Origin of the sequence: Streptomyces sp. SID14515, assembly GCF_010548505.1 — a bacterium.
GTDB lineage: Bacteria > Actinomycetota > Actinomycetes > Streptomycetales > Streptomycetaceae > Streptomyces > Streptomyces caviscabies.
On the sequence record NZ_JAAGMH010000027.1, the window covers coordinates 1 to 115,343 of the forward strand.

At 72.8% G+C, this 115,343-nt stretch carries 86 protein-coding genes and 4 pseudogenes (1 of these 90 running past the window's edge); 50 read left to right on the forward strand and 40 right to left on the reverse strand.

Annotation, left to right across the window (positions count from 1 at the left end; genetic code table 11):
* The 11 genes and pseudogenes from G3I54_RS04295 to G3I54_RS04345 form a co-directional block, all read left to right on the forward strand.
* Positions 1–775 (forward strand): annotated as a pseudogene (locus tag G3I54_RS04295) (condensation protein); the annotation flags it as partial.
* Positions 772–1,497, forward strand: coding sequence for a class I SAM-dependent methyltransferase (locus G3I54_RS04300; protein ID WP_164611245.1), 726 nt, complete (start codon positions 772–774; stop codon positions 1,495–1,497). The pseudogene G3I54_RS04295 and the gene G3I54_RS04300, both read left to right, overlap by 4 nt.
* Before the next feature lie 4 nt (positions 1,498–1,501).
* Positions 1,502–2,395 carry a hypothetical protein gene (locus G3I54_RS04305; protein WP_164611247.1) on the forward strand — a complete coding sequence of 298 codons (894 nt, stop codon included), beginning with the start codon at positions 1,502–1,504 and terminating at the stop codon, positions 2,393–2,395.
* 51 nt (positions 2,396–2,446) lie between these two features.
* Positions 2,447–2,677 carry a Trm112 family protein gene (locus G3I54_RS04310; RefSeq protein WP_164611249.1) on the forward strand — a complete coding sequence of 77 codons (231 nt, stop codon included), beginning with the start codon at positions 2,447–2,449 and terminating at the stop codon, positions 2,675–2,677.
* Positions 2,674–3,444 (forward strand): FkbM family methyltransferase, encoded by a 771-nt coding sequence (locus tag G3I54_RS04315; protein ID WP_164611251.1) that lies wholly within the window; start codon positions 2,674–2,676, stop codon positions 3,442–3,444. Before G3I54_RS04310 ends, G3I54_RS04315 begins: the two co-directional genes overlap by 4 nt.
* Before the next feature lie 52 nt (positions 3,445–3,496).
* Positions 3,497–4,228 (forward strand): GntR family transcriptional regulator, encoded by a 732-nt coding sequence (locus tag G3I54_RS04320; RefSeq protein ID WP_164611253.1) that lies wholly within the window; start codon positions 3,497–3,499, stop codon positions 4,226–4,228.
* 207 nt (positions 4,229–4,435) lie between these two features.
* Entirely contained in the window at positions 4,436–5,734 is a 1,299-nt protein-coding gene (locus G3I54_RS04325; protein ID WP_164611255.1) for an amidohydrolase family protein, read from the forward strand.
* 53 nt (positions 5,735–5,787) lie between these two features.
* A complete protein-coding gene (locus G3I54_RS04330; protein ID WP_164611257.1) occupies positions 5,788–7,170 on the forward strand; it encodes an amidohydrolase family protein in 1,383 nt (460 codons plus the stop codon).
* Positions 7,171–7,308: 138 nt separating this feature from the next.
* Complete coding sequence (locus G3I54_RS04335; protein WP_164611474.1) at positions 7,309–7,980, forward strand: response regulator transcription factor; 672 nt, start codon at positions 7,309–7,311, stop codon at positions 7,978–7,980.
* Positions 7,977–9,341 carry a HAMP domain-containing sensor histidine kinase gene (locus tag G3I54_RS04340; protein ID WP_164611259.1) on the forward strand — a complete coding sequence of 455 codons (1,365 nt, stop codon included), beginning with the start codon at positions 7,977–7,979 and terminating at the stop codon, positions 9,339–9,341. The genes G3I54_RS04335 and G3I54_RS04340 overlap by 4 nt, the downstream gene beginning before the upstream one ends.
* Positions 9,342–9,443: 102 nt before the next feature.
* Positions 9,444–11,129, forward strand: a complete 1,686-nt coding sequence (locus G3I54_RS04345; protein WP_164611261.1) for an alpha/beta hydrolase — start codon at positions 9,444–9,446, stop codon at positions 11,127–11,129.
* Between the two features lie 45 nt (positions 11,130–11,174).
* On the opposite strand, the gene G3I54_RS04350 is transcribed toward G3I54_RS04345, so the two are convergent.
* Positions 11,175–13,061 carry a serine/threonine-protein kinase gene (locus G3I54_RS04350; RefSeq protein WP_164611263.1) on the reverse strand — a complete coding sequence of 629 codons (1,887 nt, stop codon included), beginning with the start codon at positions 13,059–13,061 and terminating at the stop codon, positions 11,175–11,177.
* A gap of 87 nt (positions 13,062–13,148) precedes the next feature.
* A complete protein-coding gene (locus G3I54_RS04355; RefSeq protein WP_164611266.1) occupies positions 13,149–13,433 on the reverse strand; it encodes a hypothetical protein in 285 nt (94 codons plus the stop codon).
* Positions 13,434–13,558: 125 nt separating this feature from the next.
* Here G3I54_RS04355 and G3I54_RS04360 point away from each other — a divergent pair, with 125 nt between their 5' ends.
* Positions 13,559–14,320 (forward strand): IclR family transcriptional regulator C-terminal domain-containing protein, encoded by a 762-nt coding sequence (locus G3I54_RS04360; protein WP_164611268.1) that lies wholly within the window; start codon positions 13,559–13,561, stop codon positions 14,318–14,320.
* Positions 14,321–14,356: 36 nt separating this feature from the next.
* On the opposite strand, the gene G3I54_RS04365 is transcribed toward G3I54_RS04360, so the two are convergent.
* Positions 14,357–14,995 (reverse strand): DUF1345 domain-containing protein, encoded by a 639-nt coding sequence (locus G3I54_RS04365; RefSeq protein ID WP_203685501.1) that lies wholly within the window; start codon positions 14,993–14,995, stop codon positions 14,357–14,359.
* A 253-nt stretch (positions 14,996–15,248) separates the two neighbouring features.
* On the opposite strand from G3I54_RS04365, the gene G3I54_RS04370 reads away from it, so the two are divergent.
* Complete coding sequence (locus tag G3I54_RS04370; RefSeq protein WP_203685513.1) at positions 15,249–17,531, forward strand: FdhF/YdeP family oxidoreductase; 2,283 nt, start codon at positions 15,249–15,251, stop codon at positions 17,529–17,531.
* A gap of 34 nt (positions 17,532–17,565) precedes the next feature.
* Here G3I54_RS04370 and G3I54_RS04375 read toward each other — a convergent pair whose 3' ends face one another.
* From G3I54_RS04375 to moaA, 3 genes are all read right to left on the reverse strand, one after another.
* A complete protein-coding gene (locus tag G3I54_RS04375; protein WP_239144222.1) occupies positions 17,566–19,500 on the reverse strand; it encodes an FUSC family protein in 1,935 nt (644 codons plus the stop codon).
* 80 nt (positions 19,501–19,580) lie between these two features.
* Positions 19,581–20,783: a molybdopterin molybdotransferase MoeA gene (locus G3I54_RS04380; RefSeq protein WP_164611272.1), complete on the reverse strand. Its 1,203-nt coding sequence runs from the start codon at positions 20,781–20,783 to the stop codon at positions 19,581–19,583.
* A gap of 198 nt (positions 20,784–20,981) precedes the next feature.
* A complete protein-coding gene (gene moaA / locus G3I54_RS04385) occupies positions 20,982–22,001 on the reverse strand; it encodes a GTP 3',8-cyclase MoaA (RefSeq protein ID WP_164611274.1) in 1,020 nt (339 codons plus the stop codon).
* Between the two features lie 359 nt (positions 22,002–22,360).
* Here moaA and G3I54_RS04390 point away from each other — a divergent pair, with 359 nt between their 5' ends.
* From G3I54_RS04390 to G3I54_RS04400, 3 genes are all read left to right on the forward strand, one after another.
* Positions 22,361–24,685 carry an FdhF/YdeP family oxidoreductase gene (locus G3I54_RS04390; RefSeq protein WP_164611276.1) on the forward strand — a complete coding sequence of 775 codons (2,325 nt, stop codon included), beginning with the start codon at positions 22,361–22,363 and terminating at the stop codon, positions 24,683–24,685.
* The gene (gene fdhD, locus G3I54_RS04395) at positions 24,673–25,509 is read left to right on the forward strand and encodes a formate dehydrogenase accessory sulfurtransferase FdhD (RefSeq protein ID WP_164611279.1); all 837 of its coding nucleotides are present in this window, start codon (positions 24,673–24,675) and stop codon (positions 25,507–25,509) included. The genes G3I54_RS04390 and fdhD overlap by 13 nt, the downstream gene beginning before the upstream one ends.
* Before the next feature lie 234 nt (positions 25,510–25,743).
* Positions 25,744–26,673, forward strand: coding sequence for a LysR family transcriptional regulator (locus tag G3I54_RS04400; protein ID WP_164611281.1), 930 nt, complete (start codon positions 25,744–25,746; stop codon positions 26,671–26,673).
* On the opposite strand, the gene G3I54_RS38850 is transcribed toward G3I54_RS04400, so the two are convergent.
* The 5 genes and pseudogenes from G3I54_RS38850 to G3I54_RS04420 form a co-directional block, all read right to left on the reverse strand.
* Positions 26,670–26,837 (reverse strand): hypothetical protein, encoded by a 168-nt coding sequence (locus G3I54_RS38850; RefSeq protein ID WP_203685502.1) that lies wholly within the window; start codon positions 26,835–26,837, stop codon positions 26,670–26,672. The two genes, G3I54_RS04400 and G3I54_RS38850, sit on opposite strands and share 4 nt — an antisense overlap.
* A gap of 7 nt (positions 26,838–26,844) precedes the next feature.
* Positions 26,845–29,395, reverse strand: a pseudogene (locus G3I54_RS39970) (ATP-dependent Clp protease ATP-binding subunit).
* A gap of 99 nt (positions 29,396–29,494) precedes the next feature.
* On the reverse strand, positions 29,495–31,009 hold the full coding sequence (locus G3I54_RS04410) for a transposase (protein ID WP_164611480.1): 1,515 nt from the start codon (positions 31,007–31,009) through the stop codon (positions 29,495–29,497).
* A 502-nt stretch (positions 31,010–31,511) separates the two neighbouring features.
* Positions 31,512–33,236, reverse strand: a complete 1,725-nt coding sequence (locus G3I54_RS04415) for an acyl-CoA dehydrogenase family protein (RefSeq protein ID WP_164611284.1) — start codon at positions 33,234–33,236, stop codon at positions 31,512–31,514.
* Between the two features lie 64 nt (positions 33,237–33,300).
* On the reverse strand, positions 33,301–33,867 hold the full coding sequence (locus G3I54_RS04420; protein WP_164611286.1) for a PadR family transcriptional regulator: 567 nt from the start codon (positions 33,865–33,867) through the stop codon (positions 33,301–33,303).
* A gap of 244 nt (positions 33,868–34,111) precedes the next feature.
* Between G3I54_RS04420 and G3I54_RS04425 the strand changes: the two genes are divergently transcribed.
* A complete protein-coding gene (locus G3I54_RS04425) occupies positions 34,112–34,438 on the forward strand; it encodes a plasmid stabilization protein (RefSeq protein ID WP_164611288.1) in 327 nt (108 codons plus the stop codon).
* Positions 34,439–34,530: 92 nt separating this feature from the next.
* Here the strand turns inward: G3I54_RS04425 and G3I54_RS04430 are convergent, their stop codons facing one another.
* The 3 genes from G3I54_RS04430 to G3I54_RS04440 are packed head-to-tail and all read right to left on the reverse strand — an operon-like array spanning position 34,531 to position 36,522.
* A complete protein-coding gene (locus tag G3I54_RS04430) occupies positions 34,531–35,562 on the reverse strand; it encodes an iron-containing redox enzyme family protein (RefSeq protein WP_164611291.1) in 1,032 nt (343 codons plus the stop codon).
* Positions 35,559–35,840 carry a CDGSH iron-sulfur domain-containing protein gene (locus G3I54_RS04435; protein WP_343240267.1) on the reverse strand — a complete coding sequence of 94 codons (282 nt, stop codon included), beginning with the start codon at positions 35,838–35,840 and terminating at the stop codon, positions 35,559–35,561. The genes G3I54_RS04430 and G3I54_RS04435 overlap by 4 nt, the downstream gene beginning before the upstream one ends.
* On the reverse strand, positions 35,824–36,522 hold the full coding sequence (locus G3I54_RS04440) for a HemK2/MTQ2 family protein methyltransferase (protein ID WP_239144227.1): 699 nt from the start codon (positions 36,520–36,522) through the stop codon (positions 35,824–35,826). The genes G3I54_RS04435 and G3I54_RS04440 overlap by 17 nt, the downstream gene beginning before the upstream one ends.
* A gap of 325 nt (positions 36,523–36,847) precedes the next feature.
* Between G3I54_RS04440 and G3I54_RS04445 the strand changes: the two genes are divergently transcribed.
* Together G3I54_RS04445 and G3I54_RS04450 are read left to right on the forward strand one after the other, a co-directional pair.
* Positions 36,848–37,300 carry an SRPBCC family protein gene (locus tag G3I54_RS04445; RefSeq protein WP_164611293.1) on the forward strand — a complete coding sequence of 151 codons (453 nt, stop codon included), beginning with the start codon at positions 36,848–36,850 and terminating at the stop codon, positions 37,298–37,300.
* A 108-nt stretch (positions 37,301–37,408) separates the two neighbouring features.
* Complete coding sequence (locus G3I54_RS04450) at positions 37,409–38,101, forward strand: response regulator transcription factor (protein WP_164611295.1); 693 nt, start codon at positions 37,409–37,411, stop codon at positions 38,099–38,101.
* Between the two features lie 109 nt (positions 38,102–38,210).
* Here G3I54_RS04450 and G3I54_RS04455 read toward each other — a convergent pair whose 3' ends face one another.
* Positions 38,211–39,956: a GAF domain-containing sensor histidine kinase gene (locus tag G3I54_RS04455; protein WP_164611297.1), complete on the reverse strand. Its 1,746-nt coding sequence runs from the start codon at positions 39,954–39,956 to the stop codon at positions 38,211–38,213.
* A gap of 349 nt (positions 39,957–40,305) precedes the next feature.
* Here G3I54_RS04455 and G3I54_RS04460 point away from each other — a divergent pair, with 349 nt between their 5' ends.
* Positions 40,306–41,301, forward strand: coding sequence for a nitroreductase family protein (locus tag G3I54_RS04460; RefSeq protein ID WP_164611299.1), 996 nt, complete (start codon positions 40,306–40,308; stop codon positions 41,299–41,301).
* Positions 41,302–41,359: 58 nt separating this feature from the next.
* Here the strand turns inward: G3I54_RS04460 and G3I54_RS04465 are convergent, their stop codons facing one another.
* Positions 41,360–42,286, reverse strand: a complete 927-nt coding sequence (locus tag G3I54_RS04465) for a universal stress protein (protein ID WP_164611301.1) — start codon at positions 42,284–42,286, stop codon at positions 41,360–41,362.
* A 181-nt stretch (positions 42,287–42,467) separates the two neighbouring features.
* On the opposite strand from G3I54_RS04465, the gene G3I54_RS04470 reads away from it, so the two are divergent.
* Entirely contained in the window at positions 42,468–43,421 is a 954-nt protein-coding gene (locus G3I54_RS04470) for a universal stress protein (RefSeq protein ID WP_164611303.1), read from the forward strand.
* A 25-nt stretch (positions 43,422–43,446) separates the two neighbouring features.
* Here the strand turns inward: G3I54_RS04470 and G3I54_RS04475 are convergent, their stop codons facing one another.
* Complete coding sequence (locus G3I54_RS04475) at positions 43,447–44,124, reverse strand: pyridoxamine 5'-phosphate oxidase family protein (protein WP_164611305.1); 678 nt, start codon at positions 44,122–44,124, stop codon at positions 43,447–43,449.
* 125 nt (positions 44,125–44,249) lie between these two features.
* On the reverse strand, positions 44,250–45,653 hold the full coding sequence (locus G3I54_RS04480; protein ID WP_164611307.1) for an MFS transporter: 1,404 nt from the start codon (positions 45,651–45,653) through the stop codon (positions 44,250–44,252).
* 114 nt (positions 45,654–45,767) lie between these two features.
* Between G3I54_RS04480 and G3I54_RS04485 the strand changes: the two genes are divergently transcribed.
* Positions 45,768–46,457 (forward strand): TetR/AcrR family transcriptional regulator, encoded by a 690-nt coding sequence (locus G3I54_RS04485; protein ID WP_164611309.1) that lies wholly within the window; start codon positions 45,768–45,770, stop codon positions 46,455–46,457.
* On the opposite strand, the gene G3I54_RS04490 is transcribed toward G3I54_RS04485, so the two are convergent.
* Genes G3I54_RS04490 through G3I54_RS04505 form a run of 4 tightly spaced genes read right to left on the reverse strand, consistent with a single transcriptional unit; the run spans position 46,444 to position 51,305 of the window.
* On the reverse strand, positions 46,444–47,601 hold the full coding sequence (locus G3I54_RS04490) for an XdhC/CoxI family protein (protein WP_164611311.1): 1,158 nt from the start codon (positions 47,599–47,601) through the stop codon (positions 46,444–46,446). The two genes, G3I54_RS04485 and G3I54_RS04490, sit on opposite strands and share 14 nt — an antisense overlap.
* On the reverse strand, positions 47,594–49,741 hold the full coding sequence (locus tag G3I54_RS04495; RefSeq protein ID WP_164611314.1) for a xanthine dehydrogenase family protein molybdopterin-binding subunit: 2,148 nt from the start codon (positions 49,739–49,741) through the stop codon (positions 47,594–47,596). Before G3I54_RS04495 ends, G3I54_RS04490 begins: the two co-directional genes overlap by 8 nt.
* Entirely contained in the window at positions 49,738–50,730 is a 993-nt protein-coding gene (locus tag G3I54_RS04500) for a xanthine dehydrogenase family protein subunit M (protein WP_164611316.1), read from the reverse strand. Before G3I54_RS04500 ends, G3I54_RS04495 begins: the two co-directional genes overlap by 4 nt.
* Entirely contained in the window at positions 50,727–51,305 is a 579-nt protein-coding gene (locus tag G3I54_RS04505; RefSeq protein ID WP_164611318.1) for a 2Fe-2S iron-sulfur cluster-binding protein, read from the reverse strand. Before G3I54_RS04505 ends, G3I54_RS04500 begins: the two co-directional genes overlap by 4 nt.
* 179 nt (positions 51,306–51,484) lie before the next feature.
* Here G3I54_RS04505 and G3I54_RS04510 point away from each other — a divergent pair, with 179 nt between their 5' ends.
* Both G3I54_RS04510 and G3I54_RS04515 read left to right on the forward strand, forming a co-directional pair.
* The gene (locus G3I54_RS04510) at positions 51,485–52,066 is read left to right on the forward strand and encodes a TetR/AcrR family transcriptional regulator (RefSeq protein ID WP_164611320.1); all 582 of its coding nucleotides are present in this window, start codon (positions 51,485–51,487) and stop codon (positions 52,064–52,066) included.
* Positions 52,067–52,171: 105 nt separating this feature from the next.
* The gene (locus G3I54_RS04515; RefSeq protein WP_164611322.1) at positions 52,172–53,275 is read left to right on the forward strand and encodes a hypothetical protein; all 1,104 of its coding nucleotides are present in this window, start codon (positions 52,172–52,174) and stop codon (positions 53,273–53,275) included.
* 190 nt (positions 53,276–53,465) lie between these two features.
* Here the strand turns inward: G3I54_RS04515 and G3I54_RS04520 are convergent.
* A pseudogene (locus G3I54_RS04520) lies at positions 53,466–53,660 on the reverse strand (ATP-binding cassette domain-containing protein); the annotation flags it as partial.
* A gap of 113 nt (positions 53,661–53,773) precedes the next feature.
* Here G3I54_RS04520 and G3I54_RS04525 point away from each other — a divergent pair.
* Positions 53,774–55,585: a cytochrome c biogenesis protein CcdA gene (locus G3I54_RS04525; RefSeq protein WP_164611323.1), complete on the forward strand. Its 1,812-nt coding sequence runs from the start codon at positions 53,774–53,776 to the stop codon at positions 55,583–55,585.
* Here G3I54_RS04525 and G3I54_RS04530 read toward each other — a convergent pair.
* A complete protein-coding gene (locus G3I54_RS04530; RefSeq protein ID WP_164611325.1) occupies positions 55,564–57,120 on the reverse strand; it encodes an aromatic amino acid ammonia-lyase in 1,557 nt (518 codons plus the stop codon). The two genes, G3I54_RS04525 and G3I54_RS04530, sit on opposite strands and share 22 nt — an antisense overlap.
* A gap of 127 nt (positions 57,121–57,247) precedes the next feature.
* Between G3I54_RS04530 and G3I54_RS04535 the strand changes: the two genes are divergently transcribed.
* The 5 genes from G3I54_RS04535 (at position 57,248) to G3I54_RS04555 (ending at position 62,068) form a co-directional block, all read left to right on the forward strand.
* Positions 57,248–58,315 carry an ABC transporter ATP-binding protein gene (locus G3I54_RS04535; protein ID WP_164611327.1) on the forward strand — a complete coding sequence of 356 codons (1,068 nt, stop codon included), beginning with the start codon at positions 57,248–57,250 and terminating at the stop codon, positions 58,313–58,315.
* On the forward strand, positions 58,312–58,962 hold the full coding sequence (locus G3I54_RS04540) for an ABC transporter permease (RefSeq protein ID WP_164611329.1): 651 nt from the start codon (positions 58,312–58,314) through the stop codon (positions 58,960–58,962). The genes G3I54_RS04535 and G3I54_RS04540 overlap by 4 nt, the downstream gene beginning before the upstream one ends.
* Positions 58,963–58,966: 4 nt before the next feature.
* Positions 58,967–59,644 carry an ABC transporter permease gene (locus G3I54_RS04545; RefSeq protein ID WP_164611331.1) on the forward strand — a complete coding sequence of 226 codons (678 nt, stop codon included), beginning with the start codon at positions 58,967–58,969 and terminating at the stop codon, positions 59,642–59,644.
* 9 nt (positions 59,645–59,653) lie between these two features.
* The gene (locus tag G3I54_RS04550; protein WP_164611333.1) at positions 59,654–60,586 is read left to right on the forward strand and encodes an ABC transporter substrate-binding protein; all 933 of its coding nucleotides are present in this window, start codon (positions 59,654–59,656) and stop codon (positions 60,584–60,586) included.
* Between the two features lie 72 nt (positions 60,587–60,658).
* Positions 60,659–62,068 carry a cytosine permease gene (locus tag G3I54_RS04555; RefSeq protein WP_164611335.1) on the forward strand — a complete coding sequence of 470 codons (1,410 nt, stop codon included), beginning with the start codon at positions 60,659–60,661 and terminating at the stop codon, positions 62,066–62,068.
* Between the two features lie 149 nt (positions 62,069–62,217).
* Here G3I54_RS04555 and G3I54_RS39280 read toward each other — a convergent pair.
* Both G3I54_RS39280 and G3I54_RS04565 read right to left on the reverse strand, forming a co-directional pair.
* Positions 62,218–62,370, reverse strand: a pseudogene (locus tag G3I54_RS39280) (RNA polymerase subunit sigma-24); the annotation flags it as partial.
* Positions 62,371–62,438: 68 nt separating this feature from the next.
* Positions 62,439–63,365, reverse strand: a complete 927-nt coding sequence (locus G3I54_RS04565) for an AEC family transporter (RefSeq protein WP_164611337.1) — start codon at positions 63,363–63,365, stop codon at positions 62,439–62,441.
* A gap of 373 nt (positions 63,366–63,738) precedes the next feature.
* On the opposite strand from G3I54_RS04565, the gene G3I54_RS04570 reads away from it, so the two are divergent.
* The 3 genes from G3I54_RS04570 (at position 63,739) to G3I54_RS04580 (ending at position 66,851) form a co-directional block, all read left to right on the forward strand.
* A complete protein-coding gene (locus G3I54_RS04570; RefSeq protein WP_164611339.1) occupies positions 63,739–64,584 on the forward strand; it encodes an MIP/aquaporin family protein in 846 nt (281 codons plus the stop codon).
* Positions 64,585–64,611: 27 nt separating this feature from the next.
* Complete coding sequence (gene glpK, locus G3I54_RS04575; protein WP_164611341.1) at positions 64,612–66,129, forward strand: glycerol kinase GlpK; 1,518 nt, start codon at positions 64,612–64,614, stop codon at positions 66,127–66,129.
* 194 nt (positions 66,130–66,323) lie between these two features.
* Positions 66,324–66,851 carry a GNAT family protein gene (locus G3I54_RS04580; RefSeq protein ID WP_164611343.1) on the forward strand — a complete coding sequence of 176 codons (528 nt, stop codon included), beginning with the start codon at positions 66,324–66,326 and terminating at the stop codon, positions 66,849–66,851.
* Between the two features lie 37 nt (positions 66,852–66,888).
* Here G3I54_RS04580 and G3I54_RS04585 read toward each other — a convergent pair whose 3' ends face one another.
* The 3 genes from G3I54_RS04585 to G3I54_RS04595 all read right to left on the reverse strand — a co-directional run bounded on the left by G3I54_RS04585 (position 66,889) and on the right by G3I54_RS04595 (position 69,849).
* Entirely contained in the window at positions 66,889–67,923 is a 1,035-nt protein-coding gene (locus G3I54_RS04585; protein WP_164611345.1) for an iron chelate uptake ABC transporter family permease subunit, read from the reverse strand.
* A complete protein-coding gene (locus G3I54_RS04590; RefSeq protein ID WP_164611347.1) occupies positions 67,920–68,978 on the reverse strand; it encodes an iron chelate uptake ABC transporter family permease subunit in 1,059 nt (352 codons plus the stop codon). Before G3I54_RS04590 ends, G3I54_RS04585 begins: the two co-directional genes overlap by 4 nt.
* 124 nt (positions 68,979–69,102) lie before the next feature.
* Positions 69,103–69,849, reverse strand: coding sequence for a helix-turn-helix domain-containing protein (locus tag G3I54_RS04595; protein WP_164611349.1), 747 nt, complete (start codon positions 69,847–69,849; stop codon positions 69,103–69,105).
* A gap of 137 nt (positions 69,850–69,986) precedes the next feature.
* Between G3I54_RS04595 and G3I54_RS04600 the strand changes: the two genes are divergently transcribed.
* Entirely contained in the window at positions 69,987–70,973 is a 987-nt protein-coding gene (locus G3I54_RS04600; RefSeq protein ID WP_164611351.1) for an ABC transporter substrate-binding protein, read from the forward strand.
* Positions 70,973–72,742 (forward strand): siderophore-interacting protein, encoded by a 1,770-nt coding sequence (locus tag G3I54_RS04605; RefSeq protein WP_164611353.1) that lies wholly within the window; start codon positions 70,973–70,975, stop codon positions 72,740–72,742. Before G3I54_RS04600 ends, G3I54_RS04605 begins: the two co-directional genes overlap by 1 nt.
* Before the next feature lie 43 nt (positions 72,743–72,785).
* Here G3I54_RS04605 and G3I54_RS04610 read toward each other — a convergent pair whose 3' ends face one another.
* Positions 72,786–75,038 carry a serine/threonine-protein kinase gene (locus G3I54_RS04610; protein ID WP_164611355.1) on the reverse strand — a complete coding sequence of 751 codons (2,253 nt, stop codon included), beginning with the start codon at positions 75,036–75,038 and terminating at the stop codon, positions 72,786–72,788.
* Positions 75,039–75,296: 258 nt separating this feature from the next.
* Here G3I54_RS04610 and G3I54_RS04615 point away from each other — a divergent pair, with 258 nt between their 5' ends.
* Positions 75,297–76,376 carry a BTAD domain-containing putative transcriptional regulator gene (locus G3I54_RS04615; protein ID WP_164611358.1) on the forward strand — a complete coding sequence of 360 codons (1,080 nt, stop codon included), beginning with the start codon at positions 75,297–75,299 and terminating at the stop codon, positions 76,374–76,376.
* Between the two features lie 18 nt (positions 76,377–76,394).
* On the opposite strand, the gene G3I54_RS04620 is transcribed toward G3I54_RS04615, so the two are convergent.
* On the reverse strand, positions 76,395–77,507 hold the full coding sequence (locus G3I54_RS04620) for an alpha/beta hydrolase-fold protein (RefSeq protein WP_164611360.1): 1,113 nt from the start codon (positions 77,505–77,507) through the stop codon (positions 76,395–76,397).
* 30 nt (positions 77,508–77,537) lie between these two features.
* Positions 77,538–80,027 (reverse strand): penicillin acylase family protein, encoded by a 2,490-nt coding sequence (locus tag G3I54_RS04625; protein WP_164611362.1) that lies wholly within the window; start codon positions 80,025–80,027, stop codon positions 77,538–77,540.
* Between the two features lie 238 nt (positions 80,028–80,265).
* Between G3I54_RS04625 and G3I54_RS04630 the strand changes: the two genes are divergently transcribed.
* On the forward strand, positions 80,266–81,075 hold the full coding sequence (locus G3I54_RS04630) for a serine/threonine protein kinase (RefSeq protein ID WP_164611364.1): 810 nt from the start codon (positions 80,266–80,268) through the stop codon (positions 81,073–81,075).
* Positions 81,072–82,493, forward strand: a complete 1,422-nt coding sequence (locus tag G3I54_RS04635; protein ID WP_164611366.1) for a serine/threonine-protein kinase — start codon at positions 81,072–81,074, stop codon at positions 82,491–82,493. Before G3I54_RS04630 ends, G3I54_RS04635 begins: the two co-directional genes overlap by 4 nt.
* A 51-nt stretch (positions 82,494–82,544) precedes the next feature.
* On the opposite strand, the gene G3I54_RS04640 is transcribed toward G3I54_RS04635, so the two are convergent.
* Complete coding sequence (locus G3I54_RS04640) at positions 82,545–83,507, reverse strand: oxygenase MpaB family protein (RefSeq protein ID WP_164611368.1); 963 nt, start codon at positions 83,505–83,507, stop codon at positions 82,545–82,547.
* A gap of 125 nt (positions 83,508–83,632) precedes the next feature.
* Here G3I54_RS04640 and G3I54_RS04645 point away from each other — a divergent pair, with 125 nt between their 5' ends.
* The 3 genes from G3I54_RS04645 to G3I54_RS38860 are packed head-to-tail and all read left to right on the forward strand — an operon-like array spanning position 83,633 to position 85,809.
* The gene (locus G3I54_RS04645) at positions 83,633–84,286 is read left to right on the forward strand and encodes a helix-turn-helix domain-containing protein (protein ID WP_164611370.1); all 654 of its coding nucleotides are present in this window, start codon (positions 83,633–83,635) and stop codon (positions 84,284–84,286) included.
* A 55-nt stretch (positions 84,287–84,341) separates the two neighbouring features.
* The gene (locus G3I54_RS04650; RefSeq protein WP_164611372.1) at positions 84,342–85,688 is read left to right on the forward strand and encodes an OFA family MFS transporter; all 1,347 of its coding nucleotides are present in this window, start codon (positions 84,342–84,344) and stop codon (positions 85,686–85,688) included.
* Entirely contained in the window at positions 85,657–85,809 is a 153-nt protein-coding gene (locus G3I54_RS38860; protein ID WP_203685505.1) for a hypothetical protein, read from the forward strand. Before G3I54_RS04650 ends, G3I54_RS38860 begins: the two co-directional genes overlap by 32 nt.
* Positions 85,810–85,877: 68 nt before the next feature.
* Here the strand turns inward: G3I54_RS38860 and G3I54_RS04655 are convergent, their stop codons facing one another.
* Entirely contained in the window at positions 85,878–87,839 is a 1,962-nt protein-coding gene (locus G3I54_RS04655; protein WP_164611374.1) for an acyl-CoA dehydrogenase family protein, read from the reverse strand.
* Positions 87,840–88,208: 369 nt separating this feature from the next.
* On the opposite strand from G3I54_RS04655, the gene G3I54_RS04660 reads away from it, so the two are divergent.
* From G3I54_RS04660 to G3I54_RS04675, 4 genes are read left to right on the forward strand one after another with little or no spacing between them, the layout of a single operon-like run.
* A complete protein-coding gene (locus tag G3I54_RS04660) occupies positions 88,209–88,961 on the forward strand; it encodes a (5-formylfuran-3-yl)methyl phosphate synthase (RefSeq protein ID WP_164611376.1) in 753 nt (250 codons plus the stop codon).
* Between the two features lie 8 nt (positions 88,962–88,969).
* On the forward strand, positions 88,970–90,379 hold the full coding sequence (locus G3I54_RS04665; protein ID WP_164611378.1) for an aldehyde dehydrogenase family protein: 1,410 nt from the start codon (positions 88,970–88,972) through the stop codon (positions 90,377–90,379).
* Positions 90,376–91,464, forward strand: a complete 1,089-nt coding sequence (locus tag G3I54_RS04670) for an NAD(P)-dependent alcohol dehydrogenase (protein WP_164611380.1) — start codon at positions 90,376–90,378, stop codon at positions 91,462–91,464. The genes G3I54_RS04665 and G3I54_RS04670 overlap by 4 nt, the downstream gene beginning before the upstream one ends.
* A 45-nt stretch (positions 91,465–91,509) precedes the next feature.
* Entirely contained in the window at positions 91,510–92,418 is a 909-nt protein-coding gene (locus G3I54_RS04675; protein WP_164611382.1) for a class I SAM-dependent methyltransferase, read from the forward strand.
* Positions 92,419–92,451: 33 nt separating this feature from the next.
* Here the strand turns inward: G3I54_RS04675 and G3I54_RS04680 are convergent, their stop codons facing one another.
* The 6 genes from G3I54_RS04680 to G3I54_RS04705 form a co-directional block, all read right to left on the reverse strand.
* Positions 92,452–93,114: a HEAT repeat domain-containing protein gene (locus G3I54_RS04680; RefSeq protein ID WP_203685522.1), complete on the reverse strand. Its 663-nt coding sequence runs from the start codon at positions 93,112–93,114 to the stop codon at positions 92,452–92,454.
* Positions 93,115–93,240: 126 nt separating this feature from the next.
* Complete coding sequence (locus tag G3I54_RS04685) at positions 93,241–93,888, reverse strand: TetR/AcrR family transcriptional regulator (RefSeq protein WP_343240268.1); 648 nt, start codon at positions 93,886–93,888, stop codon at positions 93,241–93,243.
* 151 nt (positions 93,889–94,039) lie between these two features.
* Complete coding sequence (locus G3I54_RS04690; protein WP_164611384.1) at positions 94,040–94,561, reverse strand: hypothetical protein; 522 nt, start codon at positions 94,559–94,561, stop codon at positions 94,040–94,042.
* A 57-nt stretch (positions 94,562–94,618) separates the two neighbouring features.
* Positions 94,619–95,431 carry an ABC transporter permease gene (locus G3I54_RS04695; RefSeq protein ID WP_164611385.1) on the reverse strand — a complete coding sequence of 271 codons (813 nt, stop codon included), beginning with the start codon at positions 95,429–95,431 and terminating at the stop codon, positions 94,619–94,621.
* Positions 95,428–96,042: an ABC transporter ATP-binding protein gene (locus G3I54_RS04700; protein WP_164611387.1), complete on the reverse strand. Its 615-nt coding sequence runs from the start codon at positions 96,040–96,042 to the stop codon at positions 95,428–95,430. Before G3I54_RS04700 ends, G3I54_RS04695 begins: the two co-directional genes overlap by 4 nt.
* 79 nt (positions 96,043–96,121) lie before the next feature.
* On the reverse strand, positions 96,122–97,483 hold the full coding sequence (locus G3I54_RS04705) for a wax ester/triacylglycerol synthase domain-containing protein (protein WP_164611389.1): 1,362 nt from the start codon (positions 97,481–97,483) through the stop codon (positions 96,122–96,124).
* A gap of 862 nt (positions 97,484–98,345) precedes the next feature.
* On the opposite strand from G3I54_RS04705, the gene G3I54_RS04710 reads away from it, so the two are divergent.
* From G3I54_RS04710 to G3I54_RS04730, 5 genes are all read left to right on the forward strand, one after another.
* Positions 98,346–99,500 (forward strand): NAD-dependent epimerase/dehydratase family protein, encoded by a 1,155-nt coding sequence (locus G3I54_RS04710; RefSeq protein WP_164611391.1) that lies wholly within the window; start codon positions 98,346–98,348, stop codon positions 99,498–99,500.
* A 33-nt stretch (positions 99,501–99,533) separates the two neighbouring features.
* Positions 99,534–101,117 (forward strand): PfaD family polyunsaturated fatty acid/polyketide biosynthesis protein, encoded by a 1,584-nt coding sequence (locus G3I54_RS04715; RefSeq protein ID WP_164611393.1) that lies wholly within the window; start codon positions 99,534–99,536, stop codon positions 101,115–101,117.
* Between the two features lie 56 nt (positions 101,118–101,173).
* The gene (locus G3I54_RS04720) at positions 101,174–107,263 is read left to right on the forward strand and encodes a type I polyketide synthase (RefSeq protein WP_164611395.1); all 6,090 of its coding nucleotides are present in this window, start codon (positions 101,174–101,176) and stop codon (positions 107,261–107,263) included.
* Positions 107,264–107,348: 85 nt separating this feature from the next.
* A complete protein-coding gene (locus G3I54_RS04725) occupies positions 107,349–113,918 on the forward strand; it encodes a polyketide synthase (RefSeq protein ID WP_164611397.1) in 6,570 nt (2,189 codons plus the stop codon).
* 402 nt (positions 113,919–114,320) lie between these two features.
* Positions 114,321–115,343: the 5' portion of a hypothetical protein gene (locus G3I54_RS04730; RefSeq protein ID WP_343240269.1), read on the forward strand. It continues 654 nt past the right edge of the window; 1,023 of the gene's 1,677 nt are visible here — the first part of the coding sequence; it begins with the start codon at positions 114,321–114,323; its stop codon lies beyond the right edge, outside the window.

The window sequence follows — 115,343 nt, forward strand, 5'->3', positions numbered from 1 at the left end:
CGAGCCGCTCGCCGGGGAGTCCCCGGCGGCGCCGCTGGCCCGGCCCGCCCGGATCGCGGCGGGCGCGCCGGGGCCGTCCCCCGTACCGGGCAACGCGATGCTGCTGGCCGAACTGCCGGTCCCCCGGCGGGAGTCAGGAGCGCCGTACACGGTGAACGACCAGCTGATGGTGGCCACCGCGCTCACCGTGGCCGACTGGAACCGGACACAGGGCGCGCCGGGGGCCGACCGCAGGCCGCTGCGGATCACCATGCCGGTCGACGACCGCACCCGGGGGCCCGAGATGCCGATCGGGAACGGCACCCGGCTGGTGGAGGTCGGTTTCGCCGCCGCTGAGCTGGCGCCCGGGGCGGACGTCGCCGCCCTGCTCCGGGCGACCGCCGAGCGGACCCGGGCGCTCAAGGCGCGCCCGCGGCCGCCGTTGGGCCGTTCCGCCTCTCTGCTGACCGCGCCACTGCTGCCGGTGGCCGCCCGCGCCGCGGTCACCCGGGGGCTGCGGGTGCTGGCGGGACCGTGGACCTCGACGACGCTGCTGAGCAACATCGGCCGGGTGCCGTATCCGCTGGACTTCGGGGAGGCGGGCCGGGCGACGGCCGTGTGGTTCTCCGCGCCCGCCCGGATGCCCCGGGGGCTGACGTTCACGACGGCGTCCACGGGCGGCCGGCTGCATCTGGCGCTGCGCTGGTCGCGGACCCTGCTGGGGGACGAGGACGGCGTGCGCCTGCGCGAGATGTTCACCCGTCACCTGGCCTCGACGTCCTCGGAGACCGTATGACCAGCACCGCCTCTCCCCCGCCCGGGCTGCGGGACTTCTACGAGAACCCGGCCGTGCCCGTCGCATCCGGCGACGGGCGCACGCTGCGGCAGGCCCGGCTGCTGGCCGAGGCGCTGGACGCGCCGGGGCAGGTGATCCTCGACATCGGGTGCGGCGACGGCACGGCCGCGGCCACGGCGGCCCCGATCCTCGCCGGGCACCGGCTGATCGGCGTCGACTGGTCGCAGGACGCGCTGCGCCGGGCCAGGCCCCGGATGGGCGCGGTGGTGCGCGGCGAGCTGGAGCACGGCGGGCTGCCGCTGGCCGACGGGTGCGCGGACGCGGTGCTGTTCAGCGAGATCCTGGAGCATCTGGTCGACCCGGACCAGGCGTTGGACGAGCTGCGGCGGGTGCTGCGGCCCGGCGGCCATCTGATGCTGTCCACCCCGAACCTGGCGGCCTGGTACAACCGGGCGCTGCTGCTCGCCGGGGTGCAGCCGGTGTTCTCGGAGGTCAGCCTGCGCGGGATCCACGGCCGGCCCGGCTCGGAGGTGGTCGGACATCTGCGGCTGTACACGGCCCGTGCGCTGCGTTCGTTCCTGACGGCGTCCGGCTTCACCGATGTGACGATCAAGGGCGCCCCCTTCCACGGGGTGCCGCGTCCGTTGCGGCCGCTGGACCGGGCGGCGTGCGCGGTGCCCGGGGCGGCCTCCATCCTGCTGGCCCACGCGCGGCGGAGGTAGCGCGATGTGGTGGGGTGTCGGCGCGGCGCTGGTCGCCAACGCGCTGTACAGCGTGGGTTTCGTGGTGGAGAAGCGGGCCCTGGGCTCGCTGCCCGCGCTCTCCGCCGGCCGGCCGCTGCGGGTGATCCGGGTGCTGGCGACCAGTCCGCTGTGGATCGTCGGCGCGCTGGCGCTGGCGGCCGGGTTCGGGGCGCAGCTGGTCGTCTACCGCGCGCTGCCGATCGCGGCGGCGCAGGGCATCTTCGTCTCCGGTCTGGTGCTGCTCCTGCTGTTGTCGTCGGCCGTGCTCGGCGAGGAGTCGACGGGCCGCGAACGCTACGCGCTCGGCGGGGTGCTGGTCGCCCTGCTGATGGTCGTCGCCTCGGTGCGCGAGGGCGAGGACGTGGTGAGCGGCGGGGCGCCGTGGATGCTGGTGCTGCTGGTCTGCGTGCCGGCGCTGGCGGCGGGCGTCTGGCTGTACGTACGGGTCGAGAGCCGGGCGGCCAAACGGCACCGGGTGCCGACCAGCGGGATCGGGTACGGAGTGGCGGTGGGCCTGCTCTACGGGGTCAGCTCGCTGGCCATCAAGGGCACGTCCAGCCGCCTGACCAGCACCGATCTCGGCGAGGCCGCGTGGTCGCTGCTGGGTTCCCCGTATCCGTATCTGCTGCTGTTCACCGCGGTGGCCGGTCTGGTGATGTCGCAGGCGGCGCTGCAGCGCTGCCGGGCCTCCCTCATCGTGCCGGTGTGCACCACGGTGACCTGCCTGTTCACCGCGGTCCTCGGGACGCTCGCGTTCGGCGAGAGGCTTCCCGAGGATCCGCTGCTGCTGGCCCTGCGGGTGGGCGGAACGGCGCTCGCCCTGTCCGTCCTGCTGGCCATGCCCCGCCACGATCCGCCGCCCGCCGCACCGTCCTGACCCCGGACACGATCCGCCGTCCGGTCCACCTGAGTTGAGGGAGCTGTACCGATGAACCCCGACGACCCGCTGCTCGCCATCCTGGCCTGCCCGCTCGACAAGGGCCCGCTGTCGCTGCTGCCCGAGGAGGAGGCGGAGGGGGCGGCGCTCTACAACCCCCGGCTGCGCCTGAGTTACCCGATCGTGGACGGCATCCCGCAGTTGCTGCCCTCGTCCGGCCGGAAGGTCTCGGCGGACGACCACGAGCGGCTGCTCACCCGGCTCAAGGCCTCGGCCACGTGACCACGTTCGCCGCGGCGGTGGCGTCCCGGCTGCCCGGCCGTCTCGTCGGCTCGGCGGCCGTCGCCCTGTATCCGCGCTTCGAGCCCGAGCTGCGACGGCTCGCCGACTTCTGCCCGCCGGACGGCATCGCCCTCGACATCGGGGGCTGGTACGGCCCTTGGTCGCGGCGGCTGGCCGCCCGCTGCGCCGAGGTGGTCACCATCGAGCCGGTGCCGCATCTGGCCGAGCATCTGCGCCGGACGCTGCCGTCGAACGCCCGGGTGGTCCAGGGTGCGGCGACCGACCGGGAAGGCACGGCGCAGCTGTGGTTCCCGGAGGGCGACCGGGGCGACCGGGGGGTGTCGTCGCTGGCCCGCCGCGACATCCACGCGCACTGCCTGGAGGTGCCGTCGATCACCGTCGACGGTCTGGGGCTGCGCGGGGTCGGCTTCGTGAAGATGGACGTCGACGGCGGCGAGCAGGCGGCCCTGCTCGGCGCGGCGGAGCTGCTGCGCGAGGACCGCCCGGCGCTGCTCATCGAGCTGGAGAGCCGGCTCGGCCCGATCGCCCCGGCGGTCGACCTGCTGACCGGGCAGGGCTATGCGGGCTGGCTCCTGGCGGGCCGGCGCTGGATCGCGCTCGACGGGTTCGATCTGGTGGCCCACCAGGCGCGGACCGAGCACCTGGTGCACCAGGGTCTGCTGCGCCGGGCCCTGGTCCCGCACCGCGAGCGGTACATCAACTCGGTGCTCTTCCTGCCGGACGGGCGGGTACCGGGCAGGATCTGACCGCCGCCCTGGGCCCCCGCGTATCCTCGGCCGGGGGCAGGCCGAGCGGAGGATGGCGTACGTGGCGGGCAGCAGCGCAGGGCGGGGCGGAACGCGGCCGGACGGTCCCGGGAGCGAGCAGGCGGGCGCCCCGGAGCGCTTGTCGCTGAGCGCCCGCGCGCGGGACGCGGTCCGGCAGCGGATCGTCGACCGCCGCTACCCGCAGGGCGCCCGCCTCGTGGAGCGCGAGGTCGCCGAGGAGCTGCGGATGTCCCGCGTCCCGGTGCGCGAGGCGCTGCGCGCCCTGGTGGGCGAAGGGCTTCTGGAGCTGCTGCCGCACAGCGGGGTCCGGGTGCGCCGGCTGGAGCGGGCCGATGTGGAGCACCTGTACGAGGTGTGGGAGCCGCTCGCGGTCCAGGCCTCCCGGCTCGCGGCCCGGCGGGTGGCGCGGTCCGCCCCGGCGGAGCTGCCGGGCGTCATCGCGCTGCGGACCTCGCTCGACCGGGCGGAGCAGGCGGCGTCCGACGACGAGGGGGCGCGGGAGGTGGCGGCCCACACCGCCTTCCACGAGGACATCGTGGCCCTGAGCGGCAACCCGATGCTGGCCCGCACCATGGAGCAGCTCAGCGGACAGCTCCAGTTGCTGTTCGGGATGCGGGAGGAGCCGGAGCACATGCGGGCCCAGCACGCGGTCATGTTCCGGTACATCGCGACGGGCGACGAGGAGTCGGCGGCGGCGAGCACGCTGTTGCACGTACGGGACAGCCGGGCCGTGGCCCTGCGGTCCCTGTTCGACGAAGCCTAGATTTGTATACCAGGAGCCTGTTCCCGCAGGAATGCTCCACGCGCACCCGTCCAGATATCGACCATTACACCGCCCGCACCCCGTAAATCCTGCACGTTTCCCGCACACGCGGGGAGCGGAATCACTCCTTCCCAGATCGCCGGCGATCCTGGTATACAAAATGCTCCCACGTTCGCTTCCGCTTGCCGCGGTCGAAGGAGCCTTGCCATGTGCGTCGAGAACACCCCGCCCCCGTCCGGCCGGCTGACCAGGCGGGGTGTGCTCGCCGGTGCCGCGGCCCTGGCCGGCACGTCCGCGGTCCTGGCCCAGGCAGCTCCCGCCGCGTCCGCCGCGCCGGCTTCGTCGCGCGGTTCGTCCGGCCGGGGCGGCGATCTGGTCGTGGAGGGCGGCAGGCTGCTCGACCCGCTGACGGGTGAGGTCACCGAGGACGCGGTGGTGGTGATCACCGGGGGCGTCGTCCGCGCGGCCGGTTCCCGGAGCCGCCTCGGGACGCGGGTGCCCTCCGGCGTACCGGTACTGCGGGCCCACGGGCAGTGGATCCTGCCGGGTCTGGTGGACGCCCACATCCACCTCAACACGGCGGCCGAGGCGCGCGACGCGGTCCTCAAGGGCGCGACCAGCGCACGCAGCGGGTCGACCAACTTCTACCAGGACATCGCCGTACGGGAGTTGGCCCGCCAGGCGCCGGAGCGCGCGCCCCGGCTGCGGGCCGCGGGAATCTTCGTCACCCCGGACCTCGGCGACACGATCCTCGCCGACCCGGACCTCGCGCCGCTCGCCCGGCTGCGGGACGGGGTGCGCTCGCCGGAGGCGCTGCGCCGGGTGGTCGAGGTCAACCTCGCGCGTGGGGCCGACACCGTGAAGACCCGGGTGAACGAGCGGGCCGGGCTGCCCGAGCAGGACCCGCTGGTCCAGGTCTACGACCACGAGCAGCTGTCCACGATCGTGGCGGCGGCCCGGCGCGGCGGAAAGGGGGTGCTCTGCCACAGCTACAGCGAGAAGGGCTGCCACGACGCGGTCACGGCCGGCATCCGTTCGCTGGAGCACGGGGCGTTCGTCGGTGAGCGCACACTGCGCGAAATGCGCCGCAGGGGTACGTACTTCACCCCGACGCTCACCGCGATCGCCGGGCTCGCCGAGTCCTCGGACCCGGTCCTGGCGGAGCGCGGCCGCACCTATCTCCCGGTCCTGAAGCGGGCGGTCCTGGCAGCCCACGAGCTGGGCGTCCCGCTCGCCGCGGGCACGGACTCCTCGGGCGGCGCGGTCGACCCGATCGGCCGCGAGGTGGAGCTGATGCACGCGGCGGGGCTCTCCGCCCTGGACGCGATCCGCACGGCGACCACGGGCGCCGCGAAGCTCCTCGGGTTCGACGCCACGGCCGGCCGTCTGGCCCGGGGCTTCGCGGGTGACGTCCTCGTCGTGGACGGCGACCCGTTGGCCGACCTCGGCGTGCTGAGCCGTCCGGCGCGCGTAGTGCGGGCAGGGTTCCCGGTACCGGCCGCCTGACACCCCCAGCCCCCTGCCCCCTCTCCCACCCCTCCCCGTCGAAGGAGCCCTCGATGCACGCCGACTCCACCGCCTCCCCCGCCGCCGGTCCCTCCCGGCGCTCCATGCTGGCCGGTGCCGCCGCCCTCGCCGGCACCGCCGCCGCGCTCACCGCCCCCGGAGCGGAGGCCGCCGCCGCGCCCCTGCCCTCCGGAGCGTCGCCGTCCGCCGCGGACCGGATCACGGAGCAGCCGGACCGCACGGGCGGCCACGCGCGCGCCACGGTGTTCAAGAACGTGCGGCCCTACGGGGCGAAGCGGCCCGTCGACCTCACCGTCGTCGACGGCGTCATCACCGCCGACCCCGCGCCGCGCGGCGCCAAGGTCGTCGACTGCAAGGGCAGGATCGCGCTGCCGACCCTGGTCGACGCGCACATCCACCCCGACAAGACGGCGTGGGGCGAGCCCTGGGTGACCCGGAACCCGGCGAGCACCATCGCGGAGTACACCGAGGAGGACGTGAAGCTGTACCACGCGTTGCGGACGCCCCTGAAGAAGCGCGCGGAACGCCTGATGGGCCATGCCGTCGCCCAGGGCACCCGGGCGATGCGGGCCCATGTCGACGTCGCTCCCGCCTACGACCTGGTGGGCGTCGAGGGCGTCGGTTCCGCCCGCAGGGCGCTGCGGCACGCGCTCGACGTGGAGATCGTGGCGTTCCCGCAGCACGGGGTGATCCGTACGCCCGGAACCGCGGAGCTGCTGGAGGAGGCCGCGCGCACCGGGGCGATCGACCGGGTCGGCGGCATCGATCCGATCGGGTTCGACGAGGCGCTCGACGAGCAGCTGGACGTCGTCTTCGGCATCGCGGACCGGCACGGCGTGGGCGTCGACATCCATCTGCACGAGCGGGCCGCGACGGGGCTGGAGTCGCTGCGCGCGATCATCGCCCGGACCCGGGCGCTGTCGCTGCAGGACAAGGTGACGGTCAGTCATGTGTTCTGTGTGCCAGGGCTTCCCGAGCGTGAACTCGACCGCCTGGCAGCCGACTTGGCGGAGGCCGGGATCTCGCTGACGACGGTCGCGCCCTCGTCGGACCTGGTCCTGCCGATCGACCGGCTGCGCGAGCACGGGGTCCACGTGGGCCTCGGCTCCGACGGCGTGCGGGACTCGTGGAGTCCGTTCGGCAACGCGGACATGCTGCACCGCTCGCACCTGCTGGCCTGGGTGCGGGACGCCCGTCTCGACGAGGAGCTGGAGGCGGCCTTCCGCGCGGGGGCCGATGGCGGGGCCCGGCTCCTGGGGCTCCCGGAGGCGGACCTGAAGCCGGGGTCGCCGGCCGACTTCCTGCTGGTGCGCGGGGAGTGCCTGCCGCAGGTCGTGGTCGACCTGCCGCGGCGCGAGATGGTGGTGCGCGGCGGGCGGATCGTCGCCCGGGACGGGGAACTGGTCGGCCACTGACCTACGTGCCGGTCGGACCCTGACCCGGTACCGGTCGGCCGCTGACCTGCATACCGGCCAGGCCTTGACCCGCGTACCGGTCTGCCGCTGAGCTGCGTAACCGCCGACGCCGGGCGCGGTTAGGGTGACGGCGTGAGAGTGCTGCTGGTCGAGGACGACGCCAACCTCCGCTTCGGCGTGGCCGCGGCCCTGCGCGCCGCCGGGCTCGCCGTCGACGAGGCGGTCGACCTGCCGCAGGCCGACGAGGCGCTGTTCGTCACCGCGTACGACTGCGTCGTCCTCGACCGGATGCTGCCCGCCGGGGACGCCGCGGACTACGTGGAGGAGCTGCGGCGCTCCGGGCGGGCTGTGCCGGTGCTGTTCCTGACGGCCCGGGACACCGTCGCCGACCGGGTGGAGGGCTTCGCCCGGGGCGGCGACGACTATCTGGTCAAGCCGTTCGCCGTCCCGGAGCTGGTCGCCCGGGTCCGCAGCCTGTGCCGCCGTGCCCCGGCCGTCAGTCCGCCGGTGCTGCGGGTCGGCGATCTGGAGATCGACACGGCACGGCGGCGGGTGCGGCGGGGCGGGGTGCTGCTGACGCTGACCAGCCGGGAGTTCGCGGTGCTGGAGGCGCTGGCCGACCGGGCCGACCAGGCGGTCGGCCGGGCGGAGCTGGTCGAGCGCTGCTGGGACGAGATGGCCGAGCACCGGTCCAATGTGCTGGAGGTGCTGATCTCGCAGCTGCGCCGCAAGCTCGGCGCTCCCCCGCTGCTCCACACCGTACGCGGCACCGGCTACCGCCTCGCCGTGGCGGAGGACCCGGCCTCGTGACCGGAGCCGTCCGCGGCCGGTCCCGGCGCTCCCGCCCGCTCACCCCGACCGCCCGGGTGCGTCGGCTCCGCCGCCGTATCACCCTGTTGTTCGCCCTGACCAGTGCGGTGGGGCTGGTGGCGATGGCCGCCTGGGCGGTGCGCGGCGACGATGTGCGCTGGCGCGATCAGCTGGACCGGACGATGAGCGCGGACACCAACTGGGCACTCGGGCTGCTGGAGACGGACGAGGACGGGCGGCTGGACGCCGGGGTGCTGCTCGACACGGCCGGGACCGCCTGCCCGCCCCTCCATGTGCTGTCCGTCCCGCCGGACGCCGCGCGCCACGCGCGCCGGATCGCCCCGGCGGACCTGGTCGTCGAGCACGCGCCCCGCTCGCCCTGCCTCACCGTCGCGGGCCCTGCCGTACGCCGGGCCGCCGCGTCGGCCGTGGACGCCGACGAGGAACGGTCTCTCGACGGCCGTACGACGACGGGTGAACCGGTACGCCTGTTCGCCCTGCCGTTCTATCCTCCGGAGGCCGAGAAGGACGCACGGCCGCAGGGGGCCCTGGTCACCGTGGCGGACACCGCGGCGCAGCAGGCGGACCACCGGCGGCTCGCCTGGCGGGTGACCGGCGGCTGCGCCCTCCTGGTGGGTCTGTCGGCGCTGGTCGGGCATCTGCTGTCGGGCCGGGCGGTCCGGCCCGCCCTGGAGGCCCTGGACCGGCAGGAGTCGTTCCTCGCGGACGCCGCGCACGATCTGCGGACGCCCGCGGCCTCGCTGCGGACCCTCGCCGAGACCGCTCTGCGCGGGGACACCGACAGCACGGACGTGCACCGGCGCACACTGCGGCTCGCCGAGGGAATGGGCGCGCTGGTCGACGGGCTGCTCACCCGGGCCCGGCTGATGTCCGGGACCGCCGTGCTCGCGGCGGAGCCGCTGCGGCTGGACCAGCTGGTGGAGGCGGTGGTGGAGGACGCGCCGGCGGACGGCCACCGGGTGACGGTCGGGGCCCAGGAGGCCGTCGTGGTCGCCGACCCCGATCTCGTACGGCGCGCCGTGGCCAATCTCGTCGGCAACGCGCTCGTCCACGGCCACGCGCCCGGGGCCCCGGCCGAGGTGGAGGTCACCGTCGCCGTCGACGGGGCGTCGGCGACCGTGACGGTGGAGGACGCCGGGCCGGGGCTGCCGCCCGAGGTGGCGGGGGCGCTGTTCGACCGGTTCCGGAGCGGCTCGCGGTCGACGGGGCTCGGGCTGTCCATCGCCTCGTGGGTCGCGCACGCCCACGGCGGCAGCCTCACGGCCGGACCCGGGCGGCGCGGCGGGGCCCGGTTCGTGCTGCGGCTGCCGAGCGGCGATCGGCCGTCCACGGGCGGCTGACACCGGGCTGCGAGGCTGCCGCCGGGCCGCCTCATCAAATCCTCAGCATCGACCAGGGATGCTGCCGGTGAACCGCACGGTCCGATCCCCGGGAGCAGTCCGTTGAACCACCCCGTCCGCCGTCCCGCCCTCGTCACCGCACTGGCTCTCGCCTGCTCGGTCGCGCTCACCTCCTGCACGGCCGGCCCGGCCGCCGGGCCGGGGCGCACCGCCGCCCCGGCGTCGGCCGACCCCGCGTCCCGGCCCGACCTCAAGCCGTTCTACGGCCAGCGGCTGCGGTGGACGGACTGCGAAACGGAGGGGTACGTGTGCGCGCGGCTGACCGTTCCGCGCGACTACACGGCCCCGGGGAACGGCGAGACCTTCGTCCTTCCGGTGGCACGCGCGGCGGCCGGGAAGCCGGAACGGCGCATCGGCTCGCTCGTCTACAACCCGGGCGGGCCGGGGGCGGCCGGGGTCCGGTCGCTCGAAGAGGGCATGGACGAGGCGTTCGGCCGGGCGGCCCGCGACCGCTTCGACATCGTCGCCTTCGACCCACGCGGGGTCGGCGCGAGCGTCCCGGCCCTGACCTGCACGGCGGCCGACGAGGAGGAGGGCGATGACGAGGAGGGCGTCGACGAGGCGGACGCACCCGTCGCGGCCGACGAGGACGTCGCGCCGCTCCACCCCCGTACGGACAAGGAGCGCACCGCCGCCGACGAGGAGGCGCGGGCCGCCGCGGAGGACTGCGAACAGCACAGCGGCGACCTCCTGCGGCACGTCGGCACCCAGGACGCGGCCCGCGACCTGGACGTGCTCCGCGCCGCCCTGGGTGAGCGCGAACTGACCTACCTGGGCTGGTCGTACGGGACGAGCCTGGGCACCGCGTACGCCGAGCTGTTCCCGCGCCGGGTCCGCGCGATGGTGCTGGACGGGGCGATCGACCCGTCGTTGGACTGGTCGCAGCGGGTGCTCAGCCAGTCGGCCGGATTCCGGCGGAGCGTGGACGACTACGCCGACCACTGTGCGGAGGTCGCGGGTGACAGCTGCCCGGCCGACAGCCCCGACGCGATACGTGCGCTGATCGAACGGCTCTACGCCCGCGCCGGACGCGAGCCGCTGCCCGTCTCCGAGGACAGCTCGTACGCGGAGTACGGCGGGATGGACGCGACGGCCGTCCTGGACGCGGTGTCGATGGCGATGTACACGCCGGAGGACCAATGGGAGCCGCTTTCCCGGGCGTTGGCCGCGGCGGACGCGGGTGACGCGACCGAACTGGGCGCGCTGGAAGAGGAAGAGGCGGAGGACGAGGAGGAGCCGGCCGAGGAGGAGTCCGATCCCGAGGACACCGGCGATGGCACCGAGGAGGAGAGCGGCGACGAGGACGTCACCCCCGTCGACAACGAGGGCGCCGCGCTGACCGCGGTCAACTGCCTGGACGTCCCGCACCCTCGCGACCTCGACGCCTACTGGGACGCCCTGCCGCGCGCGGAGAAGGCCGCGGGTGTCTACGGCACCGCCGGGGTCACCGCCGAACTCACCTGTCGTGGCTGGCCGTCCGGCGGCCGGACTCCGCACCGGGTCGACGCCGACGGGGTGCCGCCGGTGCTGGTCGTGGGCACCACCGGCGACCCGTCCACCCCGTACGAGGAGGCGGTGAGCCTCGCGGACCAGTTCCCGGGCGGGATGCTGCTCACGTACGAGGGGATGGGGCACACCGCGTACGGGCGCGGCGACGCCTGTGTCACGGAGAAGGTCGACGCCTATCTCGTCGGCCTGAAGCCCGTCCGCCCCGGCGCGACCTGCTGACCGGGGCGGGCCGAGGAGCTGACGGCCCGGCTGCCTGCCGGGCCGTCAGCTCTGCTGCGCCTCCTCGGCGTTGCGCCAGACGGTCAGGTCGATGGTGATGTAGTGGCTGGGGTCGTTCGGGCCCGACTTGCCTCGGTAGGTCACCACGGCGATGTGTCCGGCCTTGCTGAGCACACAGATCTGCGACCCGGACGTCAGCTGTTCGAGCTCGATCTTCTCGGTGAAGCGGGTCTCCTGACGGCAGACCTCCAGGGAGCCCTTCTGCGAGTTCTTCAGCACCACCAGCTTCCCGTTGGCGCTGCCCACCCTCTCGTCGCCGAAGAGGGAGTCCCGGTAGAAGTAGAAGTCCCCCTTGCCGTAACTGACGCCGCTGTCGTCGTCCTCCACCGGCCGGGGCGGATGGTCGGCGAGCTTCAGGGCGTAGTTCGCCGTCACGTCTATGCCCTTGTACGAGACCGGCCTGGGGTCGACCGGCTTGTCCCGGGCCTTGTCCCCGGAACCGCTGCCGCTCGAACCGCCGTCGGAGGACGCCGTGGACCGGTCGCCCTTGCCGGATGTGTCGGAGTCGTCCGGCAGCAGGTTGCCGATGACGCCGAGGACGACCAGCGCGCCGAAGACCGAAGCGCCGACGATCAGACCCGTCCGCTTGGGGCGCGGCGCGGCGGGCTGGAATCCGGACGCGCCCCAGCCGGGCTGCTGGAACCCCGACTGCTGGAAGCCGGGCTGCTGGAAGCCGGGTTGGGCGAATCCGGACTGCTGGTGGGGCGGCGGGGTCGGGTAGCCGTAGCCCTGGGGGCGGGTGTTCTGCTGCCAGTGGCCGGGCGGCACGGTTCCCGGTGCCCCGGGCGGTGCCCCGGGGACTCCGGGTGCGGCGGGTCCGGTCTGGGTGGGTGCGGCGGCCATGGCGTGGCCGGTCGGGGTGTAGGGGCCGGGCGGTGGTGTCTGCGGGGAGACCTGGGTGGGCGTGGGCGTGGGCGTGGGCGTGGGGGCGGTGGTGGGCTGTGGCGGTGGGGTGGGCGCGGGTGCGGGGAGTTGGTGCCGTTCGGTGATGGCGCCGGCGACCGCGCGGGGGAGCCAGTCCTCGCCCTGGCGCAGGGGTTCGGGCGAGATCTCGTGGCAGATGCGGATGATGTCGGCGAGGGTGGGCCGGTCGGCGGGGTCGCGGCTGAGGCAGCGGGTGACCAGGGGGAGGAGTTCGGCGGGCAGCCGGCTGAGGTCGGGGTCCTCGTGCACGATCCGGTACAGGACGGCGTGCGAGGGGCCGTCGCCGAACGCGGGCGCGCCGATCGCGGCGTACGCGGCGATCTGCCCCAGGGCGAACACATCGGTGGCCGGAGTGATCGTCCCGGCGGCCGCCTGCTCCGGAGCCATGAACGCCGGAGTGCCGACACTGACCCCCGTACCGGTCAGGGCGGTCGTGTCGGCGGCCCGCGCGATACCGAAATCGATGACCCGCGGCCCGTCCGAGGCAAGCAGCACATTCGCGGGCTTCAGATCACGGTGCACGATCCCCGCACCATGAATCACCCCCAGCGCCTCGGCCACCCCCACCGTCAGCAACAGCACACTGCGCAACGGCAGCCCACCATGCCCGGCCACCGCACGCGCCAGCGAAGGCCCCGGCACATACGCCGTCGCCAGCCACGGCCGCGCACCCTCGGTATCCGAATCGATCACCGGCGCCGTGTACAACCCCTGCACCCGCTGCGCCGCCCGCACCTCCAGCTGAAAACGCCGCCGGAACTCCGGATCCTCACCGAACTCCGCCCGAATCACCTTGATCGCCAAAGGCCGACCACCAGGCGTGTACGACAGATACACCTTCCCCATACCACCCGCGCCCAGCACAGCAGCCAGCCGATAACCCCCCACCACCGCTGGGTCGTCGGCCTTGAGTGGCTGGAACGGGTCGGTCGAAGGCGCGCTGCTCATAAGGAACCATCCCCCTGGTCACGGCAGTCCGGAGCCTGCACATGCCCCGAAGATCAGACGAGAGCGTATCGAATGTCCGGGGCGGGGTCAGGGGCTGGCCACATCGAAGGTGTACCGCAGCGGGGCTCGGTCCGTACGGGGGTCGCGGCGGTAGACGTACAGCGCCGACACCCGTACGGCTGCGCCGGAGCCGCCGTGGCCGTCGAGATCGCCGGGACTGTCGGAATCGTCGGGATCGCCGGGGTCGTCCGGCGGGCAGGGGCGGGTCACCTGCAGTACGTGCGGCCGGTCGGCGACCCTCGTGCGCAGCCCGTCCGCCGGGCCTCCGTCGAGTATCGCGGACTCCCAGCGTGACGCCTCGTTCCTTTCCATGGCGACAGTTTAACTATTGCGCAATTCATGAATGCTCGCGAGGTCCGCCGGTCGGTGCCGGACGCCTCCCGTCCGCCCCGAGGACCGGCCTTGCCGCACCCCGGCGCCGGGTCCATGCTTGTGCCATGGGTGACCAGGCCGGCCCCGAGCCGACGGTGTCCGTCCGGCAGGACCTCCGGTTGCTGGAGGCCGCCGGGGCGCACCCGGCCGGTGCCTCCGTGCGGCAGCTGGCCCACGAGGCCGGGCTGTCGGACGTCACTGCCCGGCGGCTGCTGCACGAGCTCGCCCGGGACGGCTATCTGGACGAGCTGGACGACGGCGCGTTCGCCCTCCACGAGCGGGACCCCCGGTTGCAGCCCGCCGTCGACGGCCTGGCGCTGCAGGAGCGCGTCCGCCCCCTGCTGTCCTCGCTGCGCGACAGCCTGTCCGCCGCCGCCTATCTGACGCTGTACGACGAGGGCGAGATCCGGGTCCTGGAGATCGTCGACAGCCCGCGGGCACCCCGGGTGGACGTCTGGGTGAGCTTCCAGGACGCCGGACACGCCACCGCGCTCGGCAAGAGCGTGCTCCGCGAGCTGGACGAGGAGGCGCGCGCCAACTATCTCTCCCGGCACTCGCTGGCCGACCTCACCCCCCGCACCATCACCCGCCGGGAGGAGCTGCTGCGGGAGCTCGACGCCGCCCCCGCGGGCCCGCTCTCGCTGGACCGGGGGGAGTACGCGCCGGGCACGACGTGCGCGGCGGTGCCCGTGTACAGCGGTGACCAGGTCGGCTCGATCGGCATCTCGTTCCGGTCGGACCGGATGTACCGGACCACCGCGGTCAGGGCGCAGTTGCTGGAGGCGGCGCTGCGCGTCACACGGCGGCTGACCCTTCCGGAGCGCTGAGCCGCCCGCAGCGGCTGATACGCCCCCGGCGGCCGCTCAGCCGGTGACGATGCCGGCGACCAGGTTGATCGTGGTGGCCAGGATGCTCGCGCCGAAGACGTACGACAGCAGGCAGTGCCGGAGGGCGACCGCGCGGATCCTGGAGGTGGAGACGTTGGTGTCGGAGACCTGGTACGTCATGCCCAGGTTGTAGCTGAAGTAGAGGAAGTCGATGTAGCGCGGCGGTTCCTTCGTGTTGAAGTCGATCCCGCCGCCGGGCGGCCGGTAGTAGATGTACGCGTAGCGGGCGGCGTACATCAGATGGAGCGCCGCCCAGGACATGAACACGCCGCAGAGGGCCAGGGCGGCCGCCGCGTGGCTCAGGTCGGAGTCGCCGATCAGGAGCAGCAGCACGATGCCGACGAGCCCGGACAGGGCGGCCGTGACGACGACGAGTTCCTCGGCGACGGGCCGGAACTCCTCGCGCCGGGCGTTCTCATGGGTGGCGGCGGCGTCCATCGGCCACAGGACGAGCCATCCCGCGACGACGAAGAGGGTTTCCGCGGCGGCGATGCCGACGAGGATGCCCAGCGGCGCGTTGGTGAGGAGAAGGCCGACCAGCAGACCGACGGCGGCTCCGGCCACCGCGGAGCAGGCGAGCCGGGGAACGGCGGGGAGCAGGATCCGACTGTTCATGGGGGCCTCACGTGTGCTGCCCGAGAGGGAGCCCGGGGCCCTGCTCCGCAGGGGCGCCCCACGGAGAGGGCCGGACCGTGTCAGCGTATGCGCGCGTGGTCCCGAGCGCAGCCCGGAAGGGCCCCCTGAGCCGAGTGGCAGGCGGGAATCACCGGACATAGCCTGCCCAGGAGGACTCGATTGCCCGGGAGAGGGTGGAAGTGCCGTGAGCACCGACAGCGAAGCGCAGGAGCCCGACGAAGCGCAGGAGCCCCTGGAGACCCGGGTCGGTCCCGTTCCCGAGGGCGATCCGCAGTTTCGGCCCTACCACCACCCCGCGGCCGGCTGGGGAGCGGCGAAGAGCGTGACCCGCGTCCTGGTGGAGGAGCGCGCGCTGGTGGACGGTCCACGGGCCATCATGCGGATGAACCACGAGAACGGCGGCTTCGACTGTCCCGGTTGCGCGTGGCCGGACGACACCAAGGGCCTGCACCTGGACATCTGCGAGAACGGCATCAAGCACGTCACCTGGGAGATGACCCGCAAGCGCGTGGACCGCGATTTCTTCGCCGCTCACTCGGTGACCGAGCTGGCCGGGTGGAGCGACTACGAATTGGAGAACCAGGGCCGGCTGACCGAGCCGATGGTGTACGACCCCGCCTCGGACCACTACGTGCCCATCAGCTGGAAGGACTCGTTCGAGCTGGTCGGAGCCACCCTGCGCGGGCTCGACGACCCGAACCGGGCGGCGTACTACACCTCCGGCCGGCTCGGCAACGAGGCCACCTTCCTCTACCAGCTGATGGCCCGCGAACTGGGCACGAACAATCTGCCGGACTGCTCCAACATGTGCCACGAGGCCAGCGGGCGGGCCCTCCAGGCCTCTCTGGGCACCGGCAAGGGGACGGTCGACCTCAAGGACTGGGAGTCCGCGGACGCCCTGTTCATCCTGGGCGTCAACGCCGCGTCGAACGCGCCGAGGATGCTCACCGCCCTCGCCGAGGCAGACCGTCGCGGCGCGCAGATCGTGCACGTCAACCCGCTGGTCGAGGCGGCGGCCACCCGCACCATCGTGCCGCACGACTTCACGGACATGGCGCTGTTCAAGGCCACGAAGACCAGCACGCTGAACCTCCAGCCGCGCATCGGCGGCGACATGGCGCTGCTGCGCGGCATGGCCAAGGCGATCCTGGAGAAGTCGGCGAGCGACCCCAAGGCCCTGGACGTCGCGTTCATCGACCGCCACACCACCGGCTTCGAGGAGTACCGGGCGCTGTGCGAGGCCACGCCCTGGGAGGAGTTGGAGCACCAGTCCGGGCTGAGCCGCGACGACATCCTCAAGGCGGCGCAGGTGTACGGGGAGGCCGACCGGTCCATCGTCAGCTGGTGCCTGGGCCTCACCCAGCACGAGCACGGCGTCGACACCGTCCGCGAGATCGTCAACCTCCTGCTGCTGCGCGGCAATCTCGGCCGGGAGGGCGCGGGGCCCTCCCCCGTGCGCGGCCACAGCAACGTCCAGGGCAACCGCACCTGCGGCATCGACCACCGCCCCACCGACGCGTTCCTGGACCGGCTCGCCGAGGCCTGCAAGATCGACCCGCCCCGCGAACACGGCCTGGACACCGTCCGTACGATCCAGGCGATGCGGGACGGCGAGGTGAAGGTGTTCGTCGGGATGGGCGGCAACTTCGCGCTCGCCGCGCCCGACACCCCGGCCACGTACGCGGCGCTGCGCTCCTGCGACCTCACCGTCCAGGTGAGCACCAAGCTGAACCGCAGTCATGTCGTGCACGGCCGGGCGGCCCTCATCCTGCCGTGCCTCGGACGCACCGAGAAGGACCACCAGCGCAAGGGCGTCCAGAGCACCTCGGTCGAGGACTCGATGAGCATGGTGCACATGTCCGTCGGGATGAAGCGCCCCGCGTCCCGGCATCTGCTGTCCGAGCCGGCCATCGTCGCCGGGATGGCGCGCGCCGCCCTGCCGGACAGCGAGACGCCCTGGGACTGGTACATCGAGGACTACGACCGGATCCGGGACACGATGGCCGAGGCGCTGGACGGCTTCGAGGACTTCAACCGCCGGGTCCGGCTGCCGCTCGGCTTCCGGATCAAGCAGCCCGCCCGCGAACTGGTCTTCCTGACCCCGTCGGGGCGCGCCGAGTTCTCCGCGGCCGCCCTGCCCGACGTGGTGCCCGAGCCCGGCACCCTGGCGCTCGGCACGATGCGGTCGCACGACCAGTGGAACACCACCATCTACTCCGACAACGACCGCTACCGGGGCATCAAGAACCTGCGCACGCTGGTCTTCATGAACCGGGCCGACATGCGCGAGCGCGGCATCGCCGACATGGGCCCCGTCGACATCACGAGCACGGCGAAGGACGGCAGCAGGCGATTCCTGACCGGCTACACGGCGGTCCCGTACGACATTCCCCGCGGCTGTGCGGCCGGCTACATGCCGGAGATGAACGTGCTGTGCGCGCTGGGCGACTACAGCACCCAGAGCGACCAGCCGATCATGAAGCACGTCAAGGTCACGGTGGTCCCGGCCGCCTGAGCGGCCGCCGACCCGGCCGGGTGTCCGTCCGGGGTCACCGGGGCCGGGCGAACCGCTCCAGGAGCAGGTAGGCGCGTCGTTCCGCGGCGGCGAGTTCGGTGGGGTCGATCTCCGCCGACCAGAGCTCGCCCGCCGCGGCGTCGTCGGCCGCACGCAACTCCACGACGGCCGCCGCCAGTTGTGCCTGGGCAGCCGGAAAGGACGCTGCCGAGCGCCCGTCCAGTACGCGTTCGGCGTGGGCGGAAGCCGCCCGGCACGCGGCAAGGGCGCGCCGCGCCCGTACGGCGGCCCGGTCGTGGACCACCAGCAGCGCGCAGACCAGCGCGACACCGACCCCGAGCAGACTGCCCAGCGCCCGGTCCTGGACGAGGTCCCCGGCCGGCGAGGGAGCGGCGAGGTCGGTGAGCAGCAGCGCCAGCGGGGTGAGGAAGACGACGCCGAGACCGTAGTTGCGGGCGACGACGTACTCCAGCAGGAACTCCATCACCACGATCACCAGGACGAGGACCGCCGGTTCGGGGCGCGCGGCCAGCACGCCGAGCGCGAGCAGCAGCCCCGCCATCGTGCCCAGGGTCCGCTGCACGGCCCGCTGCGCCGCTGTCCGCACATTGATCGAGTGCAGAACCGCCGCTGCGGAGATCGCCGCCCAGTAGCCGTGGCCGAGCCCCAGCGGGAGCGCCGCCGCTCCGGCGAGCCCGGTGCCGAGGAGCATGCGCAGCGCGGGCACCACCAGGACCGCCGTACGGGCGGCGCTCCCGTGTCCCCGCCCCGTCACCAGCTCGGTGGCCCGGGCCTCGGCGGCGCGCAGGGTGGCGGGGGCGGCGGTGTCCGGGGCGGTCGCGGACGGGGTGGCTGGGGGCGGGGCGGCCTCGGACGGGGCGGCCGGGGGCGGAGTGGCCTCGGGCGGTGAATCCGGGGACTTGGCATCTGCGTACTGGGTGGCCGGGGGCGGGGTGGACGGGGCCGGGACGGTCAGGGTGCGGGACAGGGCCGCCAGTTCGGGGAGCATCCGTGGCGGGCGTCGGCGGCGGCTCACCAGGAGCCCGGCCTGACGGCGCAGGTGCCGGGCCGGGCCGTAGGGGTCGTCGGGCGCCCGGCGCGCCGAACCGATGAGCAGCGCCCAGGCCAGGTCGGTCAGCCGGAGGCAGGTGTCGCCCCGGCCGCCCCGTTCCGCCCCGGTGGGCGGCATGACCCCGAGGGTGCGGTACGCCTGGAGCACGGCGGCCGTCGCCCGGTGCCGTACGAGCCCCCGCCCCTCCCCCGTACCCGCCGCCTCCCACAGGTCCGCCAGCTCGCGCAGGGCGGCGGCCACGGCGAGGCGCTGCGGACGGTCCGGGTGCACGAACCACCCGAGCACGGCGAGCACCCAGGCCACGGTCGCGCCCGTCGCGGCCAGGGCCGTCTGCACCAGGACGTCGGAGGGGTCGGTCGAGCCGTTGGCCGCCACGGCGAAGGCGAAGAGCAACAGCACCGCGCCCAGGCCGCTCAGCCGGGCCGCGTCACAGGCGAACTTCGCGGCGGCGGCCACGAGGGCCATCGCCACGACCGTCACGGCGGCGCCCGCTCCCCCGTCCCTCGGCTGCGCCCACACGGCGAGCGCCGAACCGCAGCCCACGCACACGGTCATCGCCACCGCGACGACCGCGAGCACCCGGGCTCTCCTCGCGTACGGCAGATTGCGGCCGAAGGTGGTGATGAAGGAACCGAGCATCGTGTAGACGGCGTGATCGGCGCGGCCCGCCAGGGCCAGCGGCAGGGCGGGCACCGCCATGGCGAGTGCGGCGCGCAGGGCGAAGGAGACGGCGCCGTCCACGCTCTGCAGGGCCAGCGAACCCCGGGGGGAGAGCGCCCGCCCCACCCGGGTGGCGAACGACCGCCGCCGGGTGGACGCTCCCTGCGCGGCCCTCTCCGGGACGGGCCGGAGCGGATCGTCGTCCGGTGCACCGGAGGCATCGGGTCGGTGCGTCATGGTCAGGTCCTCAGCGTGGGAGGGGCGAGGCCGGGACTCGGCGGTGGATCGGCCTGCCCGTCGGCGGTCGGGGGCGGCGGTCAGGGTCCGGGGACGTCGAGGATCTCGACGACGGCTCCGGCCCCGGCGCCGCCGGGCGGCACCACCGCCAGCCCGTCGGCGAGGGCGAGGCCGCGCAGCATCGCCGGTCCGTCGAACGGCAGCGGTGCCACGGCCTGCCCGGTACGGCGCACCGGCAGCAGCCGGGTGTCCCGGGGATGCCCCGGCAGATCGGCGGCGCAGGCCGCACGGAACGGCTCGGCGTCCGGATGCCCGCCGAGGCGGCGCAGCAGCGGTACGGCGAGGGTCACCGCACCGGCGACGGCGGCCAGCGGATTGCCGGGCAGGCCCACCAGATGCCTGGGCCGTCCGTCGGCGCCGGGCGGCAGCTCGGCGAGCAGCATGGGGTGGCCCGGCCGTACGGCGACGGAGTCGACGAGGAGCCGGGCGCCCACCGCGCTCAGGACGTCGTGCAGGAAGTCCACCGGTCCGGCGGCGGTGCTGCCCGTGGTGACGACCACATCGGCGGTGGAGTCGCGCACGGCCTCGTACAGCGGCGCGAAGTCGTCCGGCACCGGGTGACGGCCGACGACGTCCGCACCCTGTCCGCGCAGCCAGGCCGGCAGGAACGGACCGAGGGCGTCGCGTATCCGGCCGTGCCGGGGCGGGCCCGCCGCCAGCAGTTCGTCGCCGAGGACGAGCAGCTGGACGAGCGGGCGGCGGTGCACGGTGAGCCGGTCGTGGCCGGCGGCCGCCGCGAGGCCGAGGACGGTGGGGGTCACGCTCGTCCCGGCGGGGAGGAGGGGGTCGCCCGCGTGGCACTCCTGGCCGCGCGGCCGGATGTCACGGCCCGGCGCCGGTGCCCCCGGTCCCGGGGAGCGGTCGAGCAGCAGCCCGCGGCGGGCGTCGCCCTCCCCGTACTCGCTGCGGAGCACGGCCGCCGCACCGTCGGGCAGGCGGGCGCCGGTGGCGATGGGGACGGCGGTCCCGGGGCGCAGCGGCTCGGGCTGCCCGCCGGCCAGGACACCTCCGCCCCGGAGCCGCCAGGGCCCCGGTCCGGCCACGGCCCAGCCGTCCATGGCGGAGGTGTCGAAGGGCGGCAGGTCGGTGAGGGCCGGCAGCGGCTCCGCGAGGGCGTGGCCGAGCGCGTCGGCGAGCTCGCGGACGACGGGCGGCAGGGACGGTACGGCGCGGGCGACGGCCCGGGCCTCCGCCCAGTCCGTGCTTCTGACTGTCGTGGTCATGCGCTCTCCTCGCTTCCGGTCGTACTCGGTCCGCGGCTCAGCAGCGCAGCGGGCGGGCGGGCGCCGGCTCCGTATCCGGGCGGGCGGGCGTCGAAGGTCGGTCGTCACGTGGCGGGCCTCGTCACGTGGCCGGGCGTCGTGACCTGGCGGGCCTCGTGACCTGGCGGGCGCCGGTGGGCGGTCGTCACGTCTCGGGACTCAGCCGCCGATGGCCGACATCGGGCGCTCCGGTCGGCGGAATTCCGGGCTGTCGATGGCGTGGCCGGGGCCCTTGCCCGCGATGGAGTTCCGCCAGGCCGCCTCGATGGCCGGGTCCTCGGCACCGCCCCGCAGCAGCGCCCGCAGGTCCGACTCCTCGGTGGCGAAGAGGCAGTTGCGCAGTTGCCCGTCGGCGGTGAGCCGCACCCGGTCGCAGCCGCCGCAGAACGGGCGGGTGACGCTGGCGATGACGCCCACCACCGTGTCCGTCCCGGCGATCCGCCACTCCTCGGCCGGCGCGTTGTCGCGTCGGCCCACGGGGATCAGGTCGAACCGCTCGCCGAGGCGGCCGAGAATCTCCTCGGCGGTGACCAGCCGGTCCCGGTCCCAGGCGCCCTGCGCGTCCAGGGGCATCGACTCGATGAACCGCGCCCGGTAGCCGTGCTCGACGGCGAACGCGGCCAGCTCGGCGATCTCGTCGTCGTTGACCCCGCGCACCGGAACCGTGTTGATCTTGACGGGCGCGAGGCCGGCCGTGCGGGCCGCGCGCAGCCCGTCGAGGACGTCGGTGAGCCGGTCGCGCCGGGTGATCGCGGTGAACCGCTCGGAACGGAGGGTGTCCAGGCTGACGTTGACCCGGCGCAGCCCGGCGTCGCGCAGCGCGGCGGCGCTGCGTGCCAGGCCGATGCCGTTGGTCGTGAGGGAGAGTTCGGGGGCTCCGGGCAGGGCGTGCAGACGGGCGACGAGCCCGGGCAGACCACGGCGCAGCAACGGTTCGCCGCCGGTCAGCCGTACCTCGGTGATGCCGAGGCGCTGGGCGGCGACGCGGACGAGGCGGACCACCTCGTCGTCGGTGAGCAGTTCGGGCCGGGGCAGCCAGTCGAGGCCTTCGGCGGGCATGCAGTACGTGCAGCGCAGATTGCAGCGGTCGGTGAGCGAGACCCGCAGGTCGGTGTGGACCCGGCCGAACCGGTCCGTCAGCGGGGACGGGGCGGGCCTGTCGATGAGCGGTCGGGACACGGGGCGGCCTTCTTCCTCTGCCCGGGGGCAGTCACGCTTTCTCTGCCCGGGGGCAGTCACGCATTTCTCACCCGCCGACCACTTTCGAGGGCTGCCGACCACTTTCGGGGGCTGTCGGGACGAAGTCAAAGAGGCTTTCGCTATGACGTGATCGGCGCGGCCGATACGTTCCTGAAATGACTCTCCGGCGCCCTGAGAAACCCCTTTGAACTGCACGAACACCGTGATAGGTCAGGCCTTTCAGCTCATCTAATTCCCCTCTTTGACATCCCTCGGCGAACGGGCGGATATTCGACGCGCCATCCCCGCAACGAACGGCCCGACGGCCCCGAGGCAGAGAAACAGAGGCGCATTCCGTCATGAGCAGCCGCATCGAGGGCGACCCCAGCGACGACCTGCGGGTCACCCCGCCCAAGACCTGGGCGACGGGTCTGCCCGCGGTGACCCACGCGCTGGAGTACTCCCTGGGCCAGACGTCCCCGCGCCGCACCGCGCTGACGCTGCTCAACATCAACCAGCCCGAGGGCATCGACTGCCCGGGCTGCGCATGGCCCGAACCCGCGCCCGGCAAACGGCACATGAACGAGTACTGCGAGAACGGCGCCAAGCACATCAACGACGAGGCCACCTCGCGGCGCGTCACCCGGGAGTTCTTCCGCGAGCACCCGATCGCGGAGCTCGGCGGCGCGTCCGACTACTGGCTGAACCAGCAGGGCCGGCTGACCGAGCCCATGGTGAAGCGACCCGGCGGGACGCATTACGAGCCGATCGGCTGGGACGAGGCGCTGCGGCTGCTCGCCGAGGAGCTGCGGGGCCTGGACTCCCCCGACGAGGCCCTCTTCTACGTCTCGGGCCGGCTGAACAACGAGGCCGCGTTCCTGCTCCAGCTCTTCGCCCGCGCGTACGGCACGAACAACCTGCCGGACTGCTCCAACATGTGCCACGAGTCCAGCGGTTCCGCGATGTCGCAGACGCTGGGCGTCGGCAAGGGCAGCGTCTCCCTCGACGACATCCACCACGCCGACCTGGTCTTCGTGGTGGGGCAGAACCCGGGCACCAACCACCCCCGGATGCTCTCGGCGCTGGAGGAGACCAAGCGCAACGGCGGGCAGGTCGTCGCGGTCAACACGCTGCCCGAGGCCGGGCTCATGCGCTTCAAGCACCCGCAGAAGGCGCGCGGTCTGATCGGCCGGGGCACACCGATCGCCGATCAATTCCTGCACATCCGGGCGGGCGGCGACCTCGCCCTGTTCCAGGCCCTGAACCGGCTGCTCCTGGAGGCCGAGGACGCCGCGCCCGGCACCGTACTGGACCACGACTTCATCCGTACGCACACCACCGGCTTCGAGGAGTTCGCCGCGCACGCCCGGAAGACCGACTGGGCGGACGTCCTGACGGCGACCGGGCTGTCCCGCGAGGAGATCCAGGAGGTGTTCCAGCGGGTCCTGAACAGCGAGAAGGTCATCGTGTGCTGGGCGATGGGGCTCACCCAGCACAAGCACGGGGTGCCCACCATCCGCGAGGTGATCAACTTCCTGCTGGCCCGGGGCAACATCGGCAGGCCCGGGGCGGGCGTCTGCCCGGTGCGCGGGCACAGCAACGTCCAGGGCGACCGCACGATGGGCGTGTGGGAGCAGATGCCGCAGGAGTTCCTCGACGCCCTGGAGACCGAGTTCGGCTTCACCCCGCCGACGCGTCACGGGCTGGACGCGGTGAACAGCATCCGGGCCATGGACGAGGGGCGCGCCAAGGTCTTCGTGGGCGTCGCGGGCAACTTCGTCCGGGCCACGCCCGACAGTGCGGTCACCGAGGCCGCGATGCGCACCTGCCGGCTCACCGCGCACATCTCCACCAAGCTCAACCGCTCCCACACGGTCTGCGGCGACACCGCCCTCATCCTGCCGACCCTCGGCCGCAGCGACCGGGACGTACAGGCCACCGGCGAGCAGTTCGTGACCGTCGAGGACTCCATGAGCGACGTCCACGCCTCCCGGGGGAAGCTGCCACCGGCCTCCCCGCACCTGCTCAGCGAGGTCGCGATCATCGCCCGGCTCGCCCGGCTGACCCTGGGCGAGGAACCCGCGATCCCCTGGGAGCTGTTCGAGGCGGACTACGGCACCATCCGCGACCGGATCGCGCGGGTCGTCCCGGGCTTCGAGGACTTCAACGCCCGGGTGGCGAAGCCCGGCGGCTTCACCCTGCCCAACCCGGTGAACCAGGGTGTCTTCCCGACGCCGAGCGGCAAGGCCGTCTTCACCCGCAACGACTTCACCATGCCGCAGGTGCCCGAGGGGCATCTGCTGTTGCAGACTCTGCGCTCGCACGACCAGTGGAACACCGTCTGGTACGCGCCGAACGACCGCTACCGGGGCATCCACGACGCCCGCCGGGTCGTCCTGGTGAACCCCGCCGATCTGGAGGCGCTGGGGCTCGCCGACCGGGACACCGTGGACCTGGTGAGCGTCTGGCACGACGGGCGGGAGCGCCGCGCGGAGAACTTCCGGGTCGTGGCGTACCCCGCGAGCCGTGGTTCGGCGGCGGCGTACTACCCGGAGACCAACGTTCTGGTACCGCTGGACAGCGTCGCCGACATCAGCAACTGCCCGACGTCCAAGGGCGTCGTGGTCCGCCTCGAACGCACCACCGCGACGGACCGGGAGCGGAGCGAACCATGGGCCGGGTGACCGCACGGCGGCGCGTCCTGCGCGTACGGGAAGGGCACTCCTCGTACCGCCCGGACACCCTGGCCGCCGAGGAGCCGATGGAGATCCGGGTCGGCGGGCGTCCGCTGGCGGTGACCATGCGCACGCCGGGCGACGACTTCGACCTCGCGGTCGGCTTCCTCGTGAGCGAGGGCGTGGTGCACCGCGCCGAGGACGTGGCCGGGATCCGTTACTGCGCGGGCGCGACGGCCGACGGCGGCAACACGTACAACGTGGTCGACGTCGCCCTGGCCCCCGGTGTGCCGGCCCCCGACCCGTCGCTGGAACGGAACTTCTACACGACGTCCTCGTGCGGTCTGTGCGGCAAGGCAGGCCTGGACGCGGTGCGCACGTCGGCCGCCTGGTCGGTCGCCGAGGACCCGCTGCGCATCGGCACGGACGTGCTGACCGCCCTCCCGGACCGGCTGCGGGCGGCCCAGCGGGTGTTCGACAGCACCGGCGGTCTGCATGCCGCGGGGCTCTTCACGGCCGACGGCGAGCTGCTGTGCCTGCGGGAGGACGTCGGGCGGCACAACGCCGTGGACAAGGTCGTCGGCCACGCCCTGCGGTCGGGGCTGCTTCCGCTGCGCGGGTCGGTCCTGATGGTGAGCGGCCGGGCCTCGTTCGAGCTGGTGCAGAAGGCGGTGATGGCCGGCGTTCCGATGCTCGCGGCGGTCTCCGCGCCGTCCTCGCTCGCGGTCGACCTCGCGGCGGAGAGCGGTCTGACCCTGGTCGGGTTCCTGCGCGGCCCCTCCATGAACGTGTACGCGGGCGATGGGCGGGTGCGTCTCGCGCGGGTGGTCTGAGACGGCGTCGGGCGGGACGATGCTCGGGCGATGGCTCGTGCGCCGGCGGAGGCTCGTGCGCCGGCGATGGCTCGTGCGCCGGCGGAGGCTCGTGCGCCAGCGGTGGCTCGGGCGTCGGCGGTGGCTCGTGCGCCGGCGGTGGCTCGTGCGTCGGCGGTGGCTCGTGCGCCGGCGGTGGCTCGTGCGCCGGTGGGGCGATTGGCGTTCCGTGGGGCCGTCCGGTAGACCCGTGGGGTGCTGTTCCGTCAACTCGAGTACCTGGTCGCCCTCTCCCGCGAGCGTCACTTCGCCCGCGCCGCCCAGGCCTGTCATGTCTCCCAGCCCGCCCTCTCGGAGGCGGTCCGCAAGCTGGAGGACGAGCTCGACGTGCCGCTGGTGCTGCGCGGCCGCAAGTACGAGGGGCTGACGCCCGAGGGCGAACGCATCGTCGTGTGGGCGCAGCGGATCCTGGCGGACCGTGACGCCCTCACGAGCGAGGCCGGCCACTTGCGTACCGGGCTCGGTGGGCGGCTGCGGATCGGTTCGGTGCCGACCGCGTCCGGGACGGTGGCGCTGCTGACCGCGCCCTTCTGTCTGGCGCATCCGCTGGTCACGGTGGAGGTCATAGGGGACCTCCAGTCCGGGGACGTGCTGCGGCAGCTGCGGGACTTCGAGATCGACGCGGGAATCACCTATCTCCACGAGGACCTCGGGGAGCAGTACCGGACGGTTTCGCTGTACGAGGAGCGGTACGTGCTCCTCACCGGCGCCGCCGACGCCCCCGCCCACCGGACGGCGGTGACCTGGGCGGAGGCCGCACGGCTGCCCCTGTGTCTGCTCACGGAGGCGATGCAGGGGCGTCGGGTGCTGGACGAGCTGTTCACGGAGGCCGGGGTGCGACCCTCGCCCCGGGTCGAGACGGACTCGGTGGCGGCGCTCTTCGCCCATGTCAGGACGGGCCGGTGGGCGAGCGTCGTGCCGCACACCTGGCTGCACGTCTTCGGCGTGCCGCACGGGATGCGGGCGGTGCCGCTGGTCGAGCCGGCACGGACGGTGCCGGTCGGTCTGGTGACCGTCGCCCGGGAGCCCGGATCGGTGCTGGCCCGCGCTCTGCGGGAGATCGCGGGCCAGACCGATGTGGCCGCCGCCCTGGAGCGGCTGCCCGAGGACCGGGACGTCACCTAGTCGGACTTCCTGTCCTGGTCCGGGGGAAGGCCCACCTCCTCGCGGTCCTCCTCCAGGCGCTCGTCGAGTCGCTTCTCGTCCGGGCGGCGGGGCATTCCGCGGCTGTGGCCGGTGTCGGGGTCGCCCTCGACCTCTTCGTTCGACTTGTGGTGGTGATGGGACATCAGTCGCTCACTCCTTGCCGTCGGGGGTGTCGGTCGCCGCGGCGACCTCGTCGGCCGCGGGGGTCTCGCCGGCGTCGTCGCCCTTGCGGATGGTGCAGTGCAGGGAGTCGTCGACCACATCGGCGACGATCGTGTCGCCGGGGTCGGCTTCGCCGCCGAGCAGCAGGGAGGCGACCCGGTTGTCCAGTTCGGTCTGGATCGTGCGGCGCAGCGGACGCGCGCCGAACTCCGGCTGGTAGCCGTGGGCGACCAGGAGCTTCTTCGCCGCCTCGGTGACCTCCAGGGTCATGCCCTGGGCGTGGACCCGGTGCTTGCTGCGGTCCAGCAGGTGCTCGACGATCTCGGACAGATCGTCCTCGGTGAGGCTGTGGAAGATGATGATGTCGTCGATGCGGTTGAGGAACTCGGGCAGGAACCGCCCCCGCAGGTCCTCCATCAGCTCGTCCTTGAGCTCGGCGGCGTCGCCCTGGTGGGCGAGGATGCGGTGGGCGCCGATGTTGGACGTCATGATGACGACGCAGTGGCGGAAGTCGACGGTGCGGCCCTGTCCGTCCGTGAGCCGGCCGTCGTCGAGGATCTGGAGCAGCGTGTTGAAGACGTCGGGGTGCGCCTTCTCGACCTCGTCGAACAGCACCACGCTGTAGGGGTTGCGCCGCACCTTCTCGGTGAGCTGGCCCGCCTCGTCGTAACCGACGTATCCGGGAGGCGCTCCGACGAGCCGGGCGACCGTGTGCTTCTCCTGGAACTCGCTCATGTCGAACCGGATCATCCGGTCGTCCTCGCCGAACAGCAGCTCGGCCAGCGTCTTGGCGAGTTCCGTCTTGCCGACGCCGGTGGGCCCGAGGAAGAGGAACGAGCCGACGGGCCGGTTCGGGTCGCCCATGCCCGCGCGGTTACGGCGTACGGCTTCGGAGACCGCGGTGACCGCCTCGTCCTGGCCGACGATCCTGGCGTGCATCTCCTCCTCCAGCTTGAGGAGCTTCTCCTTCTCGCTGGCGGTGAGCTGGGAGACGGGGATGCCGGTGCGGCGGGAGACGATGTCGGCGATGTCGGAGGCCGTGACCGAGACGACGCCCTCGCGGCGCTCCTCGATCCCGGCGAGTTCGCCCTCCACCTCGGCGATCTGCCGCTTCAGCCCGGAGGCCTTCTCGAACTCCTCGCCGGCGACGGCCTCGTCCTTCTCGCGCCGCAGCTTCGCGAGGCGGTCCTCGCGGCTGACGACCTCGGTGGAGCGGTTGGCGCTGCGCAGCCGTACGCGTGCCCCGGCCTGGTCCATCAGGTCGATGGCCTTATCGGGCAGGAAGCGGTCGCTGATGTAGCGGTCGGACAGCTCGGCCGCCGCCGTCAGGGCCCCGTCGGCGAAGCGGACCTGGTGGTGGGCCTCGTAGGCGTCCCGCAGCCCTTCGAGGATCTGTACGGTCTCCTCGACGGTCGGCTCCGGGATCAGGACGGGCTGGAAGCGGCGCTCCAGGGCGGCGTCCTTCTCGATGTGCTTGCGGTACTCGTCGATCGTCGTCGCGCCCACCACATGGAGCTCGCCGCGGGCGAGGGCGGGCTTGAGCATGTTGCCCGCGTCCATCGAGCCCTCGCCCGTGGCGCCCGCGCCGACGACCGTGTGGAGTTCGTCGATGAAGAGGATGATCTCCCCTTCGGCCTTCTGCACGTCCTCGATGACCTTCTTCAGCCGCTCCTCGAACTGGCCCCGGTACTGGGCTCCGGCGACCATGCCGGACAGGTCGAGTGAGACGACCCGCTTGTTCTTGAGGGTGTCGGGCACCTCGCCCGCGACGATGCTCTGGGCGAGGCCCTCCACGATGGCGGTCTTGCCGACGCCGGGCTCGCCGATGAGGACGGGGTTGTTCTTGGAGCGTCGCGAGAGGATCTCGATGGTCTGCTCGATCTCGTCGGCCCGTCCGACGACGGGGTCGAGCCTTCCGGCCTTCGCCTCCTCCGTCAGGTCCCGGCCGAACTCGTCCAAGGTCGTCGACGCCTGCTTCCCTCCACCGGGAGCCCCGTCCGCGCCCGCCGCCCGGTCCGTGGCGCCGCGCAGCTTGCCCACGTCGAGGTCGTCCGACCCGAGGAACCGGCCGGCCCCGGAGTCGGCATCGTCGATCAGCGCGCCCAGGATGTGCTCGGGGCCGATGTAGGACACTCCGGCCGCCTGCGAGCGGGCGTAGGCGGCGGTGAGGGTGCGCTTGGCCGCCGGGGTGAGACCGGGCTCGGCGGAGGGCTCGCCGGACTCCCGGGGCAGCACCTCGTCGAGCTGGGCCGCGAGGTCGTCGGGATCGACCCCGGCCCGGGCGAGCAGTCCGCGCGAGGGCTCGACCTGGGTCGCCGCCCACAGCAGGTGCTCGGTGTCGAGGTCGGACGTCCCGTCCTCGGCCGCTTTGCTGGTGGCCCGGCCCAGCAGCTCGTGGGAGGACTCCGTCAGCAGCCGCCCGATCGGTACGCGCTGCATCGCGGGGGGGCGAGGACGCGGGCGACATGCCGAAGAACCGGTTCAACAGGTCGCTGAACGGATCGGACGGACCGAGAGGTGAACCGAACGCCATCGACATGTCAGCTCCAGGGACGCGAGAGGGGCTCTCCCACTCAAACGCGATGTCATCCGCCCCGCAAACGCAGATGACGCCCGGCGCGACCGACCGCGCGACCGACTATCCGGAGTCGGATCCTCCGCCGCCGCCTCCTCCCACCGATCCTCCGACCGACCGGATGAGGGCGCGGGCCTCGTCCTCCAGGCCCCTCGTCACCGTACGGTCCCGGAATCCGTGCGCGGCGAGTCGCGCCGCGAGCGCGTCGAAATAGCCCGAGGCCGTCAGGACGTGGTGCGGCACGCTGAGCACGTTTCCGACGAGTCGTTCATCGCGGGCCGCCTCCGCCGCGGTGACCACCCGCGCGATCTCCACGTACACCTCTTCACGCATGCTGTCCGGCAGGCCGGACCGGGACAGCTGACCGAGCAGCCGTTCACCGGCGGCGGCCACCTCGTTGAGCAGCCGAACGTGCCGGTTGACCGTGAGACCGACATCGGCCGCGCCGATCGCGGCGGCCAGAGAAGTGTGTCCCACGACGATGTTGCGGAACTGACTGGGCAGATAGGCGGGCAGCTCCATCGCCCCGAGGCAGTTCAGCGCCGGCCGGAAGCACGGGTGCACATGGAACTCGTCCTCGTCGGGCAGCGGCGGTGTGGCGCTGCCACCCGCGTAAACGGTGTCGTTCCCACGCTTCACGCCGATGAAGCCGACTCCGTAGAGAACATCGATGACACCTTGGGTGGTGAGGCTTTCGGTGTAGTCGGAGAACACCAGGTGCAGCGATTCCCGGCAGGCTTCGAAGCGGTCTTCCAGCGCGGACCGCATCACGACATAGCCAGCGTTCTCGAACAGAGGAAAAAGAGAGCGCAGGAAAGGATGGTTGATCAGATATTCCTTGGCCAGGTCCTGGAGCTTCCAGCGCGAGAACTGCTCCGTGGCGGCCAGCACATCGCCCTCGGTGATCGTGAAGTGACCCGCCTCGTCGGCGATGTCACGGCAGACGTTGAGGAACTGGATGGTGTCGCGCGGGCGCGGCAGCGAGCGACGGAAGATGTATTCGGACGTCGGCTCCCCCCGGACGCTCACCGGGAACAGTTCCTCCCACAATTCATGCCTGGTGAGAGGAGCACCGAGCGAGGCCCGGGCCCGGGAGAGCGCCAGGTCCTCCAGGGCTTCACGGGTCCAGGAGATGCGGATCTCGTCGCTGTGGAACTTGTCGCCGTCACCGAAATTCAGGGTGTCGTAGATGTCGGCACGGATGAACAGCGCCGTGCGCACGGCGTTGTCGTAGAAGGACATGGCGTGTTTCGCGGCCAGCAGCAGACCCGTGACCAGGGCGTGGCTCTCTGGCTCGATGGTCCACACCTGCTCCAGCTGGTCGACCAGGAGCAGCAGCGGCGGGTGCAGGCGGGCACAGCCGAGATCGGCGAACCCGGCCTGCACACCTGCTTCCAGGACGTCGAGCTGGCGGGCGGCCTCCGCGCCCTCGGAGGCCCCGCCGATGCCCAGGGTCGCCTCGACGCCGAAGGCCTTGAGCGAGAGATCGGCGGACTGGAGCCGGCCGACGCCTCGGCGGAGTCTCTCGTACAGCCGCGCGTCGTCCGACTCGCCGTTGGCCTCCAGGAACGAGCGCACCGCGCGGACGGATCCCGGCAGCCGCCGACCGTGCGCGGCGCGCGCGTGGCCGGTGAGGTGGCGTGCCGCGTGAACGGCGAAGATGTAGCGCCAGATCAGCGACTTGGCCGTGTCGGGGGTGAGGCCCTGGAGCGCGAAGCGGCGGATCTCGTCGCCCGCCGCGTCGTCCGGTGCGATGAGCACCGAGGCGCCGGGGTGGCCGTCCGGGGTGGCCAGGTGACGGCAGATCGCGCTCTTGCCGGAGCCCTTCCGGCCGATGACGAGAGATTTCCGGCCGGACAGGGCCTCACGGTAGGCGTACGTGGGCCGGAAGACGGGGCCCTTCAGGAGACCGTCCCGCAGGTCCGTCTCCGCATCGTCCCGCCCGAAGAACAGAACACTGACCGGCCCCGCATCCGGCTGCACGCTTCCCCCCCGCATCGCCGTACCACTGGTGGATCTCCAGACTAGTTCCGGCGAGGCGGGGGTGTCCCGGGAACGGGCGGCCGGGCGTCGCCGTCGGTCACTCCGCCATCTCGTACGCCCCCGACAGCGCCTCGACGCGCTCCCAGATCCGCGCCGAACGGGCCGCGTCGACGACGGGACGGCGTACCGCGCCCAGCGCCCACTCCTGCTGGTCCTCGGTGGCGGAGTCCTTGCCGTGCAGTTCGACGGCGTGCGCGGAGAAGTCGCGTACGAGTACGGCGAACAGCTCGTCCAGCAGCTCCTGGTCCAGGCCGGTCAGCCGGGCCTGCTCCAGGATCAGCTGGCCGTGGACGACGAGGGCGAAGAGCTGGCCGACGGCGAGGAGGAGGTCGAGGTCGCGGCTCTGCTCCTCGTCGGGGGCGGCCGTCTCGACGAAGGTGCACAGGGCGTCCGCCTGCTCGCGGAAGCGGGCGACGTTCGGCACCTCGGCGTACGCGTCGAACGCGGTGCGCCAGTCGTGGAAGCGTACGGAGCCGAGGCCGCGCGCCGGGCCCTGCTGGAAGAGGAACGCGTCGTCGGCGGCGTCGAGACGGGTGGGGACGGCCGGGTAGTCGACCGGGTTCAGCAGGTGGTTCCGCATGAACTTGAGAATCAGCGCGAGGTTCACGTGGACCGTGCCCTCCAGCTTCGGCAGGCCCCGGATCTCGATGGCGGCCTGGGCGAAGTAGTTGTCCTTCTCGAAGCCCTTGGCGGCGATGACGTCCCACATGAGGTCGATGACCTTCTCGCCCTCCGTGGTCACCTTCATCTTCGTCATCGGGTTGAAGAGCAGGTAGCGGCGGTCGTCGGGCCCGGCGGTGCGGAAGTAGTCGACGGCGCGGTCGCTGAAGAGCTTCATCCCGACGAGCCGGACGTACGCGTCGGTCAACTCGCGGCGCACGTGCGGGAACGCGGTGACCGGGCGGCCGTAGAGGATGCGGTTGCTCGCGTGGGTGACCGCCTCGTACATCGCGTGCTCGCAGATGCCGATGGAGGCGGTGCAGAGGTTGAACTTGCCGACGTTGACGGTGTTGAGCGCGGCGTCGAAGGCGGCCCGGCCGGTGTGCAGGATGTCGGCGGGCGCCACCGGATAGTTCTCCAGGCGGAACTCGCTGACGTACTTCGAGGAGTCGACGACGTTCTTCACGAGCCGGTACGCCTCGTGGCGGCTGTCGGCGGCGAAGAAGACGTAGCCGTCGGGCCCCTCGACGTCGGTGCGGCGGCCGAAGACGGAGACGAGACCGGCGGCGTTGCCGTTGCCGATGTAGTACTTGGAGCCGGAGGCCAGGAAACCGCCGTCGCCGGAGGGCTCCAGCAGCATGTCGGTGGAGTAGATGTCGGCGCCGTGGGTCTTCTCGGAGAGGCCGAAGGCGAACACCTCGCCCTGGGAGAGGAGTTCGGCCGCGCGGTCGCGGGCGGCGGCGTTGTCGCTCTGCCAGACCGGGCCGAGGCCGAGGATGGTGACCTGCCAGGCGTACCAGTAGTCGAGGCCGTAGAACCCGAAGATCTCGTTGAGCGCGGCGATCCGCGCGGTGTCCCAGCGCTGGTCGTCCTTGCCCGCGGCGGAGGCGGGGGTGAGGAAGGTGGCGAACAGGCCCTCCTTCGCGGAGAAGGCGAGGAAGTCGCCCAGCCAGGCGCGGGAGCGGTAGTCCTCGATCAGCCGGCGCTTGCCGCGCTCCTCGAACCAGTCGACGGTGGCGCGCAGCAGCCTGCGGGTCTCCGGGTCGAAGTGCTGGGGGTCGTAGGTGCGCGGGTTGAACAGCAAGGACGCGGAGTCAGCCATGGAGATCGCCTTCCGGGAAGGAGGAGGGTTGTCGGTGCTTACGGAGGTGGCGGCGGGCCGCCGCTCAGGCGCCCGGCCCGGAAGCCGCGAGCCGGTTGAGGGTGTCGAGTACGTCGTCGAGCCAGGCGATCGTCATCCGCTCGAACGCGATGCCGCCGCGCAGCACGACGTGCTGGAGCTCCTGGCCCGCGTCCGGCGGTGCGGGGGCGTCGGGTCCGGTGAAATCGCGCAGTTCCCCGGCGAGGTAGTGCGCGAGCCGGTCCCGGTGCACCTGGTGGTGCCGCTCGACCTCGCGGATCAGGGCGGCCGGGTCGTCGAAGGCCGCGCCCCGGATCTTCACGGCGAGATCGTGCCGGAGGCTCTCGGGCTCGATCGGCTTGTGCAGCCACGCGGCGAGGGCGGAGCGGCCGGGCTCGGTGACGGAGTACTCCTTCTTGTCCGGCCGGCCCTGCTGCTCCACCTCGCGGACGACGAGCAGGCCGTCGGTCACCATGCGGCCCAGCACGCGGTAGATCTGCTGGTGGGTGGCGGTCCAGAAGTACCCGATGGACCGCTCGAACCGCCGGGCCAGCTCGTAGCCGGAGCCGGGCCGCTCCAGCAGGGAGACGAGGATCGCGTGGTCGAGAGCCATACCGCGATCCTTCTATGCAACTCGTTGCATAGACAAGTCGTGGAGCCCCGGTGAGACACGGCTCACCCGGAGACCGTTCGCCCGGTGGAGCGCGCGGCCCCCGGGGGCGCGATGGCCGCTTCAGGGGGTGTCATTCCCGATCACGCCTCCGGGAGCGCCGTCACGGTGTGCGTTGTTTAGTGGGATCCGTACGGGACACGCGGGGAGCGTCCCTCAGGAAACGGACTGAAGGAAGGAGCACGTCATGCCGGCCGGATCCAACAAGAAGCGTGAGCGGCAGTACGAGCACATCAAGGAGAGCCAGGAAGAACAGGGCGCGTCGAAAAGCCGCGCGAAGGAGATCGCGGCCCGGACCGTCAACAAGGAGCGCGCCCGGTCCGGCGAGTCGAAAACGGCGAGCAAAACCTCCACGCAGGACAAGAAGTCCGCGTATCAGCGCGGCGGCGAACGCTCCCACAAGGGCGCGCAGGGCCCCACGAAGGACCAGCTCTACGCAGAGGCCAGGAAGAAGAACGTCGACGGGCGTTCCTCCATGAACAAGGAGCAGCTCCGCAAGGCCCTCGGACGCTGACGCCCGACGGCGGCACCGCGCCGGCCGAGGAGGCCGGCCGTCCAGGTGACGGACGAGGCGGACGTCGGCCGCCTGCCCGGCGCGAAACCCCTTCAGGACGCCGACGGCGTACGCAGTGCGGAACGTCCGTCGCGCCACGCCGCCAGCAGGTGGTCGCCCAGGAGGTCCTCCAGGTGACCGGTCGCCTCGATGCCCAGGACGACGTCGGCCGCCAGCTCGGGCTCGTCCTCCAGCAGACCGGCGATCACCTCGTGGCGGACGACCTGTTCGTGGACCGCGTCGGCTTCGACGTGCTCGTCGTAGAAGTGCTGGGCGGCGGGGCCCGCGCCCGCGCGGCGGAGGGCCTCGGCCAGCCTCCTCGATCCGGGGGACGAGGTGATCTCCACGGTGGCGAAGTGTCCGACCAACGCGCCGCGCAGCCGCCGGTGGAGCCCGAACAGGGACATCAGGTTGACCGTGGCCAGGGCCTGGGCCGGCGCCGCGTCGAGATAGCGGCCGTACGACGGATCGAGGCCGAGATCGGCCATCAGATCGGCGAAGAGCTGGGCATGGATGTCCTCGGCACGGCCTGCGCCGAACTCGTCGAACTCGACGGCCACCATCGCCGCCTTCGCCCGGCCGCGGAGCCTGGGCACCACCCACAGATGCGGATCGGCTTCCTTGAGGTGGTAGAGGGAGCGCAGTGCCGCGTATTCGCGCAGCTGCCACAGCTCCCCCTCCCGCTGGAGGTGGTGGCTGACGCTGTGGCCGTCGTCCCCCACGGGCTCCAGCAGGAGCGCGTCGACGGCCTGCGCCACGTCCGTCCGGCCCGATCCGCCGTCGCGGCGCAGCGCGTCCAGGAAGACGTCCTCGGCCGCGGCGCGCACGCCGAGCAGGGCGGGATTCCACTCCAGGCGCTCGTCCACGCCCGCGAATCCCCGGTAGTGGAGCTCGTACAGGACATACAGGAGCAGGTGCAGATCGTCGCCGTAAGGGTCGGCGTTCCGGATCCTCCCGGCTTCCGGCAGGGCCGCTCCGCGGCCTGCCAGGACGCCGAGGACGCTCTCGCTCAGGGGCCCGCGCGCCGGTGGGAGCACCGGGGACGCGGCGGGACGGTCGTGGGCGGTGGTGGCCGGGATCGTCATGGTCGGGGTTCCTCCTCGCCGTCCTCGGGCTGTCGGCGGCTGCCGTCCTGGGGCTGTTGTCGGCCTTCCGGGCCGGGCTCCGCGGGCTTGCGGCGGCGGTGGCTGGTGTCGCACCAGGGATAGGCCCGACTGCGGCGGCAGGTGCAGATCGCCACCACGAAGCGGTCGGACCGGACCGTCGTCCCGTCGGCCGTCACGACGTCGACCGGCCCTTCCACCAGAATGGGGCCTTCCCGGTTCACCAGCACGCGGCGCGGCGTCTCACTCCTTCCGGGCACGGATCACCACCAGCTCTTCCCTGTCCAGACGGTCCCGCAGCAGGCCCCGGGCCCGCAGCCAGGCCACCCGGCCCCGCGTGACGGGGCCGAACGGAATCGTCACGCGGTCGGTCACGGAGACGAGCAGACCGGCCGCGGCGAGCCGGCTCACCGTCTCCTCCGGACGACTCAGCTCCGACTGGACCACCAGAAGCAGGCCGCCGGGGCGCAGGGCGGCGGAAGCGTCGTCGCAGATGCGGTCGAGGATCACCCGTCCGTCAGGACCCGCGTCCCAGGAGCGGCCGGCCCGGTACCGGGGCGTGCCGAGACCGGGGGCCGGGACGTAGGGCGGGTTGCTGATGACCGCGTCGAACGTACGCCCCGGCAGGGCCCGGAGCAGGTCCCCCCGGCGTACGGTGACGGGCAGCCGGGCGAGCGCGGTGTTCAGCCGCGCCGACGCCACGGCCCGGCGGCTGATGTCCACCGCCGTGACACGGGCTCCGAGCCGCGCGGCGTGCAGGGCCAGCGTGCCGGTGCCGGTACACAGGTCCAGCACGTCCATGCCCGGCCCGATCCCCTCGCGGCGCATGGCGGTGGCCAGCAGCAGCGTGTCGGTCTGCGGCCGGTACACGCCGGGCAGCCGCACGACCGGGCCCCGCCACGGAGTCGCGCTGGACAGGTCCGGCGCCGCCTGCCGCGTCATCGGGCCGTCGTCGTCGGGCACCCGCACTCCTCGCATGCTCAACGGCCGGGAAACTCGCCGGGCGGGCGCACGTCACGCATCGTGTCCTCCTGGGGTCAGCAGCTGTTCCACGACTCGTGTCGCGTCGCTGTAATGGAGTGACCACGAACGCCCGGGCTAAACGTGCGCCCCGCGTTCATCGCCCTCCGCGGCGCCGGTTCGGCGGGCACGTGTGCGCCGGATGGCGGTCTGCGGAGCGCGGCGGCTCCGCGGGTCTGGTGTCCTTCACGGAGTTCCACGCGCGCCGGGCCGTCTTCTTCGCCCGGCCGACGACCTGAGGAGAACCATGGCCGCCCGGCATCACCTCATCGACCGACCGCCGTCCGCCGTCTGGGCGGTACTGGATGACGAACGCCTGTACGGCAGGTGGGTGGTGGGCACCTCCGAGTCGCGCCGGGACGAGGGCGACTGGCCCGATTCCGGCTCGTCCATCACGTACAGCGTGCGCTTCGGGCCCAAGCGGTTCACCGGCCGCACGGTCGTCCGGCTCGTCGAGAGGCCTCGGACCCTGGAGCTCGAGGCCGAGGCGGGTCCGCTGGGCTCGGCCCGCATCGCCCTGGACATCCGGCCGTGGGGCGACGGCACTCTCGTGACCGTGGACGAGCACCCCTTGCGGGGTCCGGGCGGCACGCTCCACAACACGCTGGTGGACGCGGTGATCCAGATCCGCCACCGCACCATGCTGGCGCGCCTCGCCCGCCTGGTCGAGCAGGTGACGCCGGCCGTGACGCCCCGGTGAGGTCGCGCCGGGTGCGGTGACGCCCTACCTGGGACAATGTCCGTACACGGAAGAGTCGGCCGGGAACGGCGCAGGCGCGGCGGCGGACCGAGTCATCAGGAGTCGCAGATGTCCGAGGCACCGACTGACTCCGGTGGTGCGCCGGTCCGCGTCTTCCTGCTGGACGACCACGAAGTGGTACGGCGTGGCGTGCGCGATCTCCTGGAGGCGGAGCCGGACCTGGAAGTGGTCGGTGAGGCCGCCACCGCCGAGCAGGCGCTGGCCCGTGGACCGGCGCTGCGGCCCGATGTCGCCGTGCTCGACGTCCGGCTGTCCGACGGCGACGGCGTCACGGTGTGCCGCGAGCTGCGGTCCCGGATGCCGGAACTGGCCTGTCTGATGCTGACCTCGTTCGACGACGAGGAGGCTCTGCTCGACGCGATCATGGCCGGAGCGGCCGGGTACGTACTGAAGCAGATCAACGGCTCGGACCTGGTCTCGGCGGTGCGGACCGTGGCGACGGGCCGGTCGATGCTGGATCCCGCGACCACGGCGAGGCTGCTGCGATCGCTGCGCGGGCCGGAGAACGACGGGCCGCCGGAGGACGAGAGGCTCTCGGTGCTGTCCGAACGCGAGCGTTCGGTGCTCGATCTCGTCGGCGAGGGCCTCACCAACCGGCAGATCGCCAAGCGGCTGTACCTCTCCGAGAAGACCGTCAAGAACCACATCTCCCGGCTGCTCGGGAAGCTGGGCGTGGAACGCCGGGTGCAGGCGGCCGTCATCGCGGCGGAGGTACGGGAACACCGGCAGCACGAGCAGTGAGGCGGCGACGCGGGCTCACTGCTCCGCCCGCGGCCGTCTTCCGTCGCCCCGTGGACCGCTCTCAGCCGTGTCCGGGAAGCCGACGGGACCCGCGCCCCGCGGACCGGCCTCAGCCGTGTCCGGGAAGCGACGGGATCCGCCACTCGAGCACGGTGCCGCTGCCGGGGCGCGGTTCGGAGCGGACGGACAGGGTGCCGCCCAGGCTCTCGGCCCGTTCGGCGAGGTTCCGCAGGCCGCCGCGCCGGCCGTCGGCCGGGAGGCCGGACGGGAGGCCGATGCCGTCGTCGGCCACCGTCACCACGAGCACACCGTCGTCGGCGGTGACCGAGACCTCCGCCCGGTTCGCCTCCGCGTGCCGGGCGACGTTGCTCAGGGCCTCTCCGATGACCGCGATCACATGGTCGGCCACCGCGCGCGGCACGTCCGTGTCGATCAGCCCCTCCATCCGGAGCGCCGGGCCGAACCCCAGAGCGGGCGCGGCGTCGTCCATCGCCTGGACGACGCGGGTCCGGAGCGTCGGAACGCCCTTGGACGTCCCGTCCTCCCGCAGGCCGAAGATGGTGGAGCGGATGATCTTGATGGTGGAGTCGAGGTCGTCGATCGCCCGGCCCAGCCGTTCGGCCGCCTGAGGATGCTCGACCAGCGGGCGGGCGCTCTGCAGGGTCATCCCGGTGGCGAACAGCCGCTGGACCGCCAGGTCGTGCAGGTCACGGGCGATCCGGTCCCGGTCCGCCAGGAGGCTCATCCGCTCGGCGTCCCGACGGCGGTCGGCCAGTTCGAGGGCCAGGGCGGCGTGATCGGCGAAACCCGGCAGAGCGGCGATCTCGGCGTCCATGAAGGTCGGTCTGCCTTCGAGCCGGGCGAGGATCAGGACTCCGCTCAGCTTCTCCTCGGTGCCCACCGTGACGGCCACCGCCGGACCGAACCCCTTCCAGCGGTCCGGCGGCACGGTGACCCTCGGGTCGGTGGCGACGTCCGGCACGATGACGAGGCCGTCCTCCGCGAGGGCCACCGCGGCGAGGGTGCCCCGGCTGCTCGGCAGCACCATGCCGCAGTGTGCGTCGGCCCGCTCGCCCAGAGCGAGCGAGCCGGTCATCTCGCCGTCCGGCCCGAGCCGGCAGAAGACCCCGAGGTCGGCCCCGCCGATGTCGACGGCCTGCTCCAGCATCCCGTGGAGCACCTCCGGTTCGGCGGAGCCCGACAGCAGCGCGCTGGTGACGTCCGAACTCGCGGCGAGCCAGCGCTCCCTGAGCCGGGCCTCCTCGTAGAGGCGGGCGTTCTCGATGGCGATGCCGGCCGCGACCGCCAGGGTCGAGACGACGGCCTCGTCCTCCGCGTCGAAGTCGGCCGGACCGCGCTTCTCGGTGAGGTAGAGGTTGCCGAACACCTCGTCGCGTACCCGGATCGGCACGCCGAGGAAGGAGTGCATCGGCGGATGGTCGGGCGGGAAGCCGTACGAGGCCGGATGGTCCGAGAGCTCGGACAGCCGCAGGGGCTCGGGGTGCCGGATGAGTTCGCCGAGCAGGCCGTGTCCGGACGGAAGGTCGCCGATCCGCGCGCGCACCTCGTCGCTGATGCCGATGGGAAGGAACTGGGCGAGCTTCCGGTCGTCGCCCACCACGCCCAGCGCACCGTACTCGGCGTCCACCAGCGTGACGGCGGACTCGACGATCCCGCGCAGCACCTGCGGCAGATCCAGCTCCCGCCCCACGGAGACGACCGCGTCGAGCAGGCCGTTCAGCCGGTCACGGGTACCTCTGAGTTCGTCGATACGGCCCTGGATCTCGTCGAGCAGCTCATCGAGCCGCAGTCGCGGGAGCCGGGCCGCGTCGGTCTCGTCGCCGTCCACGCCCATGGGCACCTCCGACGGCCTGAAGGAGACGAGAAGCGCTCACCGGCCGCTCTCCCAACCTATCCCGCGCACTCCGTCGCCTCATGTCGAGAAGCGGGTGAGGAGCGGGCCCGGGGAGGGTACGGGGCAGGTAGGAGCCGTACGGAACGGGATACGGAGTCGGTACGGACCGAAGTACGGAGCCGGTACGGAACGGGGTGCGGAGCCGATCGGTCCTGGGGCTGGACCGTTCGGCCCCTGCCGCGGCGCGCGGCGGTGTCGGACAGTGGTCCGAGAGCGGGTTCCGGGCCGCACGTCGAGGCCGGAACCGGAAGAGAGCGGTACCGCTGACCTCTCGCAGACAGGACACGCCATGCTCACCCAGGAAGAACAACAGATCACGGCGGTGGTGACGTCGCTGGTGGAGGACGCCGTCGCCGCGCCGTCCATGCACAACGCCCAGCCCTGGCGGTTCGTCCACCGCTCGGGCTCGCGGCTGCTCTCCCTGTACGGCGATCCGGAACGTACGTTGCCGGTCGGCGACCCGGACCGGCGGGGTCTGCACCTGGGGTGCGGCGCGGCGCTGCTGAATCTGCGCGTGTCCGCCGCCATGCACGGCTGGACCGCCGACGCCGAACCGCTCCCCGACCCCTCGGACCACCTGCGCCTCGCCGACGTCCGGCTGACGGACTCCGGGGCGACGGACACCGCGCTGGCCGACCTCCACCCCGCGATAGCGCGACGGCACACCAGCCGCTTCCCGTTCTCCGAGGAGCCGATCCCGCCGGAGCTGCTCGACGAGCTGTGCGCGGCCGCCCTCCTGGAGGGCGCCCGGCTGATCGTGCCCGGGAGCTGGCACCGGGACGCCGTGCTGGACCTCGTCCACGACGCGGAGCTCCTGGAGTCCGCCAGCGCGGCCATGCGCGCCGAGATCGCCGACTGGACGCGCACCGGCAGGACCGGCGACGGCCCCGCGGACGACGGCATCCCCTCCTCCGCCTTCGGCCCGCGCCAGTACGGCGTGACGGCCCCCGCCCGGGACTTCGACACCCCCCGCACGGTGCCGAACCGCACCGCGGCCACCTTCGAGGAGCGGCCGCAGATCGCGCTCCTCGGCACGGCGACGGACACCCCGGCGGACTGGCTTCGGGCCGGGCAGGCGATGCAGCGCGTGCTCCTGGAAGCCACGCTCGACGGTCTCTCGACCTCGCTGATGTCGCAGCCGCTCGAATGGCCCGAACTCCGCCCGCTCACCCGTGACCCCGGTTCCGCGACGGGCTTCGTGCACATGGTGCTCCGGCTGGGCTACGGACCCTCGGGAACGGCCACCCCGCGCCGCCCGGTCGCCGACGTCCTCACCGTCGTATGAACCGTTCCTCACCGTCGTACGACACTCAGGACCGTCGTGCGACGGTGAGGCCGTCGGCTCACGAGGCGTCCGCCACCTCCGCCGCCCCGGCGGTGGCGCCCGCGTAACCGGGAGGAACGACCTCGACGGGGCAGTTCCCGTGGTGCAGCAGCGCGTGAGCGACCCGTCCCAGCGCCGGGCCGGCTCCCAGCACCCGCCGTCTGCTGCCCATCACCATCAGATCGGTGTGGACCGAGGCCTCGACGAGCATGCCGGGGACGCTGGTGCCGGTCTCGACGTGGTGGACGAGCGGGAGGTCGGGGTACAGCTCGGAGAGGCGTTCGGCCACGGCCGCGACCTCGTGGACCTTCTCGTCGGCGATGTCCCCGAGGCCGTCGAGCATGGTGGTGACACCGCCGACGTGCGCGAGGACGTTGTAGACGCTCAGCAGCCGCAGTGACGCCTTGCGGGCCTGCGCCTCGGCGGCGGCGATCCTCAGCCAGTCGAGATCCGACGCGCCGTGCACGGCGGCGGTGACCACGCCGGTCCCGGGCCGGTCGGCCGCGCCGCGTACGACGATCACCGGCACCTCGGTCCGCGCGGCCACGCCCAGCCCGACGGATCCGAGCATCAGGGAGCCGAAGCCGCCCAGGCCCCTGTTGCCCACGACGATCGTGCCGCGCTCCCCGGCCGCGGCGTGCAGCCCGGCCACGGGCCCCTGGCGGCTGAGTTCCGTCGTCACGACCAGGTCAGGCCGGCTCTCCCGCACCGCGGCGGCGGTCTCGGCGAGCAGCTCCCGTCCCGCCTCCCGTACGGCCTGGATGGTGTCGGCCGACGAGTAGAAGACCCGCCGGTCGCTGTCGGAGGCGTGGACGATGTGCAGCGGGCGCCCACGGTGGTCCGCCTCGGCCGCGGCCCACAGGGCGGCCTCTCGTGCCGGAGCGGACGCGTCCACTCCGACCACGACGGCGCCGAGTTCCGGGCGCCCGGGAATGTCGCTGGTCATGACTCCTCCTCGCGCAGGGTCGGGAGAGGTGGCACCTCCACCGTCGCACCGATCGGCGGGCGGCGAGCATGGGCCTTTCGGCCCCGATCGAACCCTGTCGGCCCTCCCATCGGCGGGCCCGGCGGCGGAAGGCTGGACACGTGGTTCCGTACCGGGGCCCGGCACGCCGAGGAGGCCAGTCATGAACCGCCATGTCACCGTCGGCCTGGACGACTCCGCCGAAAGCCACGCGGCTGCGGTCTGGGCAGCCCGTGAAGCATCGTCGCGAGGTGTCGCACTGCGGCTGGTGCACGTGGAGGAGTGGCCGGTCACCCCGGAGATCCCGTTAACCCTCACCGAGGCGCTGGTCAAGCGGTACGAGACCCTGCTGCGCGACGCGGCGGAGCGGGCCCGCCGGGACCATCCGGGCCTCGACGTCACGACGGAGATGGTCCACGGACGGGCCGGGGCCGAACTGACCAGGGCCGCGGACGGGGCCGAGGTGACGGCGCTGGGCTCACGCGGGCTCGGCGGGATCGTCGGGTTCCTGGTCGGCTCGGTGTCGCTCGCGGTCGTCGCCACGTCGACACGGCCGGTCGTGCTCGTACGGGCGGAGCAGCCCGGGACGGACGCGGGCGCCACGGAGTCCGGGTCGGCGGCCGGGGCCATCGGGACCACCGAGGACGCCGAACAGGCTTCCGCGGACGCGCAGGCCACTGCCGCCGTGGGCTCGCGACCGGATGTGGTCCTCGGCCTCGACATCGCGCGCCCGAGCGATCCGCTGCTGGACTTCGCCTTCGGTACGGCCGCCCGCCGGAACGTGGCACTCCGGGTCGTGCACAGCTGGTCTCCGCCCGCCTCCTACGGGTACGCGGCGATCCTGGATCCGGAGATCGGCACCGGGCTCGGCCGCCGGGCCGCCGAAGGGCTGACGGAGCTGCTCCGCCCCTGGCGGTCGCGGTTCCCGGAGGTCCGGGTCGTGGAGAAGACGGTCGTCGGTCCGCCCGCCCGCGAACTCGTCCACGCCTCCCGCGGCGCGGACCTGCTCGTCGTCGGACGGCGCGGCAGGCGACCCGCGCTGCCGCACCTCGGCCACGTCGCCCACGCCGTGATCCATCACAGCACCGCACCGGTCGCCGTGGTCCCGCTCGCCTGAGCGCGGCCGGCCGGGCCCGCACGGTTCAGTCGGCGTCGCCCGGGGCGTCCGGCACGATGATCTTCCGTCCGGTGATCCGCCGCGGCGCGAGCGTCATGACGTGTTCGCGCTCGTCCCCCGCCCAGGGGGTCGCGTACGCCGCCTCCCTGAGCCGGCGCGCGGCCTCCTCGTCCGTCACGGCGCGCACGGGTCCGACGAGCAGCACGCTCCACCCCTTGCTGAAGGCGTCGTCGATGTGGTCGGCCTCGAAGGCGATCTCGGTGTCGGCGGCGGTGGCGAGCGGTGAGCCCTCGGCGGTGCTGAACATGACCTCGCCGTCGAGCACCTGGTAGTTGACCGGCAGCACGACCGGCCCGTCACCGTGGGTCAGGGCCACCCGTCCCACACCGTGGTCGCCCAGCAGCACCCAGCACATCGACTCCTCCAGTTCGACCATCCGGGCCCGGCGGGCGCCGCGGCCGATGCCCGGCGGCAGGTCGGCGGTGCCGCCCCACAGTTCCTGGACGGTGGTCTCCAGCGCGTCGGCCAGCCGGAGCAGAAAGCCGACGCCCGGCGTGGCGGGCTGCTCCTCCACGTACTCGATGTAGCCGGGCGCGGCGCCCGCCCGCAGAGCCACGTCCTGCCGGGACAGACCGAGCTGCAGGCGGCGTGCCGCGATGCGTCGGCCCAGGTCCCCTCTCGCCGGATGCGGTGATGGGGGCATCACGGGCTCCTTACTCATCGGATCGCTCGTCGACGCGGTCGTACGGCTGTCGTACGGCCGCCACACGGCTCACGCTAACCAGGGCCGGGAGGAGGCGCAGCACGGAGCGGAACCGCCGCGGTCCGTCACCCGCCGAGGTCGGGGCGTGGCACCCGGCGCGGGTCGATGAGCGTGAGGGTGGTGAGTACGGCGACGGCCGCGAGCGCCGCGGAGACGCCCAGGACGGCTCGGGCTCCGTCGGTGACCGCCTGGGCGCCGTGGCCGCCGTGGAGGGCGAAGACCGCGCCGAGCGCCGCGGTGCCGACACCGGCGCCGAGGGAGGCGAGGGTGGAGACGGTCCCGGCGACCATGCCGACGCGTTCGGGTGCGGTGACGCGTACGGCGACGGCCATGACGGGGGCGCCGGCGATCCCGCCGCCCGCTCCCCAGGCGAGCAGCGGCACCAGGAGCGCCCACCACGGGGTGTCGGGGGTGATCAGCAGCGCCAGGGCGGCGAAGCCGACGCCTTTGAGCGCGTAGCCGGAGCCGATCACCAGGCCGGGCGCCCGGTTGCCGATCAGCTTGGAGCCGACCATGCCCATGACGATCTGGGCGAGGAAGATCGGGGTCATCAGGAGGCCCGCCCCGGTCGGGCTCAGGCCGAGGCCGTCGGAGAAGTACAGCACCAGGTAGACGGAGCCGCCGATGGTCAGGACGCGGGAGAGGAGGACGGCCAGCATGGCGCCGGAGAACGCGGGCCGGCCGAACATCCGCAGCTCCAGCGTCGGCGCGGGCGCCCGGAGTTGGACGGCCAGGAAGGCCACGAGCGCCAGAGCGGCGGTGAGCAGCACCGCGGTGTCCTGCCGGGACCAGGGCGTGTCGCCGGGGCGGAGCATCAGCAGCGTCGCCGTGCCGAGGCCGAGCATCAGCAGCAGGCTGCCGAGCCAGTCCGTCCGGCCCGCTCCTCCGGTCCCCGGGGTGCGGGGCAGTACGCGTACGGCCAGCAGCCAGGCGGCCGCGCCGAGCGGCAGGTTGACCGCGAAGACCGCCCGCCAACCGAAGGTCTCGGCCAGGACCCCGCCGAAGGCCGGGGCGAGCAGGCCCGCCGCGGTCGCGAACGAGCCCCACGCGCCGATGGCGAGGTTGCGCTCCTCGCCGGTATAGCGGTCGGAGAGGAGCGGGATGCCGTTCACCATGATCGCGGCGGCTCCCGCGCCCTGGACCACGCGGGCGATATCGAGCCACAGCAGATCCGGGGCCACGGTCGCGCCCAGCGAGGCAAGGGTGAACACGGCGATCCCGGCGAGGAACAGCGTCCGCCGGCCCCACCGGTCCGACAGGCTTCCGACGACCTGGGTGAGCGCGCCCATGGCGACCATGTACGTCACCACCACGGACTCCGCCGAGGCCCCGTCCGCCACGTCGGCGCTGATCAGCGGGAGCCCGATCGCCACGATCGTCAGGTCGACGACCACCAGCCCGGTGGAGGCCATCACCAGCACCAGGACCCCGCTCAGCGGCGGAAGACGGCGGGATTTCTGAGGCGGCATACGGGAATCGACCTCCGGGCGTCGGGGCGGCGTCGGGCTACGGAGGGCAACCCTGGCGGCATCCACCCTTAAAGTCAACATGTGTGAAGTTCAAGCGGCCCGTACGCTGTCGCCATGCCCGTCACCCCTCGCCGCCGCCCCGCCACCCGCAAGGGCCGCCCGGTCCTCACCCGCGAGATCATCGCCGCCAAGGCGCTGGAGATGGCCGGCGCACAGGGGTTCCCGTCCCTCACGATGCGCGCACTGGCCGCCGAACTGGACGTGACCGTAAGGGCGTTGTACAACTACGTCGAAGATCGCGGGGAGGTCGTGGGCCTGGCCGTCGACCTCATGCTGAGCTCGTGGAACCCGCCCGCGCCCGACCCGGCGGACTGGGAGACCTCCGTCGCCGACTACGCCCACTCCCTGCGCGCCCTGTACCGCCGGTGGCCCCGCGCCCTGCTGGTCTCCTGGGACGAGGACACACCGCCGGCCTCGGTGCATCCGAACCGCCTGCTCAACCTGGACCGGTTCCTCGGCCTTCTGCGGGACATCGGCCTCGACCTCCCGGCGGCGCTCGCGGCACACCGTCAACTGTCCCTGCTCGTGCTGTCCTTCGCCCTCGTGGTCGACGGGCCCGCCGACCGGGCCGGGGACGGCCGGAACACGATCGTCCCCGGCCACTGGCTCTCGGCACACGCCGATCTCGACATTCCGACGCTCCGGGAGGCCGCCGCGCTGCCGCTGCCCGGCGCGGACGAGCAGTTCGACGAGGTCGTCGCCGCCGTCGTCGCCCGGATCCGCGACGGACTCAGCGCGGACTGACGGCCAACGACTCCTGGCGGGGCTCCTCATGGGGCTCCCGGTGGATGGGGTCCGCGCCGCCGGTCAGCGGCACGCCCGTGCCGCCGCGCCGGGCCGCGACGATCTCCGCCGCGATGGACAGGGCCGTCTCCTCGGGCGTACGGGCTCCGAGGTCCAGGCCGATGGGTGAACGCAGGCGGTCCAGTTCGCCCTCGCTCAGGCCCGCCTCGCGCAGCCGCCGCGTCCGGTCCTCGTGGGTCCGGCGCGACCCCATCGCGCCGACGAACGCGGCGGGCATCCGCAATGCCTCCACCAGCAGCGGCACATCGAACCGGGCCTCGTGCGTGAGCACGCACAGCACGGTGCGCGCGTCGGTCGGGGTGCGCCGCAGATAGCGGTGCGGCCAGTCGACGACGACCTCGTCCGCCTCGGGGAAACGGGCCCGGGTGGCGAAGACGGGGCGGGCGTCGCACACCGTCACATGGTGGCCCAGGAACTTCCCGGCCCGTACCAGCGCGGCGGCGAAGTCGACCGCGCCGAAGACGATCATGCGGGGCGGTGGCACGCTGCTCTCGACGAGCAGGGTGAGTCCGCCGGGGCAGTGCGATCCGTCCTCGGCGAGGGCGACGGTGCCGGTCCGGCCCGCGTCGAGCAGGGCCGCGGCCTCGGCCGCCGCCGTACGGTCCAGCTCCGGGTGGCCCCCGAGCCCGCCCTCGTGACCACCGTCGGGGCGGACCAGCAGGGACCGCCCCAGAAGCCCGTCCGGGCCGCTCACCACCCGGACGAGGGCGGCCGCCTCGCCGGAGACCGCGGCACGGAGCGCGGCCCGCAGCACCTCCCGTTCCGGCGAGTCGGCGCGGACCGGCGTGATCATGATGTCGATGACCCCGCCGCAGGTCAGCCCGACGGCGAAGGCGTCCTCGTCGCTGTAGCCGAACTGTTCGCGCACGGTCTCGCCGTCCTGCAGGGCCCGCTCGCACAGTTCGTAGACCGCGCCCTCCACACAACCGCCGGAGACCGAGCCGATCGCCGTGCCCTCGCTGTCGACGGCGAGGGCGGCGCCGGGCCCGCGCGGCGCGCTGCCGCCGACGGAGACGACGGTGCCGACGGCGAACTCCCGGCCCTCCGCCATCCATCGGTGCAGCTCACCGGCGATGTCAAGCATCCGCCGCTCCCCCGCCCGTGGGGGCCGCCGCGAGGATCCGGTCGGGGCGGATCGGCAGGTCCCGGTGGCGTACGCCGGTGGCGTGCCAGACCGCGTTGGCCACGGCAGCCGCCGCGCCCACGATGCCGATCTCGCCGACGCCCTTGATGCCGACCGGGTCGTCCGGGTCGTGGTCGTCCACCCAGTCCGCCTCGATGTCCGGGACGTCGGCGTGCGTGGCCACGTGGTAGCCGGCGAGGTCGGGGGCGTAGTGGCCGCCGGTGTTCCGGTCGCGGACCGCCTCCTCGTGCAGGGCCATCGAGATGCCCCAGGTCATTCCGCCGACGAGCTGGTTGCGGGCGGTGAGCGGATTGACGATCCGGCCCGCCGCGAAGATGCCCAGCATGCGCCGCACCCGGATCTCGCCGGTGGCGGTGTCGACGGCGACCTCGGCGAACTGCGCCCCGAAGGAGTGGCGTTCCTTCTGCGCGAGGGCGCCGAGGGCCTCGGTGGTGTCGGACCGGACGGTGATCCCCTCCGGGGGGACGGACGTGGTCACCGCCAGCCGCTCGCGCAGTTCGGCGGCCGCCGCCGTGACCGCCCAGGCCCAGGAGCGGGTGCCCATCGAGCCGCCCGCGATCATCGCGGGGCCGAAATCGCTGTCGCCGATGCGGACCCGGACCCGTTCGGGTGTGGTCTCCAGCGCGTCGGCGGCGATCAGGGTGAGGGCGGTGCGGGCTCCGGTGCCGATGTCGGCGGCGGTGATCCGTACGGTGAAGGAACCGTCCGCCTCCGCCGTGACCAGGGCCGTGGACGGGGCGGCGCCCGCGCCGAAGGAGGCCGCCGCCGTGCCGGTGCCCAGCAGCCAGCGCCCGTCCCGGCGGGTGCCGGGGCGCGGGTCGCGGTCCGCCCAGCCGAACCTGCGGGCGCCCTCGCGGAAGCAGGCCGTGAGGTTGTTGCTGCTGAACGGGAGCCCCGAGACGGGGCCGACGGCCGGTTCGTTGCGCAGGCGTAGTTCGATCGGGTCGACGCCGCCGCGTTCGGCGAGTTCGTCGAGAGCCGCCTCGATCGCGAACGACCCCGGGGCCTCCCCCGGTGCGCGCATCCAGGTCGGGGACGGCACATCGAGCCGGACGACGTGGTTGGCGGTGCGGTGGGCGTCGGCGTCGTACAGCACCCGGGCGACGCCCGCGCTCGGCTCGACGAACTCGTACACCGTGGAGGTCTGGTTCAGCGAACGGTGCTCCAGGGCCAGCAGCCGGCCGTCGGGGGCCGCGCCGAGCCTGACCCGCTGGGTGGTGGGGCTGCGGTAGCCGCCCAGCGAGAATGTCTGACGCCGGGTCAGGACCACGCGTACCGGGCGCTGGAGGACGGTGGCGGCCATCACGGCGGACACCTGGTGGGCACGCAGGCCCTTGCTGCCGAAGCCGCCGCCGATGTGCTCGGAGCGCACCCGCACCGAGGACACGTCGAGCTGGAACATCGTGGCCAGCTCGCCCTGGACCCAGCCGGCGCCCTGGTTGGAGTCGACGACCTCCAGCCGGCCGCCGTCCCACCGGGCGGTCGCCGCGTGCGGCTCCATCATGCTGTGCTGCTCTTCGGGGGTGGTGTACCGCGCGTCCACCACATGGGCGGAGGCGGCCAGTTGTGCCTCCAGGTCGCCCTTCTCCGTCTCGGCGGGCATGTGACCTGCCGCGGCGTAGGCACTGGGGTGGTCGTCGACGAGCGCGGTGTCGTGCGGCTCCTGGTCGTACGTCACCACGAGCGCCTCGGCGGCCTCCCGGGCCTGCTCCGGGGTCTCGGCGACGACCAGCGCGACGGGCCAGCCGGCGAACGGCACCCGGTCGTTCTGGAACACGGCGCAGGTCGGGTCCGGCGGGGTGCCGAGCATGCCGACGTAATCGGTGTGCAGGCGCGGGGCGTTGCCGTGGTGCAGCACGGTGAGCACGCCCGGCATGTCGAGGACCGGTGCGGTCTGCACGTCGAGGATGCGGCCCCGGGTGACGGTGGAGAGCACGAGCCAGCCGTGGGCCAGGTCGGCGAAGGGGATCTCACCGGCGTAGCGCGCCGCGCCGGTGACCTTGTCGCGGCCCTCGATGCGGGTGTGGGCGACGCCGACGGCTCCGCGCACCGCCGAAGGGCCCGGCGTGGTGGTCGTCATCGGGCGTTCCCCTCGGCGAGTTCGGTGAGTACGGAGACCACGAGGTTGCGCATGAGGGTCACCTTGTATCCGTTGTCGGGCAGCGGCCTGGCGGCGGCGAGTTCGGCGTCCGCGGCGGCGGCGAAGGTCGCGCCGTCGGCGGGTGCGCCGATGAGGACGGCCTCGGCGGCCCGGGCGCGCCAGGGCCGGGAGGCGACGGCGCCGAGGGCGAGGCGCGCGTCCCGTACGCGGCCGTCCTCGATGTCGAGCGCGGCGGCGACGGAGCCTATGGCGAAGGCGTACGAGGCGCGTTCACGCACCTTGCGGTAGCGGGAGCGGGCGGCCACGGGCGCGGCGGGCAGGCTGACGTGGGTGATCAGCGCGCCGGGCGGCAGGGCGGTCTCCCGGTGCGGGGTGTCGCCGACGGGGAGGTAGAAGTCGGTGATCGGGCTCTCGCCGGGCCCCTCCGCGCTCTCGTAGGAGACCACGGCGTCGAACGCCGTCAGGGCCACGCCCATGTCGGAAGGGTGTACGGCCACGCAGTGGCCGGAGGCGCCGAGGACGGCGTGATTGTGGTGCTCGCCGGCGACGGCGGGGCAACCGCTGCCCGGGTTCCGCTTGTTGCAGGGCTTGCTCACGTCGGTGAAGTAGCCGCAACGGGTGCGCTGGAGGAGGTTGCCGCCGACCGTGGCCATGTTGCGCAGCTGTCCGGAGGCTCCGGCGAGCACGGCCTGGGCCAACGCCGGGTAGCGGCGGCGGACTTCGGGGTGGGCGGCGAGGTCGCTGTTGGTGACGGTCGCCCCGATGCGCAGGCCGCCGTCCGCCGTGGGTTCGATGCGGTCCAGGGGGAGTTCGCGGACGTCGACGAGGCGGGCGGGGCGCTCCACGCCGCTCTTCATCAGGTCGACGAGGTTGGTGCCGCCGCCGAGGTACCGCGCGTCCGGGTCGGCGGCGAGGAGGGCGACCGCACCGGTGACGTCGTGGGCGCGCTGATAGCCAAACTCCTTCATGCGACGGTCTCCTCGGTGGCTGCCGTACGGTCCTCGGCATGGGCTTCCGCGGCGTGGGCGACGGCCTGGACGATCGAGACGTAGGCGCCGCAGCGGCACAGGTTGCCGCTCATCCGCTCGCGGATCTCGTCGGGTGTCAGTGGTGGCGGCCCCGCCTCGGGTCCGACGTCGTCGGTGGCGGCGCTCGGCCAGCCGGCGGCGTGCTCCTCGATGACGGCGATGGCCGAGCAGATCTGGCCGGGTGTGCAGTAGCCGCACTGGTAGCCGTCGAGGTCGAGGAAGGCCTGCTGGACGGGGTGCAGGCGGTCGCCCTCGGCCACGCCCTCGATGGTGGTGACCTCGCGCCCTTCGGCGGCGACCGCGAGGCTGAGGCAGGAGACGACGCGTCGCCGGTCGACCAGGACCGTACAGGCGCCGCACTGCCCCTGGTCGCAGCCCTTCTTGGTGCCGGTGAGATCGAGGCGCTCGCGCAGGGCGTCGAGCAGGGTGGTGCGGTGGTCGATGGACAGGTGGTGCTTCTCGCCGTTGATGTTCAGGGTGATCGCACTGGACGTCGACGAGGTCGCTGGGGCCATGATCAGCCTTTTCTGGTGTCAGGTGACGAGGAACCGGGCCGTCGGCCGGTGACCGGCCGCCCCGGTCGGCGGTAAGGTAGCCCTAACCGGACTGCTGTCCGCTTGCCTGGAAAACGTAACGGACAGCTGTCCGGTTAACAAGGGACGGGTTTCGGCCACGAACCCCGCGAGGAGGATCCGTGTCCCGGTCGAACAAGGACGCCCCGCTGCGCTCGGACGCGCAGCGCAACCGTGAGCGCATCCTGCGGGTGGCCATGGTCGAGCTGACGCTGCGCGCGGACGCGCCGCTGAGCGCGATCGCCAAGAAGGCGGGCGTCGGACAGGGCACGTTCTACCGCAACTTCCCGCACCGGGAGGCCCTCGTGCTGGAGGTCTACCGCTACGAGATGCAGCAGGTCGCCGAAGCGGCGTGCGAGCTGCTGGAGACCCGCCCGCCCGAGCGGGCGCTGCGCGAGTGGATGGACCGCCTCGCCCGGTTCGCCATGACCAAGGCCGGTCTGGCGGACGCGATCCGACTGGTCACCAGTGCGCCGAACGGACCGGCGAAGCCCGGCCCCACCCCGGTCATGGAGGCGGCCGGGACCCTGCTGCGCGCCTGCGAGGAGATCGGCGCCATCCGCCCCGGCGTGAGCCCGGACGACTTCTTCCTCGCCATCGCCGGCCTCTGGCAGATCGATCCGCGCGAGGACTGGGAGCCGAGGGCCGGCCGGCTCCTGGACTTCGTCATGGACGGGCTGCGCGTGGGGGCGCCCGGCCGGTGACCGGACCGCCGCCGGCCGTTGTCGGCGGGCCGTGTGATGATGCCCCGTACGGCGCTCGGACCTGGGGAGGGACCGGGCGCGGAAGCAGGGGACGGGAGCGGTGAGTTGAGCAAGGGCGGGGCGTCCATACCGGACGAGGAGTGGGAGCGTTTCCTCAAGGAGGCCGAGGCCGGAAGCCCCGGTGCGCCCGAGGAACCGTCGGCGCGGGCCCGGATGGTGACGCGGCGGATCCAGGAGGAGCCCGGCCGCCCGGAAGGCTGGCGGACCTACACGCCGGCCCGCCGCCGGAGCGGCAGGAAGTGGTACGCGCTCGGCCTGGTGGTCGCCGTCGTCCTGCTGGTCGCGGTGGCCGTCGCCCCCGGCCGGATCTTCGGCTGGTTCGACGGCGCGGACGCCTCGGACAGCAGGCCCCTCGCCGCGGAGCCGGAGCGCCCGAGCGGGCCGCCCGCCGAGGAGGCCGCCGGCCGACAGCCCACCCCTGAGTCCCCGTTCGACGGATCACCGGCCGCGCGCTGGAGCGACGGAACGGCGGGCATCCAGCTGCCCGAGGCGCGGGCGACCGGCTGGATGAGCAAGGCGGAGGTGGCACGGGCGCTCGACAGCACCCGGGACTTCCTCGCCGCGTCCAGCCTCGACCCGGCCGTACTGCGCGGCGAGCGGCCGAGCAGGGCCATGGCGCTCATCAACCCGCACCAGTCGGACGTACAGGACTTCCTCAAGAAGGCGTTCCGCTCGCCCGACCGCGAGAACGACCCCCTCCTGCTGTTCAGCCGCTTCCGGTCCGCCGATGTGCGGCCGGTCGGGGACGTGGTCAAGACCCGCGGCCGGATCACCTTCCGGGAGGGCGTGAAGGGTGCGGTGGAGGTCGCCACCGATGTCACCTACGTCTACCCGGTCGTACGCGCCTCGGGGGACGGCGACGAGGTCGCGCGCACCATCGTGCGCCGCGAGGTGGTGCTGAGCTGGGACGATCCGGCGAAGATCGTGATCGAGCCGGGGACGTTCTCCCTCGTCTCCTACAAGGTGGACACCACCAACGGCGGTTGCGACACCTACACCGGCTATCTGACCCCCGCGTTCCTCGCCGAGCGCACCACCTCCGACGGGGGCGACGGCCCCGCGGTCGACCCGTACGACCGGAGCACGTCGATGGAGGAGCGGATGAGGGGATCCGACGACGAGGGCTGCGGGACCGCCTCCCGCTCCTGACGGGGGGACGCTCCCGCACACCGCGCGGGAGCGTCCACGGGGAGCGCCGCGGAACCGGCTGTTCGCGGTGCCGCCCCCGGCGGAGCCGCGAGAGCAGCCCCCGGTGCGCCCAACCGGTCCGGCGCAGCCCCGCCCGGCCGTCGGGGAAGGGCCACCGGAACAGGGCCACCAGGCCGACGGGGTCTCCCAGCACCGAACACGAGCCGGCCGTCAGGGTCCGGCTGCCCCGGAAGGCGCGGAGCAGCGTCGTCTTGCCCGAGCCGTTGCCGCCGGCGACACGCCAGAGTTCACCCGGCAGCACCGAGAACGTCGTGGGCGCGAGCAGGGCGGTGTCGCCCGGTGCGACCGTCGCGCCGTCCGCCGCGATGGCGGGAACCACCGTCATCTCCCCCTCCGGAACCGCGGTCGCCCGGCCACCAATCCGGTGACGGCGCGGCGCCGAATACCGGGTGGAGGGCCGCGGAGCTTGCCGCTCTCTCCCCGGAGAGGCGGAACGCCATGATCACGCTGATGCTCATCGGGTTGCTGGGAGGGCTGATCACCGCGGTATCGCCCTGCATCCTGCCCGTCCTGCCGGTGGTGTTCCTGGCCGGCGGCACCGGGCGGGGCGAGGACGCCGGTACGTCGTCGGGCGGGGGTCGCGGCGGCGGTGCGGTGGGCGGTGACGGTCGGGCCGACGGAGCTGGCGGGGGCTCGGTGGCGACCGCGACCGCCCCGGCCGCTCCCGTACGCGCTTCGCGCAATCGGCGTCCGTACGCGGTGGTCGCCGGGCTCGTCGTCAGCTTCGCGTTCTTCACCCTGCTCGGCGTGACGATCATCTCGGCCCTCGGCCTGCCGCAGGACATCCTGCGCTACATCGGGCTGGGGCTGCTCGTCCTCATCGGGCTCGGCCTGATCTTCCCGCCCGTCGAGCGTGTGCTGGAGAAGCCCTTCGCCCGTATTCCGCAGCGCCAGGTCAACAAGGAGGGCAGCGCCTTCGCCCTCGGTCTGGGCCTGGGGCTGCTGTACGTGCCATGTGCCGGACCCGTCCTGGCGGCGATCACCATCGCGGGCGCCCGGGGCGAGATCAGCTCCGACATCGTGGTGCTGACCCTCTCGTTCGCCGTCGGCACCGCCGTACCCCTGCTGGTGTTCGCCCTCGCCGGGCGCAGGGTCGCCGACCGGGTCGCCGCGTTCCGCAGGCGCGCCCGGGGGCTGCGGATCGCCGCCGGCACCCTGATGATCGTTCTCGCGCTGGGGCTGGCCCTCGACGTCACGGCGGCCATCCAGCGGTCGCTGCCCGACTACACCTCCGGTGTGCAGAAGAAGATCGAGGACAGCGACGCCGCCCGGCAGCAGTTGTCCGGGCTGTACGACGATTCCAACAAGGAGCTCTCGCGGTGCGAGGACGGCGCCGACGAACTGCGCTCGTGCGGGCAGGCCCCGGCGTTCGAGGACATCGACTCCTGGTTCAACACCCCGGGCGACCGGCCCGTCGACCTCAAGAGCCTGCGCGGCAAGGTCACCCTGGTCGACTTCTGGACCTACTCCTGCATCAACTGCCAGCGCGCCGTGCCCCATCTGCGCGACTGGGAGCGCGCCTACAAGGACGCCGGGCTGCGCATCATCGGCGTCCACTCCCCCGAGTTCGCCTTCGAGAAGAAGCGGGCCAACGTCGAAGCCGGTGCGAGGAAGCTCAAGGTCACCTGGCCGGTCGCCCTCGACAACGACCTCTCCACCTGGGACAACTACCGCAACCGCTTCTGGCCCGCCAAGTATCTGATCGACGCCGACGGCACCGTCCGCTACTTCAAGTTCGGCGAAGGCCAGTACGACCGGACCGAGACGATGATCCGCGAACTGCTCCGGCAGGCGGACCCCACCGTCGTGCTGCCGGAGCCCACGGACCGCGCCATGGACGATCTGGCCGCCGACCGGACGCCCGAGACATATCTGAGCAACCTGCGCATCCGCGGGTACGTCGGAACGCCCCTGGTGGACGACGAGCCGACCGTCTACCGCTTCCCGAAGAGCGGTGCGCTGCCTCTGAACAGGCTCTCGCTGGACGGGACATGGACGGCCGGATACGAGCGGTTCACAGCGGGGCCCGAGGCCCGTCTCGCCTTCACCTACCGGGCGAAGAACGCCAACCTCGTGCTCGCCGGCACCGGAAAGGTCACCGTCCTCGTGAACGGCGAGGTGACCAGAACCGTCAGCGTGAGCGGCCCGCCGACGCTGTACCGGCTCACCGACGACCGGGACCCGCGCACCGCACGCCTCGAACTGCGCCTGGACGAAGGCCTCCAGGCCTACGTCTTCACCTTCGGGTGAGCCGGTCGGACCCCCTGTTCCGGCTCCGGCCCCGAGGCCTGCCACAGCTCGGCGAACCGGTCGAGCAGTCCGGCGGCCGCCGCGACATCGTCCGTCAGGGGCCGGTCGGCGGCCTCCGCGTCGAGCACCGAGGCCGCCAGCTCGAAGGCGCGGCCGACGGGCAGCTCCGGGTCGAGCCGCAGCTCGCGCTGGCGCAACGCCCTGACGGCCGCGACGAGTTCGCAGCCGACGACGAGCCGGAACGCCTCGCACGCCCGCAGGGTCTGCCGCGCCGCCAGGGACGCGAAGCTGGCCTGTTCCTCGACGCCCCGCGAGAGCACGGCGTGGCCGAGCGAGGCGGGGGCGGAGAAGGCCCGCAGATCGCCGAGCGCCGCCCCGGCCGCGTATTCGAGGATCATCACGCCCGAGGACGCCGGTTCGCCGTCCGCGAGGAACGGGCGCAGCCGGGTGAAGCCCGGTTCGTTCAGCGTCGAGAGGCGGGAGGTGGACAGCCGCGCCACCTGGGTCAGCGCGAGCCTGAAGTGATCGAGGGACAGAGCGAGTTGAGCGAGATAGAAGCCGCCGTGGTGGTAGGCGGCCATATCGTCCGCCGAGATCAGCGGGTTCTCGGCGGCCGCGTTGATCTCGACCGTGAGGACCTCTTCGAGCGCGTCCGCCGCGTCGTGCGCGGGCCCGTGGATCTGCGGCACACAGCGGAAGCCGTACGGGTCCTGAATCCGGCCGAGCGGCGGTGTGGGCCGGTCGGGGGCGCCCAGCAGCAGCCGCATCCGGTGCGCGACCTCGTACGAGCCGGCGTGCCGCCGCGCCTGGTGGACGGGCAGCGCGTAGGCCTCGTAGCTGCCGTCGATCGCCATCAGGGAGAGGGCCGCCACCACCTGTGTGGCCGCGATCAGGGCGCGCAGTTCCTGCAGGGCGAGGGCGGACTGGCCGAGGGTGAGGGCGTTGCTGCTGATCAGGGCGAGGGCGTCGTTGTTGTCGAGGGGCTGGGGTTCGGGGGCGGTTCCGGCGCCCTGCCAGGGGTGTTCGCCCGCCAGGGCGAGGCCCATCTGCGCGAGCGCGGCGATGTCGCCGGTGCCGACCGAGCCGAATTCGTTGACCTTCGGGTAGGCGCCGGTCTCCAGGGCCTCGCAGAGCGCGGTGACGACGGTCGGGCGCAGGCCGGCGCCACCGGCGAGGAGCTGGTTGGCGCGGACGGCGAGCATGGCGCGGACCTGACGCGCGGGGAGCTCCTCGCCGATCGCTCCGGCGTGGCTGCGCAGCAGGCGCAGGCCGTGGTCGGCGGCCGCCTCGGTGGGCACGGCCTCATTCCGGTTCGCGCCCACGCCGGTGGAGCGGCCGTAGACGCGACCCCACGAAGCGATTTCCCGGGCGGCGTTCCACGAGTCCTCCACGCGCTTCATGCCCTCGGTCGCCGGAACGGGCCTGGCGACGGATTCGGCCATGCGTACGACATCTGCGACCATCAGTCGGCGGCCGTCGAGGACGACGATCGCACTGGCGTCTTCGGCCACCCCGTCCGAGATATGAGACGACATCAGTGACAATTCCTCCTCGATCAGGCGCTTCGTCTTGCCCTACGACCACTCGTTACCAGGGATTTACGCCTGAGCGGCGACGACCTATTGACAACCTATTCAGTCACCGAGAACTCTGCATGATGATATGCAGCCGGGCAAGGGACTCCTCATGATCCAATTCGACAAGGCCCACAAGCGCTTCCCGAACGGCACGACCGCGGTGCACGACCTCACGCTCGACCTGCCGGAAGGAGGCGTGACCGTCCTCGTCGGATCTTCCGGTTGCGGCAAGACGACCACGCTTCGCATGATCAACCGGATGGTCGAGCCGACCTCCGGGACGATCAGGGTGGGCGGCAAGGACGTCCTGGAACAGGACGCCGCCGAGCTGCGCCGCTCCATCGGTTACGTCATCCAGCAGTCCGGGCTCTTCCCGCACCGGACCGTCCTGGACAACATCGCGACCGTACCGCTGCTGCTCGGCTGGGGCCGCAGAAAGGCGCGGTCGCGGGCGGCGGAGCTCCTGGAGACGGTCGGCCTCGCCGCCGACGCGGGAAAGCGCTACCCGCACCAGCTCTCCGGCGGCCAGCAGCAGCGCGTCGGCGTGGCCCGCGCGCTCGCCGCCGACCCGCCGGTCCTCCTGATGGACGAGCCCTTCGGCGCCGTCGACCCGGTGGTCCGCACCCAGCTCCAGGACGAACTGCTGCGACTCCAGAGGGAGTTGAACAAGACCATCGTCTTCGTCACGCACGACATCGACGAGGCCGTACGGCTCGGGGACCGGATAGCCGTCTTCCGTACCGGTGGCCATCTCGTCCAGTGCGCCGCCCCCGCCGAACTGCTGGCCCGTCCGGCGGACGCGTTCGTCGCGGACTTCCTCGGCGCGGAGCGCGGCCTGAAGCTGCTGTCGCTGACGACGCTCGAAGAGGTCGCCCAGAGCCCGGCCCCCGAAGGCGGCCGCTGGCAGCTCGCCCTCGACTCCGCCCGCAGGCCGCTGGCCTGGCGCGACAGCGAGAGCGACGCCGAGATACCCGTCCGGCCGCTGCGCGACACCGACTCGCTCCTCTCCGCGCTCAACGAGTCGATCGCCGCGCCGATCGGCCTGGTCGCCCGGGTCGACGCGGACGGCGTCCTCACCGGTGTGACGTCCCGCGAGGACATCCACGACCGCGCGGGCCAGGTGCACAGCGCGGCGAGCACGGTGGCCGCATGAGCGTCGACTGGTCGTGGATAGCCGACCACACCGACGATCTCACCGCCCTGACGCTCTCCCACCTCCAGGCCGCGCTGACCGCCGTACTCCTCGGCCTGCTCGTCTCGCTCCCCCTGGCCGTGCTGGCCCACCGGGTGCGCAGGCTGCGCGGGCTCCTCCTCGGTCTGTCGAACGTCCTGTTCACCATTCCGTCCATCGCCGTCTTCGTGCTCCTCCTGCCGGTCAGCGGACTCACCCGCACCACCACCGTCATCGGCCTGACGATCTACACGCTCGTCGTGCTCCTGCGGAACACCGTCGAAGGCCTGGACTCCGTCCCCACCCGGACGAAGGAAGCCGCGAAGGCGATGGGCACCCGGCCGCTGCGCACCCTGCTCACCGTCGAACTGCCCCTCGCCCTCCCCGTGATCATGGCGGGCGTACGGATCGCGACGGTGATGGCGATCTCCCTGGTCTCCGTGGCCACGTACATCGGCGACGGCGGACTCGGGCAGCTCTTCACCGACGGGTTCCAGCGCAACTTCCCCACCCCCGTCATCGTCGGCGTCGTCCTGACCCTGCTTCTCGCGCTCGTCGCGGACGCCCTGCTCGTCACCCTCCAGTACGTCCTGACGCCGTGGAACCGCCGGCAGAAGCAGGGGGCCTGACCTCATGTACGAACTCCTCAAGGGCCTCGGCTCCTGGCTGGTCAGCGGTGAGCAGTGGACCGGCTCCGACGGCATCGGGCACCGCCTCGCCGAGCACCTCCAGTACTCGCTGCTCGCCACCCTCGTCGCCGCCGCCATCGCCCTGCCGGTCGGCCTGCTCATCGGCCACACCGGGCGCGGCGCGTTCATCGCCATCAACCTGTCGAGCTTCGGGCGGGCGCTGCCCACGGTCGGTCTGGTGGTCCTGGTCTTCCTCGCCAGCGGGCTTTCGATGTGGCCGGTCTACATCGCCCTGGTGGCGCTGGCGGTCCCGTCCATCGTCACCAACACCTACGCCGGGATGACGGCGGTCGACCCCGAGGTGCGGGACGCGGCGCGCGGCCAGGGCATGCGCTGGCACCAGGTGCTCCTGCAGGTCGAACTGCCCCTCGCGCTGCCCCTGATCATGACCGGGCTGCGCCTCGCGCTCATCCAGGTCGTCGCGACGGCCACCATCGCCGCGTACGTCTCCTTCGGCGGACTCGGCCGGTACGTCTTCGACGGGCTGGCCCAGCGCGACCTCGTGCAGGTGCTCGGCGGCGCCGTGCTCGTGGCGGTCGTCGCCGTCGTCCTCGATCTCGCGCTCTCCGCACTCCAGCGCGTCCTCTTCCGCCATCGCCCCGCCACGCAGGCCCAGGCCTAGGAGCCCCCCATGAACCGCAGAACTCTCCTCGGCGGGCTCTTCGCCGCCGCGACCGTCCCCGCGCTCGCCTCCTGCAGCGGCGGCATCACCTCTCTCGACGGAGAAGGCGCCGGCGGCGGGGGCGGCGGCTCCAGCGAGGGCGGCGTCACGATCGGCACCGCCAACTTCACCGAGAACCAGGTCCTCGGATACCTCTACGCCGCGGCCCTCGAAGCGGCCGGGGTCACGACGAAGGTCCGTCCCAACCTGGGCACCCGCGAGATCCTCATCCCCGCGCTCAAGGGCGGCGACATCGATCTGCTGCCCGAGTACCAGGGCGCGCTGCTGCACTACCTCGACGCCGGGGCCACCGCCACGGAGGAGGGCACGATGCAGAACGCCCTCGCCATGCTGCTGCCGCGCGGCCTGCAGATCCTCCCGTACGGCGAGGCGGAGAACGCCGACGCGTTCGCCGTGACCAAGGAGACCGCCGAGGAGTACGGGCTGAAGTCCCTGGCCGACCTGGCGAAGCACAACGGCAAGCTCGTCATCGGCGCGGCCCCCGAGGTCAAGAAGCGCACGGTGGGCTCGGTGGGCCTCAAGGAGGTCTACGGCGTGGAGTTCAAGGAGTTCAAGTCCCTCGACTCCTCGGGCCCGCTGGTCAAGGGGGCCCTCAAGAAGGGCGATGTGGACGTGGCGAACCTCTTCACCACCGACACCGACATCGCCGCCGAGGGCTGGGTCGTCCTCACCGACCCGAAGAACCTCATCCCCGGCCAGCACGTCGTGCCGCTCATCGCCGACCGCAAGGCCGACTCGACGGTCCGCAAGGCGCTCGCCCGCCTCGGGTCCGTCCTGACGACGAAGGACCTCACCGAGCTCAACCGCCTGGTGGACAAGGACCGCAAGGACCCCGAGGACGTCGCGAACGACTGGGCGGCCGAGCACGGCATCAAGAAGTAGCCGCGCCGGTCCGGGCCGGCAACAGCAGGACCGGCGGCAGCACCATCACACCGAGAGACCAGGAGCCGAGTCATGGCAGCTGAAGACCTGGTGGAGCGCCGCTCCATCGACGTCGTCCCGGACGACGAACGGCACGGGACGGCGTTCAGTCAGTTCACCCTCTGGCTCGGCGCCAACCTCCAGATCACCGCGGTGGTCACGGGCGCGCTCGCCGTCGTCTCCGGCGGCGACGTGGTGTGGTCGGTCGTCGGCCTGCTGCTGGGCAATGTACTCGGCGGCGCCGTCATGGCCCTGCACTCCGCGCAGGGCCCGAAGCTGGGTCTGCCCCAGATGATCCAGTCCCGGGCCCAGTTCGGGGTGAAGGGCGCGGTCGTCCCGCTGCTGCTGGTCATCCTCATGTACGTGGGGTTCTTCGCGAGCGGCAGCGTGCTGGCCGGTCAGGCGACGGCTCGGCTGATGCACACGAACGACACCACCGGCATCGTCGTCTTCGCGGTCGTCACGGCCGTGATGGCGGCGGTCGGCTACCGCGTGATCCATGTCCTCGGGCGGGTGGCCAGCGTGGTCTGCGCGCTGGCCTTCGTCTATCTGGGCATCCGCCTCCTGGACCGGGTGGACCTCTCCGCGCTGCTCGGCGACGCGCACTTCGACCTGCCGATGTTCCTGCTGGCGGTGTCGCTCTCGGCGTCCTGGCAGCTCGCCTTCGGGCCGTACGTCGCGGACTACTCGCGCTATCTGCCGCGTACGACGTCGGGGCGGTCCACGTTCTGGTGGACGCTGTCGGGATCGGCCATCGGCTCGCAGTGGTCGATGACCTTCGGCGTCCTCGTGGCGGCGACCGCCGGGGAGGCGTTCCTCACGAACCAGGTCGGTTATGTGGTCGGCCTGGGCGGCGCGGGGCTGATCGCGTCGTTCCTGTACTTCGTGATCGCGCTGGGCAAGCTGACCATCAATGTGCTGAACACCTACGGCGGTTTCATGTCGATGGTGACGAGCATCAGCGGATTCCGTGGTCAGCGGACGCTGTCGCCGCGCGGCCGGGCCGTGTACATCGGGCTCATCATGGTGGCGGGAACAGCGTTGGCGCTGCTGGGCAAGGACAGCTTCCTGACCTCGTTCAAGGACTTCCTGCTGTTCCTGCTGACGTTCTTCACCCCGTGGTCCGCGATCAACCTGGTCGACTACTACCTGATCTCGCGGGAACGGTACGACATCCCCGCGCTCTCCGACCCCGGGGGCCGCTACGGCGCGTGGCGCTGGGACGCCCTCATCGTCTACGGAATCGGCGTCCTCGCCCAACTCCCGTTCCTGGTGACGCACTTCTACACCGGCCCGCTGGCGGATCCGCTGGGCGGCGCGGACGTCTCCTGGATCGTGGGCCTCGTGGTCCCGGCGGTCCTGTACTGGCTGCTGGCCCGCCGGGACACCCGGCACATTCCGGAGAAGACGCTCTACACGCTCGCTTCTCCGCACGAGAGTTGACGGATCGTCACTTTCGAGGGCTGGTCGCCGCGTAGGCGGTGACTCCGGTGGCCAGGAGCGCGGCGGCGGTCCAGGCGGCGGGTCCCGAGCCTGCCGGGGCCCGCCGCCAGCCCGCGACGCAGCCCGGGCCCGGTGGCGCGAAGAGCGTGAACCAGGGCCTGGAGAACCTGCCGCAGTTCCGGGGCGAGGGTCCGCAGGGCGTCCCCGACCTCCCCGCCGACGTCGGCGGCCGGCGCCTCGTCCTCGGCGGCCGGGGCGGTGGCGTGCTCGGCTGCGGCGGCCGGGGGTGCGGCGTGGTGGGCGGGGCCCGCGGGTTCTCACCGGGGAGTGGTCTGCGTCACACCTGCGCCCGGGCCGTCCGGCCCGGTGGCTACCGGCCGAGCAGTGCGGCGACGGCGATCAGCACCGGGACCGAGAGCAGCGTGGACAGCAGGATGGACTCCCTGGCGAACCGCTCGGCGACCCGGTAGTGCGAGGCGTACGTGAAGAGGTTCTGGGCGGCCGGGAGTGCCGCGATCACGACGACGTCCAGCAGCGCCTCGCCCCGCAGGCCGAACAGGCCCGCGCCGACGGCCCAGGCGACGATCGGCTGGGCGACCGTCTTCAGCGCGGCGGACAGGTACAGCGCGCCCCGGTCCTCCCCACGGCCCGGCCGTTCGCCGCCGTGCAGGGATATCCCGAAGGCGATGAGGACCGCGGGGACCGACATGTCGCCGATGAGGGAGAGCGGTTCGAGCAGCGGTCCCGGCGGTGTCCGGCCGGACACCGCCACCGTCACGCCGGCCAGCGATGCGATCGCCATCGGGTTGCGCAGCGGGGTGGTCAGCCGCCGCAGGACCGACACCCGTTCGCCGGGGCGGCCGAGGTCGAGGACGGTCAGGGCCAGCGGGGTAACCAGGATCTGCTGGAGGAGCAGGACGGGGGCGACGAGCGAGGCGTCGCCCAGGACGTACACGGCGATGGGGATGCCCAGATTCCCGGCGTTGACGTAACTGGAGCACAGGGCGCCGATCGTGACCCGTCCGGCATCCCAGCGCAGGAACAGCCCGGCCACCACGGCGAAGACTCCGGCCGTGGCGGCCACGGCTATCGCGGTGACCAGCAGACGTGTCGACAGGACGACGGACAGGTCCGCGCCCGCGAGCATCGTGAAGAGCAGGGCCGGGGTCGCGACGTTGAAGGCCAACCGGGTCAGCACGGCACGGCCGTCCTGCCCCAGACAGCCGCGGCGCCCCAGGACGTAGCCGACGGCGATCACGGTGGCGATCACCGTGAATCCGGTGAGGACTCCCTGCATGGCTTCCTTGCGGGTGGATCAGGTGCGACGGCCGACCGGCCGGGCGGAACGCCTGGTCAGGTGCGGGCACAGCGTCTCAGACGGGTGGTCGCGTCCTTGAGGCGGGGGCGCCGCACCCCGGTCGATCGGGGCGCACTCCCCCTTCCCAACCGGTCGGGTGAGCGTCCTTTTCCACCCGGTCGGGTGAGCGTCATCGCCGTCCGCGAGCCGTCCGACGGCCCGCGCCATCGGCCCCGGTCGCAGGGGAGATCCCCGCAAGCCCCACCCTCACGGTCGAATCATCCCGATATGCCCGATCTCGTGAAACGTCTTAGCCTGCTGACACCTGCTCGGATAGTCGACAGCCGGCGCCGTCGGCGGAGGGCGAGCTTCCATGGCTGAGCTACGTAAGAAGTCCGGACTGATCGGCGAGATGTCCGCCGAGTTCGCGGGCACGATGATCCTCATCCTGTTCGGATGCGGTGTCGTGGCCCAGGTGGCGGCGGGCGGAGCCCTGACCGATCCGCCCGGCGGACTCGGGGACCACGACAGCATCGCCTGGGCGTGGGGGCTGGGCGTCACGCTCGGCGTCTATGTGGCGGCGCGGTTGAGCGGGGCGCATCTCAATCCCGCGGTGACCGTCGCGCTGGCCACGTTCAAGGGGTTCCCGTGGAGCAAGGTGGCTCCCTACGCGCTGGCGCAGACGGCCGGTGCGTTCGTGGCCGCGCTCCTCGTGCGCTGGAACTACAGCGAGGCGCTGGCGAAGGCCGACCCCGGGCACACCATCAAGACGCAAGGGGTGTTCTCCACCCTGCCGGCCAACGGCAACCCGGCTCTGCCGGTCCACGAGTGGGGCGCGTTCCGCGACCAGATCATCGGCACCGCCATCCTGCTGCTGCTGATCATGGCCATCACGGACATGCTGAACACCCCGCCCGGCTCGAACCTGGGCCCGTTCATCATCGGCCTGGTCGTGGTCGCGATCGGCATGGCCTGGGGCACCAACGCGGGGTACGCGATCAACCCGGCCCGTGACTTCGGGCCCCGGCTGGCGAGCTTCCTCACCGGTTACGGCGGGGCGTGGCGGGACCAGTACGGGAATCTCTACTTCTGGGTGCCCATCCTCGGACCGCTGATCGGCGGCCTGCTGGGCGCGGGCTTCTACAAGGCCTTCGTCGGACGCTTCCTGCCGTCCGCCGTGCCCGAACCGCCGGGACGTATCCCGGCGCCCAAGGACTGACGACACCGGCCGGAGAGGCGACACATCATGGCGGACTTCATCGGCGCGGTGGACCAGGGGACCACCAGCACCCGATTCATGATCTTCGATCACGGCGGCAACGAGGTCGCCAAGCACCAGCTGGAGCACGAGCAGATCCTGCCCCGCTCCGGCTGGGTGGAGCACGATCCCGTGGAGATCTGGGAACGCACCAACTCGGTGATGCAGAACGCGCTGCGGCACGGCGGTCTCTCGCCGTCCGACCTGGTGGCCATCGGGATCACCAACCAGCGCGAGACCACGGTGGTCTGGGACCCGCGCAACGGGCGGCCCTACTACAACGCCATCGTGTGGCAGGACACCCGTACGGACTCCATCGCGGCGAACCTCGAACGCTCGGGGCAGGGCGAGGTGATCCGCCGCAAGGCCGGGCTGCCGCCGGCGACGTACTTCTCCGGCGGCAAGATCCAGTGGATCCTGGAGAACGTCGACGGCGTCCGGGAAGCGGCGGAGGCCGGTCACGCGATCTTCGGCAACACGGACGCCTGGGTCCTGTGGAACCTGACCGGTGGCCCGAACGGCGGTATCCACGCCACCGACGTCACCAACGCGAGCCGCACCATGCTGATGAACCTGGAGACCCTCGACTGGGACGAGGAACTCCTGGGCTTCTTCGGCATCCCCCGCGCGATGCTGCCGAAGATCAACCCTTCTTCGGACGCGGAGGCCTACGGCTCCACGCGCACCTCCCGGCCGCTGAGCGCCGCCATTCCGATCGGCGGTGTCCTGGGCGACCAGCAGGCGGCCACCGTCGGCCAGGTCTGCTTCGAGCCCGGCGAGGCCAAGAACACCTACGGGACCGGCAACTTCCTGGTGCTCAACACCGGCACCGAGCTGGTCCGCTCGCAGCACGGCCTTCTCACCACGGTGGCCTACCAGTTCGGCGACAGCCCGGTGGTCTACGCGCTGGAGGGCTCCATCGCCGTCACCGGATCAGCGGTGCAGTGGCTGCGCGACCAGATGAAGATCATCAAGTCCGCGCCGGAGAGCGAGGAGCTGGCCCGGAGCGTCGAGGACAACGGCGGTGTGTACTTCGTCCCCGCGTTCTCCGGCCTGTTCGCGCCGTACTGGCGGTCCGACGCCCGCGGCGCGATCGTCGGCCTGGCCCGGTACAACGACAACGCCCATCTGGCGAGGGCCACGCTGGAGGCCATCTGCTACCAGAGCCGCGATGTGGTCGAGGCCATGGAACAGGACTCCGGGGTCCATCTCGACGTGCTCAAGGTCGACGGCGGTGTCACCGCCAACGACCTCTGCATGCAGATCCAGTCCGACATCCTCGGCGTCGAGGTCAGCCGGCCCGTCGTCGCCGAGACCACCGCTCTCGGCGCCGCCTACGCGGCGGGGCTCGCCACCGGGTTCTGGCAGAACACCGACGAACTGCGCACCCAGTGGCACGAGTCGAAGCGCTGGTCGCCCCAGTGGTCCGAGAAGAAGCGCGCGGACGGCTACGCGGGATGGAAGAGGGCGGTGGAGCGCACCCTGGACTGGGTGAAGGTCCCCTGATGGCCCGGGTGCTGATCTCCTGACCCGGGTGAAGGTCTCCTGACCCGGGTGGTGGCCCCGCTCCTCCGGGCCCTGGCGCCCCTGCCTCCGCCGACGTGCGGAGGCGGGGGCGTCCTCCGTGCGGGGGCGCGGGGGCAGGGGCGTCCTCGCATAGGTTGGGCCGTTGCATCCGACGCACCGCGACGAGGACCGCCATGCCCAGCAGCACCAGGATCCGCCTGATAGAGCCCGCCGACGCCGCCCCGATCGCCGCTCACCGGGTGCGGGACGTCGAGGCCTTCCGGCGGTGGGAACCGGCCCAGCCGGCCGACTACTTCACCCCGGAGGGCCAGGCCGAGCGGATCGAGGGCCTGTTGGCCGGTCACCGGGCCGGCACGGTCTGGCCCGGCGTGGTGCTCGCCGGCGACCGGGTGATCGGTCAGGTGACCGTCGGCGGCATCCTGCCGCAGCCGCATCTGCGCCGCGGCTCGGTCGGCTACTGGATCGCCTCCGTCGCGCAGAACCAGGGGCACGCCGGGAACGCCGTCGGGCTCGTGCTCCGGGTGATGACGGACGAGCTCGGCCTGCACCGCGCCGAGGCCTCCACCAACCTGGAGAATCTGCCCTCCCAACGGGTGCTGCGCCGCAACGGGTTCACCCCGTACGGCGTCGCGCACTCCGCGATCCTGCTCGACGGGGCCTGGCGGGACGGGCTGCTGTGGGAGCGGATCCTCGGCGACTGAGCCGGTCCGCCGGGTTCACGTACTCCACCCCAGATCCCTAGAAGCCCCGGCGGGACTCGCGTACCAGCAGCACCAGCAGATACGCCCCGCCGACGCACACGGTGACCGCGCCGGTCGGCAGCACCACGCCCGGAATCGCGTGCTGCGCCGCGATGTCCGCGCCGAGCAGCAGGAGCGCCCCGACGAGCGCCGAACCGGCGAGGTCGACGGAGGTTCCGCGCCCGGTGAGACGGCGGGCGATCTGCGGCGCCGCCAGGGCTACGAAGACGATCGGGCCCGCGGCGGCCGTCACCGCCGCGGTCGCGGCCACGCCGAGAACGACCAGCAGCAGCTTCGTACGCTCGACGCGTACGCCCAGCATCGCCGCCGTTTCGTCGCCCAGTTCGAGCCAGCGCATCCGGCGCTGTGCCACCGGGGCCACCAGGGCGACCACGGCGATCAGGCCGGAGGACATCAGCACGGCGGGCCAGCCGATGGCGCTGAGCGAACCGGCGCCCCACACCGCGGCCCTCAGCGCGGTGTCCACGTCGGCCTTCACCGAGAACCAGGTGTTGACCGAGGACAGCAGCGCGCCGACCGCGATGCCCACGATGATGAGCCGGAAGCCGCGCACACCCCGCCGGAACGCCAGCAGATACACGGCGAAGGCGGTGACGAGCCCGCCGGCGAGCGCGCCCGCCGCGAGCGCCGAGTAACTGCTCGCGCCCGCGAGCAGGGTGAGGACGACACCGGTGTAGGAGCCGGTGGTGAAGCCGATGACGTCGGGGCTGCCGAGCGGGTTGCGGGTCAGGGACTGGAAGATCGCGCCGCCCATGGCGAGGGCCGCGCCGAACAGTACGGCGGCGACGATGCGCGGCGCCCGCCACTCCAGGACGACGGTGCGGACGCTGTTCCTGGCGGTGCCGGTCATGACCGCGCTCAGGTCGCCGAGGCTCAGCGGGTAGCTGCCGAGCGTGAAGGCCCACAGTGCCAGTGCGATCAGCGCGAGCGACAGCAGCCCGCACACCAGGACCGAGCGGCGCGTCGCCCTGAGGCTCAGGGACCCCGCCCTGAGGACGAATGCCCCGCTCACAGCTCCTTCACCCGGCTTCCGCGCACCAGCATGATCAGTACGGGCGCGCCGATGAGCGGCATCATCACACCGACCTGTAGTTCGGAGGGGATCACGATCAGCCGGCCGAGGACGTCGGCGATCAGCACGATCACCGGGGCGAGGACGGCGGAGTAGACGAGGATCCAGCGCCAGTCGGGCCCGGTGATCCAGCGCACGGCGTGCGGCACCATGAGACCGACGAACATCAGCGGTCCCGCCGCGGCCGTCGCCGCCCCGCACAGCAGGGCCACCGCGATCACCACACCGCACCGGACCGCGCCGACCCGCAGCCCGACGGCCCGCCCCGCGTCGTCGCCGAGGGCGATCGCGTTGAGCGGGCGCGCGCAGAGGGCGGCGGCCAGCAGCCCGGCCAGGACGAAGGGCAGGATGTCACCGGCGGTGCCCGTCGGGCGGTCGGTGATGGTGCCCGCTCCCCAGAACCGCATCCGGTCGAAGGTCTCCGTGTCGATCAGGGCGAGGGTCTGGGAGATGCCGACCAGGACCGCCGTGAAGGCGACCCCGACGAGGGTGAGGCGCAGCGGTGTGGGTCCGCCCCGGCCGCCGCTCGCGGCGAGGTAGACGAACGCCGCTCCGACGACGGCGCCGACGAGGGCGAAGGGCAGGTACTGCTCGATGCGGGTGACGCCGAAGACGGCCACGCCCAGGGTGACGGCGAAGCCGGCGCCCGCGTTGACGCCGAGGACTCCCGGGTCGGCGAGCGGATTGCGGGTGAGCGCCTGCATGAGCGCTCCCGCCACGCCCAGGGACATGGCGACGACGATGCCGAGCAGCGTACGGTCCACGCGGGCGCCGCTGATCGTGGCGTGCGAGGCGGAACCGTCGGGGGCGGTCAGCGCCTGCCACACCACGTCCGGCGGGAGCAGCGCCGAGCCGATCGCGACGCTGAGCAGCACCGCCACGAGGAGCGCGCCGAGGGCGACGCCCAGGCCGATGAGCCGGCGCGTCCTGCGACGCGCCGACCGCGACGGTGCGGTCGGTGGTGGCGCGGTCGTCGTCGCGAGCGCCTGTGCCATCTGTTCTCCCTGAGCAACCCGCCACCCGGACAGGCCGAAGTGCCGTGCGTGATCGACGTACATGAACTGCTTGAGCTGCTTGAACCGCTTCGGCCTGCTGCGTGAGCGGCCGGCTCCCCCGGGTTCAGTGGCCGCCGAGCGCCACCACCGCGTCCTTGGTGAGCGCGCTCACCGGCACCCCGGACTCCCGGCTCAGCGCGCGCAGCAGCCCGGCCCGGGTGGCGTAGCCGGCCGCCCTGGCCGCCGCCGTCAGCTCACCTCCGCCGCGGAGGTGTTCGACGGCGGCGTTCATCCTGGCCCGGTTGCGCCACCGTGTGAAGGGCAGTCCGGTCTCGTCGAGGAAGACGCGCTGCACCTGGCGGGGGCTCATCCGGTGCTGTTCGGCGAGCCGCTCCAGGGTCGTCGAGGGGGCGCGCAACGCCTCGCGGGCGAGGGCGCGTACCGCCGGATGGACGGGCAGGACGACCGGGAAGTACTGCCGGGAGATGCCTCTCAGCACGCGCCCGAGCGCCTGCCGGAACGGCTCGACCTGCTCGGGTGTGGTGGGTGCGGCGCCGAGTGCGGTGGTCATGACCTCGGTGAGCGCGGGCACCGACCCGAGCGGCTGCACACGGCGTCGTGGCTGGTCAGCGGGGTCGAGGAAGGGGCCGAGCGCCATGCCGCCCGGCTCGATCCGCAGGGCGTGCGGCACGCGTGGGGCGAGCCAGACGGCCTCGTGGCGCCCGAGCCGCCACTCCTCGCCGTCGGCGGTCAGGCGGGCGTTGCCCGTCACCACGTAGACGAGATGGGGCTCGTCGTGCGCGTGCGTGTCGTGTCCCAGAAAGCGGATGGCGTTCTCGGCGACCACCGTGCCGAGGGATGTCGTCGGCAAGCGTGCCTCCCGTTGTGCGATACGTCGTGTCCGTCACCGACGATGTCGTACTCGGATCGACGCAGCGGAACCAGCGAGGTTAGCCTCACCTTACCAACAGCTCGAACGTTCGAGCCTACCCAGCCACATGAGGTCCCATGTTTGCTCCTGCCCGTCTTCTCGCCGTCGCGGCCGTCGCCGCGCTGGCCCTCACCGGCTGCTCGGCCTCCGACCCGTCGGACGACGGGGGCAAGGCGTCCGCCGCGCAGACCCGTACCGTCACCACCGACTACGGCAAGGTGAAGGTGCCGACCGAGCCCAAGCGGGTGGTCGTGCTGAACCACGCGCTGGCCGGTTATCTGTACGACCTCGACGTGCCGGTACAGGCCACGATTCCCGAGGACGCCGACGGCAAGGGCGAGTTCTCCCCGTACTGGGAGAAGGAGGCGAAGGAGGACGGCACGACGTTCCTGCCGTGGAGCGTCGACGGCTTCGACCTCGAGGCGATCCTCGCCCTCGACCCCGACCTCATCGTCGGCGGCGGCATCGGCTTCCCGCTGTTCCAGGCGGAGAAGGTGTACGACGACCTGTCCGACATCGCTCCCACCGTGCTCGTCGGCAAGAAGCTCGGCGACTGGCGGGCCCAGTTCTCCTTCCTCGCGGACGACGTGTTCGGCAAGGCCGACGTCTACAAGGAGCACGTGGCCGCCTACGACAAGCGGATCGCCGAGGTGAAGAAGGCGATCAAGCCGCCGGCCGGGCCCGTTTCCTTCCTCACGCTCACCGGCGACGGCACCGCCTTTGGTCTGGTGGAGAGCGTGGGCCTGCCCACCGAGCTGAAGAAGGTCGGCATCGAGCCGGCGCCGATCTTCGCCGACGGCGGTTTCAAGGTGTACGGGCAGGGCGGCGACATGTTCGAGCTGTCCACCGAGAAGGTGGGTCAGACCATCACCCAGCCGTCCGTGTTCGTCATGGGCTTCAACGCCGACACCACCGACGTCGCCACCCTGAAGAAGAACCCGGTCTACGGCGCGCTGCCCGCCTTCAAGGCGAACCAGGCCTACGACCTCCCGCACTGGGTGCTGCGCGGCGACTACGACGAGTCGATGGCCCTGCTCGACATCATCGAGAAGAAGTTCTCCTGATGGCGGCTCAGCGCGCCTACACGACGCACCCGCTCGTGCTGCGCCGGGTCACCGTGCGCCGCGTCGAGGAGGTGACCTCCCGGATGCGGCGGGTGGTCCTGGGCGGCGAGGACCTCGCGGCGTTCACCCGCGACGGGATCGACCATCCGGCCTTCGCCGCGCCCGGGTTCGACGACCACATCAAGCTGATCCTGGCCGCCGACGGGAACGTCCGGGCGGCGCTCCCGGCCCAGTTGCCGCACGGCATCGAGTGGACTCCGGCCGAACACCGGGTGACCCGCGACTACACGCCCCGGCGGGTGGACCTCCGTACGGGAGAGCTCCACCTCGATTTCGTGGTGCACGGCGAAGGGCCCGCGGAAGCATGGTCCGCTTCGGCGCGGGAGGGTGACGAGCTGTGGTTCGTCGGGCCCAAGTCGTCGCTCCGGCTGCCGGAACGGCTGGACTGGATCTTCCTCGTCGGGGACGAGACGGCGCTGCCCGCGATCGGCCGCTTCCTCGACGAGCGTCCGCTCGACGCCACCGCGCATGTGCTGGTGACCGTCTCGGACGACTCGGCACGCCAGGAACTGGCGCTGCGCGACGGCGACACGATCACCTGGGTCCTCGCGGAGCCGGGCGACGCGGCGGCCCTGGACGCCGCCGTCCGCGCGCTGCCGGTGCCCGCGGGTGAGGGCTATGCCTGGGCGGCGGCGGAGAGCCGGGCGCTGCTTCCGGTACGCCGGTATCTCCAGCGGGAGCGGAAGCTCCCCAAGGACCGGGTGAACATCACGGGTTACTGGCACCGCGAGGACGCCACCGCACCGGAGACGGGGAGCGCGGCCGAGGCGGGCGTGGCCGCACAGAGCCCCGCCGAGATCCCGTCGCCGCTGCCGTGGCTGGTCGCCCGGGCCGCGTTGCAGCTGGGCGTCGTCGACGCGGTGGCCGACGCGCCGGGGCTCTCCGCCGGGGCGCTCGCGGCCCGCCTGGGCGTGGCCGGGCCGGGCATCGACGTCCTGCTTCCGCTGCTCGCCGCGTACGGCGTGGTCGTCGGCGGCGACGAGGAGCTGCGCCTCGGTCCGGCGGGCGAGGAACTCCTGGAGGACCACGAGCGCGAGGAGTACACCGGCCACGAGGCCGAACTGCTGCTCGCCCTCGCCCACCTCGCTCCCGCACTCCGAAACGGCACATCGCCCTGGCGGCTCGCCTCGGGCGCCACCCTGCACGACACGGTGACGCACGACGCGGAGCGTTACGGCGAACTGGTCGAGGAATGCGAGCAGTTGGTCTTCCTGCTGAACGGTCTGACGGCCGACGCCCTCTGGGCGGACGTCGAAAGCTGCCTGCTGACCGGTCCTGGCAGCGCCTCGGTGGTCGCCGCCCTCGACGACGCCGGACGGCGGCCGAGCCTGCGGATCGCGGAGGAGGCCACGGCGGCCGAGGTCCTGCGCGGGCACATCACGGCGCCGGACCGGATCGACTGGACGGCCGGTCCCGCCGATGTCGCCGTCGCCGCGAAGGCGCTCGCCCACCGCACCGACGAGGAGGCCGTACAGCTCCTCACTCGGCTGGCCGGCTGGACCCGGACGGCGGTCCTCGTCGAGGCCTCCCGCCCCGACGGCCTCAGCCCGCACGCGGCCGAGGCGGCCCTGCACGCCTACACCGCGACCGGCAGCCCGCTGCGCGACTCCGCCGCCGTCGCCGCCCTCGCGAGGCGGTCGGGCTGGGACGTCGAGCGGACCGTCGCGCTCGGCTGGGGCACGGAAGCCACGGTCCTGCGCCGCAGCTGACGCCCGCCCCCACAGGGGAGGGGCGGGCGGGAGGCCGCCGGGGTCAGTCCGACCTCGGCGGCCTCCGCGCGTCGAAGGCGAAGAGGGTGTTCTTGGCGGCGGCCACGAACACCGCGCGCCCCGCGACGGTCACCCGGGGGCTCGCGTCCTGTTCGCCGGTCAGACCGTCGGCCTGCGGATCCGTGCTCCACAGCGGGGCGCCGTCCTCCCGCGACAGCGCGACCACCCGGCCGGTGGCCGAGCTGAAGTACACCGCGTCGCCTCCCGTCGCCGGGCCCGACGCGCCCTCCACGCCGGTCTGCCGCGACCACTTCCGGTCTCCGGTCGCGGAGTCGAACGCCGTCACACGACCGGTCTGCCCACTCACGTAGACGGTGCCGTCCGCCATGCCGGCCGTGCCCGCGTACACCTGGCCGAACCGGGAGTAGGTGACCTTCCGCGAGGCCGGGTCGACCCGCGCCACCCCGTCGTACCCGGCCTGCGTCACTCCCTCGTAGCGCTTCGAGAGGAGGACGAGCCTGCCGTCGGCGGCGCCCACCGGCACGACGGGGCCGTTGACCGCGACGGGCTCGCCGAGTGTCCCGGAGGCGAGGTCGAGCGTGGCCAGGGTGGGACGGCGCACATGTACGGCGTCCACCTCCGCGTCCGTCGCGCACATGGCGAGGAGCCGGGGGCCCGCCGGGACGGGGGCGCACTGGGTGCCGCCGGGGAACGGCGTCGTCCAGGCGACCTCGCCGCTGTGGGCGTCCCGGGCCTCGAAGCGGGAGTTGGAGGCGTCGACCGTCACCACGGCGGAGCCGGTCACGACGGCGTCCATGGACCGGCCCGTGACGGCCGTCGACTGGGCGCCGGACGGCACGGACCACAGCTCGCGGCCGCTGTCCGCGTCGAGGGCGACCACCTCGCTGCGGGGGTCCTGCGGGGCGTCCTGGGCGGCGAAGCGGTAGCCGAGGACGGTGTCGTCGGTGGCGCCCACCAGGTGCATGCCCTGGACGGGTACGCCCGGGCTCTCGGCCGTCCACACCCGCGATCCGTCCCGGACGCTGATCCGGGTCGCGACCACACCGCCGCCCCCGCAGAACAGCGCGTCGTCCCGCGCGACGCACCGCAGCTCGTCGGGAATGTCCTCGCGGCCACCCGGCACGGTTGTGCGCCACGGCTCGAAGCCCTTCGGAAGCGCGCCGGCCGGTGACGCCGCGGCGCTGCGGCGCGTGTCCCCGTCGCCGGGGTCCGTCCCGCCGCCGGTCGCCCCGAAGCCGCCCGTCGTCAGCGCGGCCACTCCCCCGCCGATCGCGGCCACCGCGACCGCCGCCGCGAGCACGGGCCGCCAACGGCGGCGCAGCCGGCCGCCGATCGCGGTGCCGGTGCTTCCCGTGCCGGAACCGGCCGGGGCGGTCCGCTCCCGGTCGGCCCCGGTCGCGAGGTGGTGCTGCGTGACCATGTCGCGGGTGCGCCCGGCGACCGGCCCGCCGGGGCCGGCCCCGCCGAGGTCGGTCGGCAGGTCCCGCAGCAGCACGAGGAGTTCGTCCACCGAGGGCCGGCCCTCGGGCTCCTTGTCCAGGCAGGGCTCGACGACCGCGCGCAGGGCCGTCGGCACGGCGCCCAACGACGGCTCCTCGTGCACGACCTGGTAGGCCGTTATGTAGGGGCTGTCCGCGTCGAAGGGCCCGTGGCCGGTCGCCGCGTACACCAGGAGCGTCCCGAGCGAGAAGACATCGGACTGCGGCCCCACGCCGCGCGGCGCCTGCAGTTGTTCGGGCGACATGAAGGGCGGGGTGCCGATGACCCGTCCGGTCATCGTGAGTGTCTGCTGGTCCACGGCGCGGGAGATGCCGAAGTCGATGACGCGTGGGCCCTCGGGCGAGAGCACGACGTTGGAGGGCTTCAGATCGCGGTGGACGACTCCCACCCGGTGGATGTCGCGCAGCGCCTCCGCCAGCCCGATGGCGAGCCTCCTGAGCTCCGCCCCGTTCAGCGGGCCCTGTTCGGTGATGCGCTGGGCGAGCGTGGGCCCTTCGATGTAGGTCGTCGCCATCCACGGCTGATCGGCCTCGGGAGCGGCGTCGACCACGGCGGCGGTGAAGGCTCCGCTCACCCGGCGCGCGGCCGCCACCTCCTGCCGGAAGCGGATGCGGAACTCGTCGTCCCCGGCGAACTGCTGGTGGATCAGCTTGATCGCGACGGGCCGCCCCGAACTCGTACGGGCCAGGAAGACCGTGCCCATGCCACCCGAACCGAGCCGGTCCTCCAGCGGATAACCGCCGATCTCGGCTGGATCACCTCCGCGCAGCGACACTCTTCCCGACCTCCCGTCCCCCGTGCGTCCCAGCCGCCACGGGCCTGCTCATCCGTCCTGCACACAAACTAGCCGCAGGGCGGTGAGGCCGAGCGAAGCGGGTACCGGACCGCCCGGTGCCGCCGGGCCGGGATCCGCCATGGCCGCGTGCTCCCGTATGTCACTCCGGATCGTCCCGGATGCCGTGCCCGGCGCCTCCCCCTCTACCGTGTCGACGGCGCCCGCCAGACCGACCCGTCCGGAGCCCGGGGAGCAGCGATGCCGACGACTGTCACCTTCCTCAGCGACGACCGCCCCACCGCCACCGCGCTGCGGCATCAGGAGCGCCAGGTGCTGTCCGCGGTCGGCTGCGGCCTCGGGGACGAGGAGATCGCGGCCGCCCTCGCCGTTCCCGAGGACACGGTGGCCGAGCTTCTCGCGCGGATCCTGGCGAAGCTGGGGCTGCGCGACCGGGCGGCGGCCATCGTCCACGCCTTCGACTGCGGTCTGGTCGCCCCCGGGCACGGCCCCCGCCCGCGGCCGGCGCGACCGGCCTCCCGGACCGTCGCGGTACCGGTGGGCATACCGGCGCCGCCGTTACGGGTCTCCCTGCTGGGGCCGCTGGAGGTCCGGCGGGAGGGCCGCCTTCTGAACCTGGGGCATCAACGCCAGCAGACCGTCCTGGCGGTCCTGGCGCTGAGCCCGGGGCGGCCGAGCAGCCGGCGGGAGCTGCTCGACGACGTCTGGGGGATGGAGCAGCCGGCCGCGAACGTGGTGCCCGTATACGTCTACCGGCTGCGCAAAGCCCTGGGCGACGGGGGCCGCCCGGTCCCGGTCATCGAGCACGGCCCCCGGGGCTACCGGCTGGCCCCGGGCGCCGTCGCTGTGGACGTGGCGCATGTGGAGGAGCTGGTCACCGGCATCGGGGACGCCGAACGGGCGGACGATCCGGCGGAGGCGGTCCGGCTCTGTTCCCGGGTGCTGGAGCTGTTCCGCGGGGAGCCCCTGGCGGGGCTGCCGGGGCCGCTCGCCGAGCTGGAGCGGCTGCGGCTCACCGAGCGCAGGATCGCCGTGGTGCGGCGGAAGGCGGAGTGGCAGCTGCGTCTCGGCCGGGATGCCGAGGCGATCGCCGAGCTGTTCGCCCTGTCGGCGGAGCACCCCCTGAACGAGCCGTTGGCCGCGATGCTGATGCGGGCGCTGCACCGGGACGGGCGCCGGGCCGAGGCCCTGACGGTGTTCGAGCGCGCCCGCCGCGGCCTCGCTGACGACCTCGGGGTTCCTCCGAGCGGGGTGCTGCGGCGGGCGCGTCGGATGATTCTGAGCGGTGAGGAGGCCGGACCGGGCCTCAGCCCCGCCTGACCTCCGCCGGACCGGGCATCAGCCCCGCCTGACCTCCGCGGCGGCGAACTCGCCTTCCAGCCGGGGAATCAGATCCCGGAGGTCCTGTTCCCAGCAGTAGCCGTTGTGGCCGCCGTTGCACTGGCCGCCCCAGCCGGCCCCGTCGCCGTAGTTGACGTAGTAGTAGGACATGCCCAGGGCGTCCATGGCGGCCTTGACGTTCTTGGCCGCGCCCGCCACCCAGAACTCGGGATCGGTGACCTCGCCCCTCCCGTCGCCGGTGTAGATGGAGACCCGCACTCCGGCGTCGGCCAGCCTGTCCATGTGCTGGGAGGGGTCGACCTCGTTGAACCGCCAGTCGGCGTTGAACACCGGGTAGGGCGAGCCGAAGGCGGCGTCGCTGTCCACGGCGGGTTTGTACGGGGAGTCGTTCGGGTCGCAACTCCCGGACGCCAGGGCGCAGATGACGCCCTGCCCGTCGATGAGGGAGGCGACGACGGCCAGCCGCAGGCCCATGGACCTGACCGAGAGGTCGATGTCGCCGGAGAGGGAGGCGGTGTGGCTGAACAGGTCGGGGCGGACCTGGGCGTAGTGGAAGGCGCCGAAGCCGCCCATGGAGACGCCCGCGACGGCCCTGGCCTTCTTGGTGGCGATGGTCCGCAGGTTCGCGTCGATGAACGGGATCACCTGGTCCAGGTGGAAGTTCTGCCAGTTCTGCGCTCCGGCCGCGGTCTTCTGGTTGAGCCAATTGGCGTACCAGCCCCGGGCGCCGCCGTCCGGGATGACGGTGATCATCTCGTCCGACATCGAGAGCGCCGGGTAGTTCTGCTGGATCGGGTCGTCGGGAGAGCCGTGCAGGAAGTACAGGACCGGGTAGCGGCGGTCCGGGGCGTCGTAGTAGCCGCTGGGCAGAATGATCTTGATGTGCTGCTCGCCCGCGACCTCGGGTGTGGTCACGGTGAGGTAGAAGTTCGTGGCGCTTCCGACCGGCGCGCCGACCTGGGTCAGGCCGAAGCCGTCGGGTATCGGCGGCGGCGTGCCGGGGTCGGCGGCGCGTACCGCCCCCGCCGGTGCGACCACGGCCACCGCCGCGACCGCCCAGGCCACCGCGAGCCGCCACCAGAGTGCTGTTCTTCGTACGGTGCTCGTCACTGTGTTCCCCTCGTGAGGCTGTCGAAATGCTCAGTTCAGAACCGTGGTCCGCAATTGCGGTGAGGCCGCGATCTGTTCCTCCGTGAACCGCTCGGTCACCCACTCGCCGGCCGAGAACAGCTTGGTCTGGTCGGCGTGGTGCGGCGAGTTCGGGTTGGCCGACTGGGAGTAGGCCATGACGGAGAGCGCCTGCGGCGGGCCGGTGGCGGTGAAGCGCACCTGCTGGATGAAGCTGGAGCCGAAGACGATGTCAAGTTCTCCGTCGACCTGGCCGGGGGTGATCACGTTCAGCACGCCGAGCTGGCCGAGCGAGCCGTGGATCGGGATCCGCTCACCGCCTCGGGTGACCTTCTGGATGTCCGACAGCGGCGCGTTCAGCGGAATGTTCGCCTTGCGCAGCGCGAGGACGGCCCGGCCGAAGGCGTCACGTACGGCGGAGCTTCCGGAGTCCAGCGAATTGGGCGTGTGCACCGGGTCCTTGGGGTCGAAGGGGACCCGCCACGGCAGTTTCTCCACCCCCTGCCCGTTGAGCAGGAAGGCCCAGTAGTTGGCGAAGAGCCAGGAACCCCGGCTGTCCGTCGTGTAGTCGTGGCTCTTCCAGGCGGCCAGGACCGGGCACGCCTCTCGCACATCGACCAGGTTGCCGTCGACCAGGATGTGCCCGAAAGGCACGTTCTGACACATCGTCACCGTGGCATCGAGGGCCAGGTCGGCGGCTCTGCTGTTGTCGGCGAACAACAACTTCCCCATGGTTTCGGGCGTGAAGCCCTTGCCGGGGAGGCCGTCGGTGCCGGCGATCCGCTTCTGCGCGGTCAGAATGAGCTCCTGGGTGCGCAGCGACCGGGGCGCGGCGGTGTCGCCCATCACCCGGGGGAAGGCGAGCGGTTGCGCGGGGTTGGCCAGCCAGGGGCTGTCGTTGGCGTTGCCCACGAAGTCGCTGCGGATCAGGCGCGGTTGCTTGTGCGGGTCCAGCAGTCCCGGCGCGGCCGCGTTCGGGTCGTCGGGCCAGTCGCAGGCGCTGCGTTTGCCGTCGAGTATGGAGATCGGCGGCACGTTCGGCAGCCGGAGCGACTGGTCGAACAGCAGTCGGCCGGTGGCGGTGAGGCAGGATTCCGCGTGCTGGTCGGTGATGTTCGGGGTGGCCTGGATGTCCGCGTACAGCGCGTTGCCCGCGCGGTCGGAGGCGACGGTGTTGAAGAAGGGGACGCCCTGGGTGGTCTCCAGGATGTTCACGACGTCATGGACGTCCTTGGCCTGGTCGAGGCGGAACCAGCTGTTCAGCGCCCGCAGGTTGTGCAGGTTCACATCGCGGACCGCGTGCGCGCTGACCACCCAGGGCAGCGGGATGCCCTGCATCGATGTGGTGACGGGCCCGTAGCGGGTGGACCACAGCGTCCTGCCGACCTTGGCGAGGGAGCCGTCCGGCTTCAGCACGTCGACCTCGACCCGCTGCGAGGCCATCTGCTCCCAGGCGCCGTCCACCAGGTACTTGGTGGGGTTGAGCGGATCCACCTGTACGTCGAACAGTCCGAACGGGGCCACCGTGGCGACCGTATGGCTCCAGGCCACGTCCTCGTTGTAGCCGATGTTCACCGCGGGGAAGCCCAGCAGGCTGGCCCCGGAGACATTGACCTCGCCCGGGATCGTCAGCTGGCTCTGCCACATCCGGTTCTTGCCCTGCCACGGGAAGTGCGGGTTGGCCAGCAGCATGCCGGTGCCCCCGGACACGCCCTGGGAGCCGACCGCCAGGGCGTTGCTGCCCATGCCCTGTTCGCGGCTCGCCGCCATCGCGTCGCGGATCTTCGCGGCGGTCTCCTCGGGCGAGGAGGCTCGGGGCGCGGGCTTGCCTGACGTGCCCTTCGGCTGTGCGGCGGCCGAGGCTCCCGGGGGCGTCGCGTTCACCTGGCCGTCCAGGAGCGCGTCGGCGCTGCCCATGATGATCTCGGCGTGCGCGTGCCGGTAGACGTCCATCTCCGTGATCGGCCGGACCCAGTCCGCGCCGCGGCAGGCGGGGTCGGAGATGCCGTCCACACCGGTCTCGGCCAGGTATCTGTTGTACCCCTGGACATAGCCGCGAATGGCTTCCCGGACCTCGGGTTCGGGCCCGTCGGGGGCGGGCTTGTCGAGGAGCCGTTCCACCACCCGGTCGTTCTTGAGCCGCTGGAAGTACAGATCGCTGTTGAGGTTGCTGGTGGTGTTCTGGTTCTGTCCGGGGCTCGCCCTGCCGTCGGGGCCCAGATGACGGGACCGCTGGGCGTCGACCATCAGATAGGTGTCGGCCAGGGTGCAGATGTTGTCCTCGGCCGCCGCGTATCCGTATCCCGTTCCCAGTCCCTCCCAGTCCGAGGCGATGATGTGCAGGATGCCGTATTCGGTGTAGCGGATCGTCGGCCTGTCCGGCCCCGCTTCGGCGGCTGCCGCCCCCGTGGCAGTCGAACCGGTGGCCGCCAGTGTGCTCATCACCGCCACCGCGGCGACGACCGCCACCGACAGCCTCATTCGGTGTCTCCTCCGTGCCATCGCTGTCCCTCCCCTGTCGTACGGGCCGTCGCCCGAACGCGGTCAAGCTAAGGAGCAGCGATGAAATCCCGCTGAAATCCGAACGGTGACTTAGCCCACTGAACCCCGTCCAGAACGGGGCATCCATGGCGTCGGGCAACGGGTTTTGGCTATGTGGCCGAAGAGCACCGATGAACTCCCCCGCCGGATGAGTATCGTTCCGCTCGTCCGACAAGCGACAAACAGGACGGGGGGCGCAGTGAGCGGCGTAGTCGTTTATCTGCCGCAGGGAAGCGGTGGCGCCGTCGGCGGCGGACCGCACGGGGACACGACGACCTTACGGCTGGGACCGGGCGAGGCCGCCCGCTTCGGGCGGGGCTCCACGGCCTTGCCCGTGGAACTGCGCCTCGACGATCCGGCGATCTCCCGGCTCGCCGGGGAGATCCGGGTCACCGACGACCACTGGCAGTTGACGAACCACAGCACCACCCACAGTTATCTCGTGGAGAACCCGGAGGGCGCGGGGGAATACCTGCGGGTGCCGCCGCGAAGGGTGGGGGCGCCCATCCCGTTCGAGTTCGCGCGCGTCGTGCTGCCGACGCGCGGTGACGTCACGACCTCCTTCCAGGTGTTCGCGCCCGACCACCTCTATCTGGACCCGGACGCGATGGGCGGCCCCTGGGGGAACAGCACGGTCACCGCGTACTCCCTGAACGAGACGGCCACCTACTTCCTCGTGCTGGTCGCGCTCTGCGAACCGCGCCTGCGCGACCAGTCGCGGGTGGCGGTCCCCACCACGCCCCACATCGTCGAGCGGCTCGGCGGACATCTGCCCGGCGGCGAGCTGACCGCACGGGCGGTCAGCTCGCACATCGACTACCTCGCCGAGCAGAAGCTGCGCATCGGCGGCCCGGACGCCCCCGAGTCGGGCAAGGGCGACCGCCGCAACGGCAAGCGGGAGGAGATCGTGGGGCTGGCGCTGCGGTTCGGGCTCGTACGGGAGGAGCATCTCGCGCTGCTGCCGCCCCTGACCGGGGCCGGCGGGCGGGAGCGGCAGGCCGCACGATGAGCGCGCCGCACGGCCCGCGGTACATCGCGGACGGCGACGGTACGTACCTGCTGCCGCCCGGATACCGGGTCGGGGACTGGGTGGTCACCCGGCCGATCGGCTCCGGGGGCTGGTCCACGGTGTACGCGGCGCGGCCGGCCGAGGGGCGGACCGGCGGGGCCGCCGCGTCGCGGGGGCCCACCGACGTGGCGCTCAAGATCATGCCGACCGCCGGGCTCGCGCCGCGCCAGGCACAGCGGATCGTGGAGTCCGCCCGCCGCGAGGTCGGACTCGGGCGCGCGGCCGGGCATCCCCGGCTGATCGGCGTCCTGGAGTCGTTCGTTCTCACCGCGTCCGGCCGCCCCGAACTGGAGGGCGCGATCGTGCTGGTCATGGAGCGGGCCGCCGGCAGTCTGCGGGAACTGATCGACGCGGGGGCGCCCGAGACCGATCGCGGCCGGCTGATCGCGGGCATCTGCGAGGGGCTCGCCCATCTCCACCGGTCGGGCTGGGTCCACGCGGACCTCAAGCCGGAGAACGTCCTGCTCGGCAGGGACCGGTCGGTGAAGCTCTCGGACTTCGGTCTCGCCACCGAACTGACGGGCACCCACGGTCACGTGCCTCCGCTGGGCACCCTGGACTACTTCCCGCCCGAACGCTGGCGGGCGCCGCTGGGCGAACGCGGCGTACGGGTCCGGCCGACCGCGGACATCTGGGCGCTGGGCATCGTCATCCACGAGGTGTTCGCGTCCGGTGCGTCGCCGTTCCCCGGCGCCACGCCCATGGCGCGCGGCGCCGCGGTCCAGGAGTACGGCCAGGGGCGGGCGCCGCTGCGCATGGACCAGGCCGTACCGCCGTTCTGGCGTGCGCTGGCGGCCGACTGCCTCGCCCCGACCCACGAGGCCCGCGCGCCCCACAGCGCGGAGAGTCTGCTCGCCCGGATCGCCGCGCACCGGGCGGGAGTCGGGGCGGGTGCGGGGCGGCGGGGCTCCCGGGCCCGCGCGGCCGTCCTGGCCACCGCGCTGTGCGGGATCGCCGGCGCGACCCTGTACTCGGACGCGGTACGGGCGACCGCGACCGCGCCGCCGGGCCCCGCGGGCGCCACGCCGCCCGGCACGATCCAGGTGTACAACGCGGAGCGGGACTGCCGGGAGCGGGCCGACCGGGACCCGCGGTGCAGCCTGGGTCTGGCGATCGATCCCGTGCGGCCCTACACCGCGGAGAACGTGGTGCCGACCAGGGTGTGGCACGGGGACGTCCTCACCGCCGAATGCCGGGTGCCGGACGGGGAGACCATCATCGACGAGGAGGACCGCCGGTCCACCCACTGGTTCCGCGTCCGCCTCCCGCCCGGCTCCGAGCCCCCGACCGCCTGGCTTCCCGCCGTACGCGCCAAGGAACGCCCGGCGCTGCCGGAGTGCTTCTCCGACACCCCCTAGGGGCGGCCGGACAACTCTGGTTCACCCGGGGCGGTTTCGCACAGGGCGGTTTCACCCGGGGCGGTCGGTCTTCGGTGCGTAGTGCTGCGGAAGCCCGCGGCGCTCTTCGGGCGGGAGGTTCCGGGCCGGCGTCTCCACCGGTCCCGACGCCGCCCGGCCCCGCTCGCGGTCCCAGCCGGCACGGGCGCGCGGGTGGAAGCGGTGCCGCTCGGGGACGCGTTGCCAGGTGTGGTGCACCAGCAGGCCCAGTGCGCGCAGCAGCCGTTCGTCGTGGGGCGTCCAGCGCAGTCCGAGGCGTTCCCGCACGGCCGGCGGATACATGCCGACCGTGATCCACAGCGTCAGCCGGACGAGCGGGATGCGGGCCAGGGCCCACAGCGGCGACGGCAGCAGCCGCAGGAGGGGCGGTCTGGCGATCCGGCGCATGTTCAGGACGTCCCGGGTCGGCCGGTTGTCCTCCAGGACGTCGGCGCACATGTGGTCCCAGTACCGCTGGAACTCCTCCCAGGTGCGGGGTACGGGTTTCATCGAGAGGCCGTACAGCGCGTACCAGCGGACGTGCTCGTCGAAGAGCGTGTGCCGCTGCGCGTCGGTGAGGCCGCCGCCGAAACGCTCGGCCACCTGCACGGTCAGCATGAAGAACGTGGCGTGCGCCCAGTAGAACGTGCCCGGGTTGAGCGCGTGGTACGGGCGGCCGTGCTCGTCGACCCCGCTGATCGAGGCGTGGTAGCCGCGCACCTCGCGGGCGGTACGGGCGGCGAGCGGGCCGTCGTAGACGACTCCGCCGATCGGGTACAGCGAGCGGAAGAGGCGCTCCCAGCGCTCCTCGAAGAAGCGCGAGTGCTCGGCGACGCCCGCGCCCAGCTCGGGGTGCATGTTCTGCATCGATCCGGCCCAGGGTGCGAGGAGGAGACCCCGCCAGTCGCCGAACCACCGCCAGGTGAGGGAGTCGGGGCCGAGGGGCTCGGGGGCTGCCGGGCCGGTCGGGTGCGGTCCTTGGGCTGACGCTGTCACGTTTACCTCCGCTGGGGGATTTCCGTTGCGAGGCCGTCGAGAGCAATCTGATGACACCTGTCCTCAAGTTAGAATGTGCGGACACCTGTCGTCAATTGCATGAACAGAACACGGGGGAAACGGAGTTGACGGAACGGAGCTGGGGCGGGACCAAGCTCGCCGATCGTCGCGCCGCCCGTCGGCAGACCCTCCTGGACGTCGCCGAGCGGCTGGCCGGCGAGGAGGGGTGCGCGGCCGTCACGGTCCGGTCCGTGTGCCGGGAGGCCCGCCTGACGGACCGCTACTTCTACGAGAGCTTCACCGGCCGCGACGATCTGCTCCTCGCCGCCTTCGAGCGGGTCGCCGACGAGGCCAGAAGCGCGCTGGAGGAGGCCGTGGCGCTCAGCGACCCGCAGCTCGAAGTCCGGGCCGGGGCCGCCGTATCGGCCTTCGTCGCCCTGGTCCTGGACGCGCCGCACAAGGGCCGGCTGCTGCTCCTGGAGCCCTTCGCCGACCCGGTGCTCGGGGCCCACAGCCACCGGCTCATGCCGGTGTTCACCGACCTCGTCGGTGGCCAGCTCACCGGGACGGGCGACGACATCGACCGCCGCATGGCCGCGCACGCCCTGGTCGGCGGCCTGGCCAGCCTCTTCGCCGGGTGGCTGCACGGCACGCTCGATGTGCCGCGCGAGCGGCTGGAGTCGCACTGCGTGGAACTGGTGCTCGCGGCGACCTCGCGGAAGCAGCCCGGCGGGCGGTGTGCGGACGAGCGGCACCGCCACCCGAAACGAACACGGTGAAAGATTATTCAACTATCTTCTCAACCAGTTTCCCACTCACTACGGTGAGGGACCCATGAGTCCCCCCATCGCCCCCGTGGGCTGGAGTCGCTGGCTGGTGCCGCCCGCCGCCCTCGCGATCCACCTCTCCATCGGCCAGGCCTACGCCTGGTCCGTGTTCAAACCACCGCTCGAGGAAGCGCTCGGCCTCAGCGGCACGCAGAGCGCCCTGCCCTTCCAGCTCGGCATCGTCATGCTCGGCCTCTCCGCGGCCTTCGGCGGCACGCTCGTGGAGCGCCGAGGACCGCGCTGGGCGATGACGGTCGCCCTCGTCTGCTTCTCCTCCGGCTTCCTGATCTCCGCACTCGGCGCCGCGACCGGGCAGTTCTGGCTGATCGTTCTCGGGTACGGCTTCGTCGGAGGCATCGGTCTCGGCATCGGCTACATCTCGCCCGTATCGACGCTCATCAAGTGGTTCCCCGACCGTCCCGGCATGGCCACCGGCATCGCCATCATGGGCTTCGGCGGCGGCGCGCTGATCGCCTCGCCCTGGTCGGCGCAGATGCTGGAGTCGTTCGGCGGCGACACCTCCGGGATCGCGCTGGCCTTCCTCGTCCACGGACTGTCCTACGCCGTCTTCATGCTGCTGGGCGTCCTGCTGGTACGTGTGCCCCGCCCGCGGGGCGAGCGGCGGGAGGCCGCCGGCGCCACGGTGTCCGACGGGCCCCGGGTGTCGGCGCGTCAGGCTCTGCGCACCCCGCAGTTCTGGCTGTTGTGGGTGGTGCTCTGCATGAACGTCACCGCGGGCATCGGCATCCTGGAGAAGGCCGCGCCGATGATCACGGACTTCTTCGCGGACACCTCCACGCCCGTGTCGGCGGCGGCCGCCGCCGGGTTCGTCGCCCTGCTGTCCGCGGCCAACATGGCCGGCCGGATCGGCTGGTCCTCCACCTCCGACCTGATCGGGCGCAAGAACATCTACCGCCTCTACCTCGGTGCGGGCACGCTCATGTACGCGCTCATCGCCCTGGTGGGAAACTCCTCCAAGCCCCTGTTCGTCCTGTGCGCGCTGGTCATCCTCTCCTTCTACGGCGGCGGCTTCGCGACAATTCCCGCCTATCTCAAGGATCTCTTCGGCACCTACCAGGTCGGCGCGATCCACGGCCGTCTGCTCACCGCCTGGTCCACCGCCGGTGTCCTGGGGCCGCTGATCGTGAACTGGATCGCCGACCGGCAGGAGGAGGTCGGGAAGGACGGCGCGGACCTGTACGGGACGTCGCTCTTCATCATGATGGGCCTGCTCGTCATCGGCTTCGTGGCCAATGAGCTGGTCCGCCCGGTTCACCCGTCCCACCACCTCGACGCCGTACCGGCGCAGAAGGGAGCGCCCGATGTCCGACGGCAGCAGTCAGAGCCCGCCTGACGCCTCCGCGGGGAAGGACCGGCGGCCGCTGATCGCCTTCACCTGGCTGTGGGTGGGCGCCCCGCTCGCCTACGGGCTGTACGAGCTGATCCGCAAGGCCACCCAGCTCTTCACCGGCTGACCCGATGCGGGCTCCGGGCCCGGTCCGCCGGACCCGGAGCCCGGAGGCCGGGGTGGGCGCCGCCGGGGTCAGCCCACCAGGTCCGGGGCGCGCAGCAGCTCGGACGGGATGCCCCAGGCGTCGACGAGGCCGCCCGCGAGGGGCCGGACCTTGCGGCAGAGGTCGTTCACCTCACGGGTGATCGCCTTGGAGCGCTGGACGGTCAGCCGTCCGTGCTCCATGAACCACGCCCGGTCCGCCTCGATCGTCGACAGCGCGAACAGGTCGCACAGCAGGCCCAGCGCGACCTTGTTGCCGCCCTCGGGCAGCGTACGCAGCTTCTCGACGAAGGCCTCCAGCACCAGCCGCTCCACATGGGCGCGGGCGACGGCGATGACGTGGTCCTGCACCTGGGAGAAGACGACGCCGGGGTCGCGCTTCTGGTCGATCCCGCGCTTGAGCCTGCGGGCCACCCCGGCGAGCAGATGCTCCTCGCGGTAGCGGACCATGGCGAGCTGGTACTCCGAGTCGAGCAGGCCGGCCTCCTGGTCCCACTCGTCGCCGCCGGGCAGCAGATCACGTACGCGCTCCAGCAGTTTGTGGGCCGACGTCTTCTCGATGACCGTCTCGACGGCGAGGTTGGTGACGTAGCGGACCATGCCGAGCTGGTCCAGGTCCTCGAACTCGCTCGCGTAGTCGGTGAGCAGACCCTTGGCGACGAGCTGGAGCAGGACGTGGTTGTCGCCCTCGAAGGTGGCGAAGATGTCGCTGTCGGCCTTGAGTGCGGCGAACCGGTTGACGGCGAGATACCCGGTGCCGCCGCAGGCCTCACGGCACTCCTGGATCACCCGGGTGGCGTGCCAGGTGCCGAGCGTCTTGGTTCCGGCGGCCCGCGACTCCAGCCTGCGCCGTTCCTGCGGGTCGTCCTCGATGCCGGAGAAGACGTCGTGCAGTTGCGTGCGTACGACGTCCTGCGCGAAGTGCAGTGCGTAGGTACGGGCGACGAGCGGCAGCAGCCGGCGCTGGTGCAGACCGTAGTCGAGGAGCAGCTGCTCCTCGCCCCGGGAGCTCGCCGCGAACTGCCGGCGCCGCAGGGCGTACTTCGTGGCGACCGCGAGGGCGACCTTGGCGGCGTTGATCCCGGCGCCGCCGACGCTGACCCGGCCCTGCACCAGGGTGCCGAGCATGGTGAAGAAGCGGCGGTCGGGGTTGTCGATCGGGCTCGTGTAGACGCCCTCGGGGGTGACGTCGGCGAACCGGTTGAGCAGTGCCTCGCGGGGCACCCGGACACCGTCGAACCGGATGCGCCCGTTGTCCACTCCGTTGAGGCCCATCTTGCGGCCGTCGTCCTCGATGTCGACGCCGGGCGCCACCGCGCCGTCGACCCGGATCGGCACGACGAACGCGTGCACGCCCTCGGACTTGCCGTCCACCTCCAACTGGGCGAAGACGACGGCCAGTTCACCGTGGCGGGCGGCGTTGCCGATGTAGTCCTTGCGCGCCTGCTCGCCCTCGGTGGTGATGACGAACTCCTGCGCGGCGGCGTCGTACCGCGCGACCGTGCCGAGTGCCTGCACATTCGAGCCGTGTCCGGTCTCGGTCATCGCGAAGCAGCCCATCAGCTTCCCGGTGACCAGGTCCGGCAGATGGGCGTCGTGGTGGCGTTCGGTGCCCAGGTGCAGGATCGCGCCGCCGAAGAGCCCGAACTGCACGCCGACCTTCACCAGCACCGACAGATCGCCGAAGGCGAGCGTCTCGAACGCGGCGATCGAGGCCCCGACGTCGCCGCCACCGCCGTACCGCTTCGGGAACCCCATGCCGGTCTGGCCTGTCGCCGCCATCTCGACCACGAGGTCGCGCACCCGCTCGCGGAACGCGTCGATGTCGAGCTCGTCGGCCTCGTCGAGAACCGAGGCGTACGTCACGAGGTTGGCCCGGACCAGGTCGCGGACCTCGGCGTACTCGCCGTCGAGCACCTCGGTCAGCGCCCGGACGTCGAGTTCCGGCTGCACGTATCCGCCGGAAGCGGTAGCTGTTTTGTCAGTGGTCATACCACTTCGCTACCCCGCCTGGAGACGATCACCTCGCGCCGCTGCGTGGATTTCGCCGAGTCGGGGAAAGCCCCGGCGCGAAAGGCCCCTGCCCGCGGGGCGGCACAGCAGCCCACGCGGCCCCTCGCCATGGTGGTTGACGCATGCGCCTGTGGCCCTGGTCCTCTCCCGGCGGGCCCGGTCAAGGGGAACACAAGGTGAACGGCGCGGCGCAGGGGCGTGAGCGCGTCAGGGCAGTGCCCCGTTCGCCATCCCGCGCGCCCTGCCGAGGGCCACGTGGCGCGGCGAGGATGAGCCGACCGCACAAGATCCCTGCGAATCCGCGCACCCGCCGTCCGGCGGGTGGACCCGCGGTGGAAGGAATCCACGTTGCTGCTTCTCATCTCCCCGGACGGTGTCGAAGAGGCCCTCGCGTGCGCGAAGGCGGCGGAACACCTCGACATCGTCGACGTCAAGAAGCCCGACGAGGGCTCGCTCGGCGCGAACTTCCCCTGGGTCATCAGGGAGATCCGCGAAGCGGTCCCGGCGGACAAGCCGGTCTCCGCCACGGTCGGAGACGTGCCCTACAAGCCCGGCACGGTGGCGCAGGCGGCGCTCGGCGCCGCTGTCTCCGGGGCCACCTACATCAAGGTCGGCCTCTACGGATGCACGACGCCCGACCAGGCCATCGAGGTCATGAGCGGAGTCGTGCGGGCCGTGAAGGACTTCCGGCCGGACGCGTTCGTCGTCGCCTCGGGCTATGCCGACGCCCACCGGATCGGCTGCGTCAGCCCGCTCGCGCTGCCCGACATCGCCCGCCGCTCCGGGTCCGACGCGGCCATGCTCGACACCGCGATCAAGGACGGCACCCGGCTGTTCGACCATGTTCCGCCCGATGCCTGTGCGGAGTTCGTCCGGCTGGCCCACGAGGCCGGTCTGCTCGCCGCCCTCGCGGGCAGCGTGAAGTCGGAGGATCTCGCCACGCTGACCCGGATCGGGACGGACATCGTGGGCGTGCGCGGGGCGGTCTGCGAGGGCGGCGACCGCAACTCCGGGCGGATCCAGCCCCGGTTGGTGGCCGCCTTCCGGGCGGAGATGGACCGGCACGCCCAGGAGCTCGCGACCGCCCCGGCCGCGAGCTGACCGCCGGCATGGCCCCGCAGCGGCTCCGCCCGGGACCGGTGTCCCGCGGTGGGCACTTCACCGTCCTCGATCCGGCGACGGGCGAGGACTTCGACGAGGCTCCCGACCAGCGGGCACAGGAGCTGGACGCGGTGGTCGGCCGGGCTCACCAGGCCTGGCCGGGCTGGCGGGCCGACCCCGCCGCCCGTACCACCGCGCTGCTGGCGGCGGCCGACGCCGTGGAGGCGGCCGGGGCGGAGCTCGCTCCCCTGCTCACCCGTGAGCAGGGGAAACCGCTGGCCGAGTCGTACGCGGAGGTCGCCCGTACGGCAGCCCGCCTGCGCCACTTCGCCGCGTCGGCCCCCGAGACCCGTACGATCGCGGACGGCCGGCCCGGGCACAGCGAGATCCGCTGGCGGCCGCTCGGGCCCGTCGCCGCCATCGTGCCGTGGAACTTTCCGCTCCAGCTGGCTTCGGCGAAGTTCGCGCCCGCGCTCGCCGCGGGCAACACGGTGGTGCTCAAACCCTCGCCCTGCACGCCGCTGGCCACCCGGCTGCTGGGCTCCGTCCTGTCGGCCGCTCTCCCCGAGGGCGTGCTGAGCATCGTCACCGGCCGGGAGCCCCTCGGCGCCCGCCTCGCGTCGCACCCGGGGATCCGCCATGTGACCTTCACCGGTTCGGTCCCCACCGGGCGGGCCGTCGCGGCCGGCGCGGCGCCCGGCCTGGCCCGGGTCACCCTGGAGCTGGGCGGCAACGACGCCGCGATCCTGCTGGACGACGTGGATGTGGAGCGGATCGCGGACCGGCTGTTCTGGGCGGCGTTCCGCAACTGCGGTCAGGTCTGCATGGCGGTCAAGCGCGTCTACGCCCCGGCCCGGCTCCACTCCCGGGTGGTCGAGGCGCTCGCGGAACGCGCGAAGACCGTGGTCGTCGGAGCCGGTCTCGACCCGGGTACGGAGCTGGGGCCGCTCAACAACGCCGCCCAACTGGCCCGGGTGGAGCGGTACACGGCCCGTGCTCTGGCGGACGGCGCCCGGGCCGCGGCCGGCGGTCACCGGCTGGACCGGCCGGGCTACTTCCACGCCCCGACCGTGCTCGCCGATGTGCAGCCCGACAGCCCGGTGGTGACGGAGGAGCAGTTCGGCCCGGTCCTGCCGGTGCTGCCGTACGGGAGTCTCGACGAGGCCGTCGAGGCGGCCAACGCCACCCGTTTCGGTCTCGGCGGCTCGGTATGGGGGACCGACCTGGACCGGGCGGAGGCGGTGGCCGACCGGCTGGAGTGCGGGACGGCGTGGATCAACCACCACGCCGAGCTTTCCCTCGCCCAGCCCTTCGCCGGGGTCAAGGAGAGCGGCGTCGGCGTCGCGGGCGGGCCGTGGGGGCTGTACGGAAACCTCAGGCCGTTCGTCGTGCACCGTGCGAGGGAGGTCGGAGGATGAGATTCGGCGCGGCGGTACTGCGCTCGTACGAGGACCCGTTCAGCGTCGAGGAGGTGATGCTGAACGCGGGGCCGGCCGCCGGGGAGATCCTGGTCCGGATCGCGGGTTGCGGCATGTGCCGGACCGATCTCGCCGTCCGCCGTTCGGCGGGCCGCTCACCGCTGCCGGCGGTGCTGGGCCACGAGGGGGCCGGGGTGGTGGTGGAGACGGGCGGCCCGGACATCGGTCTGAGCCCCGGCGACCATGTGGTGCTGAGCTTCGACTCCTGCGGACACTGCCGAAGCTGCCTGGGCGCGGCGCCCGCCTACTGCGACCGGTTCGCCGCGCTCAACCTCTTCGGCGGCCGGGCCGAGAACGCGGGCCGGTTCACCGACGCGGCCGGGGGCGCGCTGACGCCCCGGTGGTTCGGCCAGTCCTCGTTCGCCGAGTACGCGATGGTCCCGGCCCGTAACGCCGTACGGGTCGACCCCTCGCTGCCCGTCGAACTGCTCGGGCCGCTCGGCTGCGGCTTCCTCACCGGCGCCGGGGCGGTCCTCAACTCCTTCGGCGCCGGGCCCGGCGACACCGTCGTGGTGCTCGGCGCCGGAGCGGTGGGGCTGGCCGCGGTCATGGCGGCCACCGCGTCCGGGGCCGCCGCCGTGGCGGTGGACCTGAACCCCGAACGGCTGACCCTCGCCGAGAAGCTGAACGCGACCGCGCTGCACGCCACTTCGGCCGATCTGCCCGGCCGCGTCCAGCGGCTGACCGGCGGCGGCGCGCGGTACGCCCTCGACACCACGGGGTCCGCCCGGTTGATCAACGACGCGCTCCGGGCGCTGCGCCCGACGGGCCACCTCGGGCTGGTGGCCCGGCTGCACTCCGCGCTGCCGCTCGAACCGGGGACGCTGGACCGGGGCCGGAAGATCTCCCACATCTGCGAGGGCGACGCGGTGCCGGCCCTGCTGATCCCCCGGCTGACCGGGCTGTGGGAGGCCGGGCTGTTCCCCTTCGACCAGCTGATCCGTACGTACCCGCTCGCCGACATCGACGAGGCCGAACGCGACTGCGAGCTGGGCCGCGTGGTGAAACCGGTCCTCGTTCCGTGACACCGCCGGGAAACACGTGAATTCACCGACACCATGGGAGTGCATATGGTCGACACGGCGCACCGGAACACCGGTGTGGAGGGTGTGGCGGGAGGGGTCGGTGTGACCGCTCTGCTGGTCGCCGCGGCGCGGGCGATCGAGACGCATCGCCCCGACAGCCTGGCGCGGGACGTCTACGCGGAGCACTTCGTGCGCGCGGCACCGGCGTCCACGGGCTGGCCGGTCCATCCCCGGGAGGTCCCGGACGGGGACACGAACCCGCTGTGGGGAAGGTTCGCGCGGTACTTCGGGCTGCGGACGCGGGTCCTCGACGACTTCCTTCTGCGGTCGGCGCACGCGGGGAACGCCCGCCAGGTGGTCCTGCTCGGGGCGGGGCTGGATTCCCGTGCGTTCCGGCTGGACTGGCCTCCCGGCTGTGTGATCTTCGAGATCGACCGGGAGGAGGTCCTGGCGTTCAAGCACCGGGTGCTCGGCGGTCTATCGGCCACTCCGAAGGCCGCGCGCGTACCGGTCCCGATGGATCTGCGCGACGACTGGGCCGGCGCCCTGCCCGGCGCCGGCTTCGATCCGGCCGCGCCGAGCGTCTGGCTGGTCGAGGGGCTGCTGTTCTATCTGTCGCCCGCCGCCGAGACGTATCTCATCGACACGGTGGACCGGCTCAGCGCCGGGGGCAGCGCACTGGCCTTCGAGGTCAAGCTCGACAAGGATCTGTTGGAGTACCGCGACAGCCCGCTCTACACCGCCACGAAACACCAGATCGGCATCGATCTGCTGAACCTGTTCGACCGGGAGCCGCGGCCCGACTCGGCAGGGCGGCTGACGGACCACGGCTGGTCCACCTCGGTCCGCACCCCCTTCGACTTCACCCGCCTGCACGGGCGCGGCCCGCTGCCCGAGCCGAACGACGCGCTGGCGGGCAACCGCTGGGTGTTCGCGGACCGGCCCCAGCGGTAGCCCCCGGCGCTTACGCGGCGGGCCGAGCGCCGGTCAGCGCTCCATGGCTCCTTCGGCGGCGGTGGCGGCGTCCGCCCGTTCCGGGGCGGGCGCCGCCACGCGCTCCGCCCGATCGGCGGCCGCGTCGAGGTCGGCACGCCGGCTCCTCAGGAGCTGTTCGGTGGCGGCGGCGTGCTCGGCCACCGCCGGGTCGGGGTCGGCCGCGGCCTTCTCCAGGGCCGGCTCGACCACGCCTCCGAGGTCGACCAGCGCCCGGCTCAGACTCATCCGCAGACTGCGGTTGCCGCGGCCGAGTTCCTTGACCAGTTCATCGGTCAGCTCCTTCTCCTCGGCCTCGGGTACGAGGGAGACCGCGACGCGCCACGCGGTCCGGGCGGTCTCGTCGTCGGCGTCGTGCAGCATGTCGCGCGTGATCCAGCCCCACGCGGCCTTGTCGCCGATCTTGGAGAGCGTGTGCATCGCCTGGCTGCGGGCCTGCGCGGACGCGGAGTCGAGTTCCCGGCGGATCCGGGGGAGGGTGACCTCGGGCGCGTAACGCATCAGCGCCCAGGACAGGGTGTCCCGTACGAAGAGGTCGGGCTCGACCCCGCACCGCTCGACGAGCGTCTCCAGGAGTCCGGGGTCGGGGGCCGAGCCGATCGCCATGGCGGCCTGGAGCCGGACCGACGGGTCCTCGGCGGCGAGGGCGTTGACCAGGCGGGTGTGGTGCGGGGTTCCGTTCGTGTGGATCGGGACCACCTCCTGCGTGTAGTGAGAAACCTTGTCGATGGCGTAGGGCCGCCACGGCACGCCGGACCGGGGATGCCCCGTTTCTACGGAGCGTCAGGAGGAAGCGGGCGTCCGCAACATCGACGTCAGGGTGCTGTCGAGGATGTCGGGGACGTCCTTGACCTTGAGGTGCCGCGCGTCGGCCTCGGCCGCCGCGGCGTGCAACAAGCTGTAGAAGGTGGTCACCAGCCAGGACAGCGGGAGGTCCGTGCGGAACACGCCCTCCTCCTGGCCACGGACCAGCACCCGCTCCACCCGTGCGAGGACCTTCTCGTGGTGCCTGCGGTGCCGGGCCGGGGCGATGACGCCCTCGGACGCGGCGAGCAGGAACGCATGGCGTTCGAGGATCCGCCAGCCGGACCGAACGAGCAGCGAGAAGGCCTCGTCGGCCGGTCCCTCGTCGAGCGCCTGGGCCCCCAGCGCCGCGTCGGCCTGCTCGACGGAGTGCTCCAGCACCGCGTCGAGCAGGTCCTCGCGGGAGGGGAAATGCGCGTACAGCGTGACCCGGCTGACCCCGGCCGCGCCGGCGACCGCGGACAGGCTGACGTTGGGGTCCTCGCGGAAGCATGCGAGCGCGGCGGCGACGATGGACGCGATGCTGCGCTCCGCGTCCGCGCGTCGGCGCGGCTCTCCTCCTGGGGTGCGGCCGCCGGGGCGGCGCACCTTCTCGTGCGGCGGGGGCGGGGGTGACGCTGCAGTCACGGCATGCTCCTCAACCTGAACACGACTGTTCGGGTTGAAGATAGCGCGGACCGCGACATAAGTCGAACATGCGCGTAAAGTTTAAGGTGCCGGGCGGTCCACCCGGCACAAGCGGAACCTCCGGCAGGGTGGCCTCTTGACGAACTCCCCGCTACCAGCCGGCCTTCACCGCGTTGTAGGCCGTCCGGCAGTCGGCGTTGGTGGCCTCCGCGGCCAGCTTCTCCATGGAGTCGCGCCAGACCTTCTTGGCCAGCTTCTCCAGCTCGCGGGTCTCGGCGGGGACGTTCGGGGCGTACTTCTTCAGCGTCTGCAGCGAGGACCTGGCGAACTTGTTGCACACGGGTCCGGCGGCGTTCCGGTAGCGGGTGTCCAGGTCCGTGGCGACGGCCTGCCCGTTCTGGGTCGCCCAGGTGTTCCAGGCCGCGCACGCCACCTCGGTGAGCGCCTCCTGGTCGGCCTCGCTCAGCCCCAGTACCTGGCCCAGCATCGCGTTCTTGGCCTTGTCGGGGACCGTGAAGTCCACGACGGGGAACTTGTCGAGGGTTTCGAGCAGCGCCTCCTGACACGCGGGAGGCATCGGGGCCGCCTGCGCGGTGGCGGGGGCGGTCAGTGCGGAGGCGGCGAGCAGAACCGCGGTGAGGGCCGTGCGCCGGACGGTACGCGAAAGAGTCATGGGGGCAGCGCTCCTTGCGGGGAAGGGGGAAGGGAGGGTGTCGGTCCGGGCGCCGCTTCAGCGCCCGACGGCTACAGAACGATCACCGCCTTTCCAGGTCACGGGCGCGTCAAGGGCGTTGCGGGTACGCCGGCGGAAGACCAGGAATCCGGCCGAAGCGGCGCCGACGAGCCACAGGCACTGGATCACGATTCCCCGGACGGCCGACGCGTCGGAGAAGGCGGCGGACATGCTGGCCTGCACGGCTCCGTACGTCGGCAGGAAGCGCACGACCGCGCTGTCCGACCCGGAGCTGGAGAGGGGGTTCTGCAGGGCGACGTCGAGGATGCTGATCATCAGGATGGCGAACATGCCCTCGACCTCGCGGCGGAGTACCGATCCGAGGACCACGCCGAGCGCACCATAGGTCAGAGCGGCGCAGAACAGCGCGGCGGTGAGCAGGAGGGGCTGTTCCGGCGGCCAGGAGACCCCGACGGCGACCGTGGCGTACACCGCGATGGCGACGCATACGAGCGTGAGTGCGGAGAGCTTGGCGAGTACGAGGTGATACCGGGGGTAGCCCGCCATCGCGAGGCGGCGGTCGAAGGCGCCTCCCGTGAAGGTGGCCGCGAACATCATGAAGCCGGCGATCAGGGTGACCGCGTTCAGCGCACCGGTGATCTGGGTGAGGTGGTTGCCGGGCGGGGACAGGACCTCGCCGGTGGCCCGCAGCCGGAACGGGGCCGGTCGGTCGGGAATGGTGACATAGGCGAGGGCGATCCATACGGGGATGTACACGACCACCAGGAGCATCGCGAACCGGTTGCGGGCGTGCCCGATCAACGCGTACTTGGACGCCGTGGTGAACAGTTGCCGGTGCCGCCTCCTCATACCGCCGCCTCCGTACGTCGTTCCTGGCGCTCCAGGCGTCCGTTCTCCAGCCGCCAGAGCAGGTCCAGCCGGTCGATGTCGTAAGCCAGGTGCGAGATGACCAGCACCGAGTGCCCGCCGTCGCGCAGCCGCTCCGCCAGTTCCCAGAAGCGCAGATACGTCTCCCAGTCGAAGCCCTGGTAGGGCTCGTCGAGCAGGAGTACGTCCGGGTCGTGCATGAGCGCGAGGGTCAGGTTCAGCTTCTGCCGGGAGCCGCCGCTGAGCAGGCCGGCCCGCTGGTCGAGATAGTCGGTGAAAGCCAGGGTCTCCATCACCTCTTCGGCCCGTCGCAGGTTCGCGAGGCCGAACGCGCTCTTGAAGAAGTCGAGGTGCTGGCGGACGGTGAAGGAGTCGTCCAGGACCACGGACTGCGGGCAGTAGCCGAATCTGCCGCTGTGCCGCACCGAGCCGCGGTCCGGCCTGAGTTCACCGGCGAGGATCTTCAGCAGCGTGGTCTTGCCCGCGCCGTTCTCCCCGACGATCCCGGCGAGGGTGCCGGGCCGCAGCCGTAGGTCGATGCCCCGGAGAACGGCGTGCTGCCGGTAGGAGTGGTGCACATCGGTGACGTCCATCGCGTTGCTCCGTCGTGCCAGGTGTTCCTGATGGTCCGCGGAATCCGTCCGCGTCTTCCAGTGGCGGCCCCCGCCCGGCTCATACCGGCGTCGAGCTCTCCGCCAGCTCGCCCACGGCCTGCTCCCACAGCTCCGGCAGCGACTCGCCCAGCGGCAGGGCGCGGTCGGCGACGAAGGACACCTCGGCCCAGTCGCCGAAGAACGACAACCCCACCGCGAAGAGATGCCCCGGCACGAGCAGAGGCAGCAGGGCGGTGCCCGTCACCTGCGTCTCCCCCAGGCTCCCCCGGTCGGCGAGGGGCATGGAGGTGGCCATGACGTTGGTGACGCGAGGGGAGAGCATCCTGCGCAGGTACCACTCGGTGGGGCCGTCCGGCATGAAGCGGACCAGGTCCTGAATGGCCTGCCGCCAGGTCTCGCCCCGCAGCTTCCGGGTCGTCGCCGTCACGTGATCCAGCCGTCGCAGGGACGCCTGGGTGTCCCGTGAACCGTCCGGGAGTTCCTGGGCGGTGCGCACGGGCAGGTCGATGGGCAGGGCGAAGCAGCGGTTCCCCCAGGTCTGATCCTCGTCCGCGCGGCGTGCGTCGACGGGCAGCACGGCCGTCACCCGGGGCAGCGGCACGCCGGCGCGCGTCGACCAGACCGACAACGCCCCGGCGAGGGCGGCCAGATGCACATCGTGGGCGGAGCCGCCCCGTCCGGCGCCGATCCGGCGCAGGGTGTCCGACAGCACGCGGCCGCGCCACAACCGCCGTTCCCCGGAAGGAGCGAAGGCCACGTCCGGGCGGTGACCGCGAACGGCGAGGGAGCCGGCCAGGAACCTGGCGGCCAGTCCGACGGCCGCGCCGACCCGCCGGGGCGTCCCGGAAAAACGGCTCCGGCCCGGTACGGGGCGGGCGGACGGCTCGCCTCCGCCCAGCATGGCCCGGAAGGTCGTGGCGGCGGCCGCGCCGTCCTGGCAGGCGTGGTGGAAGCGGTAGCAGACGGCGTACGCGTCGGGTTCATGGCCATGGACCAGCCAGATCCCCCAGTAGGCGCCGGGAGCGAACGGGGCGTTGAGCGCGGTGTCCAGGGCCGAGTCCCAGGCGGCGGGTCCGTCGGCGACCACCTCGTGCACATGCCGGTCGACGGCGAAGTCCGCGTCCGGCTGCCACCGTGACCGCCGACCGCCCGCCACCCGGCTCGTGAGCAGAGGCAGTTCGCCGAGGCGGAAACCGACGTACGCGCGCAGGTCCGCCAGGGACGGCGGCGGTCCGCTGAGATAGGCGACGCCACCGGCGTCCCAGCGGACGTGCGGCCGACGGCGCTCCAGGTTGAGGAACGCGCGGTCCACCGAGTGGGTGAGGTGGCGGGGCGCGGGAACGGACGGGGCGGATGAGGTGGAAGGGGCGGACGGGGTGAGTGGCGGGGCGGACGGGGTGCACTGCTCGGAATCAGGCATGGCTTCGGGGCTCCCATTCGGGCCGGGGTCGATCGCGCTGACGACCGGAGGGCAGTGGGACGTGAGCGGCAGGAGGCCACCTGATCCGGGCGGCCCACCCGTCCGGACCGGCCTGGCACACTGCCCGGACCGGCCGACCATCAGGATGACCACCGCCCGGAGTGGTTCCGTCCGGCGTCCGCAGGCCGCCCTCGGCCCCGGCCACCCGATTCCGGTCGGCCCGTCGACCGTCGGCCGTACCCGCCATCGCCCCCCGCGGCCCCCGGTTTCCCTGTCCCGACGGGCTCGGCTGCCCCGCCCGCCCGCAATCGCTGTCGGCATGGCGTCCCTCGGGGGGAACTTGAGGAACCGGTTCGTGCCCCCTGCGGCGGTTCCCCCGAAAGGAGGACAGGGCTGCGATCACCGCCGTACGGCTCCGTCCGTGCACGGCCGCCGCGCAGGTGAGGGGCCGCCCGGCCCGCACCGGACGGGCGGCCCTTCACCGGCTTCGGGGTGACGTACTTCGTTCGGGTGAGCAGCGGAGATCGAGGCGCGTTCTCCGTTCCTCGTCTGCCATTGTGTGCCGTGCGCCGGAGATCACCGGGTCCGAAAGGGCCGAGAACCCCCGTCCGGACGGGTGGTCGGAGAACCGGCGAGCAAGCACCAGCCGCACCGGATCGGCCGGACGAGCCGGACCGTGCGCGGTGCGATCGCCGGTGACGATCCGCGACGCAGGACGGCCGGTGCCGTCGTCCTCCTCTCGCGCCCGGTCTCCGCAACGGCAGCACCGCCCCTCTGTCTCCTCCTTCTCCGCTCCTTCTCCGCTCCTTCTCCGCACACGGCCGGCGATCCGCCCCCTCTCACCGCCCTTGGAGCCACGCTCGTGCACGTCGCACTCACCGGCGCCACCGGATTCCTCGGACTGCGTCTGTTACGTCGCCTGCTCGACACCCATCGGTCGGTGACGGTCCTGGCCCACGCCGGATCGGGGGACGCGCTGCACCGCATCACCCGGTTCTTCGAAGTGACGGGCGCGCCCCAGGCGTTCGTCTCCCGGCTCCCCCACCGGTTGCGGGTGGTGGAGAGCGATCTGGCGCTGCCCCGGCTGGGGCTGCCCGCCCGGACGTTCCAGGAGCTGGCCGACAGCCTCGGCGCGATCTGGCACAGCGCGGGCAGCATCAATCTGGAAGGCGGCCTGCCCGAGCTGCGCCGGACCAATGTCGAAGGGACTCGGCGCGTACTGGAGCTCGCGGCCTCGGGCCGCGGGTCGCCCGTGGTCCATCACGTGAGCACCGCGTTCGTGGCCGGGGCGCGGCGGGACGGTGTGGCGTACGAGGACGAGCTGGACGATTCCGGTGGTTTCGAGAACGCCTACGAGCGTTCCAAGTACGAGGCGGAGCTGCTGGTTCGCGCCTGGTCCCGGGAGCACGGCCGTCCGGTCCTGGTGCTGCGGCCGAGCATCCTGGTCACGGACCTGCCGCCGCACCCCGAGCTGCCCTCGCACCCGCTGCAGGTCGTCGAGCGGATCCTGCGCGACGCGCGAAGTGCCGCTCCCACGGGCCCGGGCGGTGGGTCGGGCGCGTCGGGCGACTTCGCCGGGCCCCGGCCGCGCGTCCGCGTCGTGGGGCATCCGCACGGCCGGCTGAACCTGTTGCAGGTGGAGCACGCGGCCGAGGTCATGGTGCGGCTGGCCGGTCTGAGACCTTCGGGCGGGGTCGACACGTACCACGTCGTCCATGACCGCGATGTGCCCGTACCGGTGGTCGTGGCCCTGCTGGAGCGGCTGGTTCCGATCTCGATCGATCTGGTCGACGCCAAGCCGGACCGCCCGTCGGCGCTGGAGGCGCTGATGGACTTCTACCCGGGCATGACGGCCTACCTCGCCCACCGGCGGCGGTTCGACGACACCCGGGTCAGGGCCCGGCTGGGGCCGTCGGCGGTCTCGGCCCCGGTGGGTCTCGACCACCTCTGGTCCGGTCTGGCCCCGCGGGACAGGCCCCTTACCCCGCCGCCACGGACGCCCGTGGCCGTCCGCTGACCTGCTGATCTCCTCTTCCGTTGGAGCCTTCGCGTGTCCGTCCTCACTGTTCCCGGCGCCACCGCCGCGTCCCCGCCGGCCTTCTCGCCCGAGGGGATCGCGGCCCGTGCCCGGCGGATCCGGGAACCCGTCCACGTCGTCAGCGGGCCGGACGGCCGGGAGCTGGGGCTCGCGACCGGCCCACCGCCCGGCGTCCCGGTGCTCGGTACGCTGCCACCGCTGTACCCCGAGTGGCTCGGCGGTCGTACCTTCTGCGAGGCGCACGGCGTCCGCTTCCCTTATGTCGCCGGTGAGATGGCGAACGGCATCGCGACCACCCGGATGGTCGCGGCGACGGCCCGGGCGGAGATGCTCGGCTTCTTCGGGGCGGGCGGTCTGGCGTACGCCGAGGTGGAGCGGGCCGTGCACACGCTCGCGCACGAGCTGGAGTCCCGCCCGAACTGGGGTGTCAACCTCATCCACTCCCCGGCCGAACCGGCGCTGGAGTTCCGCGTCGCCGAACTGCTGCTGCGCTGCGGTGTTCCCCGGATCTCCGCGTCGGCGTACATGGAGCTGACCCCGGCGGTCGTGCTGTGCGCGGCCCACGGGCTGCGCCGGGGCGCGGACGGCGACATCATCCGGCGTACACGCCTGTTCGCCAAGGTCTCGCGGCCCGAGGTGGCCGAGAGGTTCCTCTCCCCCGCCCCGTCCGCACTGCTGGAGCCACTCGTCGCCCGGGGGAAGCTCACCCGCGAGGAGGCGGAGCTGGCGGCGCTGGTGCCGGTGGCCGAGGACATCACCGTGGAGGCGGACAGCGGCGGGCACACCGACAACCGGCCGTTGTCGGTCCTGCTGCCGAGGATCACCGTCCTGCGCGACGCGCTGTGCCGGCGGTTCGGATACCGCCGGCCGGTCCGGCTCGGCGCGGCCGGCGGTCTCGGCACACCGGACGCGGTGGCCGCCGCCTTCGCCCTCGGCGCGTCCTACGTCGTCGTCGGCTCGGTGAACCAGACGGCGGTCGAGGCGGGCCTCTCCGACGAGGCCAAGGCGATGCTCTGCGAGGCGGACGTCTCCGATGTGGCCATGGCGCCCTCGGCCGACATGTTCGAGCTCGGGGTGAAGGTGCAGGTGCTGTCCCGGGGAACAATGTTCGCGCAGCGGGCCGGCCGGCTGTTCGCGGCGTACCGGGCCCACGGTTCGCTGGAGGAGATCCCGTCCGCGCTGCGCGCCTCGATCGAACGCGATGTGCTGCGCGCCCCGTTCGACGAGGCCTGGCGGAGTACCCGCGCGTTCTGGGAGGAGCGCGATCCTACGGAGACCGCCCGCGCGGAGGCCGACCCGAAGCACCTCATGGCCCTGGTCTTCCGGGGGTATCTGGGTCGGTCCAGCCGGTGGGCGATCGCCGGGGAGGGGGCGCGGCGGGCCGATTACCAGATCTGGTGCGGGCCCGCGATGGGCGCGTTCAACCGGTGGGTGGCTGGCACCTTCCTCGCCGAGCCGGCGCACCGGTCCGTGGTGCAGATCGCGCTGAACCTCCTCGAAGGGGCCGCCGTGCTCACGCGCGCTCATCAACTGCGCACCTACGGCGTTCCGTTGCCGACCGAGGCGTTCGCGTACACGCCGTGCGAGCTGGCGTGAGCGGCCCCGGAGCCACCCAGGATCCGGCAACAACCGTTCGACCCCGAGGAGAGACCGTGCCCGGCTCCACCCCACGCCAGGTCCCCGTCGCCGTGGTCGGCGTGGGCGCACTGGTGCCCGGCGCGACGGACGCGGCCGGCTACTGGCGGATCGTGACCGGCGGCCGCGACCTGCTCACCGAGGTGCCCGCCTCCCGCTGGCGGGTGGAGGACCACTACGACCCGGATCCGGCCGCCCCCGACAAGACATACGCCCGTCGGGGCGCCTTCCTTCCCGAGGTGGACTTCGACCCGATGGCCTACGGGGTGCCCCCCGCCAATCTGCCGGCGACGGACACCTCCCAGCTGCTCGCCCTGATGGTCGCCGACCAGGTGCTGAAGGATGCCGGCGGCCTGGCCGGGGTGGACCGGGACCGGACCGGTGTCGTTCTCGGCGCGGCCGCCCTCGAACTGCTTCCGCACATGTACGGGCGTGCCCAGCGGCCGCTGTGGCTCGCGGGTCTGCGGGAGAGCGGACTCGGCGAGGCCGAGGCGGAGGCGGTGTGCGACCGCATCTCGGCCCGTTTCGAGCCGTGGCGGGAGTCGTCCTTCCCCGGGCTGCTGGGCAACGTCGTCGCGGGCCGGATCGCCAACCGGTTCGATCTGCACGGCATCAACCACACCACCGACGCGGCCTGTGCCAGTTCGCTGGCGGCCCTGTCGACGGCGGTCGGTGAACTGGCCCTCGGCCGGGCCGACCTGGTGATCAGCGGCGGCGTGGACACCGGGAACGACATCGGCATGTTCCTGTGCTTCTCCAAGACGCCCGCGCTCTCCCCCAGCGGCGACTGCCGGCCGTTCTCGGCCGCGGCCGACGGCACCATGCTCGGCGAAGCGGTCGTCATGTACGCGCTGAAGCGGTTGTCCGACGCGGAGCGCGACGGCGATCGGATCCACGCGGTGATCCGGGGCATCGGCACCTCGTCCGACGGCCGGAGCACGGCGATCTACGCGCCGCTGCCCGACGGTCAGGCGCGGGCTCTGCGCCGCGCCTACGAGGAGGCCGGTTACGGGCCGGAGACCGTGGAGCTGGTCGAGGCGCACGGGACCGGCACGAAGGCCGGGGACACCGCCGAACTGGCTGCACTCACCGAGGTGTTCGCCGCTACGGGTCGCCCGGACGGGCAGTGGTGCGCGATCGGCTCGGTCAAGTCGCAGATCGGCCACACCAAGTGCGCGGCAGGCGCGGCGGGGCTGCTCAAGGCGGTGCTGGCCCTGCACCACAAGGTGCTGCCGCCGACGGTCAAGGTCGACCGGCCGAACCCGGCGGCCGCCGACCCGGACGGCCCGTTCTACGTCAACACCGAGGCCCGCCCCTGGGTCCGGCCGGCCGGTCATCCGCGCCGGGCGGCGGTGTCGAGTTTCGGCTTCGGCGGCAGCAACTTCCATGTCACGCTGGAGGAGTACACGCCCTCGTCCGCCCCGGGGCGTACGGCTCCGCGCCATCGCACGGCCCCGAGCGAACTCGTCCTGTTCAGCGGCGACTCCCCGTCGGACCTGGTACCGCCCGTGCCGGACGACGGGCGTCCGCTGGCCGCGCTGGCGCGGGAGAGCCACGCCGCCTTCTCGTCCGCCGCCCGGGCGCGGCTGGCCGTCGTCGCCACCGATGCCGAGGACCTGCGGAAGAAGCACGCGCAGGCGGCCGAGTCGATCCGGCAGCGGCCCGACGCGGCGTTCTCGACGCCGTCCGGCATCCGGTACGCGTACGGGAAGGGATCGCCCGGCCGTATCGGCTTCCTGTTCCCGGGACAGGGGGCCCAGTACGTCGGGATGGGCGCCGATCTCGCGATGCTGGCGCCGGCCGCCCAGGCCGTGTGGGACCGGCTGGGGCCGACCCGCTTCGAGGGACGCGCCCTGCACCGGGTCGTGTTCCCGCCGCCCGCCTTCACCCACGAGGAACGCACCGCGCGGGCGGCCCTGTTGGACGCCACCGAGTGGGCGCAGCCGGCGCTGGCGGTGCACGCGCTGGCGTTGCTGGAGGTGGTGCGGGGGCTGGGGCTGCGGCCGGACTGCGTGGCGGGCCACAGCTTCGGCGAGCTGGTTGCGCTGCACTGCGCGGGTGTGCTGGACGCCGATGCTCTGGTGGGCCTGGCCCGTCGCCGCGGTGAGCTGATGCGGGACGCGGCGACCGCTTCCGGCGCGATGCTGGCGGTGGCGGCGGACCGTGCGCAGGTGGCCGAGGTGCTGGCCCGTGGCGGCTTCGGCGACCTCTGGCCCGCCAACCACAACTCGCCGCGCCAGGTGGTGCTTTCGGGCTCGGTGGAGGCGGTCGGGCAGGCCGAGAAGGCGTTCTCGGCGGCGGGGGTCGGCACCCGCCGGCTGACCGCGTCGACCGCCTTCCACAGTCCGCTGGTCGCCCCGGCCGTCGAACCGCTCGCCGCGTATCTGCGCACGGTGGCGCTCGCGAAGCCCCGTATCCAGGTCTACGGCAACGCGGACGCGCGGCCGTATCCGTCGGCCCCGGACGAGGTGCGCCGCCGGATCGCCGGTCACCTCGCCTCGCCGGTGCTCTTCCAGGACCAGATCGAGGCGATGTACGCGGCGGGGGTACGCACCTTCGTCGAGGTCGGCGCGGGCGCGGCGCTGACCGGTCTGGTCGGGCAGATCCTCGGCGACCGCGAGCACACGGCGGTGCCCCTGGACCGGTCGGCCCGCTCCGGGGCCGACACCCTGCACACCGCGCTCGGCGAACTCGCCGTACGCGGTGTCCCTCTCGATCTCGACACCCTCTGGGCCCCGTACGCCCGGCCCGAAGCCTCAGCGAAGGAGCCCGAGCCCCGAATGACCGTGAAGATCAGCGGAGGCAACTACGGTCAGTCGCCGCCGCGCGCCGCGTCCGCCGGGCCGCCACCACGGGCCGCGTCCGCCGAACCGTCGCCACGCACCGCGTCCGTCGTCGAACGGTCGCAGCCCGCACCGGAACAGGCACCGCGGCACGGGCCTCGGCCCGCTCCCGGACCGGCTTCCGAACCGGCTTCCGACCCGGCTTCCGACCCGGCTTCCGCACCCGTACCCATTCCCGTACCCGTATCCGCGCCCCACACCCCGGCGGTTCCCATGCCCGCGCAAGCCCCCTCCCCGGTCCCCACCCCGCAGCCGACGTCGGCGTACGGGGCGGCTGTCGCCGACGGCGACTGGCTGGCCGCCGTCGAGAGTGTCCATCGGCAGACGGCGGAGGCTCATGCCACCTGTCAACACCTGCTGACGGAAAGCCATATGGCGTTTCTGCGCATGGCCGAGACGACTCTGGCCGCCATGCTCGGGGGGCCGGGCGCGGGCGGAGCGGTGGAGGTGACGGCCGCCGCGCCGCCGCTGCCGCTGCCCCGGGCCTCGTCACCGCGGCCCGCACCGGCGGCCGTTGCGCCGCCTGCCGCACCTGCCGCACCTGCCGCACCTGCCGCACCTGCCCCAGCGGCTCCGCCAGTTCCGCCGATTCCAACGGTTCCTTCAGCTTCTGTCGTGACCGAGATCCCCGCGCCGGAGGCCACTCCCGCTCCCGCCGGCGACACGGTGTCCTTGTCGCCGGCGGAGCTGGAGGAGTTGCTCCTGTCGGTGGTGGCCCAACTCACCGGCTACCCGACCGCCATGCTCAACATGGACATGGAGCTGGAGGCGGATCTCGGCGTCGACTCCATCAAGCGCGTCGAGATCCTGTCGGCCGTGCGCCGGCAGGTGGGTGATGTGGCGGCGGGAGACGTCGGTCAGCTCGGCAAGCTCCGTACACTGCGCGAGATCGTCGAGGCGCTCACCGGCGACGCCCGGCCCGCCGGGCCCTCCGTGGTCGTCGAAGCTCCCGCCCCGGTGGAAACGACCCACGAGGCGGCCGGACCAACGCCGCCGGCACCGCTGACGCGGCTGGTGCCGCGCATGGTGGAGGCTCCGGCGTCCGGGCTGGCCACGGCGGGCCTGCTGGACGGTCCCGTCGTGGTGACCGGCGAGGGCGGGGACGGGTGCTCGATCGTCTCGCTCGTGGCCCGGAAGCTCACGGAGCACGGCGTGGACGCGACCGCCGCGGCTGAGGTGCCCGAGGGCGCCCGTGGTGTCGTCCACCTCGGCGGACTCACCGCGAGCGACGCTCCGGACGCGGCGCGGGAGGTCCACCGGTCGGCGCTTCGCGCGGCGCGTGCGATGGCGCCACGAGCGGCGGCGGACGGCGGGGTGTTCGTGAGCGTCCAGGACACCGGGGGCGACTTCGGGCTCGGCGGCCACGCGGCCGGCCGTGCGTGGCTGGGCGGGGTCGCCGGGCTGGCCAGGACCGCGGCGAAGGAGTGGCCGGACGCCTCGGTCAAGGTCGTCGACTGCGAGCGGGGCGGCCGGGACGACGAGCAGGTCGCCGAGTCCGTCGTACGGGAACTCCTCCGGGGCGGGGCCGACATGGAGGTCGGTCTCCGCGCGGACGGCGCCCGCGCGCTGCTGCGGACGGCGCCCGAGCCGGTGACGCCCGGCGGCGCGGGACGGATCACCAGCGACTCGGTGATCGTGGCCACCGGAGGGGCGCGCGGGGTCACCGCCGCCGCCCTGCTCGACCTGGCCAGGACCCACCGTCCGAGGATCGCGCTGCTGGGCAGGACCGATCCGGCCGCCGAGCCGGCCGGGCTGGCGTCGGCGACCGACGAGGCGGCGCTCACCCGCCTGCTCGCGGACCGCTCGGCCGGGATCGCGGCGGACTCCTCGCCCGCCCGGATCGCGGAGCGGGCCCGGGAGATCCTGGCGGCGCGCGAAGTACGGGCGACATTGGCGGAGTTGGAGGCCGCGGGGTCGACCGTCCGATACGTACGGGTGGACGCCCGGGACGAGGATGCCCTCGCCGCCGCCCTGCGCGAGGTGCGCGAGACCTGGGGGCCGGTCACCGGCATCGTGCACGGTGCGGGGGTGCTGGCCGACAAGCTGATCGCCGACAAGACCGACGAGCAGGCCGAGCTGGTGATGTCCACCAAGGTGGACGCCCTGCGGGCGCTGCTGGCGGCGACGGCGGACGATCCGCTGGACACGATCTGCCTGTTCTCCTCGGTGGCCGCCGTGTTCGGCAACGCGGGGCAGAGCGACTACGCCATGGCCAATGAGGTCCTGCGCCAGGTCGCGTCGGCCGAGCGGGCCCGCCGCCCCGGCTGCCTGGTGCGGTGCGTGGCGTGGGGGCCCTGGCAGGGCGGCATGGTCACTCCGGCCCTGGCCGCGCATTTCGGCAGGTCCGGGGTGCCGCTGATCCCTCTGGCGCAGGGTGCCGCCGCCTTCACGGCCGAGCTGGACGGGGCCGTCGGCGAGGTCTGCGTCGTCCTGGCGGCCGGGGACGATCCGGCCGCCCTGTCCCCGGCCGGAGACGCGCGTCGCGCCCAGCTGCTGGTGCGCGCGGACACGCTGCCGCAGTTGGCGGACCACGCGCCCGCCGGGACTCCCGTGCTGCCCGTGGCCATGGTCCTGGACTGGTTCGCGGGCGCGGCCACGGCCTGGCTGCCGCAGTCCGGACGGCTCGTCCTGCGTGATCTGCGGGTGTACCAGAAGTACGCCCTGCCGGAGCTCTCCGGGGCGGGCCACCGGCTCACCGTGCTCGGCGGCGGGGGCGCGCCCGGCTCGCCGTCGGGCCTGGAGGCGGAACTGCGGGGCGAGGTGGGCCCGGCGCACTTCCGGGCCGTCCTGGACACCGCGGTCGAGGAGCCCGATGCGGCCGCCTGGGACACCCCGGACGGCCTGAAGCCGCTCGACCGGACCGATCCGTACGACGGGGACGTCCTCTTCCACGGACCCCGGTTCCAGGCCCTGCGCACGGTGCGCGGTGTCTCGGAGCACGGGGCCGAGGCGACCGTCGCGGGCCTGCGGGCCCTGGGCTGGGAAGCGGATGAGCCCGGGCCGCTCGATCCGGCCGCCGTGGACGGAGCGCTGCAACTCGCCCTGCTCTGGGGCGAGAAGGTGCTCGGTGCGGCGACGCTGCCGATGGCCGTCGCCGAATGCCGGGTGCACCGGCGCGGCCCGGTGGACGGCGCCGTGCGCTGTGTGGTGCGGGGACGGAAGGCGCACGACATGGGGGCGCGCTGCGACGCGGCACTGATCGACGCCGACGGGTTCGTCCGGCTCGAACTGCTCGGCGTGGAACTCGTCCGCCGCCCGTCCTGAACCCATTACAGCTCCTCCTGAACCCACTGCCGCCCCTCCTGGCCCCGCCGCCCGGGCCTCGGCCCCGCCGTGAAGCGAGATCCCCATGCATGTCGAACCGATCGCCGTCGTCGGACGGGGCTGTGTGCTGCCCGGCGCGCTGGACCCGGACACGTTCTGGGAGAACATCGCCGCCGGCCGCGTCAGCCTGTCGGCCGCCCCGGCGGACCGGTGGCGGCTGCCGCGCCGCTGGGCGATGGGATCGGTGGACGACCATCTCGACCGCACGTGGACCGATGTCGGCGGTTACGTCCACGGGTTCGACTCCGTCTTCGATCCGGGCGGCTTCGACCTCGCCCCGGAGCGGATCGCCTCGCTGGACCCGCTCTTCCACTGGGTCCTGTACGGGGTGCGGCAGGCGCTCACCGAGGCGGGCCGCACCGGTGAGCGCCTGCCGCGCGGAGGTCTGGTGCTGGGGAACCTGTCGTACCCCACAGCCGCCGGCGCGGCCTTCGCCGAACACGTCTGGCTGTCCGCGCAGCGGCCCCCGCTCCGCGACGCCCTGCTCACGGACGGGCGTCGGGCGCGTCCGGACGCCCGTAACCGCTTCTCCTCCGGGCTGCCCGCCCGGCTCGCGGCCCGTGCGCTCGGGCTCGGCGCGGGGGCGTGGTCCCTCGACGCCGCCTGCGCGTCCTCCTTGTACGCGATCAAGCTGGCGTGCGACCGGCTGCACGACGGCACGGCCGACCTGATGGTGGCCGGTGCGGTCAGCCGCCCCGACCCCCTCTACCTCCATGTGGGGTTCTGCGGGCTGTCCGCGACGAGCCGCACGGGGCGCAGCCGCCCCTTCCACCGGGACGCGGACGGGCTGGTGCACGGCGAGGGCGCCGGGTTCGTCGCCCTGATGCGGCTGTCCGACGCCCGCGCCGCACAGCTGCCCGTGCTCGGTGTGATCCGCGGCGTGGGGCTGTCCAACGACGGGCGCGGCTCCGGGCTGATCAGCCCGTCGGAGGAGGGCCAGGTGCGGGCGATGCGCCTGGCGTACGACGGGGCGGGCGTCGCTCCGGAGTCGGTGTCGCTCGTCGAGTGCCATGCGACGGGGACGCCGGTCGGGGACGCGGTGGAGGCGCGCGGCATGGCCCGGGTCTTCGGGGCGGGTGAGGACGTGCCCATCGGTTCGGCGAAGTCGAACGTCGGGCATCTGCTGGCCTCGGCGGGTGTGGCGGGGCTGCTGAAGGTGCTCGGTGCGATGCGTGCGGGGGTGCGACCGGCGACGCTCGGCGCACAACAGCCCCTGGACGTGCTGGCGGGCACGCCGTTGCGGGTGCTGGCCGCGCCGGAGGAGTGGGTGGGGCCGCGCCGGGCGGCGGTCAGCGCCTTCGGGTTCGGCGGGACCAACGCCCACCTGATCGTCGACGCCCCGGACCGCGCCGCCGCGCCCGCCGGCCCCCGGCCGGGGCACGCCCGGCTGTCCACCGCACGGCCCGACGGCGCGACGGCCCAAGCCCCGACCCCGGCTCCGGCGGCCGACGCGCCCCACACCCGTACACCGGTGGCGATCGTGGCCATCGGCGCCCGGGTCGGCGAGGGAACGTCCACCGAGGACCTGCGCCGGGCGGTGCTGGGCGGTGAACAGCGCGGCCCCGTCGCGGAGATCGCGGTGGAACTGACGGACCTGTGCTTCCCGCCGCTGGCGCTGGAGCGGACCGTACGCCACCAGCTCCTGGTCCTGGAGGCCGCCCGGGAGGCCGTACGGACGGTGCGTCTGCCCCGCGAGCGGACCATGGTGGTCATCGGTACGGGCGTGGACCCGGAGGTGGCCCGCGCGGGCGCCCGCTGGCGGATTCCGTACTGGCTGGAGCAGTCGGGCGTGCCGGTCACGGACGAGGCGGCGGATCTCGCCCGGGAGGCGTTCACCCCGGCGATGACGGCGGAGGGCGTGGTGGGCAGCATGCCGAACCTCGCGGCCAACCGCATCAGCACCCAACTGGACCTGGCGGGGCCCGGGTTCACGGTGTCGACGGAGGAGGCGTCCGGGCTGGTGGCGCTGGAGCTCGCGGCTCGGGCCATCCGGTCGGGCGAGGCCGACGCCGCGCTCGTCGGCGCCACCGACCTGTCCTGCGAAGCCGTCCACCGGGCCGCCCTGCGGGAGCTCGGTCATACGGACGAGACCGGGGACGCGGCCGTCGTCCTGGTCCTCAAGCCCCTGGACGCCGCCCGCGAGGACGGCGACACCGTCGTCGCGCTGCTGGACGAAGAGGCCACCGGCACACCCGACATGGTGATCGGCGACGGCCCCGACGCGGCGTTCGACCCGGCGTCCGCCTTCGGGCGTGCCCATGCCGCGTCCGGGCTGGTCTCCGTCGCGGTCGCGGCGCTCTCGCTCCAGCACCGCGCGGTCCCCCGGCCGGGCGCGCCCGCGGACACCGCGGCAGTCGCCCACACCGCGCGGGCCGTGGTCACCCCGCTGGAGGGGCCGGCCGCGAGCGTACGGCTGCGCGCGGGGGACGCCCGGCCGTGGCTGCGGGGCCCGGCCCCGCGCCTGCGGGTGTTCTCCGGGGCCGACCGCGCGGAAGTGCTGGCCGCGCTGGAATCCGGTACGGAGTCCTCGGCAGGCCCGGCCCGGCTGGCGCTCGTGGTCGACGGCGGCACCGCGTCGGCGGACCGCAGGGAAGTGGCCCGCCGTTGGCTGACGGAAGGCGGAATCCGCCCGGCCGATGTCCTGTACCGGGACGGTCCCGTCACCGGGCAGACCGCCTTCGTGTACACCAACGGCTCGGCCGCGTACCCGGGGATGGGCCATGAGCTGGCGCTCGCGTGGCCGTCGCTGGGCGAGACCGTCCGGGAGGAGCACCGGGCGGTGGGGGCGCGGCTGCGGGCGCGTACGGAGCCCGGAGTGCTCGGCCAGATCTGGGCGGTCGCCGAACTGGCCGTCTTCCACACGGTGTTCAGCCGCGAGGTCCTCGGACTGCGGCCGGACGCCGCGATCGGCTACTCCTCGGGCGAGTCGACGGCGCTGGTCGCGCTGGGCGCGTGGCCGGACGCCCCGGGGCTGTACGAAGCCACCCGGGACAGTGGTCTGTTCACCACCGAACTCACCGGTGAGCTGCGGGCGGTGCGGCGCTACTGGCGGCAGCGGGGCATCCGGGGAGAGAAGTGGTCGAGCCATCTGATCGCCGCACCCGTGGAGGCCGTACGGGCGGAGCTCGCCGGGGAGGCGGCCGTTCACCTGATGGCGGTGAACGCGCCCGGTGTCTGTGTCATCGGTGGCGAGTCCCGGGCCTGCTCGGCCGTCGTGGCCAGGATCGGCGCCGACCTGGCGATCGAGCTGGACTACGACATGGCCGCCCACGCCCCGGAGCTGGCGGAGGTCCGCGAGGTGTGGCGCGAGGCCCACCGCCGCCCCACGGTCGAGGTGCCCGGGGTCCGCTTCTACAGCGGAGCCACCGGCCGGGCGTACCGGCCGACGACCGAGCGGGCCGCCGAGGCGCTCACCGCCCAGGGCCTCGGCACGATCGACTTCGCGGCCACGATCGAGCAGGCCTGGGCGGACGGTGTGCGGATCTTCGTGGAGCACGGGCCGCGCAGGCTGTGCACCGGCTGGATCGAGCGGGTGCTCGGCGACCGGGAGCATGTGGCCGTCGCGCTGGACGCCCCGGGCGACACCGGGCTGCGGCAGCTGTGTCTCGCGGTCGGCGAACTCGTCGTCGCCGGAGTGCCGGTGGAGGCCGACGCACTGCTCGCCCGGCTCGCCGAGGCCGCGACGGAACTCCCGCGCCCCGGCCCCGCCGTCACCGTTCCCGTACCTCCTTCTCCGCGCCTACCGCCCCTGGAGCCCGCCGTGACCGTACTGCCCCGGGCCCCCGAGCTGGCCCCGGTACCGGACAGGGCCCCCGGCCCGCCGCCGTCCACCGACATCGCCGTAACCGTCGCCGTGCCGCCCGCCGGAGGCGAGCCGGAGCCGGGGGCGGCGGGGGTCGGCGGCATGATCGCCCGGCGGCATCTGCGGGTCGCCGCGCTGCACCAGGAGGTCATGGCCGCGCACACCGAGGCGCACCAGCGGTTCCTGCGCATGTCCGCGCGCACCGTCCAGGTGCTGACCACAGCAGGAAGCACGACAGGAGGCACAACAGGCCCCGCACCCACGCCCACTCCCGCCCCTGCACCCGCACCCGGCCCACTGCCCGCCACCTCCGCAACAGCCCTGGGGCCGACCTTCGACCGCGCCCAACTGGAGCATCTCGCCTCCCGCGAGATCTCCAGCCTGTTCGGTCCGCGCTTCGCCGAGCAGGACGGCTACGCGGTGCAGACCCGGATGCCCGGGCCGCCCATGCTGTTCGCCGACCGGGTCACCGGCATCGACGCGGTGCCCGCGGCGCTCGTGCTGCCGGGTCCGGTCCGCACGGACGGGAGGATCTGGACGGAGACCGACGTCCTGCCCGACAGCTGGTACCTGGACGCCACGGGGCGGATGCCGGCCGGGGTGCTGATCGAGGCGGGCCAGGCCGATCTGCTGCTGCTCAGCTGGCTGGGGGTCGATCTCCTCAACCGGGGCGAGCGCGCCTACCGGCTGCTCGGCTGCGAGGTGACCTTCCACGGCAGCCCGCCGCAACCCGGCGACACCCTGTGCTTCGAGATCCATGTCGACGGCCACGCGGAGGCGGACGGGGTCCGGCTGGCCTTCTTCCACTACGACTGTTACGTGGACGGTGAGCTGCGGCTCAGTGTCCGCGAGGGCCAGGCCGGCTTCTTCACCCCGGCGGAGCTGGCGGGCAGCGGTGGTGTCCGCTGGGATCCCGCCGAGCACCCGCCCGGGGACGATCTGCCGCTCGACCCGCCGGCCGTGCGCTGCGAACGGACCCGGTTCGGCACGGACCGGCTGCGAGCCCTAGCGCAGGGGCGTCCGGCGGACTGCTTCGGGCCCGGCTGGGAGGCGACGGCGGCCCATGTGCGCTCGCCCCTGCTCGACGAGGAGCGGCTGCGGCTGCTGGACGAGGTCACCTCGTTCGATCCGTCCGGAGGCCCGTGGGGCCGCGGATATCTGCGCGCGGAGACCGCGTTGTCGCCCGACGACTGGTTCTTCACCGGCCACTTCGAGAACGACCCCTGTATGCCGGGCACGCTGATGCTGCAGGGCGGTCTCCAGGCGATGGCGTTCTATCTGACGGCCATGGGCTTCACCGTCGACCGGGACGGCTGGCGCTTCGAACCGGTCGGCGAGCATCCCGCCAGGGCAATGTGCCGGGGCCAGGCGACCCCGGAGTCCCAGCGGGTCGTCTACGAGGTGTTCGTACGCGGCGTCTCGGCCGGACCGGTGCCCACGCTCCACGCCGACGTCCTCGGCTCGGTCGACGGGGTGAAGGCGTTCCTGGGCCGCGACATGGCGCTCCGGCTGGTCCCCGACTGGCCGCTGTCGCGCTGGCGGCACCTGGGCCCACCCGCCGTCCAGGCCGACGGCGTGCCGGTGCCGCTGCCGCGGCTCGGCGGGCTTGCGGGGCACCGGGAGGAGCAGCCGGTGGCCGTGGCGGCCGACGGATTCCCCTTCGACCACGCGTCGTTGCTGGCGTGCGCGTGGGGCCGGCCGAGCGAGGCGTTCGGCACGATGTACGAGCCCTTCGACGGCACCCGCCGGGTCGCCAGGCTGCCCGGCCCTCCGTACCACTTCATGAGCCGGATCGTGTCGGTGGACGGTCCGCAGGGCGGGATGCGGGAGGGCAGCGTCGTCGTCGCCGAGTACGACGTACCGGACCGGGCGTGGTATTTCGAGGAGAACGCCGGCCGCACCATGCCGTTCGCCGTCCTCATGGAGGTCGCGCTGCAACCTTGCGGATGGCTCGCCTCGTACGTGGGCAGCGCGATGACCAGCGAGGCGGACCTGCTGTTCCGCAATCTCGACGGGTCGGGAACGGTCACCGGCGAGGTCACCCCGGCGACACGTACGGTCCGCACCAGGGCCGAGCTGACCCGCCTCTCGCACAGCGGAGACATGATCATCGAGTCGTTCCTGGTGACGTGCACGGCCGACGACATCACCGTGTTCGAACTGTCCACGGTCTTCGGCTACTTCCCCCCGTCGGCCTTCGACGACCAGCAGGGTCTGGCGACTTCGGCGGACGACCGGGCCCGTCTGGACGAGCCCTGCGGCCGTACGGTCGACCTGACCACCCGCCCCGCCCGGTACTGCTCCGGGGAACCGCGCCTGCCGGGGCCGATGTTGCTGATGCTGGACCGGATCACGGGCCACTGGCCGGACGGCGGACGCGCGGGGCTCGGGCGGCTGCGGTCGGAGAAGGACGTCCACCCGGACGCGTGGTTCTTCCGGGCCCACTTCTTCCAGGACCCGGTGCAGCCGGGCTCGCTGGGCATCGAGGCCATGTGCCAGCTTCTCCAGTACCACCTGCTCGAACGCGGCGCGGCCGACGGGATCGCCGCCCCCAGGTTCGAACCGGTGCTGCCCGGCCGCGAGGCGGCCTGGACGTACCGCGGCCAGATCACCCCGGCCAACCGGCTGATCCGGGTGGACATGGACATCGTGGAGAGCGGCACGGACGCACAGGGCCCCTATGCCGTGGCGGACGCGTCGCTGTGGGGCGACGACACGTGTATCTACCGGGTGCGGGGGCTGGGTATGCGCGTGGTGCCGGGGGCCGTGTCCGTACCCGTGCCCGTGCCGTGAGCGGGAGCACGCGTCGCTACAGCTCGTAGGACATCCGTAGCGCGGTGAGCCGGATCGTACGGCCGGAAGCGAGGACTATGTGGCTCAGCGACATGCCGACACCCTATGCGTACGATTAGCGGCCGAGAATTGTCCCTGCACCGCATGGTGATCAAATGCGGGTCCCTTGGGCCGGCCGTCGGCGAAGTGCCGGATTGGCTCGTTCCCTACTGTTCCGGCGGCGGGCGTCATGGGGCGGGACCGGCTCATGAATACGCTTCGCAGGGCCAGGCTAGAGTGCACGTTCCTGCTGTTTCCGCCACCGGGCGGGACCGCAGCCGGAAGTGACGAGGTTCGGTCTCAGACCTGCGAAGGCGAGGGTTTTCATTGACGGGGGCGAGCGGGCGACGACCCACGGCGGTTGTGCTCACGGCTTTGCAGGTGGAATACGAGGCGGTTCACCGGCACATGGTGGACCACCGCACGGTGGAACTGCCGGAGGGCACCCTTCTCGACGTCGGCCGGATACCCGGCCTCAATTGGGAGGTGGCGCTGGCGGAGACGGGGCCCACCAATACCCGTGCAGCCCTCGTCACGCAGTCAGCGATCGGGCATTTCGACGCCGAGGCCGTGCTCTTCGTCGGCGTCGCCGGTGCGCTCAAGGACGACATCCGTCTCGGTGACGTCGTCGTCGCCAGCAAGGTTCACAGCTACCACGGTGGACGCGAGAGCCTGGACGGGTTCTCGGCCCGCCCGGACACCTGGTCGCCGGAGTACGCCGTGGACCAGCTGGTGCGCTCCGCCTGTCGTAACAAACCCTGGGCTCTTCTCCTCCCGGGCCCCCGTCCGGCCACACCGCCCAAGGTGCATTTCGCGCCGATCGCGTCGGGTGACGTGCTCCTCGGCAACCGCGACTCCGAGACGGCTCGACGGATCCGCCGGCACTACAACGACGCGGTGGCCATCGACATGGAGAGCCACGGCGTCACCCAGGCGACCAGGATGAATCGCGCGGTGCGGGCCCTCACCATCCGCGGCATCAGCGACTTCGCCGACCCGGACAAATCCGCACGGGACGCCGCCGGATCCCAGGAGACGGCGTCGCGGCACGCCGCCGCGTTCGCCATGCGGGTGCTGCGCGACCTGCGCCCGCAGCGCCAGGTGGCCCAGGAGCCCCGCAGCGCACCCGCCGTGGTCATGGTGTCCGCCCCCGACCGCTCCACCCGGTCGGCCGCCTGGGGCAGTCGGCCCGTCCTCGACGTCGCAGGTCAGCAGTACCTGCTGTACGAAGGCCCCGGCGACCTCGTTCACGAATCGCGGGACGGCGACGTGCTGCGACGTCAGGCAGTGGCTCGCGTGGTGCCCGACGGAGCCGGTCGCGGTGCTTATGCCTGGCTGCGCCAGGTCGAACGGACAGGGCCGCCGCCGGGCCCGGACCAATTCGAC

What these genes read in the sequence shown, in the direction of transcription:
- G3I54_RS04300 (WP_164611245.1), top strand. Translation starts at nt 772, where the DNA reads ATGACCAGCACCGCCTCTCCCCCGCCCGGGCTGCGGGACTTCTACGAG.
- G3I54_RS04305 (WP_164611247.1), top strand. Translation starts at nt 1,502, where the DNA reads ATGTGGTGGGGTGTCGGCGCGGCGCTGGTCGCCAACGCGCTGTACAGC.
- G3I54_RS04310 (WP_164611249.1), top strand. Translation starts at nt 2,447, where the DNA reads ATGAACCCCGACGACCCGCTGCTCGCCATCCTGGCCTGCCCGCTCGAC.
- G3I54_RS04320 (WP_164611253.1), top strand. Translation starts at nt 3,497, where the DNA reads ATGGCGTACGTGGCGGGCAGCAGCGCAGGGCGGGGCGGAACGCGGCCG.
- G3I54_RS04325 (WP_164611255.1), top strand. Translation starts at nt 4,436, where the DNA reads ATGTGCGTCGAGAACACCCCGCCCCCGTCCGGCCGGCTGACCAGGCGG.
- G3I54_RS04330 (WP_164611257.1), top strand. Translation starts at nt 5,788, where the DNA reads ATGCACGCCGACTCCACCGCCTCCCCCGCCGCCGGTCCCTCCCGGCGC.
- G3I54_RS04350 (WP_164611263.1), bottom strand. Translation starts at nt 13,061, where the DNA reads ATGAGCAGCGCGCCTTCGACCGACCCGTTCCAGCCACTCAAGGCCGAC.
- G3I54_RS04355 (WP_164611266.1), bottom strand. Translation starts at nt 13,433, where the DNA reads ATGGAAAGGAACGAGGCGTCACGCTGGGAGTCCGCGATACTCGACGGA.
- G3I54_RS04360 (WP_164611268.1), top strand. Translation starts at nt 13,559, where the DNA reads ATGGGTGACCAGGCCGGCCCCGAGCCGACGGTGTCCGTCCGGCAGGAC.
- G3I54_RS04365 (WP_203685501.1), bottom strand. Translation starts at nt 14,995, where the DNA reads ATGAACAGTCGGATCCTGCTCCCCGCCGTTCCCCGGCTCGCCTGCTCC.
- G3I54_RS04375 (WP_239144222.1), bottom strand. Translation starts at nt 19,500, where the DNA reads ATGACGCACCGACCCGATGCCTCCGGTGCACCGGACGACGATCCGCTC.
- G3I54_RS04380 (WP_164611272.1), bottom strand. Translation starts at nt 20,783, where the DNA reads ATGACCACGACAGTCAGAAGCACGGACTGGGCGGAGGCCCGGGCCGTC.
- G3I54_RS04390 (WP_164611276.1), top strand. Translation starts at nt 22,361, where the DNA reads ATGAGCAGCCGCATCGAGGGCGACCCCAGCGACGACCTGCGGGTCACC.
- fdhD (WP_164611279.1), top strand. Translation starts at nt 24,673, where the DNA reads ATGGGCCGGGTGACCGCACGGCGGCGCGTCCTGCGCGTACGGGAAGGG.
- G3I54_RS38850 (WP_203685502.1), bottom strand. Translation starts at nt 26,837, where the DNA reads ATGTCCCATCACCACCACAAGTCGAACGAAGAGGTCGAGGGCGACCCC.
- G3I54_RS04415 (WP_164611284.1), bottom strand. Translation starts at nt 33,236, where the DNA reads ATGGCTGACTCCGCGTCCTTGCTGTTCAACCCGCGCACCTACGACCCC.
- G3I54_RS04420 (WP_164611286.1), bottom strand. Translation starts at nt 33,867, where the DNA reads ATGGCTCTCGACCACGCGATCCTCGTCTCCCTGCTGGAGCGGCCCGGC.
- G3I54_RS04425 (WP_164611288.1), top strand. Translation starts at nt 34,112, where the DNA reads ATGCCGGCCGGATCCAACAAGAAGCGTGAGCGGCAGTACGAGCACATC.
- G3I54_RS04430 (WP_164611291.1), bottom strand. Translation starts at nt 35,562, where the DNA reads ATGACGATCCCGGCCACCACCGCCCACGACCGTCCCGCCGCGTCCCCG.
- G3I54_RS04440 (WP_239144227.1), bottom strand. Translation starts at nt 36,522, where the DNA reads ATGACGCGGCAGGCGGCGCCGGACCTGTCCAGCGCGACTCCGTGGCGG.
- G3I54_RS04445 (WP_164611293.1), top strand. Translation starts at nt 36,848, where the DNA reads ATGGCCGCCCGGCATCACCTCATCGACCGACCGCCGTCCGCCGTCTGG.
- G3I54_RS04450 (WP_164611295.1), top strand. Translation starts at nt 37,409, where the DNA reads ATGTCCGAGGCACCGACTGACTCCGGTGGTGCGCCGGTCCGCGTCTTC.
- G3I54_RS04455 (WP_164611297.1), bottom strand. Translation starts at nt 39,956, where the DNA reads ATGGGCGTGGACGGCGACGAGACCGACGCGGCCCGGCTCCCGCGACTG.
- G3I54_RS04460 (WP_164611299.1), top strand. Translation starts at nt 40,306, where the DNA reads ATGCTCACCCAGGAAGAACAACAGATCACGGCGGTGGTGACGTCGCTG.
- G3I54_RS04465 (WP_164611301.1), bottom strand. Translation starts at nt 42,286, where the DNA reads ATGACCAGCGACATTCCCGGGCGCCCGGAACTCGGCGCCGTCGTGGTC.
- G3I54_RS04470 (WP_164611303.1), top strand. Translation starts at nt 42,468, where the DNA reads ATGAACCGCCATGTCACCGTCGGCCTGGACGACTCCGCCGAAAGCCAC.
- G3I54_RS04475 (WP_164611305.1), bottom strand. Translation starts at nt 44,124, where the DNA reads ATGCCCCCATCACCGCATCCGGCGAGAGGGGACCTGGGCCGACGCATC.
- G3I54_RS04480 (WP_164611307.1), bottom strand. Translation starts at nt 45,653, where the DNA reads ATGCCGCCTCAGAAATCCCGCCGTCTTCCGCCGCTGAGCGGGGTCCTG.
- G3I54_RS04485 (WP_164611309.1), top strand. Translation starts at nt 45,768, where the DNA reads ATGCCCGTCACCCCTCGCCGCCGCCCCGCCACCCGCAAGGGCCGCCCG.
- G3I54_RS04490 (WP_164611311.1), bottom strand. Translation starts at nt 47,601, where the DNA reads ATGCTTGACATCGCCGGTGAGCTGCACCGATGGATGGCGGAGGGCCGG.
- G3I54_RS04495 (WP_164611314.1), bottom strand. Translation starts at nt 49,741, where the DNA reads ATGACGACCACCACGCCGGGCCCTTCGGCGGTGCGCGGAGCCGTCGGC.
- G3I54_RS04500 (WP_164611316.1), bottom strand. Translation starts at nt 50,730, where the DNA reads ATGAAGGAGTTTGGCTATCAGCGCGCCCACGACGTCACCGGTGCGGTC.
- G3I54_RS04505 (WP_164611318.1), bottom strand. Translation starts at nt 51,305, where the DNA reads ATGGCCCCAGCGACCTCGTCGACGTCCAGTGCGATCACCCTGAACATC.
- G3I54_RS04525 (WP_164611323.1), top strand. Translation starts at nt 53,774, where the DNA reads ATGATCACGCTGATGCTCATCGGGTTGCTGGGAGGGCTGATCACCGCG.
- G3I54_RS04530 (WP_164611325.1), bottom strand. Translation starts at nt 57,120, where the DNA reads ATGTCGTCTCATATCTCGGACGGGGTGGCCGAAGACGCCAGTGCGATC.
- G3I54_RS04535 (WP_164611327.1), top strand. Translation starts at nt 57,248, where the DNA reads ATGCAGCCGGGCAAGGGACTCCTCATGATCCAATTCGACAAGGCCCAC.
- G3I54_RS04540 (WP_164611329.1), top strand. Translation starts at nt 58,312, where the DNA reads ATGAGCGTCGACTGGTCGTGGATAGCCGACCACACCGACGATCTCACC.
- G3I54_RS04545 (WP_164611331.1), top strand. Translation starts at nt 58,967, where the DNA reads ATGTACGAACTCCTCAAGGGCCTCGGCTCCTGGCTGGTCAGCGGTGAG.
- G3I54_RS04550 (WP_164611333.1), top strand. Translation starts at nt 59,654, where the DNA reads ATGAACCGCAGAACTCTCCTCGGCGGGCTCTTCGCCGCCGCGACCGTC.
- G3I54_RS04555 (WP_164611335.1), top strand. Translation starts at nt 60,659, where the DNA reads ATGGCAGCTGAAGACCTGGTGGAGCGCCGCTCCATCGACGTCGTCCCG.
- G3I54_RS04565 (WP_164611337.1), bottom strand. Translation starts at nt 63,365, where the DNA reads ATGCAGGGAGTCCTCACCGGATTCACGGTGATCGCCACCGTGATCGCC.
- G3I54_RS04570 (WP_164611339.1), top strand. Translation starts at nt 63,739, where the DNA reads ATGGCTGAGCTACGTAAGAAGTCCGGACTGATCGGCGAGATGTCCGCC.
- glpK (WP_164611341.1), top strand. Translation starts at nt 64,612, where the DNA reads ATGGCGGACTTCATCGGCGCGGTGGACCAGGGGACCACCAGCACCCGA.
- G3I54_RS04580 (WP_164611343.1), top strand. Translation starts at nt 66,324, where the DNA reads ATGCCCAGCAGCACCAGGATCCGCCTGATAGAGCCCGCCGACGCCGCC.
- G3I54_RS04590 (WP_164611347.1), bottom strand. Translation starts at nt 68,978, where the DNA reads ATGGCACAGGCGCTCGCGACGACGACCGCGCCACCACCGACCGCACCG.
- G3I54_RS04600 (WP_164611351.1), top strand. Translation starts at nt 69,987, where the DNA reads ATGTTTGCTCCTGCCCGTCTTCTCGCCGTCGCGGCCGTCGCCGCGCTG.
- G3I54_RS04605 (WP_164611353.1), top strand. Translation starts at nt 70,973, where the DNA reads ATGGCGGCTCAGCGCGCCTACACGACGCACCCGCTCGTGCTGCGCCGG.
- G3I54_RS04615 (WP_164611358.1), top strand. Translation starts at nt 75,297, where the DNA reads ATGCCGACGACTGTCACCTTCCTCAGCGACGACCGCCCCACCGCCACC.
- G3I54_RS04625 (WP_164611362.1), bottom strand. Translation starts at nt 80,027, where the DNA reads ATGGCACGGAGGAGACACCGAATGAGGCTGTCGGTGGCGGTCGTCGCC.
- G3I54_RS04635 (WP_164611366.1), top strand. Translation starts at nt 81,072, where the DNA reads ATGAGCGCGCCGCACGGCCCGCGGTACATCGCGGACGGCGACGGTACG.
- G3I54_RS04650 (WP_164611372.1), top strand. Translation starts at nt 84,342, where the DNA reads ATGAGTCCCCCCATCGCCCCCGTGGGCTGGAGTCGCTGGCTGGTGCCG.
- G3I54_RS38860 (WP_203685505.1), top strand. Translation starts at nt 85,657, where the DNA reads ATGTCCGACGGCAGCAGTCAGAGCCCGCCTGACGCCTCCGCGGGGAAG.
- G3I54_RS04655 (WP_164611374.1), bottom strand. Translation starts at nt 87,839, where the DNA reads ATGACCACTGACAAAACAGCTACCGCTTCCGGCGGATACGTGCAGCCG.
- G3I54_RS04665 (WP_164611378.1), top strand. Translation starts at nt 88,970, where the DNA reads ATGGCCCCGCAGCGGCTCCGCCCGGGACCGGTGTCCCGCGGTGGGCAC.
- G3I54_RS04670 (WP_164611380.1), top strand. Translation starts at nt 90,376, where the DNA reads ATGAGATTCGGCGCGGCGGTACTGCGCTCGTACGAGGACCCGTTCAGC.
- G3I54_RS04675 (WP_164611382.1), top strand. Translation starts at nt 91,510, where the DNA reads ATGGTCGACACGGCGCACCGGAACACCGGTGTGGAGGGTGTGGCGGGA.
- G3I54_RS04690 (WP_164611384.1), bottom strand. Translation starts at nt 94,561, where the DNA reads ATGACTCTTTCGCGTACCGTCCGGCGCACGGCCCTCACCGCGGTTCTG.
- G3I54_RS04695 (WP_164611385.1), bottom strand. Translation starts at nt 95,431, where the DNA reads ATGAGGAGGCGGCACCGGCAACTGTTCACCACGGCGTCCAAGTACGCG.
- G3I54_RS04700 (WP_164611387.1), bottom strand. Translation starts at nt 96,042, where the DNA reads ATGGACGTCACCGATGTGCACCACTCCTACCGGCAGCACGCCGTTCTC.
- G3I54_RS04705 (WP_164611389.1), bottom strand. Translation starts at nt 97,483, where the DNA reads ATGCCTGATTCCGAGCAGTGCACCCCGTCCGCCCCGCCACTCACCCCG.
- G3I54_RS04725 (WP_164611397.1), top strand. Translation starts at nt 107,349, where the DNA reads ATGCATGTCGAACCGATCGCCGTCGTCGGACGGGGCTGTGTGCTGCCC.